Origin of the sequence: Streptomyces sp. bgisy159 (assembly GCF_965341775.1) — a bacterium.
In the GTDB taxonomy this organism is placed as follows: domain Bacteria; phylum Actinomycetota; class Actinomycetes; order Streptomycetales; family Streptomycetaceae; genus Streptomyces.
This window is the reverse complement of sequence record NZ_CBDQZH010000018.1, coordinates 1-115,343: the sequence shown is the minus strand read 5'-3', so window position 1 is coordinate 115,343 and position 115,343 is coordinate 1. Positions and strand designations below refer to the sequence as shown.

Below are 115,343 nucleotides of genomic sequence, written 5' to 3'. Positions count from 1 at the left end.
CGAGGTGTACGAGTCGCTGGGCCTCACCCAGGCCGCGCGCGTGCAGTACGACCTGCTGCGCGAGCAGGTCCGCGAGCGGGCGGCCGGCGGGGTGGACGGACGGCTGGTCCTCGGGCGGTTCGAGGCGGACCACGGCGACCCGGCGCTGGCGGTCCGGCTGCTGCGCGAGGAGTGGCGGCGGCAGCCGGGCACCGCGGTGGCCGACGCGCTGGGCTGGGCCCTGCACCGCGCCGGGAACGACGAGGAGGCGCTCGGGTTCGCCGTGCGGGCCACGGACCGGGAGCACGGCGGCACGGTGCTGAGTGCGCCGTACTCCTACCACCGGGGCATGATCGAGCGGGAGTTGGGGCGGACCGGCCCGGCCCGCCGCCATCTGGCGGAGGCGCTGCGGATCAACCCGTACTTCTCGCCGGTGCACGCCCCGGCGGCCCGGGCCGCGCTGACTGCGCTGGGCGAGCCGCCGGACGTCCGGGCGCCGCGGTGAGCCGGCACTCCCCCGGGCCGGCCGGGGGGCCGCCGCCTACAGGTTGCCGCGCTTGGCCTGTTCCCGCTCGATCGCCTCGAAGAGCGCCTTGAAGTTGCCCTTGCCGAAGCCCATCGAGCCGTGCCGCTCGATGAGTTCGAAGAACACGGTCGGACGGTCCTGGACCGGCTTGGTGAAGATCTGCAGCAGGTAGCCGTCCTCGTCGCGGTCGGCGAGGATCTTCAGCTCGCGCAGCGTCTCGATCGGCACCCGAGTGTCGCCGACCCACTCGCCGAGCGTGTCGTAGTACGAGTCGGGGGTGTCGAGGAACTGGACGCCGGCGGCGCGCATGGTACGGACCGTCTGCACGATGTCGTTGGTGTTGAGCGCGATGTGCTGGACGCCCGCGCCGCCGTAGAACTCCAGGTACTCGTCGATCTGGGACTTCTTCTTGGCGACGGCGGGCTCGTTGATCGGGAACTTGACCTTGAGCGTGCCGTCGGCCACGACCTTGGACATCAGCGCGCTGTACTCGGTCGCGATGTCGTCGCCCACGAACTCCTTCATGTTCGTGAAGCCCATGACCTTGTTGTAGAAGCCGACCCACTCGTTCATCCGGCCGAGTTCGACGTTGCCGACGCAGTGGTCGATCGCCTGGAAGGTGCGCTGCGCGGGCGGTTCGACGATCGGCCGGGCGGCGACGTAGCCGGGCAGGTAGGGGCCGTCGTAGCCGGAACGCTCGACGAGGGTGTGGCGGGTCTTGCCGTAGGTGGCGATGGCGGCCAGCACGACCGTGCCGTGCTCGTCCTTCACCTCGTAGGGCTCGGCGACCGAGGTCGCGCCGTGTTCGAGGGCGTACGTGTACGCGGCGCGCGCGTCCGGGACCTCGATGGCGAGGTCGATGACGCCGTCGCCGTGCTCCGCCACGTGCTCGGCGAGGAAGTGGCCCCAGGTGGTGGCGGGCTTGACGACCGAGGTGAACACGAAGCGGGCCGAGCCGTTCTCCAGGACGTACGACGCCGTCTCGCGGCTGCCGTTCTCCGGTCCGGAGTAGGCGACCAGCTTCATGCCGAAAGCGGTGGAGTAGTAGTGCGCCGCCTGCTTGGCGTTGCCCACGGCGAAGACGACCGCGTCCATTCCCTTGACCGGGAAGGGGTCGGCCTGCCGGGCGGTGTCGGGAGTGTGGTGTGTGGTCTGCGTCATAGGCGCAGCCTCACCCGACTCGGCAGAGTGCGCAATAGTTTCTTCTTTCACTGGGCAATATGCCCAGCAGCGGGCCCGGATCGGCGGGCTCTCTGTACAGGATGACCACCGGGAGGCCGGTATGGCGATCGATCATCTGGACGGGCGGATCATCGTGCTGCTCGCACGGGAGCCGCGGATCGGCGTCCTGGAGATGTCCCGGCGCCTCGGCGTGGCCCGCGGGACGGTGCAGGCGCGGCTGGACCGGCTCCAGTCGAACGGGGTCGTCCGCGGCTTCGGCCCCCAGGTGGACCCGGCGGCGCTCGGCTACCCGGTCACCGCGTTCGCCACGCTGCAGATCCGGCAGGGCCAGGGGGCCGACGTCCGGGCCCACCTGGCGTCCGTGCCGGAGGTGCTGGAGCTGCACACCACGACCGGCAGCGGGGACATGCTGTGCCGGCTGGTGGCCCGGTCCAACGCGGACCTGCAGCGGGTGATCGACCGGGTCGTCGGCATCGACGGGATCGTGCGGGCGTCGACCGCGATCGTGATGGAGAACCCGGTGCCGCTGCGGATCATCCCGCTGGTGGAGCAGGCGGCGGGCACGGAGCCGGCCTGACGGCACGCAACGGGACCCGCCAGGCACGACGGAACCGGCCCAAGGTTACAAAGAACTGCTTGCAAAGCTCTCTTTGCAACGCTACCTTTGCATGCATGCCCGAGAACCCCAAGCTGCATGTGCTCGACGCCCGCACCCTGCGCGGCCTCGCCCACCCCCTGCGGATGCGGCTGCTGTCCGCGCTGCGCCGGGGCGGCCCCGCCACCGCCTCCCGGCTCGCGGCGAAGCTGGGCGAGTCGAGCGGGGCCACCAGCTACCACCTGCGCCAGCTCGCCGCCTACGGCTTCGTCGAGGACGCCCCGGAGCACGGCAAGGGCCGGGAGCGCTGGTGGCGGGCGGTCGACGAGGGCGTCCGGTTCGACGACGAACTGCTGACGGACCCGGACCCGGCGGTGCGGGGCGCCGCCAGCGTGTTCATGCACGAGGTCGCCGGCGTCCACGCCCAGGAGCTGTCGACCTACGTCGGCACGATCCACGAGTGGGGCGAGGAGTGGTTCGCCGCCTCGGACATCAGCGACTTCACGCTGCGCCTCACCCCCGAACTCGCCGGTGAGCTCGGCGAGCGGATGCACGACCTGATCGAGAGCTACCGCGCCCGGGCGCTGCCCGAGGGCTCACCCGGCGCCGAGCAGGTACGCCTGCACACCCACGTCTTCCCCACCCGCACGGACCGAACGGACTGAGAGGCCCGCCCGATGCATCCCGAGACCCATCTCGCCCTGCACCACACCCGCGCCGCCGAGCTCCGCGCCGAGGCCGGCCGGGACGCGGCCGCCGCCGGATCCAGGCCCGCGCGACAGCTCCGGACGAAGGTCGGCTGGACGCTGGTGGAAGTCGGCCTGCGCCTGGTGTCCACGCCGCGCGTCCTTCCGGCGCAGTAGGGGCTGGTGTCCACGCCGCGCGTCGTGCCCGCCCGGTGGGAGGACCGTCCCCGGCTCAGCAGGCGGGGACGGAGCCCTTGCCCGACGCCAGTGCCTTCAGGGCGGCCACCGTGCCCCTGAGGGTGGTCACCGGGACCAGTCTCAGGCCCTCGGGCAGCTCGCCCTTCGCGTCGGAGCACTCCGCCTTCGGGACCAGGAAGACGGTCGCCCCGTCACGGCGCGCCGCCTGCGTCTTCAGGGCGACGCCGCCGACCGCGCCGACCCGGCCGGCGGCGTCGATGGTGCCCGTACCGGCGATGACCCGGCCGCCGGTGAGGTCGCCGCCGACGCCGTCACCGTCGAGCTTGTCGACGATGCCGAGCGAGAACAGCAGACCGGCACTGGGCCCGCCGACGTCGGCGAGCTCCAGGTCGACCTTGACGTCGTCGGAGTCCAGCTTCAGGTACGCCAGCGCCGCCTCGGTCGCGTCGTTCTGCGACTCCTCCATCTGCGCGGTGTTGTGCCGCTGGATCTCCTCGACGCTGTCCCCGCTCGGGTAGACCGAGTCCCGGGGCATGACGGCACGGTCGGTACGGAACCAGCCGTCGAGCACCTCGGGGAGCGTGATCCGGGTGTCCGGATTCGTCGCCTCGATCGTCGTCATCCTCAGCTGGCCGGAGGTCTCGCGGGTCGGCGCACCCGAGATGGTGATCACCGGGGTGCCCTTGTCCGCCCCCAGCACGTTCGCCGTCATACCGGGCTGCGCCACCGAGAACGGCAACGGCGCCAGACCGGCGGTGGCGAGCAGCGCGACGAACGGCACCGCGTACAGGGCGACGGCCCGGGGCCTGCTGAGACGAGACAACCGAGAGAACACGGCCTCAATGTACGTGGTCCGGCGCGGGCGCCCGCCCGCCGCCCGGCCGTAGGGCGTGCGGTCCGCCTGACACAGCGCTTCGGCGGCCTCTCTCGGCCTGCCCGAAGCGCGCGACCCGGCCGACGGAGCGCTTCGGCGACCTCGCCGGGCCGCCAGGGCGTGCGCCGCCCGGCTAGCGCAGCGCTTCGGCGACCTCACGGGCCGCGTCGACGACCCGAGGGCCTACGCGTTCCGGCACCGCGTCGGCCAGCATGACGACACCGACGCTGCCCTCGACGCCCGTCACCCCGAGCAGCGGTGCGGCGGCCCCGCAGGCGCCCGCCTCCAGTTCGCCGTGGGTGAGGGTGTAGCCGGGCTCGGACAGCGTCCGCTGGCGGGCCGCGAGTATCGCCCGCCCCGCCGCGCCCCGGTCCAGCGGATGCCGGAAACCGGCCCGGTAGGCCACGTGGTAGTCGGTCCAGGTGGGCTCGACCACCGCCACGGCCAGCGCGTCGGCGCCGTCGACGAGGGTCAGGTGGGCGGTCGCCCCGATGTCCTCGGCGAGCGACCGAAGCGCCGGCAGCGCCGCCTCCCGCACCAGCGGGTGCACCTGGCGCCCCAGCCTCAGCACCCCGAGCCCCACCCGGGCACGGCCGCCGAGATCACGCCGGACGAGCGCGTGCTGCTCCAGCGTGGCGAGCAACCGGTACACCACGGTCCGGTTCACGCCCAGTTTCTGGGAAAGCTCGGTGACGGTCAGTCCGTGGTCCGTGTCGGCCAGCAGCTTGAGGACACGCAGTCCCCGGTCGAGCGTCTGAGAGGTCTCCGCGGTCACGACGCCCACTCCTCCAACTGGTGAGGTCGGCAGACCCCCGCGCGGCGGATGCGTCATCGAGTCCCGTCGCGTGACGCGCGTCAGAGGCCGCCGATCGATGACGGCCCGGGTCGTTCCGGGCAACAGTCGCTTCACGGCTGCGCTCCGCGGCGGCACTGCCACGGGGCGTGTGCGTAGCGGGACAGTAGCCGCACCGGTTCGCTGAGCGGAAGGCTCCGTCCAGAATCCGGTCAACAGCTCGACAGGACTACCTGCATTTGCCCCGATACGTACGGCGCGCGCCGACGGCGTGCCCGCCCCCGCACCACCCCGCCGGTCACTTCATGCGCGTCGCCCACTCCTGCACCTTGGCGATGCGCTGCCGCAGCTGTCCTGCCGTCGCCTCCGCGCTCGGCGGCCCACCGCACACCCGGCGCAGCTCGGTGTGGATCACCCCGTGCGGCTTGCCACTCTGGTGGACGTACGCGCCGACCATCGTGTTGAGCTGGCGGCGCAGCTCCATCAGCTCCTTGTGGGAGACCACCGGCCGCCGCTCGGCGGGAAGCTCCAGCAGGTCGGCCTCCTCGGCCGGCTTCTTCCGGCTGTGCGCGATCTGCTTGGCCTGCCGCTTCTGCAGCAGCAGCTGCACCTGGTCGGGCTCCAGCAGGCCCGGGATGCCGAGGTAGTCCTGCTCCTCCTCGCTGCCGGGGTGGGCCTGCATGCCGAAGTCGGCGCCGTTGTAGGTGACCCGGTCGAAGACGGCGTCGGACTCCAGCGCCTCGAAGGGCAGCATGTCCTGCTCGCCGGTGTCCTCGTCCTGCTCCCGGTTCGCCTCGTCCATCTCCTTCTCGGACTCGGCGTAGGGGTCCTCGTCCTCGCCGCCCTTCTTGGGCTTGTCGAGGACGTGGTCGCGCTCGCGTTCCATCTCGTTGGCGAAGCCGAGCAGGTCGGGGACGGTCGGCAGGAACACCGACGCGGTCTCGCCGCGCCGCCGCGACCGCACGAAACGGCCGACGGCCTGCGCGAAGAACAGCGGCGTGGAGATCGTCGTCGCGTACACCCCGACCGCGAGGCGCGGCACGTCGACGCCCTCCGACACCATCCGCACCGCGACCATCCACCGGTCGGTGCCGCTGCTGAACTCGTCGATCCGCTTGGACGCGCCCACGTCGTCGGACAGCACCAGCGTCGCCTTGCTGCCCGTGATCTCGCGGATCAGCTTGGCGTAGGCGCGCGCCGAGTCCTGGTCGGAGGCGATGACGAGGGCGCCGGCGTCCGGTATGGCCTTGCGCACCTCGGTCAGCCGCTGGTCGGCGGCGCGCAGCACGCTCGGCATCCACTCGCCGCGCGGGTCGAGGGCCGTACGCCACGCCTGGCTGATCGCGTCCTTGGTCATCGGCTCGCCGAGCCGGGCCGCGATCTCGTCGCCGGCCTTGGTCCGCCAGCGCATGTTGCCGCTGTAGGAGAGGAAGATGACCGGCCGCACGACGTGGTCGGCGAGCGCGGAGCCGTAGCCGTAGGTGTAGTCGGCGGCGGAGCGCCGGATCCCGTCCTGGCCCTCCTCGTACGTCACGAAGGGGATCGGGTTGGTGTCGGAGCGGAACGGCGTACCGGTGAGCGCGAGGCGCCGCGTCGCCGGTTCGAACGCCTCCAGGCACGCCTCGCCCCAGGACTTACTGTCGCCCGCGTGGTGGATCTCGTCGAGGATCACCAGCGTCTTGCGCTGCTCGCTGCGGTTGCGGTGCAGCATCGGCCGCACGCCGACGCCCGCGTACGTCACGGCGACGCCGTGGTACTCCTTGCTCAGCGGCCCGGCGCTGTACTCCGGGTCGAGCCGGATTCCTATCCGGGCCGCGGCCTCCGCCCACTGCTTCTTCAGGTGCTCGGTGGGCGCGACCACGGTCACCTGCTGGACGACGTGGTGGTGCAGCAGCCAGGAGGCCAGGGTGAGCGCGAAGGTCGTCTTGCCGGCGCCGGGCGTGGCGACGGCGAGGAAGTCACGCGGCTGCTCCTGGAGGTACTTCTCCATCGCCCCCTGCTGCCAGGCCCGCAGCTTGCTGGCGGTGCCCCAGGGAGCGCGGCCCGGGAAGGCCGGGGAGAGGTGGTGGGAGTGCGAGGAGGAAGCGGCGGTGGTAGTCACGGTCTCCGGGTTCGGTGCTCTCGGTGGGCCGGTTCTCGGCTACGAACGACAGTGGCTCTCGGCTGCGTACGACAACCGGGCCACCCTACCGGCGCCCCGGCCCCCACACGCCGCACCCGCCCCGCCGCCCCCGCCGGGTGGGACCCACATCACAACGCCCGCAACCGCCCGGCGATCCCGGCGATCTCCGTCTCCTCCCCCGCCGCGACATCGATGACCAGCGCGTACGCCACATCCTGGTCGCAGTCGGTCAGATCGACGCCGTTGACCGCCAGGAAGGTGGCGGCGGCCAGCCACGCGGTCCGCTTGTTCCCGTCCACGAGGGGGTGGTTGGCGGCCAGGGCGTGCAGGAGCGCGGCGGCCTGCTCGTGGAGGTCCTCGTAGGCCGCCGCCCCGAACATCCGCGCCCGCGACCGGTGCACGGCGGACGCCAGCAGCCCCGGCTCCCGCACCTCGGGCTCCCGCCCGCCGAACGCGAGCGCGGCGATGTCCGTGACCTCCGCGACGGTGAGGTGCCGCGTCATTCGCCCAGCCTCCGCAGCAACTCGGCGTGCGCGACGGCAAGCCCCTCGGCGACGCCCCGCACGCCTGCCGCCTCCCGCGCCACCCGCTCCCGTACGGCGTCCAGGACGACGTCCTCCGCACCGCGCCCGGTGGCGTCGGCGAGGTCGTCGAGGGCCTGGCGGAGATCGGGCGGGAGGCGGAGAGTCAGCTCGGACATGACCGCAGCGTAGGCGGCCCGCCCGGCCCGCCGCGAACGCTTTGCGGGCCGGACGGCCTGCGTTCCCCGGGGCCGGCCTCGCCGCGGCCCCAGGGCGTCAGGCAGGTCGGCGGGCGACGGCGAGCAGGTGCGAGCTGGCGGCCATGAGTTCCGGATACGGCTCGGCCATGCGGGCGGCGGTCAACGCCGACGCGAAGAGCGGGGAGTCCCGGAAGTCGCCGCCCGTGTTGCGCTCGGCCGCCGCGAGCATGGACCAGGCCGGGCCCTCGATGCCGAACACCTCCGCACCGTCGAAGCCCGCCGCCGACACCTCGTCGCGCAACTGCCCGCCGCTGTGGAAGTAGGCGGCGGTGAACGCCTTCTTCCCGTCATGGATCTGGGAGGCGAGGATGCCGCCGATGCTCTCCCGCATCGGCTCCTTGTGGAGGTGCCCGAAGGCGGCGTGCTCGAACAGGCTGGAGTATCGGTTGATACCGGCCGCAGCCAGCAGGCCGACCGGGCGCAGGACCCGGTACGCCTCCGCCAGGGCGCGGTCGCGGTCGGCGCGGTCGAGCAGGTGGTAGAGCGGTCCCAGCAGGAGCACCACGTCGTAGGTGGCGTCGTCGGCGGAGAGTTGACGGGCATCACCGAGTTCGACGGTGGCGCCGGTCCGTTCGGCCTGCTCGACGTGGCGGGGGACCGGATCGACGAGGTGGACGGTGTAGCCGTCGGCGACGAGCCATCGGGCGTGGGCGCCGGGCCCGCCGCCGATGTCGAGGATCCGGGCGGGCGGTGGCGGCAGGTACCGGCGCAGCAGTTCTTGGGTGCGCACCATCTCCAGGCACCCGTCGGCCGTCGTGCTCAGCCGGTCGGCCTCGTCGATGGTCTCGGTGTAGAACCTCACGATCTCCGGCGCTGGCTCAACGTTCGTCATGGGGGCATTCTGGGGCTCACCGGTGGACCAGTCCAGTGATCGGAACAGTGCCCATGCCTTTGCTGAAGTACGAGCAGATCGCCGAGGATCTGCGGTCGCGGATCGCGAACGGTGAGTTCGGACCCGGTGAGCTGCTGCCGTCCGGACGTGACCTGGCCGAACAGTGGAGCGTGTCCCGGGCGACGGTCGTCAAGGCGTACGACGTGCTGCGCGGTGACGGCGTGGTCGTAGCGCGGCAGGGTGCGGGGTTCACCGTCGTGGACACGCCGCTCGCGCGCCCCGCGGGTGGCCGCCGCGCCGGGACGGCTCGGGTGTCCGGCGGTGCGCCGTTCCGACGTCTGGGGACGCCCGACCGCGTCGTTCCGCCGGATCACGTGAGCGATGCTCTCGGGCTGGAGGCGGGTGAGACGGCCCTGCGGCGGGCTCGGCTGGTCCTGCTGGACGACGGAGCCCCGGGCACGCTCGTCACCGCCTGGTTTCCCCCGGACATCACGGACGCCGCTCCTCGGTTGTCGATGGCGGGCCCGATCTCCGAGGGAACGACGCATTACGTGCGCCGGGAAACCGGCCGCTCACCCTCCGAAGGCGTCGATGTGAAGACGGTTCGCCTGGCCACCGCCGAGGAGGCGCGTCTGCTGGAGGTCGAACAGCCCGTGGCGGTCGCCGTGGTGCTCCACGCGGCGTACGACCAGGAGCGACGTCCGCTGGTGTGCGAGGAGGGCGTCACGGCCTCGCATGTGTTCGAGGAAACCGAGAGGTACCCGATGGGGTAGCGCAGACCATCAGCCGCTTGACTGGACCGGTCCACCGGTCCAATCTCTGTGGTGCAGGACCCACTCCACGGGAACTGCGCATGTTCAGTGCCCCGAAGGAGGCCCAGGTGACCAGAACTGCGGAGATCACCCCCGAGGCACTCGCCGTCCTACGGCTGCCCGCGCGGGACGCCCTGGACGACGAGCGGCGGCGGGGTGCCGCCTGCGTGTGGTGCGGGCACGGGCTGGACGGCGAGTCGGCCGTCGACCTCGGGGAACAGGCGCCGCCGGAGCGATGGTTCCCGCGGGCGTGCCGCCCCTGTGTCGGCGCCCGCGCGCACTCCGCGTTCCTCCCGCACGCCACGGCCTGCGAGCGGTGCGCCAACCACTCCGAGCTGTGCGGGACCGGCCGTCTGCTGCACCGCCTCACCCTGCGCCACTGGGTGACCTGCGACCGCTGCGGCCGGCGCATCGAACCGGGGCAGCCCTACGACGCGTTCCTCCCCGAGTCCGGCAGCGGCTTCCCGCCCGCGGTCCACCTGCACCGGGAACCGTGCGGGGCGGAGCCGGTCCGCCGGCGGTGACGCGGGGCCGGGCGGGGCCTGTTCCGCCCCCGGGCGGCGCGCCCGGTCCGGTCGCGCCGCCCGGTGCCGTCAGGGCAGCATGCGGGCGGGGTGTTCCTCGGGTACGGGGGTGCCGGTCGTCGGGGTGCGGTCCCGCAGCCGCCGGGTCACCCACGCCCCCAGCAGCGCCACGCCCGCCATCGGCAGGAACACCGCGAGGTACGCGGCGGGGTGGGAGCCGGTGACGGCGGTGTCCCCGGTCGGGTGGGCGGTGGAGCCGCCGCCCAGCGCGGCGAAGGCGGCGCCGCCGGCGGCGAGGAGGAGGACGTTGGAGAGGGCGTCGGAGATCTGGAGGGCGGCGGAGTTGGCACCGGCCTCCTCGGGGGCGGACAGCTGGAGCAGCAGGACGCTGGAGGAGGAGATCACCAGGCCCATGCCGAAGCAGCCCAGGGCCCAGGCGACGGCCACTGTCCACACCGGTACCGAGTCGGCGAGCACGCCCGGCGCGGTGGTGATCGCGGTGGCGGTGAGCAGCATGCCCAGGGTCATCAGCCGCTCCCGGTACGGCATCACCCGCGGCCGCGACTGCACCCAGGAGCCCAGCGCCCAGGTCGCCCCGCCCGCCGCGAGGGAGAACCCGGCGAGTGTCGGGGACAGCCCCCGCTGGGTGACCAGCATCAGCGGCACGAAGGACTCGGCGGCGATGAAGGACCCCGCCGCCAGGCCGCGCAGCAGCACGACCGACGGCAGACCGCGGGCCGCCCGAAGCGTGCCGCGCGGCAGCAGCCCGAGCGCGGCGGGCACGAGCAGGGCGGCGCCCAGGGCTGCCGGGAGGAGGGAGAGGGGGCGCAGCTCCTGGGCGGCGTACTGGAGGAGTCCCGCGCCGAGGGAGACGGCGAAGGCCAGCCGGATGCGGCGCCGGTCGAGGGAGCCGGAGCGGTCGCCGTCGCCGGGGCCGGTCTCCGCCGGGCCGGCCGCCCGCTGCCGTATCCGCGGCAGGGCGAGGGCCAGCGGGAAGGCGACCAGGGGCGGGATGCCGAGGAAGACCCAGCGCCAGCCGAGGTGTTCGGTGACCGCGCCGGATGCCAGCGGCCCGACGACCGACGGGACGACCCAGCTCGCCGCGAAGGCCGCCATGATGGCGGGGCGGAGCCGCTCCGGGTAGGCGCGGCCGACGACCACGTACAGCGCGACGATGACCAGGCCGCCGCCGAGGCCCTGGACCGCCCGGCCGGCGACGAAGACCCACATGGCACCGGCGGTGCCGCACAGCAGCAGACCGCCCGCGAAGGCGACCATGCCCCAGGCCAGCGGGGCGAGCGGGCCGCGCCGGTCGGACCACTGCCCGGACAGCACCATGCCGAGCAGACTCGTCGTGAAGAACCCGGAGAACGCGAACGCGTACAGCGGCACCCCGTGCAGTTCCCGCGCCGCCACCGGCATGGCGGTCCCGACGGCCGTCGCCTCGAAGGCGATCAGCAGGACGACGGAGACGATGCCGATGCTGAGGGACCGGTAGGAGCGTCCGAGCACGGTGTCGGCGCGATCGCCGCCGACAGCGGCGGCAGGGGGCTTGAGGACAGTCACGCCCGCCAGAGTAAGGCGCGAACCCGCGTTTGACCCCTGTCGGAGGTCGGTCAGCGCCTCCGTCGTCGGTCGTAGGGCCGGGGCCTACGACGCTCGGCCACAGACCCGGCGGCTACGCGTACAGTCCGCCGCCCGCCTCGTCCTCGAACATCTGCGGCCAGTAGCGCCGGCCGTCGTCCGTGGGACCGACCGGGGCGGGGTCGCAGGCCGTGCGGTCGACGGCGGCCAGGGTGCGGGACATGGCGTCGGCCAGCTGGTCGTAGGCCTCCGTGAGGTCGTGCACGGCGTCGAGGGAGCGCTCGCGGTGGATCAGCCAGAGGGTGAAGGCGAGGGTGGACACGTCGGCGTTCAGGGGCCGCAGCACCGCTTCGGCCTCGCTCCACGCGAGGACCGCGCCCGTCGCGCCGTCGACGACCAGGCTGGTGTCCTCCAGCAGGTACCCGAGGCGGATCAGGCTGTCGGCCCGCGGCGGGAGCGCGGCGGCCGGGTCGTCCGCCACGTGCTCGGCCATCGTGGGCAGTGGCGCGTCCGTGTCGAGGAAGAACCAGACGCATTCCTCCGGCAGCCCGGCCTCCCGCAGGAAGCGGCGGGTCGGCTCGTGGGTGAGCGCGGCCGGGAAGTCGACGTCCTCGAAACGGACCACGGCACGGGCGCCGAACTCCTCGTCGAGCAGCCGGGGCGGCAGGTCGAGGGCCAGCTCGGAGCGGGTGCCGGGGCCCGCCATCAGCGCCAGCGGGCGGATCACCGCCGTCAGCCGCCAGAACGGCGGCACCTCGCCGCCGTCGGACCCCGCCTCGTACAGCGCGAGCAGCTGGGCCGACGCCCGGTCCACCACCTCGGGTCCGAAGCGGCCCGCGTAGGCCGCGAACTGGCCGCGCAGCGCCGCCAGTTCGTCGGCCGCCGTGGCGAACCGCACCAGCTTCTCCAGCGACGGCGCGAGTCGGCGGCGGTCCATCAGGCCGGGGCGGTCGTGGAGGAAGTACGTGGTGGTGACCTCGCCGGTCGCGCCGTCCAGCAGCACCGACTCGGTCCGCGGCCCCTCCGCGCCGATCAGGCCGCCTATCACCAGCTGGTCGCGCAGCCCGGCGGGCAGCAGGTCGGCGGGGTGGTCGCCGGTGGCGTCCGCGACCGTGCGCAGCCCGTCCGCGCGCAGCGCCTCGAAGGTGACCAGGGCGCCCACGCCCGGCAGTCCGGGGCCGGTCAGCCAGCGGCGGGTCGGCCCGTGCGTGACGTACGGGTCCAGGTCGGTCTCGGTCAGGGTGATCACACTCGTACCGGCCGTGTCCGTCGCGCCCATCGCTCCCCCGTGCATGCCGTTCACCCGTCCCGGGCAGGTTCTCCCACTGCCCGGAACACTACGCGGCACCACTGACATTGATGCTGATACTCAGGTCCCGGTGGTCGTGGCTCGACCACTGACTGACGCCCTGCTGGGCTGTCTTCGTGTTGTTCTGTCCGGCTGCCGGGACCCGTTCTCATGGCTCCGGCCGGGCGGAACATGACCTGATAGGAGCTTGGTCAGAAGCCCCCTCAATGTCCTGTCTGCGCCACCCGGCCGGCGCCTACCTTCGGCTGGAAGGCAGCATCAGCATGACAACACCGGCCGTCCCCTACCGGGGAGACGTCCGGGGCCGCCCGGCGCGCGTTCCCGCCCCGGGCCGCGACCGCGGTTCAGCGGGGCGTGACCACGGCCGCCTGCGGGCGGATCGGCAGGCGGTTGACGGGGCGGCCGGTCGCGGCACGCACGGCCGAGGCGACGGCCGCCGGGGAGGTCACCACGGGAACCGCGCTGACCGCCTTCGCGCCGAACGGGGCCACCACGTCGCGCTCCTCCACCAGTTTCACGATCCGGATGTCCGGCACGTCGAGGGCCGTGGGCAGGGCGTAACCGGTCAGGTCGGGGTGGCGGATCACGCCGCGCGGGGTGCGCAGGTTCTCGGTGAGGGCGATGCCCACGCCCTGGGTGACGCCGGCCTCGATACGGGCCGCGAGCTGCGCCGGGTTGAGGATCCGGCCGACGTCCTGGGCGACCGCCAGCTCCACCACCCGCACCGAGCCCAGCTCGATGTCGACGTCCACCACCGCGCGGATCGCGCAGAACGCCATGCCGACGAACGCGTCGCCCTGCCCCTGCTCGTTCAGCGGCTCGGTCGGGTGCGGACGGCACTGCGCGGTCGCCCACAGCTCCTTGCCGTGCAGCTCCTCCGTCACCGTCGTCGACAGGACACCGTCGTACGAGGTGATCTTGCCGTCGGTGATCTGCAGCAGCTCGGTGGACATCCCGAACTTGTGGGCCAGCGGCTGCAGGAGCTGCGTGCGCACCATCTTGGCGGCCCGCTCGACGGCGCCGCCCGACACCCAGGTGTGCCGGCCGCGGCAGCCGGCGCCGGCCGGCGGCTGGTCGGTGTCGACGGGTGCGACGTGCACCTCGTCGATGCCCAGCGTCTCCTGGACGATCTGGCGGGCCAGCGTGGAGAAGCCCTGGCCGGTCTCGACGGCGGCGCACAGCACCGTCGCCACGCCGTCCTGCACCTTCACCGTCGCCGTGGAGACCTCGTCGGCGCCCTCCGCGCCCAGCATGTGCACCATGCCCAGGCCGTAGCCCACGCCCCGGCGCACCGCGCCCGGTTCGCCCGCGCCCTCGGGCCCGCCCGGCAGCAGCCACTCCTCCTCGGGGGTGTCCTTCGGCAGCGGCGGCAGCGGGAAGTCCCTCACCGCCTGGAGGAGTTCGGCGACCGGGGCGGGACAGGTCACGGTCTGGCCGGTCGGCATGACGTCGCCCGTGGCCAGCGCGTTGCGCAGGCGCAGCTCCGCCGGGTCGAGGGCGAGTTTCTTCGCCAGCTTGTCCATCTGGGCCTCGTAGGCGGCGCAGACCTGCATCGCGCCCTCGCCGCGCACATGGCCGGAGGGCGGGTTGTTGGTGCGCACGGCCCAGCCCTCGATGAAGGCGTTCGGCACCACGTACGGGCCGCAGGCGAAGGAGACGGCGGCGGCGAGCGCCTCCGACGAGGTGTCGGCGTACGCGCCCGCGTCGAGCAGGATCTGCGCCTCGACCTTGACCAGCCGGCCCTCGCCGTCCGCGTGGTGGCGGTAGCGCAGCAGGGTGGGGTGGCGGTGGACGTGGCCGAGGAAGGACTCCTCGCGGGTCGCCGTCAGCTTCACCGGGCAGCCGGTCCTGAGCGCCAGCAGGCCGAGCGGGAGCTGGAAGCCCTGGTCCTCGCGGTCGGCGGTGGCCCCGGGCACCCCGGTGACCACGATCTTCACGTGCTCCGGCGGAAGCCCGAAGACCGCGGCGGCGGTGTCGCGGTCGGCGTGCGGGTCGGTGGAGGCCAGGTACAGCTCCACCCCGCCGTCGGGGCGGGGCACGGCGAGTCCGGCCTCGGCGCCGATCGGCGCCGGGTCCTGGCGGCCGATCCGGTACAGGCCCTCGACGACGACCTCGCCGACCGCCTCCGGGTCGCCGTGGCGCAGCGGGATGTGCCGGATCAGGTTGCCGTCCGGGTGCAGGGGCTCCGCCTCGAACGCCTGCTCGGGGTCGGTGACGGGGTCGAGCACCTCGTACTCGACGATGACGGCCGCCGCCGCCATGCGCGCGGTGTCCGGGTGGTCGGCGGCGACGGCGGCGATGGGCTCGCCGTGGTGGCGCACGACGTCGGAGGCGAACACCGGCCGGTCGGGGGTGCCGCGCCCGTGGCGCGGGGTGCCCGGGACGTCCTCGTGGGTGACGACGGCCCGCACGCCGGGCATCTCGCGCGCGTGGGAGGTGTCGATGGACACGATGCGCGCGTGCGGGTGCGGCGCGCGCAGCACCGCCGCCCACAGCAGGCCCTCGGCCCACAGGTCCGCCGCGTACGGGAAGGTGCCCTCGGTCTTGGCGCGGGCGTCGGCGGGTGGCAGGGGGGAGCCGAGCCCGTGCGGGATCGGCTCGGGGGCGGGGGCGGCCGCCGCGGCGGTCGACGCGGTCGCGGCTTCGTTGCTCACGCCTGGCCTCCGTCCTGGTCATGGCTGTCCATGGCGCCCGGCGCCTCGAAGAGGGACGGGCCGCCCTGGTGGGGGATGCGCGGCGCGTCGCCGTCCGGTTCGCCCTCGCCGGCCGCCGTACGGTGCGCCTCGCGCTCGGCGACGACCTCCTTGACGGCCTCCAGCACGCCCCGGTACCCGGAGCAGCGGCACAAGTTGCCGCAGAGCGCCTGGCGGGTCTCCAGTTCGGTCGGCGCCGGGTTGCCCTCCAGCAGGTCGTGCACGGTCATCGCCATGCCCGGCACGCAGAAGCCGCACTGCACGGCGCCGCACCGGGCGAGCGCCCGCTGCACGTCGGAGGGCTGCCCGTCGGCGGCCAGGCCCTCCACGGTACGGACCTCGCTGCCGGCCGTGGTGACCGCCGGCACCAGGCACGACGCGACGAGCCGGCCGTCGACCTGCACGTTGCACGCGCCGCACTCGCCCTGCGAGCAGCCGTCCTTGGCGCCGGCCAGGCCGAGCCGTTCGCGCAGCACGTAGAGCAGCGACTCGCCGATCCAGGCGTCGTTGACGGGGCGGTCGGAGCCGTTGACCCGCAGGACGTAGGAGGCGAGGGGGTGCTCGTCGGCCGGCGGCGGAGGCGGGGCGTCCGCCTGGGTTTCGGCCGCCGTCGTGCCCGGCCGGGTGTCGTCCCCGGGGGCGTCCGCCACGCGCGCGTGAAGGGCGTCAGCGGGCGCTTCGGGGGTGGGGGGAGCCGCGGTCTGCGGGCCCCCGGGGCCGGCGGGCGGCTCCTGGGCGCCGGGCTCGTCCGCGCCGGGGGCTTGGTCCGGGCCCGTCGCACCGGAGGCCGGGTCTTCCGCCGCGGGGCCGGGTGAGGCCCCCGGGGCCGTGGTTCCGTCGGCCGGCCGGGGCTCCTCGGTGGACTCGCCGGGCCCGTGGGCCCCCTGGTCGGCGCCGACGGCGTCACCGGCCGCCGGAGCCTGCGAGGACGCGCTCCCGGCGGCACCGGTGGGGTCGTACGACGACTCGCCGGGCCGTGGGGAGTCCTGCGGAGGGTACGGGGGGCCGGGGGGCCGGGGGTCGTCACCGGCCGCCGGTCCGGGCACGCCGGGGTGCCGCGGCCCTTCCGCGCCCTGTGAGGCGTCACCGGCCGGGTGCGGCGCACCGGGGTGCGGTACGTCGTCTCCGGCCTGGTGCGGCGCACCGGGGTGCGGTACGTCACCGGCCGGAAGCGGCGCACCGGGGTGCCGCCGCTCGCCCGAGTCGTACGGCTCGCCCACGCCGTACGGCGCGTGCGGCGCGGTCGACCGCCCGTGCTCGGCTCGGTGGGCCGCCTCGCCGGGGTGGGCCCCGCCGGGCCGCGCCGTCTCACCCGCGAGGGGGACGCCCCCCGCCGGAGTCGCATCGCCCGCGTAGGTCACCTCACCCGCGTGGCCCGCGCCGCCCGCTTGAGGCACGTCGTCCGGGTGCGGGGAGCCCGCCTCGCCCGGAGCTCCGTCGCCCGGGTGCAGGGCGCCGTCCGTGTCAGGCAGCGCCCCGGGCTCGTTCCGCGACGCCCCGTCGCCGCCGGGGGGCGCCCCGTACGGGGTCTCGCCGGGGTGGCCGCCGGAGGTGCCGGGGCCGGCCGCGTCGCCGTGGCCCTCGGCCGGCCGCTGCTCGGCCGCCTCCGGGGTCCAGGGTCCGCCGGGCGCCTCGGTGGCCCACGGGGCGGGCGCGCCGCCGGGCAGGGTGGCGGGCGCGGTGCCCCACTGGTCGATCAGGGCCGACGTGGTGAACTCGCCCGACTCGTCCGGGAGGTCGCCCCCGGCGACGGGGATGGACCACTGCCCGGTGACGTCCTGGCCGGGGACGGGGGCGGCGGGCGCCTCGAAGGTCCACTGGCCGGTCTCACCGGGGTTGTACGTGAAGCCGTCGTCACCGGCCGGCCGGCCGCCGTGCTGTCCGCCCGCGCCCGGCTCGGGCCACTCCCCGCCGCCCGCGGGCAGGGGCCAGGACGCGGTGCCGGTGGCGCCGGGGTCGGGCGCGTCCGGGGACGCCGTTATCTGCGGCGGCACATAGCCGTGACCGGGCGCGGCGAGCGGGCTGTCGCCCGCCATCAGCGCGTCGATGCCGCCCTCGGGGAGCTGCACGAAGGCGGTGGCACCGTCGTCGTAGTCGCCCTGGGGCAGGGGGTCCCAGCGGCCACCGCCGGCCGGCGTGCCCTCCCCTGCCCGCTCCCGGTCTCCGTGCTGTCCGTGCCGTCCCTGGTGTTCGTGCCGGTCGTGCTGGTCGTCGGTCACGACAGCGCCCTCCCCAGTGCTCGTCGGGCCAGCGCGGCGACGGTGCGCCGCAGGTGCAGTACGGCGGGCGGCAGCTCGGGCACGAAGCCGTCCTCGCCGGGGACCGGGTCGGGGATGCAGGCCGCGGCCACGTACTCCCCGAAGGCGGTCAGGGCCTCGGGGACGATCGCGCGGTTGTTGTCCCAGTCGATGAGCCGGGCGACCCACTGCTCGGCGTCCAGGGGCCGCAGCGGCATGGGCGCTATGGCGCCGACGGCGCACCGCACCCCGCGCCGGGCGGGGTCGAGCACGAGCGCGACGGAGGCGACGGCGCGGCCCGGGCCGGTGCGGCCGGTCGCCTTGAGGAAGACCTGGGGGGCGTGCAGCAGCGGCACGCGCACGTAGCCGATGAGTTCCCCGGCGCGCAGCATCGCCATGCCGGCCAGCAGGTGCGAGACGGGGATCTCGCGGCGGGCACCGCCCTGGCCCGCGACGATCAGGGTCGCCTCCAGGGCTGCCAGCACGGGCAGTGCGTCGCCGGTGGCAGCCGCCGAGGCGATGTTGCCGCCCAGGGTGCCCGCGTTGCGGATGTGCGGCGGTCCGGCGGCGCGGGCGGCGGCGGCGAGCGCGGGGATGAGCGCGGCGAAGTCGGGGCGGCCCATGCGCGCGTGCGTGAGGCCGGCGCCGAGCAGGGCGTGGCCGTCCTGGTACTGCCAGCCGCGGATCTCGCTGATCCGGCCGAGGCCGACCAGGGCGGTGGGCCGCAGCTGTCCGGAGTTGACGGCGGCCATGAGGTCGGTACCGCCCGCGACGGGTACGGCGGCGGGCATGGCCGTGAGGGCCGCCACGGCCTCGTCCAGTGTCGTGGGCAACGTGACGGCCTGCGCCGCCTGCGGTGCGTGCGTGGTCAAAACCGGCTGCCCCTTCCCGCTGCCCCACCTGGTCCCACCTGTTGCGCCGTACGGTACGTGCTCACAGGGCGGACGTGGCAACTCTGGCACATCTTCGCGGCTCCCGAGGACGGGGGTCCACCAGGAGGCGTTCGCGCACCTCACCGGGCAGGTGGTCCGTTTTCGCACAGCATCGCCGATCCGCGCGAATTGCCTCTCTTCGGTGATTCCGCCGGGGGTTTTCCCCGTACTTGTTCGGAATTCCGTATACGTGTCCTACCGCTGTGCGCGACCTGCCGCTGTGCGCGGCCTACCGCTGCGGCGGCGGCCCTTCCTTCGGCCGGCCGAGCACCCCCGGCCGCCGCTGCCACGGCTTCGGCCCGCCCGGCGGCCGGTAGGCGACGCCCAGGGCGTCCAGCCGCTCGTAGTGCACGGCCATCCGCCGCTCGAACCCGGGGAAGTCCCGCTCGGCGGGCGGCGGCAGGGCGCTCCAGGCCACCTCGGCGAAGGCGGCCAGCCTCGGGAACGCCTGGTAGTCCACGCGCGCCTGGTCCTCCGTCACCTCGGTCCACACGTTGGCCTGCGTGCCCAGGACCCGCCGCGCCTGCTCGGGCGTCAGCTCCGGCGGCACCGGCTCGAACCGGTAGACGTCCTCCAGGGTGCGCACCCAGCCGATCGGCACCGGCTCGTCGTCGCCGGGCGCCTGACGGTGGTCCAGGTACACCTGCTCCTCGGGGCACATGACGACGTCGTGGCCGGCCCGCGCGGCGGTGACGCCGCCCGCGTACCCCCGCCAGGACGACACGGCGGCGCCGGGTGCCAGGCCGCCCTCCAGGATCTCGTCCCAGCCGATCAGCCGCCGGCCGCGGGCCGCGAGCCAGGAGTCGAAGTGCCGCACGAACCAAGACTGCAGCGCGTCCTCGTCCGCGAGTCCCAGCTCCCGCATGCGGGCCTGCGCGGCCGGCGAGGCCCGCCACTGGTCCTTGGGGCACTCGTCGCCGCCGATGTGCACGAACTCCCCCGGAAAGAGGTCCAGGACCTCCTCGAACACCCCCTCGTAGAAGCGCAGCACGGTCTCGGTCGGGGCGAGCACGTTGGGGTTGACGCCCCAGGTGTCCCAGACGGACAGGGCCGCGGTGTCGACGACATCGGTGTTGCCGAGTTGCGGGTAGGCGGCGATGGCCGCCTGCGAATGCCCCGGCACGTCGATCTCGGGCACGACGGTGACGTGCCGCTCGGCGGCGTAGGCGACGATCTCGCGCAGGTCGTCCTGGGTGTAGTAGCCGCCGTGCGGCCGCTCGTCCCACAGCGGGGAGGCCCGGTGCCCGATCTTGGTCCGGGACCGCCAGCCGCCGACCTCGGTCAGCCGCGGGTGGCGCCGGATCTCCACCCGCCAGCCCTGGTCGTCCGTCAGGTGCAGGTGGAGCACGTTGAGTTTGTGCGTGGCCATCAGGTCCAGGTGGCGCAGCACCCCGTCCTTGGGCATGAAGTGCCGGGCCACGTCCAGCAACAGCCCCCGCCAGCGGAAGCGGGGCGCGTCCTCGACGACCTGCCGCGCGAGGACGTGGCGGCGGCCGGGCCGGACGGCGGCGCGGCGGAAGACCTCCGGCCCGAGCAGCTGGCGCAGGGTCTGGGCGCCCCAGAACACGCCGGCCGGGTCACCGCCGCGGATCTCCACACCGCGGCCGGCGGTCACGGCCAGCCGGTACGCCTCCGGGCCCAGCGCGTCGTCCAGCACCAGCCGCACGCCGGGGCTGCCGTCCGGCGGGCCCGGCGGCAGCGGCAGACCGTGGACGGCGAGCGTGGCGCGCAGCCAGCGCTCGGTGCCCTCCGTGCCGGGCGCGGCCCACAGCGTGGTGGAGCCGTCCAGCACCACCTCGCCCGGCCCGGGTCCCTCGATCACCCGCGGTGCCGGAATCAGATCGCTCACGTCGCTCCCGGGCGGACGGCACGAAAGCCTCCGGGATCCACCGCGGGCGACGGTCCCGGAGGCCGTGAAGACGTGGAAGAGGCGGAAGACGGGGAAGAGGCGGGACGGCTACTTGCCGTCGCCCTTGCCCTTGTCGTCCCCGCCGGAGCCCATGGACTCGTAGATCTCCTTGCACATGGGGCACACGGGGTACTTCTTCGGGTCGCGGCCCGGCACCCACACCTTGCCGCACAGCGCCACGACGGGCGTCCCGTCGAGGGCGCTCGCCATGATCTTGTCCTTCTGGACGTAGTGGGCGAAGCGCTCGTGGTCACCGTCACCGTGCGACACCTGCGGCGTCGGCTCTACGAGAGTCCCCGTACCGGTTCCACGCTCGGGCTCAAGAGTGCTCATACCGCCAAGAGTACTGAAGCCCACCCGTATCAGTTGAGGGAAGGGTCGTCCGGGTACGTGGCCACCATCGCCAGCTCGTTGCGCTGGCGGCGCAGTACCTCGCGCCACAGGCGTTCCGGGGACGGGGAGGAGACGTCGCCGGGCTCGGACTCGACGACGTACCAGGCGCCGTCGACGAGCTCGTCCTCCAGCTGGCCCGGCCCCCAGCCCGCGTAACCGGCGAAGATGCGCAGGGAGCCGAGGGCCGAGGCGAGCAGCTCCGGCGGGGCCTCCAGGTCGACCAGGCCGATCGCGCCGTGCACCCGGCGCCAGCCGAGCGGGTCGCGTTCACCGGAGCCGCCCCCGGGGATCACCGCCACACCGAGCGCCGAGTCGAGGGAGACCGGGCCGCCCTGGAAGATGACGCCGGGCTCCCCGGTGAGGTCGGCCCAGCCCTCCAGGATGTCGCCCACGTCCACCGGGGTGGGCCGGTTGAGGACGACACCGAGCGAGCCCTCCTCGTCGTGGTCGAGAAGGAGCACCACCGCGTGGTCGAAGTTCGGGTCCGCCAGGGCGGGCGTGGCCACGAGCAGCCGCCCTGTGAGCGAGGACACCTCGGTCATGCCAGACATGATCCCGCATCTTGCCCCGCGGGGGGAGGCAAAGCGGGGACGGCGGCGAGGGCGGCCGAATCAGAAGGGGCCCACGGGACCACGGACCGGCAGGTGGCGGCGACGGGCGGGTTCCCCGGTGCGCCCCCGGCGCACACCCCCGCCGCGGTGACCCCCCGTGCCCGCGCGGGAGCGGTTCGTGTTGTGACACAGCCATGACGTGGCTGGGTCTCCTCTTCGCCTACTTCAGGGGGGTGGGCGGCCATTACTCTGTCTCCTCTGGCCCCTGCCCCACTCCACGGAACGCGAGTTACATGACCGTCAACGGCGCTGATGACGTACTGCTTGTCCACGGCGGAACCCCGCTGGAGGGCGAGATCCGTGTCCGGGGTGCGAAGAACCTCGTACCCAAGGCCATGGTCGCCGCACTGCTGGGCAGTGAGCCGAGCCGGCTGCGCAACGTTCCGGACATCCGTGACGTGCGGGTCGTCCGCGGTCTGCTGCAGCTGCACGGTGTGACGGTGCGCCCGGGCGAGGAGCCCGGCGAGCTGGTCCTCGACCCGACCTACGTCGAGAGCGCGAACGTCGCCGACATCGATGCCCACGCGGGTTCCAGCCGTATCCCGATCCTGTTCTGCGGGCCGCTGCTGCACCGCCTCGGGCACGCCTTCATCCCGGGCCTGGGCGGCTGCGACATCGGAGGCCGCCCGATCGACTTCCACTTCGAGGTGCTGCGCCAGTTCGGCGCGAAGATCGACAAGCGGGCGGACGGCCAGTACCTGGAGGCTCCGCGGCGGCTGCGCGGCACCAAGATCCGGCTGCCCTACCCGTCGGTCGGCGCCACCGAGCAGGTGCTGCTGACGGCGGTGCTCGCGGAGGGCGTCACCGAGCTGTCCAACGCGGCGGTGGAGCCCGAGATCGAGGACCTCATCTGCGTGCTGCAGAAGATGGGCGCGATCATCGCGATGGACACCGACCGCACCATCCGCATCACCGGTGTGGACAAGCTCGGCGGCTACGACCACCGGGCCCTGCCGGACCGCCTGGAGGCCGCCTCCTGGGCATCCGCGGCGCTGGCCACCGAGGGCGACATCTACGTCCGGGGCGCCCAGCAGCGCTCGATGATGACGTTCCTGAACACCTACCGGAAGGTGGGCGGCGCCTTCCGGATCGACGACGAGGGCATCCGGTTCTGGCACCCCGGCGGGCAGCTGAAGTCGATCGCGCTGGAGACGGACGTGCACCCCGGTTTCCAGACCGACTGGCAGCAGCCGCTGGTGGTCGCCCTGACGCAGGCCACGGGTCTGTCGATCATCCACGAGACGGTGTACGAGTCGCGGCTCGGCTTCACCTCCGCGCTGAACCAGATGGGCGCCCACATCCAGCTGTACCGCGAGTGCCTGGGCGGCTCGGACTGCCGGTTCGGCCAGCGCAACTTCCTGCACTCGGCGGTCGTGTCGGGCCCGACGCGGCTCCAGGGCGCCGACCTGGTCATCCCGGACCTGCGGGGCGGCTTCTCGTACCTGATCGCGGCGCTGGCCGCGCAGGGCACCTCCCGGGTGCACGGCATCGAGCTGATCAACCGCGGCTACGAGAACTTCATGGAGAAGCTCATGGAGCTGGGCGCGAAGGTCGAACTCCCGGGCAAGGCCCTCGGCTGACCTGACCGGAGCGCCGGCCTGCGGCCGCACACAGACGCCGATGGGGCGGTCATCCCGGAGTCCGGGTGACCGCCCCATCGGCGTTGTCAGCGCGCCCTGAGCGGCGGAACGCTTACTTGCCCTTGGCGGCTTCCTTGAGCTTGCTGCCCGCGGACACCTTCACGCTGTAGCCGGCCGGGATCTGGATCGGGTCACCGGTCTGCGGGTTGCGCGCGGTGCGAGCGGCACGGTGGGTGCGCTCGAAGGTCAGGAAGCCGGGGATGGTGACCTTCTCGTCGCCCTTGGAGACGATGTCGCCGACGACCTCGGCGAACGCGGCCAGCACGGCGTCGGCGTCCTTGCGGGTCACCTCGGCGCGGTCGGCCAGCGCGGCCACCAGCTCACTGCGGTTCATGTTGTTACTCCCGTGTTCTTCTTGCCGTTGGGGCGCCCCACGCGGCGGAGCCGCATAGTAGGCACTGCGAGATGCCGATGCGCTCGCGCCCAGGGACGCATCCTGCCCCCACCTGCGGCGGGAAAGCCAATCCGGCGCCCATGGAGCTCGTGGGAACACCCTGGGGAGTCACACGAAAAGCACCTGCTCGGCCGCCCACCATAGAGTGCGCCCGGGCGCGGGGGGTTCCACGACGCGCCGGTTTCCCGGCCCGCCGTGGCGAGCCTCACAGCCATGGGCGGCCCCGTGCGGGTCAGGCGGTGGCCCCGGCGGCCTTCGCCGCGTCGCGCACCGCGCCGGCCACGGCGCCCGCGACCTTGTCGTTGAAGACGCTGGGGATGATGTAGTTCGGGTTCAGCTCGTCCTCGGTGACGACGTCCGCGAGGGCCTTCGCCGCGGCGAGCATCATCTCGGTGTTGACGGTGCGGGACTGGGCGTCCAGCAGGCCGCGGAAGACGCCCGGGAAGACCAGCACGTTGTTGATCTGGTTGGGGAAGTCGGAGCGGCCGGTGGCGACCACGGCGGCGGTCTGCCGGGCCACCGCCGGGTCCACCTCGGGGTCGGGGTTCGCGAGCGCGAACACGATCGCGCCGTCGGCCATGGCGGCCACGTCGCCGGCGTCCAGGACGTTGGGCGCGGAGACGCCGATGAAGACGTCGGCGCCGCGCACGGCCTCCCTGAGGGTGCCGGTCAGGTTCTCCGGGTTGGTGTTGTCGGCGATCCAGCGCAGCGGGGAGTCGGCGGGGGCGCCGACCAGGTCCTCGCGGCCGGCGTGCACGACGCCGTGGATGTCGGCGACGACGGCGTTCTTCACGCCCGCTGCGAGCAGCAGCTTCAGGATGGCGGTACCCGCGGCGCCGGCGCCGGACATGACCACCCGGACGTCCCCCATGCCCTTGTTGACGACGCGCAGGGCGTTGGTGAGGGCGGCGAGCACGACGATGGCGGTGCCGTGCTGGTCGTCGTGGAAGACGGGGATGTCGAGGGCCTCGCGCAGCCGGGCCTCGATCTCGAAGCAGCGCGGCGCGGAGATGTCCTCCAGGTTGATTCCGGCGAAGCCGGGGGCGATGGCCTTGACGATCTCGACGATCGCGTCGGTGTCCTGGGTGTCGAGGCAGAGCGGCCAGGCGTCGATGCCGGCGAACCGCTTGAACAGGGCGGCCTTGCCCTCCATCACGGGCAGCGCGGCCTTGGGGCCGATGTTGCCGAGGCCCAGCACGGCGGAGCCGTCCGTCACGACCGCAACGGAGTTGCGCTTGATGGTGAGGCGGCGGGCGTCCTCGGGGTTCTCGGCGATGGCCATGCAGACGCGGGCGACGCCGGGCGTGTAGACCATGGAGAGGTCGTCACGGTTGCGGATGGGGTGCTTCGACGCCATCTCGATCTTGCCGCCGAGGTGCATCAGGAACGTACGGTCGGAGACCTTGCCGAGGGTGACGCCCTCGATGGTGCGCAGCTGCTCGACGATCTCGTCGGCGTGGGCGGTGGAGGTGGCCGCGATGGTGACGTCGATGCGCAGCCGCTCGTGGCCGGACGCGGTGACGTCGAGGCCGGTGACGGAGCCTCCGTGGGACTCGACGGCGGTGGTGAGCTGGGAGACCGCCGTTCCGCCGGCGGGCACCTCCAGCCGGATCGTCATCGAGTAGGAGACGCTGGGCGCCGTTGCCATGGCCGACTTCCTCTTTCACCGTGTGACGCTTGGTATGCCCACAGATCGTCGCACCTACCAGCGAGTAGGGGTTAGCCGCTCAGGGATTGCGAACGTTTTGTTCGCCACACCGTGCGCACCGCGCGGGCACGAAGGAAGGCCCACGTCACACAGGGTGACGTGGGCCTTCCCGACGTTCATGACACCGGCCCGCCATGCTCGCCTCGCGGCAAGTGGTCGCTCGTAGCGACGAAGGTTGGGCCCGGGGGCTTGGATCGGGCCGGTGCCACGTCCAGGCTAACAAACGGATCCCGTCAGGCCATTCCCTCCGGAGGGTTCCTTCGGAATCAGTCCCGCAGCAGGTCCGGGACGCCCGTCGCGTCCGGTTCGTCGCGGTCGCCGGAGACGACGGTGAGCTGCTGGGTGGCCCGGGTCAGCGCCACGTACAGGACGCGCAGGCCGGCCGGGCTCTCGTCGGCGATCTCGGCGGGCGAGACGACCACCGTCGCGTCGTACTCCAGGCCCTTGGCCTCCAGGCTGCCGAGGGCGACGACGCGGTCGCCGAGCCCGGCCAGCCAGCGCCGGGCCTCCTCGCGCCGGTTCATGGCGACGACCACGCCCACCGTGCCGTCCACCCGGCCGAGCAGCCGGGCGGCCTCGGCGCGCACGCTCTCGCCCAGCGACTCCCCAACGACGGTGAAGCGCGGCACGACGCCCGTGGAGCGCACGGCGGTCGGGGACTCGGCGCCGGGCAGGGCCAGGGCCAGCACCTTCGCCGCGAGGTCGGCGATCTCGGCGGGGTTGCGGTAGTTCACGGTGAGCCGGAAGCGGCGGCGGGGCCGGGTGCCGAGGGCCTCGTCGCGGGCCTCGGCGGCCTCGTCCGGGTCGGACCAGGAGGACTGGGCGGGATCACCGACGACCGTCCAGGTGGCGTGCCGGCCGCGGCGGCCCACCATGCGCCACTGCATCGGCGTGAGGTCCTGCGCCTCGTCCACGATGACGTGCGCGTACTCGACGCGCTCGGCGGCCAGCCGCTCGGCCCGCTCGCGCTGCGACTCCTCGCGCACGGGCATCAGCTCCTCCAGGCCGGTGAGCTGGTCCAGCGGGTCCAGCTCGCGCCGCTTCCTCGGGCGGGCCGGGGTCCCGAGGATCGCGTGCAGCTCGTCGAGCAGGGCGATGTCGTGCACGGTGTAGCCGTCGCGGCGCAGGGAGCGGGCGACCTTGCGGACCTCGCCGGGGTTGAGGATCCGGCGGGCCCAGCGGCCGAGGCGCCGCTCGTCGGCCATGGCGGTGAGGACGTCCTTCGGGGCCAGCTCGGGCCACCAGGCGTCGAGGAACGCGAGGAAGGCGTCCTCGCCGGTGACGTCCTCGTCGAAGGAGGAGCGCAGCTCGGCGGCCAGCTCCGGGTCGGTGTGCCGGGCTGCGGCGCCGGACTGCTCCCACAGGGCGTCCAGCAGCAGCTTGCGGGCGCGGGGGCGCAGCAGGTTCACCGGCGCGGTGCCGCCGAGCGCGATGCGGCGGACCCGGTCCAGCGCGTCGGCCTCCAGCTCCAGCCGGCGGTTGAAGGCGACGACGCGCAGACGCTGGGGAGAATCGTTCAGCTCCAGGGCTCCCCGGGCGGCCTTCCGCAGCACCTTCAGCATGCGGTACGAGCCCTTGGCGCGGGCCACCGCCGGGGAGTCGTACAGCGTGGCCTCGGCGCCGGCCGTGTCACTCGCCAGGGAGCCGATGGCGCGGATGGCGACCTGGCCCTCCTCGCCGAGGGAGGGCAGCACGCCCTCGGTGTACGCCACCAGCAGCGGGGTCGGGGAGACGATCAGGATGCCGCCCGCGTACCGGCGCCGGTCCTGGTAGAGCAGGTAGGCGGCGCGGTGCAGGGCCACGGCGGTCTTGCCGGTGCCCGGTCCGCCCTCGACGTAGGTCACGGAGGCGGCGGGGGCGCGGATGACCAGGTCCTGCTCGGCCTGGATGGAGGCGACGATGTCCCGCATGGTGTGGCCGCGGGCCTGGCCGAGTGCGGCCATCAGGGCGCCGTCGCCGATGACCGCCAGCTCCCGGCCGTCGAGCCGCGCCGTGAGCTCGGGGCGCATCAGGTCGTCCTCGACGCCGAGCACCCGGCGGCCCTTGGAGCGGATGACCCGGCGGCGCACGACCCGGCCGGGGTCGACGGGCGTGGAGCGGTAGAAGGGCGCGGCGGCGGGGGCCCGCCAGTCGATGACCAGCGGGGCGTACTCCTCGTCGAGGACGCCGATGCGGCCGATGTGCAGGGTCTCGGCGATGTCGGCGGTGCCGTCCTCGCGGACCGCGCCCTCGGCCGGCTCGACGGCGGTGTAGGCGCCGTCCGGGCCCTTCTTGCCGTCCTTGCCGAGCAGGAGGTCGATCCGGCCGAAGAGGAAGTCCTCGAACTCGTTGTTGAGCCGATTGAGGTGGACGCCCGCGCGGAAGACCTGCGCGTCGCGCTCGGCGAGCGCGCCCGGCGTGCCGACCTGGCCGCGCCGGGCAGCGTCGTTCATCAGGAACTCGGCCTCGTGGATCTTCTCCTCCAGGCGCCGGTACACCCGGTCCAGGTGTTCCTGTTCGACGCGGATCTCTCGGTCCCGAACCGATTCGACCGCGGTTTCCTGTTGAGCCTGAACGGCCACCGGGCCCCCTTCTGACGTGCTGGGCAGCCGTCAACCGTACGCGAAGGGGACCCGTGCGCGGAAGCTACGCGTCGATCTCCACCAGCTTCTTGCCGTCGAAGGTCATGACCTCGTAGTGGTCGATGTCGTTGGCGTCGAAGGAGGTGCCGCCCTGGATGTACAGGGGGTTCTTGGCCTTCTCGGAGGTGGCGCCGGGGATGCCGTAGCCCCATTCCGGGACGGTCCAGGAGGCGGCCGTGTCGCGTTCGCCGTTCTTGCCGACGGCGATCACGGAGCAGCGCTCGGGGCCCTTGACGTTCTTCAGCTCCAGCACGACCTCGGTGCCCCACGCCTTGGGGGCGGTGGCGACGGTGCCGCTGACCTGGGTGGACGGGTCGGTGCCGGTCACCTTGTCGGGCATCTTGTCGAAGGTCTGCTTGGCGGAACTGGCGAGCACCGTGGGCTGCTCCGAGGTACCGCCGTCGCCGCCGGTCGCCATGACGGCCAGCGGGCCGGCGATGATCAGCGCGGCCGCGGCGGCCACCATGTAGAAGGAGCGGCGGCGCTTGAGGGCGCGGCGTTCGGAGACCTCGTCGACCAGCCGCTCCACCAGCCGGGGGCCGGGCCTGGCGGACAGGGACTCGCCGATGGCGGGTGTGCCGGAGCCCGGCAGGTCCGCGAGGGCGGCGAGCACGGGTTCCATCCCGGCCAGCTCGTCGAGCTGCTGGGCGCACCACTCGCAGCCCGCCAGATGCGCTTCGAAAGCGGTTGCCTCGGCGTCGTCGAGAATCCCGAGGGCGTAGGCGCCGACGGTCTCGTGTTCGCTCGGGGTCGGCGATCCCTGTGCGGCTCCCTGCATGGGGCCAGACATACCCGAACCACCCGTGCCGAATCCCCCGTACATACTCATCACGCCGTCACCCCCCGCTCCTCCAGAGCCAGCTTCATCGACCGCAGGGCATAGAAGACCCGTGAGCGGACGGTGCCGCTGGGGATACCCAGGGTCTCGGCCGCCTCGTTGACCGTACGCCCCTTGAAGTACGTCTCGACGAGCACCTCCCGGTGGGCCGGGGTCAGGTCGTCCAGCGCGTCCGACAACGTCATCAACCACAGCGCCTTGTCGATCTCGTCCTCCGCGGGGATGACCTCCAGCGGCGACGGGTCGACCTCCTGCGGCCGGGCCTGCCGGCTGCGGTGGCCGTCGATGACGATGCGGCGCGCGACCGTCACCAGCCAGGGGCGTACAGATCCGGTCGCTCGATTGAGCTGGCCGGCGTTCTTCCAGGCACGGATGAGCGTTTCCTGCACGACGTCCTCGGCACGCTGCCGGTCTCCGGCGACCAGGCGCAGGACATACGCGAGGAGCGGTCCGGCGTGCTCCCGGTAGAGCGCACGCATCAGGTCCTCGTCAGGTTCCGAGGGTGCGGACATGCGATGTCGGGCCCTCGTTCCACGTTCATTGGCCACGGCCGCATCCTTGCGCACGCCCACCTCCGGTGTCCGGGGGTTCCCCCACTCGGTCGCTCCACCACCCGTACGCAGCGGGCCGGTTGCGTGTTCAAACCGAGACGACAGTTTTCTTCGGGGTGACCTGACGAGACAGGACATGAGCGCACATTCCCCCACCAGCCTCTTTACATTTCCGCCACATCGTCAAGGGCGGCCGGGCTGCCCGCGAAGCGCCGCACGGAAACCGGGTGTTGCCGAAATCACTCCGGCAACACGCCGGAGGTGAGGGCGGAACGGCGCCGATGGCGGGCCACGCGCTCGCGGTTGCCGCACAGTTCGCTGGAGCACCAGCGCCTGCGCCGCCCGCGCGAGGTGTCGACGTACACCACGGGGCAGTTGTCCCCGGCGCACTGGCGCAGGCCGGTCCGGGCGTCGGGGTCGGTGAGCAGCGCGATGGCGTCCCGGGCGACGGCCGCGAGCAGCGCGGCGCACTCCGGCGGCGCGGCCAACTCGCGCACCAGGGTGCCGTCTTCCGCGGGTACGGCACGGGGGGCGGGGGGCGCGGGGCGGGCGAGGTCGTTGACGCGGGCGAGCGCGGGGCCGTACGGGTCGCGGCCGTCGCCGCCGAGCCAGGCGTGCACCAACCGGCCCACCTGGGCGCGCAGTTCCCGGAAGCCGTGCAGCCAGGAGGCGTCGGCCGCCGGCAGCTGCGTCGCGCGGGGGACGAGGCCGCTGCCGGTGATCCAGGCGCGCAGCGCGGCCGGGGAGTCGAGCCGTTCGACGGGGTGCGCGGTCGCCAGCAGGTCCAGACAGACCCGGCCCGTGTCGAACCGCAGCTCGTACCGTCCCGTGGCCGCACCCAGTGTCATGCGCCCGTCACCGCCTAGGTAGGAGCGAGTACCCCTCCCACAGTGCCTGCCCGCTCCGTCTCCCGAAACCCCCCGGCACCCGCGTCCGCCGCCGCGCCCTCTCCGCCTCCGTCTCCGGTGGGACGTCACCGGTCACCGGTCGGCGAACCGGGACGCGGACGTGGACGTGGGCCTGGTCCTGGTCCTGGTCGTGGTCGTGGTCGTGGACCCACGTACCGCGAACCGCGTACCAGGAACCGCGTACCAGGAACCGCGTACCAGGAACCGCGTACCGCGAACTCCCTCAGGCGTCCGCGTACTTCGCGTCCGCCGCCGGGTCCAGGGCCAGGCGGTAGCCGCGTTTGACGACGGTCTGGATGAGTCTGGGGGCGCCGAGGGCGGTGCGCAGCCGGGCCATGGCCGTCTCGACGGCGTGTTCGTCGCGGCCGGTGCCCGGGAGGGCGCGCAGCAGGTCGGCGCGGGGCACGACCCACCCCGGGCGGCGGGAGAGCGCCCGCAGGAGGGACATCCCGGCCGGGGGCACCGGCTTGAGGTCGCCGTCGACCAGGACCGCGTGGCCCCGGATCTCCACCCGGTGCCCGGCGACCGGCAGTGACCGTGCCCGGCCCGGCAGCTCCTGGCACAGCAGCTGCACCAGCGGGCCGAGCCGGAACCGCTCCGGCTGCAGGGTGTCCACCCCGCGGGCCTGCAGCGGCAGGGCCGTCACGGGGCCGACGCAGGCCGGCAGGACGTCGTGGTGCAGGGCGGACAGCAGCTCCGGCAGCAGGCCGCGCTCCTCCGCGCGGGAGAGCAGTGACGCGGCGGCGGGGGCGCTGGTGAAGGTCACCGCGTCCAGGCCACGCGAGACGGTCGCGTCCAGCAGCCGGTCCACCGGCCCGATGTCCTCCGGCGGCATCCAGCGGTACACCGGCACACCCACCACCTCGGCCCCGGCCGCGCGCAGCGCCTCCACGAAGCCGGGCAGCGGCTCGCCGTGCAGCTGGACGGCGACCCGGCGCCCGGCGACGCCCTCGGCGAGCAGCCGGTCCAGCACCTCGGCCATGGACTCGCTGCACGGCGACCAGTCCTCGGTCAGCCCCGCGGCGCGGACGGCGCCCTTGACCTTGGGCCCGCGGGCGAGCAGCTCCACCGCGCGCAGCCGGTCGAGGAGCGCCTCGCCGAGTCCCCAGCCGTCGGCGGCCTCCACCCACCCCCGGAACCCGATCGCGGTGGTCGCCACCACCACGTCCGGCGCCTGGTCGATGAGGCCCTTGGTGGCCGCGAGCAGCTCGCCGTCGTCCGCGAGCGGCACGATGCGCAGGGCCGGCGCGTGCAGCACGGCGGCACCGCGCCGCTGGAGGAGCGCCCCCAGCTCGTCGGCGCGGCGCGCGGCCGTCACGCCCACGGTGAATCCCGCGAGGGGCCCGTGTTCCGGTCGCTGTCGTTCGTCGTACATAACTCTCGTCCCGCGCTTGAGTCGTGTCCTGCAGGAGGCACGGCGTGCCCACATGCCGATCGAGCCTGTCAACGGTCCGTGACAGGCTCGGATCGGCTTCATGTCGCCGGTGTTACGTCACACCTCGGCATAGCTGAGCTGCGGCTTCGTCTCCTTGGCGGAGATCGCCTCGGTGGTGGCCGCGGGCCGGCGAAGGTATACGGCCCAGGTGACCACGAAGCAGACACCGTAGTAGGCGAGGAAGCCGGCGAAGGCACCGGTGCCGGAGCCGACGGAGAGGAAGGACTGGCGCAGCGAGAGGTTGATGCCGAGTCCGCCGAGTCCGCCGACCGCGCCGATGAGCGCCATGGACGCCCCGGACAGCCGCCGCCCGTAGACGTCCGCGGCCTCGCCGGTCAGGCCGATCGCGGCGGCCTTGGCGCGGTAGATGCCCGGGATCATCTTGAACGTCGAGCCGTTGCCGATGCCGGTCAGGATGAACAGCACGATGAAGGAGCCGATGAACAGCGGCAGCGACTCCTGCACGGAGGCGATGACGACACCGGCCGCGGCGACGGCCATCAGCCCGAAGTTCCACAGGGTGACCCTGGCCCCGCCGAGCCGGTCCGCCAGCCGGCCGCCGACGGGCCGGATCAGCGAGCCCAGCAGCGGGCCGATGAAGGTGAGCGAGGCCGCCTGCAGGGGGGTCCGCCCGAACTGGTTCTGCAGGACCAGGCCGAAGGCGAAGCTGTAGCCGATGAAGGAGCCGAAGGTGCCGATGTAGAGGACGGACATGATCCAGGTGTGCGGGCTGCGCACGGCCTCCTTGGCGGCGCCGGTGTCGTTGCGCACGGGCGCGAGGTTGTCCATGGAGCGGGCGCTGAGGACGGTCGCCAGCACGATGAGCGGCAGGTAGACCGACAGCAGCACCCGCGGGTGGCCGGCGCCGGCGACTCCGATGACCAGCAGACCGAGCAGCTGCACCACGGCGACGCCGATGTTGCCGCCGCCCGCGTTCATGCCGAGCGCCCAGCCCTTCAGGCGCAGCGGGTAGAAGTTGTTGATGTTGGTCATGGAGGAGGCGAAGTTGGCCCCGCCGACACCGGTCAGGATCGCGACGATCATGAAGGTGGTGTACGAGGTGCCGGGCTCCATGACGAGCAGCAGGGCCGTGGTCGGCACCAGCAGCAGGCCCGCGCTGAAGATCGTCCAGTTCCGGCCGCCGAACCGGGCCACCGCGAAGCCGTACGGCACCCGCAGCACGGCGCCGACCAGGGAGGCCACGGCGACCAGGAAGAACTTGCCGGCCGGGTCGATGCCGTACTCCGGGCCCATGAACAGGGCCAGGACGGAGTACATGCTCCACACGGAGAAGCCGATGTGCTCGGAGATCACCGAGAAGGTCAGGTTGCGGCGGGCGATGTGCTTGCCCTGCGACTCCCAGAACGTCTCGTCCTCGGGGTCCCACTGCTCGATCCAGCGGGACCCCTTGTGGGGTGCGCCGGCACTGGTCGGGGCTGTCATGTCAGGCCTCCACGGTCTCCGGGACTCGCATCGCGCTACGAGTGGCTGAGTCCCGAAGGTAGGAAGACCGCGTTTCGACGCTGTGGCTGTGGGTGACCGGAAGGGAACGTTGCTCTCACCACGGCCCCGGGCCGGGTGAGAGGTGCGGCGGCTCGGTGTCCCGCGTCAGCCGGTCCACTCCAGGGTGTCGGTGCCGCCCTTGTCCCAGGCGATCTTCACGGAGTCGCCGACGCGCGTGCAGGTCCCCGCCCGCAGCTCGCTCTTGTCGGTGCTGCCGTACGGCGCCACGGCGATGCGGAAGGTCCCGCCGCCGGCGTCCGCGCCCATGCCCATGAGGATGCCCTCCTCGCCGCCGAGGATGTTGAGCGGGTACTTCCCCTTGTACTCGCCGGACGTGTACTGCTGCCCGACGGTGAGCAGCGCGCCGCCGGGCTCCCGCCACTGCCCGACGAAGCCGGTGGCGGGGGCCGGTCCGGGGTCGTCGGCGGGTTCCTCGGTCGGCTCGTCGAGCGGGTCGTCGCTCGGTTCGTCGGTGGGCTCGGCCGTCGGCTCCTCGGTCGGCTCGTCGGTAGGGCTGTCCGACACGGTCGGCGCGGCGGACGTGCTCTCGGCGCCCTTGGCCGTCCCCCCGTCCCCGTCGTCCCCCCTCGTCGCCAGGAACACCCCGCCCACGACCAGGACGACGGCGGTGACGGCCGCGCCGACGATCAGCGCCGTACGCCGCTTCCCGCTCCCGCCGCCGGGCGGCGCGGGCGGGTACCCCGTCGGCCCGTACGGGGCCTGCGGGTAAGGGGTCTGTCCGTACGGCGGCTGCCCCCCGGGAGGCGGGGTCGTACCGTACGGGGGCTGCGCCCCGGGCCCCGGCGGGGTCCCGTACGGCCCCGGTATCGGTGCCGTCGGCTGCCCGCCGACCGGGGTCGTCCCGTACGGGTTCGGCTGATGTCCCGCACCGTCCGGCCTCTGCGGCGGCGGCCCGTACGGCCCTGCTCCGTATCCGTCTCCAGGGCCCTGTCCGTCCTGCGGCGGCTGCGCGGGAGGGTATGTCATCGGTGGTGTCCTCCTGTCGGGTCCCTGCGGACCGGCGGCACTGTGTGGACCACATGCCTCGCCAGTCTCCACGCCCCACCCGCACGGCACGGTTCCTTCCGGCCTCCGCGCGTGGCTCGCCCCACAGCGGTTCTCCGGCGCGCCGACGAGGCACGCAAGGGGCGGGTTTCCTTCGTTTCAGACGAACAGGTCGTACGGGCGCAGACGCAGGAAGAGCATGCCGATCTGGGCCCGGGGGGGCGAACGGGGCGCGCCAGGCTCCGGTGCCCCGGTAGAGGTAGGGTTCGTGGCCCTCGTCGCCCAGCCGGGTCGCATACAGGTCGGGGCGGCCCTCGCGGTCGGCGTCGCCGAGGGCGGCGAGGTGGTCGGAGGTGTTCCAGCCGGCGCCGATGCGGACGCGCGGCGCGAAGGAGCCGTTGCCGTGGCCGAGGCCCTCGGACGGGCTCACCCGAGGTCACGAGCCCGGCCGGACATCGTGTCCATGTCGAGATCGGGAAGCCACGCTCCGCCGGGCACCCCCAGCCACGACTCCGCCTCCGTCAGCTCGGCCGCCGCCCGCCGCAGCGCGGCGAGCGCCGGGTGGATCAGCCCCCTGCGCCACACCAGGGACACGGGGGACAGCGGGACGGGGTCGACGAGCGGCCGGACCACCGTGCCCGGCAGGGCCGGGAAGCCCACCACCACGAGCACGGACGTCCCGTTCTTCTCGATGAGCCGCCGGAACTCCTCGTCCCCCACGGCCAGCGGCGCCGGCGGCGCGACCTCGATGCCCCGGCCGTCGAACAGCCGGTGCGCGAGGTCGGTCCACTCCGGGGTGCGCGGGTTCCCGGCCCCGGCGTACACGCGCTCCCCCGCGAGCGCCGACAGGGGCACCCGCGCGAGCCCGGCCAGCCGGTGGTCCTCGGGCAGCATGACCGCCATCGGCTCCCAGCGCAGCGGCTGGTGCTCCAGCCCGGACCGCAGCGCCGGGTCCAGGCCGGCGAACCGGCCGAACGACGCGTCCAGGCGCCCCGCCAGGATCTCGACCGCCGCGCCGGTCAGCCCGCTCTCGTAGCGGGCCATCAGCTCCAGTTCGGGCACGAGTTGCCGGGCCCGCGCCAGCACCCGGCGTCCGGTGGCCAGGCCGGGGGAGTTCAGGTCGACGAGGAGCGGGCGGGCCTGGCCGAAGGCGGTGAGCAGGTCCTCCTGCGCCGACAGCACACGGCGGGCGTACGGGACGAGCCGCTGTCCGTCGGGGGTCAGTGTCACCTGCCGGGTGGTCCGTACGAACAGCTCGGTGCCCAACTCCCGCTCCAGGCGCCGCACGTCGCGACTGAGGGCCTGCTGGGCGACATACAGCCGGGCGGCGGCACGGGTGAAGTGCAGTTCCTCGGCGACGGCGAGGAAGGCGCTCAGGAGGCGGGGGTCGAGGTGGGCGGGCACCGGGCGAAACTACAACGCGGGTGCGGCGCTCCGCCATTGACAATCCAGGTGCGTGAATCGGGCGCTTTCAGGTGTTGGACGCGGTGATCGCCGCGGCGGGACGGTTGCCCCATGCCGCCCACACCCGCACGTCCCCCGTCCGCCCCCTCCCCTCCGCAGCGCCTCCACACCGTCACCGCCGACGCCCTGGTCACCGTCGACCTGGCCCCCAGGACCCGCCGCCCCGCCCGCGGCCCCGGCCCGTACCGCCGTCTCCTCGCCACCCCCGGCGCCCGCGCCTTCACCGCCGGCAACCTGATCGCCCGGCTCCCCATGGGCATGTTCGGCGTGAGCGCGATCGTGATGATCGCCGGCAGCCGCGGCTCGTACGCCCTCGCGGGCGCCGTCACCGCCACCGGGCTCGCCGCGACCGCGCTGGTCGCCCCGTGGACCGCGCGGCTGGTCGACCGGTACGGCCAGGCCCGGATCGCCCTGCCCGCCGCGCTCCTCGCGGCGCTGGGCTCGCTGGCCCTGCTGCTCTGCGTGCGCCACGGCGCCCCCGACTGGACGCTGTTCGCCGCGTACGCCGCCACCGCGACCACCCCCAACACCGGCGGGATGTCCCGCGCCCGCTGGCGGCACCTGCTGCGGGGCGACGCCGCCGCCCTGCACACCGCGAACTCCTTCGAGCAGGCCGTCGACGAGCTGTGCTTCATGCTGGGCCCGGTCCTGGCGGCGTTCCTGTGCGGGACGTTCTTCCCGGAGGCGGGCACGCTCGTCGGGGTGGTCCTGCTGGTGACCGGGGTGGTGCTGTTCACCGCCCAGCGCTCGACTCAGCCGCCGGTGCGGCCCGCGCCGCGCGGGGAGCGGCGCCGGGACTCGCCGCTGCGCGCCGCGGGCATGCGGCCCCTGCTGGCCGTCTGCCTCACGATGGGCGCGGTGTTCGGCGCCACGGAGGTCGTCACCATCGCCTTCGCCGACGGGCTCGGCCACCGCACGGCGGCGGGTCCGATCCTCGCGCTGCAGGCCGCCGGGTCGTGTGGGGCGGGGCTGGTGTACGGGGCGGTGAAGCCGGCCGGGCCCGCCGAGCGCCGCTACCCGTGGTGTGTGGCGGCGATGGCGGCGCTGCTGACGCTGCCGCTGCTCGCCGCGTCACTGACCGGCTCGCTGCCGGTGCTGGCCGCGGCCGTGCTGGTCGCGGGCATGGCGACCGCCCCCACGATGATCACCAACATGACGCTGGTCCAGCAGCGCACCCCCGAGGGGCGGCTCAACGAGGGCATGACGCTCGCGGTGACCGGCCTCCTCGGCGGCATCGCGGGCGGCAGCGCGCTCGGCGGCTGGGTGGCCGAGCATCTGTCCCCCACGGTCGGATACGGCGTGCCGGTCACGGCGGCGGCCGTGGCGCTCGTCATCTCCGTACCGGCCGCACGGGTCCCGTCCGGCGCGACGAGGAGACGGTGACCTCATTCATCGACGGCATCCGGGAACGCGAGTTCCCCGAGCGGGCGCTCACCGGCCCGGAGGGCATGCTGGCCCGGCTGCACGCGCGCGGCCCGCGGGTGTGCGTGTGATCAACCCGTACATCGCGCAGCACCCCCCGGTTCGCCGAGGGCATGGCGGTGGGACTGCTGGCGGTGGGACTGCTGGTCAAGATCACCGATGTGGCCGCAGCGGGCCGGGGTGCCCCCCGGACGCCCCACCCCCGTCGGCACGTCACTCCGGCCGCGGCCGGGAGCGCAGGTGGGCGAGCTGGGTGCGGCTGAGGGCGTTCGCCTTGCGGAAGTGGCGGATGACGACCTCGAGTTCGTCGTCGGTGTGGTCGTCGGTGAGGAGCTGCCAGGTGCGGCCCAGGTCGTCCCAGAGCGCGGCGACCCGGGCGAGGCGGGCGGGCACGGGGGTGACCAGGACCCGGCGGCGGTCGTGCGGGTCGGGGGTGCGGGAGACGTAGCCGTCGCGTTCGAGGCGGTCGACCAGGCGGGTGGCGGAGCCGGTGGTGAGGCCGGTCAGGTCGGCGATCTGCCGCACGGTGAGGGGTGCGGGCTCGGCGGTCAGCAGGCTCAGGGCCTGGACGTCGGTCGGATGGAGCCCCAGGTGGTCGGCGACGGCCTGGTTGAACAGGACGCACACCGCGAGATAGCGGCGTGACTCCTTGGACAGCTCCTCGTGCAGCCGGGCTCGGCACGGATCGGTCACGGGACGGCTCACCCTCCTAATTCGCTGCGCGGCGCAGCAATCCCGGGCTATTCTGCTGCGCGACGCAGCTAATGCGTTACGCAGTAATTCTAACGTCCCACCGGGGACCGTCCTCCCAGGAGACCTCATGCCCACCGTCGCCGTCACCGGAGCCACCGGCGCCCAGGGCGGAGCCACCGCCCGCGCCCTGCTGGCCGCCGGCCACCGGGTCCGCGCCCTGACCCGCCACCCCGGCTCCCCCGCCGCCGACGCCCTGCGCGGCCTCGGCGCCGACGTCCGGCACGCCGACTTCGACGACCGCGCCTCCCTCGACGCCGCCCTCACCGGCGCGGACGCGTTGTTCGCGGTCACCACCCCCTTCGGCACCGACACCGCCACCGAGACACGCCAGGGCATGACCCTCGTCGACGCCGCGGCGGCCGCCCGCCTCGGCCATGTCGTCCTCACCTCCGCCGCCCACGCCGACCGCGGCACCGGCGTCCCGCACTACGACAGCAAGCACGCCGTCGAGCGGTACCTGTGCGCGTCCGGCGTGCCCTGGACCGTGATCGCCCCCGCCGCCTTCATGGACAACTACGCCTCCGGCTGGGCCCTCGCAGAGCTGCGCGAGGGCACCTTCGCCTGGCCGATGCCCGCCGACCTGCCCCTCACCCTGATCCCGGCCGCCGACATCGGCGCGTTCGCCGCGCTCGCCCTGCGCCGCCGCGCCGAGTTCACCGGCCGCCGCATCGACATCGCCTCCGACACCCGCACACCCCGGCAGATGGCAGAGGTGCTGACCGCCACCACCGGCCGCCCGGTCGTCCACCGGGAGGTGCCCCTGCGGGAGGTCCGCGGCCATTCCGAGGATCTGGCCGCCATGTTCGCGTACTTCACCACCGCCGGCCTCGACGTCGATGTCGCCGGACTGCGCCGCGCCCATCCCGAGGTCCGCTGGCACGGCTTCGACGACTGGGCCAGCCGGCAGGACTGGCCGGCGCTGCTGGGCCCCCGGTGAGCGGGCGCCCGGACAACGCCGAGGGCCCGGCGGTCTGTGCGACCACCGGGCCCTCGGCTACATGGAGATTGTGGAGATGGCGGGAATCGAACCCGCGTCCAACGGTGCGGAACCAGGGCTTCTCCGTGTGCAGTTCGCTGTGCTTTTCTCGGCCCCGGCGATCACGCGAACAAGTCGCCGACGGGCCCAGTCACTGTTTGGTTTCCCTCTTCACCCCGTGACCGGGATCAAGGTTTAGTCCCCTAGCTGATGCCAGGATCCGGGTCGGGAACAGCCCCGGGCTGACACTCCTATGAGAGTTCGCTCAGCTGCTGATTAGGCAGCGAGGGCGAACGAGGAGGAATCGCGCTTGGTGTTGGCGATTATTGGTTTCGGCCTGTGGTTTACGAGATCATGGCCGCTTCCTCGACACGCTTCCCCTGCTTCGACATCCGCTGTCGAAACCGATCATCCCCATGTTGTTTTTTCAAACCGCGCACCCGCTGTGAGGTGCAGGTGCCATCGTACGTGACCAACGCGGGCCGATGCCAGCGTATTCCCCGGCCGGCCCGCCCCCGCTACGCGCCCCGCTGCCTGCGCTTCGCCGCCGCGATCGCGCGGGCCGCCTCGCGCCGGTCCTGCTGCTCGCGCAGCGTCTGCCGCTTGTCGTACTCCTTCTTGCCGCGCGCGAGCCCGATCTCGGCCTTCGCCCGGCCGTCCTTGAAGTACAGGGCGAGCGGCACGATGGTGTGACCCGTCTCCTCCGCCTTGACCGCCAGCTTGTCGATCTCCTCGCGGTGCAGCAGCAGCTTGCGCTTGCGGCGCGCGGAGTGGTTGGTCCAGCTGCCCTGGCTGTACTCGGGGATGTGCGCGTTGAACAGCCACGCCTCACCCCCGTCCACCTGGACGAACCCGTCGGCCAGCGACGCCCGGCCCTGCCGCAGCGACTTCACCTCGGTCCCGGTGAGCACCAGACCGGCCTCGTAGGTGTCGATGATCGCGTAGTCGTGCCGCGCCTTCTTGTTCTGCGCGACGATCTTGCGGCCGCCGCCCTTCTCGCCGTCCTTGGCCTTCGCGGCCGTCCCGCCGCCCTGCTTGGGCTGGGACTCCTTGGGTACGTACATTCCCTTGCTCATAGTGCCGTCCATTTTGGCACCAGGCAGGGGGTCGGCGGGAAGCCGATTAACGGGCTCGGCGGCGGCGACGGCCGCTCGGCAGCCGCTCACCCGTCACCCACCGGCCGCCCACCGGCCGCCCGGCAGTCACTCAACGGCTGCTCAGCGGGTGCTCAACGGCCGCTCAACGGCCGCTCGGCCGGCTCAGCGGGCGGATTCCGCGGCCTTGCCGCCCAGCCCGCTGAGCACCGTCCGCGCCTGCCGCAGCGCCGCCGTGTCCGACCCGTCCGTGTCCAGGTCGGGGGTGATGCCCCTGCCGTCGACCGCCCGGCCGGACGGGGTGCGGTAGTGGCCGACGGTCAGCTCCGCCACGGAGCCGTCGGGCAGCCGGCTCGGCATCTGCACCGAGCCCTTGCCGAAGGTCCGCGACCCCACGACGACCGCGCGGCCCCGGTCCTGCAGCGCGCCGGTGAGCAGCTCGGCCGCGCTCATGGTGCCGCCGTCGACCAGCGTGACCAGGGGCCGGTCGGTGTCGCCGCCGGTGTCGGCGTGCAGGGCGCGCTGGTCGCCGTCGACGTCGTAGGTGGCGACCAGCCCGCCGTCCAGGAAGGCGGACGCCGCGGTGACGGCCTCGGTGACCAGGCCCCCCGAGTTGCCGCGCAGGTCGAGCACGATCCCGGCGCCGGCCGGTGCCTCGCGCACGGCGGTCCGTACGGTCCTGCCGACGCCCTTGGTGAACGCGCCGAGCCGGATCACGGTGACCCCGTCGGCGAGCTGCCGCACCGTGACGGACTCGGTGGACAGGCTGGCCCGGCGCAGCGTCTCGCGCCACGCGCGCGTGCCGCGCTGCACACCGAGGGTGACGGCCGTACCGGCGCCCGCCTCGGTGGCGTCGCCGCGCAGCAGGGAGACGACCTCCGTGACGGGCAGCCCGTCGACCTTGCGGCCGTCGACGCTGACCAGGCGGTCCCCGGCGCGCAGCCCGGCCTGCGCCGCGGGCGACCCGCCGCTCACCCGGATCACCTCGATCCGTCCGTCGCCCTCCTGGCGGGTCCACAGCCCGACGCCGGTGTAGCGCCCGTCCAGCGCCTGCTCGAACTCCTCGTACTCGCCCTCGGAGTACACCGCACCCCACCGGTCCCCGCTGCGGCTGACGGCCCGCTCGGCGGCCTCGGCGGGCGACTTCCCGTCGGCCAGCGCCTCGGCGGCGGCCTCGGCGACCTCGGCGTGCCGCGCGGTCGGCGCGGCCGCCTGCCGCGCCTCGCCCTCCGCCGCGTCCCGGCCCTGCCCGGTGTCCCCCGGCAGCGACCCGGTGGCCGCCCCGGCCGCCAGCACCCCGGCGAACACCAACGTCAGGAGAGCCCCGCGGCCGAGACGGCGGGGCTGGCAGAACAGGTCACGACCTGACATGGCGGTGAGTCTAGGGGAACGAAAAGGGCCGTACGGCGACTTGCCCGTACGGCCCTCTTGGCAAGCGTCACACCTTGAGGTACTTGCGCAGCGCGAAGAACGCTGCCAGGGCGGGCATCAGGAGACTGGTCATCAGGATGAGGGGCAGGTACTTCAGCACCGCGTCCCAGCCGATGAAGTTGATCAGCGTCAGCTTGTCCGACAGCGCGAGTCCGTGATCGATGATGAAGTACCGTGCGATCACCAGGAATCCGCAGGCGACGGTGCCGCCGATGAGGCCGGCGACCGCGGCCTCGGCGATGAACGGTGCCTGGATGTAGAAGCCCGAGGCACCGACCAGGCGCATGATCCCGGTTTCACGCCTGCGGCTGAACGCCGAGACGCGCACCGTGTTGACGATCAGCATGAGCGCCACGACGAGCATCAGGGCCATCACCGCGCGCGCGGCCCAGTTCATGCCGTTGAGCAGCTGGAAGAGGTTGTCCAGGATGCCCTTCTGGTCCTGCACCGACTGCACGCCCTCGCGCCCGTCGAAGGCGGTCGCGATGACCTGGTACTTCTCCGGGTCCTTCAGCTTGACCCGGTACGACTCCTGCATCTGGTCCGGGGTGAGGGAGGCGGCCAGCGGGGAGTCGCCGAACTGCTCCTTGTAGTGCTTGTAGGCCTCGTCCTGCGACTCGTAGGAGACCGTGTCGACGACCGTCATCTTCTTCAGGTCACCGAGGATCTCCTTCTTCTGGTCCTCGGTGACGGCGCCCTTGGCACAGTTCGGGTCGGACGCGGCGTCGCTCTTGTTGCAGAGGAAGATCGAGACGTTGACCTTGTCGTACCAGTAGCCCTTCATGGTGCTGACCTGGTCGCTCATCAGCAGCGACCCACCGAAGAGCGCCAGGGACAGGGCCACGGAGACGATGACGGCGAACGTCATCGTCAGGTTGCGGCGGAGACCGACACCGATCTCGGACAGTACGAACTGGGCGCGCATGGCGACGGATCAAGCCTTTCCGTGGAACAGGTGCACAGGTGCGGGAGGGGGGCGGGCGGTCTCAGTGCTGGTAGCCGTAGACGCCGCGCGCCTGGTCACGCACGAGACGGCCCTTCTCCAGCTCGATGACGCGCTTGCGCATCTGGTCCACGATGTTCTGGTCGTGCGTCGCCATCACCACGGTGGTGCCGGTCCGGTTGATCCGGTCCAGCAGCTTCATGATGCCGACGGAGGTCTGCGGGTCGAGGTTGCCGGTCGGCTCGTCGCAGATCAGCAGCTTCGGCCGGTTGACGAAGGCCCGCGCGATGGCGACACGCTGCTGCTCACCACCGGAGAGCTCGCCCGGCATCCGGTCCTCCTTGCCGCCGAGCCCGACGAGGTCGAGGACCTGGGGCACGGACTTGCGGATCTCACCGCGGGACTTGCCGATGACCTCCTGCGCGAAGGCGACGTTCTCGCCGACCGTCTTGTTCGGCAGCAGCCGGAAGTCCTGGAAGACGGTCCCCAGCTGGCGGCGCATCTGCGGCACCTTCCAGTTGGAGAGGCGGGCGAGGTCCTTGCCCAGGACGTGCACCTGCCCGTGACTGGCCCGCTCCTCGCGGAGGACCAGCCGCAGGAAGGTGGACTTTCCGGAGCCGGAGGACCCGACGAGGAACACGAACTCGCCCTTCTCGACCTCCAGGGAGACATCCCTGAGGGCTGGACGGGTCTGCTTGGGGTAGACCTTGGAGACGTTGTCGAATCGGATCACGGGTGCACCACGGGTCGCCGGGGGTAGATGGCGTGACCATACGCGACCTGGGCACGCGAGCGCAGGCGCCGTACGGGGTTGGGGGCGGGTTGTGCGCATTTGTCGGCGGGGTACCCGTCCGGGGTGAGGAAGGCCCCTCGCCCCCTTGACCGAGGCCCCGCGCACGCTCCGCGGGAACCTGGCACAGTGGTAGGGGAACGTTCGGGTTTCCGTCGGCGTTGTACGGAGCAGAACCGGTGCGAGGAGGGCGAGGCGCATGACGTACGACCGGTTGGTGTGCGCGAACTGCGCGGCGCCCGTGAGCGAGGGCCGGTGCCCGGTGTGCCGTGCGAACCGCGAGCGGCTGCAGCAGGAGAATTTCTTCGCGGGGCTGAACCCGATGGCCCTGATCGCGCTGCTGGCGGTGCTGGTGGCGGCGGTGGCCCTGCTGGCGCACGTGTGACGCCCACGGCCACGCAAGAGCGCTGAAGAGGCCCGGAGCCGGCTGCTCCGGGCCTCTTCTTTCATGTCTTTCACACTGAGGCGCGTCTACGTCCCGTAAGGGACCGCCTACGGTACGTCGACCGTCAGGCGGCGGCACCCCGGCCCGCGGCGAGGCGCGGGAGGACACGGAAGCCGACGCCACCGGCGATCATGGTGGCGGCACCGATGATCAGGAAGGTGGTCTCACCGGCACCGGTCTCGGCGAGCTCCTTGCCACCGCCCTGGGCGTTGGTGTTGGAGGAGCCGCCGCCCGAGCCCGAGGTCTCGGAGGTGTCGGTCAGCGCGGAGGTACCGGCCTCCTGGGCGGAGTTGTCGTTGCCGCCGCCGTTGGTGTCGGTGTTGGAGTTGCCACCGCCGGAGTTGCTGTTCGAGCCGCCGCTGGCGTTGCCGGAACCGCCGCCGTTGGCGTTGTCCGAGCCGCCGTTGCCAGAGCCGCCGTTGCCGTTGCCGCCGTTGCCGTTGCCGTTGCCGTTGCCGCCGTTGCCGGAACCGCCACCCGGGTTGTCGGGGTTCTCACCGCCCGGGTTGTCGGGGTTCTCACCACCGGGGTTGTCCGGGTTCTCACCACCCGGGTTGTCGGGGTTCTCACCGCCCGGGTTGTCGGGGTTCTCACCACCGGGGTTGTCCGGGTTCTCACCACCCGGGTTGTCGGGGTTCTCACCACCCGGGTTGTCCGGGTTCTCGCCGTCGTCCGTGCACTCAGGGTTGGTCGGGAAGAGCTCGCAGACATCGCCGGGCTCTTCGCCGTCCAGGGTGGAGACAAGCCCGCTCTCGCCACCCTCGTTGCCGTCGACGGCCTGGGCCACGCCGGCCACGGTCAGCGAGGCACCCGCGGCGATCACGGCGCCGGCGGCGATGCGCGCGACCCGGATCCGCGTCTTCTTGGTCATATGGTTGCTACCCCCAGTAGCTGTTCGTCGAAGAGGCAGCGCTCGGGGCCGTGATCAACGGAGGTAGCTGAGATGAAGCGAATCCCCCCGGTTCACATGCGCCCCAGAGATACGCATGCCAGCCTTCACCCTTCCGAGTTTTCAAAGGATCGTCAAGGCCGTTGCGTGCGCAATGTCCAGGTCCGGTCACTATGCCGGATCTCCGGCCTGTGAGTGTGATGTAAAACCCAGACACACAACAACCGCCCCCGAGTTGGGGGCGGTTGCCATGTCGACAAAGCTACTTCTCTTGCTGCTTGCGCCAGCGAATGCCGGCCTCCAGGAAGCCGTCGATCTCGCCGTTGAAGACGGCCTCGGGGTTGCCGACCTCGAACTCGGTCCGCAGGTCCTTGACCATCTGGTACGGGTGCAGGACGTACGACCGCATCTGGTTGCCCCAGGAGTTGCCGCCGTCGCCCTTGAGGGCGTCCATCTTGGCCTGCTCCTCCTGGCGGCGCCGCTCCAGCAGCTTGGCCTGGAGGACGTTCATCGCGGTGGCCTTGTTCTGGATCTGCGACCGCTCGTTCTGGCAGGAGACGACGATGCCGGTGGGCAGGTGGGTGATGCGCACGGCGGAGTCGGTCGTGTTGACGCCCTGACCGCCCGGCCCGGAGGACCGGTAGACGTCGATGCGCAGCTCGGACTCGTCGATCTCGACGTGGTCGGACTGCTCCACCACGGGCAGCACCTCGACACCCGCGAATGAGGTCTGCCGCCGCCCCTGGTTGTCGAACGGCGAGATGCGGACGAGCCGGTGCGTCCCCTGCTCCACGGACAGCGTGCCGTAGGCGTACGGCACCTGCACGGAGAAGGTGGTCGACTTGATGCCGGCCTCCTCCGCGTACGACGTCTCGATCAGCTCGGTCTTGTAGCCCTTCTGCTCCGCCCACCGCAGGTACATCCGCTGCAGCTTCTCGGCGAAGTCGGCGGCGTCCACGCCACCGGCCTCGGCGCGGATGTTGACGAGCGCCTCGCGGGAGTCGTACTCACCGCTCAGCAGGGTCCGGACCTCCATCTCGTCCAGCGCCTTCTTCACGGCGGCCAGCTCGGACTCGGCCTCGGCACGGGTGTCCGGGTCGTCCTCCTCCTCGGCCATCTCGAAGAGCACGGCGAGATCGTCGATCCGCGAGCGCAGGGCCTCGGCCTTCCTCACCTCGGCCTGGAGGTGGGACAGCTTGCTGGTGATCTTCTGCGCCTCGTCCGGGTTGTCCCACAGGGACGGCGCGGCCGCCTGCTCCTCGAGCACGGCGATATCTGCCCTCAGCTTGTCGAGGTCCAGAACGGCCTCGATCGACTCCATGGTCGAGGAGAGGGACTTGAGCTCTTCGGATACATCGACGACTGCCACGCCTCCCAGCGTAACGGCTCCGCCAACCGGCGTGCCCCGACGTCGCCCTCGGTCACGCTCCGTAACGCGCCACGAACGCGACCCAGGCCGCGCGGCTGACGGTCAGCACCGGGCCGCCGGGATTCTTACTGTCACGGACGGGGACGACGCCGGGGATAGCGGGGGCGATTTCGACGCAGTTGCCGCCGTTGTCCCCGCTGTAGCTGCTCTTGATCCAGGTCGCCGCGCCGCGCTCGGGCCTGTTCACCGAGCGGCCCGAACGAACGCCAACCATGCCGACCGGCCAACAACGAGCACCGGGCCGTCGGGACACTTGCTGTCACGGACGGGGACGACGCCGGGGATACCGGGGGCGATTTCGATGCAGTCGCCGCCGTTGTCCCCGCTGTAGCTGCTCTTGATCCAGGTCGCCGCGCCGAGTCCGGGCCTGTTCATGATGCTCGCACCTCTCCATTGCGTCACTGATCAGAGCGGCGGAATCGCGGGCTGACAGAGCGTCCGCCCTGAGCACATCATAGGCCCGGAGGTGACGCAGGTAGACGGCCGGATCGTTGTTGAAGTGGCCACGGTCGAGCGACTCCGAGTAGACCCAGCGCTCACCCTTCGGCAGCGTGATCAGCGACATGGAGCCGTTGGGGCGCCGGATGTCCGGGGCATCCGGCGGAACCACTTGGATGCAGATGTTGGGGCATCGCCCGGCCTCCAGCAGGTGTGCGTACTGGTCCCACATGACTGTTGCGCTTCCCACCATGTTGCGCAGGCAGCTCTCGTCCAGCAGCACGACGTACAGCGGACCGTCGCCGGACAAGAAGCGCTGCTGCCGACTCAGCCGAGCACGGACGCGCACCTCGGCCTGGTCATCGCTCAAGACACGCGAGAACAGCGTCCACGCATAGTCAGGCGTCTGCAGCAGGCCCGGGACAACCCGCTCTTGGTACGCACGCAGCTCCACCGCCTCCGCATCCATATCAGCCCGCCGCTGGAACCAGTCCGGATGCTGCACCTCCGGATACCAGTCGATCTTCCCCCAGAGACGCCCCAACACCCCGCCCGTGCCCAGCAACTCATCGCACTGCTTGGCGAACGTGTCCGTCGGTACGCGAGTGCCCGCCTCGATACGGGCCACGTGGGACCGGTCGCACGGGATCTGCGCGGCCAGCGCGCCCTGCGTGAGACCGGCAGCCTCCCGGAAATGTTTCAGCACCTCACCGAAGACGGCTGCCGTGGTGACCCCGGCGCCCCCGTCCGCGTTGCGTCGGCTCATGCCCCGCCCCCCCTGTGTCAGTCGATCAATGACACTCGTCCGCCCTTGCGACCGGACGCCGCACTGAGCAACGCTCGATATACACAGAGTAATTGGCAAGGTGTGGAGCCAGGATGGAAACGACGGCATTCGAGCCCGGTATGCAGGTCTTCGACCCGGTGGCGCGGAAGGTCGGGGAGTACCGCGGGCAGGCGGGCCCGTACGTGATGCTGCGGCCGGTCGGCGGCGGCCGGGAGTGGGAGGCCGATCCGGCGCGGGTCCGCCCGGCCACGCAGGAGGAGCGGATCCGGGCCGGCGTACGGGCGGCGAACCGCCGCACGGGCCAGGAGGACCCGGCCGGCCCTCCCATCCCCTCCCCCGGCTGCGAGACGTGCGCGGGACTCGCCGCCCGGCGCGACGAGGCCCGCGCCCGCCACGATGCCAGCGCAGTGACGGACGCGAACGTCCTGATCCGCCGCCACCAGGAGCAGGCCCACCCGGCCACGCGGACCCGCCGCGTCTTCCGCTACGTCCCGTACTCGATCGTCCAGGACCCCGCGGCGATGCCCGAGTACGAGGCCCGCTGCGTCTCCGGCGACGAGAAGGACTGCGGCGCCGGGTCCGGCGTACACCACGATCCGTCCCAGGTGGAGGAGTGGCAGCGCAGGCACTCCCAACAAACACGGCACCTGCGCTACCGCCGCACCTTCGGTGACTACGCGGTGCTGGAACCTCAGGAAGAGGTACCAGGCTTCCGGTGATCAACGGCGAAGTCAGCGCGAGGATCCGACCAGGGCCGCCTCGACATGCTCGCCTGTCATTTCTATGACAACGGCGTCCTCCCGCATGTCCGAAGGGAGATGAGTCAATTCTTCCTCCCGGCACAAGGCTCTGCCGGCACTCAGGTCGAGAATCACGGCTCCCAGCCTGTTCACCACTTCAGCAACGATGCCGAAGACGCCTGTCACGCTGCCGCTTTCGCCACGAGTTGGGCGGTCGAAGGAAACGCAGTACTCGTCAGTGGTGACGTCGGCGGAGCTTCCGTCGGCAGCACGGACCCAGAATTGCAGGTTTCCATCCTCGTCGACCGTGAGACCCTGCACCCCCGCATCGTACGGTGCAAGGACTTCCCGCACCTTGTCCTTGTCAACCGGGACAGGGTCTGCTGCCCCATCGACGAACTTGTAAATCCACACTTGGTAGCTCACGGATGTTCCCCTATTGCCATGAGGCGGGCCGGTACACGATCTTGATCCCCTTGATCCCGTGGTCGGCGACCGCATGCTGAAGAGCGGTGGCACCTCTCTGTGTAGCCACATACCACACGACGGGAATACCCCCTGCTGCTTCGACCTGCTTCTTCATTTCGTTGATCGGCTTCGTTACGAACGGTTTGAACTTTCCGGTACTGTCGTCGATGATTTTGCCGAAGCCCTGGTATTTGGCATCGATGAGAGTTCCGTTCTGGAAGCCGTCGAACTTGACATATCCGCTCGGGGTTTTTGCGGGGACCTTGTACACGAAACCATACGGGACCTTGCCCGTGACCTCGTACTGGTACAGGAATTCTGGGGCATCAGACTTCATTGCCTCCCTCTCCCACCTCCATCTTCCCGGACCTCCTAGCTGAGCCCAGTTGGGGCAGACGCGCGCACCGGAAGCTGCGACACGTACGCTGAAGGCGGCAGTACGAATACTCCCCTTCGCGCATGCCTCTTCGAGGTCACTGAGAGCCTTGGTTCCGATGCCAGCAAGGGCTTCATCGGACAGGCTGAGGGCGCGCAAGCCCTTCCAGGCGTCTTCGAAGCCGATGCCTGTTCTGGCGGCGGCGTCGAGGGCCTTGACAGCGTCGGCGAGGGCGCCGAGCGGCTTTTCGAGGGGGAGGAACATCGCCGCAGTCCAGGCGCACGCCTTCTTGCTGCCGTGCCAGCATGCGAAGACGTCACCAAGGACGATCTCGAACAGGACGGCGCCGAGCTTGTCGCCGAAGAACGCCTGCCATCCGGCCTTGATGATGTCCTGGCCCGTGAAGTGGTGGTCCCACTCGAAGGGGTCAGTCCGGATCCGCTCGGTGGTCAGGTAAGTCCAGGCGGCCTTCGGGCAGCCCTCAGCCGTGGCTAGAGCAGCCACGTCGCTGCACAGATAGAAGTCGGCGGTGACGTCCAGAATGAATTCGTACCTGGCGTCGCAACCGACAATGACGGCGTTGGACGGGCATGTACCGATCTGCTTGCCGTTGACCATCTCGGCTGTGTCCTCGTCGAGGACATAGAACACGCCTCCGACGCCCGTGGCCCCTCCTGTGGCGACCTGTCGGTTGGCCTCCTTCTTCAATGCCGATTCGTACGCTTCCTGCGCTTGCTCGGCGTACTTGTCAGCGTCCTTCGCAGCCTGCTCGGCCTCGGTAGCCAAGGTGGCCGCACGGTCCGCCGCAGCACGGGCGTCCTTCGCCGCCTGCTCGGCCTGGGATGCCGCTGTGCGGGCGGCCTCAGCATCAAGGGCGGCCTGGTCGGCGGAGGCGCGGGCATCCTTGGCGTAGCCCTCGGCACGGCCGGCTGCCTTGTCCGCCGCTGCGGCGTCCGCTGCTGCCTGACGGTCGTACTCGACGGCGCGGGCAAGACTGGTGGCGGCTTGTGCCGCGTAGCCTGCCGCCTCGGCCGAGTAGGCGAGGGCTTCCTTGGCATACTGGCGGGCAGTCGCCGCGTAACTCGCTGCGGTCGCCGCATGGACGTACGCCTGCTTCGCGTCACCGGCGGCCTGGTCGGCTAGGTGCTGCGCCGCCTCTGCCTCGGCCTTGGCATTCGCTGCATGCGCCTGCGCGACGGCCTGCTGCCGTTCGGCGACCGTCTTCGCCCCCTGCCCTGTGAGGACGACCAGACCCGCGACGGCGTCGGTGTCCACGTACGGAGCGCCGATCTCGATGGCGTCGTTAGCCGGCTTGGCTACCTGGGCGGCTGCCGTGGACGCGTCCGCCGCCGCCTGGGCGGTGCTGTACGCGAAGCCGGCGGCCTTCGCGGCGGCGGCTCGGGCCTTGCCCGCTTCCGCGTTGGCCCCGTCGGCCTGCTTCTGCGCGTCCTTGGCGTGCTGCTCCGCCTCGTCGGCGAGCTTCACCGCCGTCGTGGCCTCCCGGGCGGCGTGCTCCGACGCCGTGATCGCGTCGGCGGCCGCGGACGTGGCGGTCGCGACAGCGGCATCAGCTCTGAGCTTCGCCGCGTTCGCGGCGTCCGCGTCGGCCCGTGCGCGCTTCGCCGCGGCTTCCGCCCTCGTGGCGGCGGCGTCCGCCTCGGCCGCGGCTCTGGTGGCGGCGTCCGCCTCGGAACGCGCTGTGACGGCGGCGTTCTCCGCATCGGTCGCGTGTTTGTCGGCGTCGGTCGCGGCCGTGCGAGCGGCATCTGCCGCTTCCCCCGCGTCGAGTGAATCCGCGTACGCCTGTTTGGCGTCAGCCTTCGCGCGGGCGGCGTTGGCCTTCTGCTCGGCGTCCCACGCGTCGTTGCGCATGGCCTGGGCGTGGTCGCGGGCCTTGACCGCGGAGTCACGCTTCTCGGCGGCCGTCTTCTCGGCGGCCTCTGCCTTGGCTCTCGCGTCGTTCGCCTTGGCCGCCTGGGCCTGGGCGTTCTGCTTGTGCTGGTTCGCTTCCGCCTGTCTGGCGGCGGCGGTTTCCTTCTCGGCCCTGGCCGTCTGCTCCTCCGCTTCGGCGGCGAGCCGCTTGGCGTGAGCATCTGCGGCAGCCGCCTTCGCGTCGGCTTCCGCCTTCAGGGCATCGTTCAGCTTCGCTTTCGCCGTCGCCGCGTCCCTCTGGGCGTTGTCGCGGTGCAGCTTCGCCGCGTCACGGGCGGCCTTGGCCTGTCGCTCCGCCTCCTCGGCGGCCTCCCTGCGGAACTCCGCACGCACTTGAGCGGCCTGCGCGCGAGCGCGCTGTGTGATGGCTTCGCTGTCGGCGGCGGAGGCCCTGGCAGCTGCCTGGGCGGTCTCGCCGGCCTTCACCATCGCTTCCAGTGCGGCGACCGTGCCCTTGGTGACCTGAGCCTTCTGCTGTCCGGCGATCAGCCCCCGGCCGCGGGGCGTGCCGTTACTGTCGGCGATTGCGTAGGCGGCCTGCACAGCAGTGTCGGAAGTGGCAGCAGCCTCCTTCGCCGTCTCCAACTGATTCTTCAGCGCGACGAAGTGCACCGTTGCCTTCGTCCGCGCCTTGATGAGTCTTCTGTTGGCGCCGAAGAGCTGATCGGCCGACGGAGCTGTGCCAGTGTGTCCCTGCGGGACGATCCGAAGGTGTTGTCCCTGCGTCTTGTTGCAGGTGTAGAGCTCGGCGAGCTGGCCGCCGGCCAGCGCCCCGAAATTCAGGCACTTGCCTGTGTCTACGTTGCGCAACGCGGTCACGGCGCGTACGTCGAAGGCCCACTGAGGCGCCTTCGCGCTGTCGCACGACCAGATCTGAACCTTGTTCCCGTTGGCGCTGCCGCCATCCCCGACGTCGAGGCATTTCTGGGAGTTGACGTTGGAGAGGGCGAAGCCACCGCCGTGGTGGTAAAGCCGCCACTTCTGAGCCGCCGACCCGTTGCAGGCGTGGAGCTGCACCGGGGTGCCGTTGTTCCTCCTGCCGCCCTGGACGTCGAGGCACTGCCCGGAGTCGGCGGCGGCCTCGATCACGAGGTCCGCGTCACCGATCCAGCCGAGACCGCCCTCAGTCCAGTAGTCCTTCCAGCGAGTGATGTAATCGGCGACCCATGCCTGGCCCAACAACTGCCCCAAAGCGAACGTACCGTCCTGCAGCGCCTTCGAAGCGGTGGCGCCGGCATCGAGGATCTGCTGCCGCTGGTCGGCCTGCGAGGCCATCTCCTGCTGCCACTCCGCCGACGCCGCAGCGACCTCCTTGCCGAGGACTCGGTTCGGGTCGATCGGGTCATGCCAGTTGCAGGACGCGAAGCGGGCTTTGAGATCCTCCACCGCGATACGGAACTCGGGAGTGCCGGTTGCAGCAGCGGTGCGGGGAAAGCCTCCGGAGGCGAGGAAGATGCGGGCGTCGTCAGCGAACACCCGGGGGACGAAAAGCTTGTTCGGTTCGATCTCCCCGGAGTTCTTCTTCCACAGCTTCCACGCCGCCTGCTCCTGCGAGGTCCCGCCCGACGCGTACAGCGCGTCGCCGACCGCCACGGCGGCGTCCTTGGTCTTCCGGTCGGCTTGGGGCGACGGGTCGTAGAACAGGGACAGCATGTCGGCCGGCTTCAGGAACGACTGGTACAGCCACGGCAGGAGACCGATCCGGTCGAAGGTCTCGTCTCCGCCCTCGGGGGCACCGGGGTAGTCGTCGAGTCCGGTGACGGAGCTGGAGATGTCGTACGAGGTGTCATTGATTTTCTTGAGCCAGGCCGAGTTGGCGTCGTCATCCGCGTCGAAGGCCCTGTGTATCGGGCTGTCGCCGTCGAACGGGTCCCAGCCGAGGGCCTCGTGGAGCTGGTTGGCCGGAAGCGCGACGGCGTTCCGGCCCAGAGCCGACAGGTTGGGTCCGCCCTTGCGGATGGCGTCGACGGCCGTGCACTGGTCCAGACGGAGCTGTTCGGCCGCCTTGACGTCGTAGCCGTCGTAGCTGTCCGCCACCGGAACAGTGGCGTCCTGCGAGTTTCCTTCCCGTGGTCCGGACTGGACCGCCAAGGTACTCAGGACCGCTACGGCCACGGTGGACGAGACAAGAGACGTGAGGACTTGAGGCCTTCGTGAACGTGACCTGCTCGGCCACGGCTTCGGACGCAACAGGACTCCCCTTCCTTCGTTGGCACACGGGTGTTGAACCCGACGAAGCGTTTGGGAACTGCCTGTGGCCTTGAGTGGGAAGAGCAGACGTCAGCAGCGCCTGGCCGGATCCAGGCCGGCTCAGGGCTGATCGGTGTGACGGCATGACAACGCATTCCCCCTTGGCGACGGTGTTCCCCCGGTCGCCGGTGACGCGCTCGTCAGCGGGAGTGGTCAGGCTCCTCCGCCGAGCGCAGCGATCATCGTACGCACACACGTTCGAGTGCGGGCAAGGGTTTTTCACGCCGGTCGGCCCGGTGAGGTGACTGAGCGTCGCCAGGGCCGCTACGGCGCGGCCGGGACCGATGTCGTGGCGGGGGCCGGTGGAGAGTCGTCGGAAGCGTCGTCCATGAAGGGGCCAGCCACGCCCTCGTCCCCAAGGCCGCTGCGAGGGCGACGCCGGGGACGAGGGGGAACAACGCGCCGCACGCTACGGCCGTGCCGGGGCCGAAGTGGTCGTCCCGTTCTCGGGCTGGTCGGTGGAGCCGTCGTCCGAGGTGGCCAGCCAGGCCCCCACCCCCAGGGCCGCCGCCAGGGCGGTGCCCGCCACGGTCAGGGTGATCCGGCGACGGCGGGCCGCGGCGCGGGCGCGGGCCGAGCCGGGGCGGGGGGCGCCGGTGGGGCGGGGGACGCGGGCGGTGCCGTGGGCGCCGCCGGCGAGTTCGTCGGGGGCCGGGACCCGCATCGAGGTGTGGGTGTCGCGGTTGGAGTCCGGCCGGGCGCCGGGGACGAGGGGGACGGCGCCGCGGCGTGCCCGGGGGGCGGAGGGGGGTGTGGGTGCGGCGGTGCGGTCCGGGTCCTCGGAGTCGTCGTCGGCCTCGGGGTCCGGTTCGTCGACGTCCAGCGGGGGGATGCCGGCCAGCAGGGGGAGGAGTTCGCGCAGGCGGGCCGCCAGTTCGGAGGCGCGCAGGCGGGAGGCGGGGGCCTTGGCGAGGCACTGGATCACCAGTTGCCACAGCTCGTCGGGGATGCCGGGGAGGGGCGCGACGGACTCGGTGACGTGGCGGCGCAGCACGGCGCCGGGGTGGCCGCCGCCGAAGGGGGTGAAGCCTGCCAGCAGCTCGTAGAGGACGGTCGCGAGGGCGTAGATGTCGACGGCGGCGCGCGGCGGCAGGCCCTCGACGATCTCCGGGGCGAGGTAGTCCGGCGTGCCGATGATCTTGGTGGTGCGGGTCCGCTTCGGGATGTCGATGAGCTTCGCCACGCCGAAGTCCGTCAGCAGGGCGTGGTGCGAGCCGCCGGGGCCGAGCGGGCCCTGCATGTCCAGCAGGATGTTCTCCGGCTTGACGTCGCGGTGGACGACGCCCGCGGCGTGCGCGGCGGCCAGGGCCTCCGCGACGTCGGCCGCGATCGCGACGGCGGCCTCCGGGGCCAGGCGCCGGTCGCGGTCCAGGCGGGTGCGCAGGTCGGTGCCCCGGACCAGGTCCATGATCAGCGCCAGGTCGTTGCCGTCGACGACGAGGTCGCGCACGGAGACGACGTTCGGGTGGTCCAGGCCGAGCAGCGCGGTGCGCTCCTGCACGAAGCGGCCCACCAGCTCCTCGTCGGACGCGAGGTCCTCCCGCAGCAGCTTGATGGCGACGGGACCCTCGGGGCCCTCGCCCAGCCACACCGTGCCGGCGCTGCCCCGCCCGAGGATCTGGTGGGCGGTGTACCGGCTGCCGATCTTCCGTGCCAAGGCTGCTCCTACCGACGCGTGTTGTCGTTAAAAGTACGCGTCGGACGAGCCAACCTTCACCGCGGGGACGTAAATCACCCGTCAGATGTCGACAAATCCGCAAACTCGCCGGGATCGAACCCCGGGTGAGGGCTGGTCAGCCCGTCCCCGTGCTCGCGCCGCCGCCGTCGGAGACGCTGCTGCCCAGGTCCTCGATCCAGCCGGTCACGGTGGTGAACCAGTCGCCGAGCTGCTCCCAGTAGCCCTTGCCCGTGCCGATCCAGTCCTGCAGCGGGGTGAACTCCCAGATCATCCAGCCGGCCACGACCATGATGACGATCGAGAACAGGCAGCCCTTCAGGCAGCCCAGCCCCGGGATCTTCATGGGGTTGGCGCCGCGCTGCCGGGGCGCGCGCGGCTCCCGGGGCTCGGGGGCGGGGCGCTGCGCCTGGCGGGGCCGGGGCTCCGGAGCGGGCGGCGGCGCGTACCGCTGGGGCTGCTGGTGCGGCTGCTGGTGCTCGGGGGGCGCGTACTGCTGCCGCTGGGGCTGCCGCTGCGGGGCCTGCTGCGGATAGCCGTAGCCGCCCTGGGGCGGCTGCTGCGGCCGGGCGACCTGCCGCTGGGGGCGTCGGCGGCGCAGGGGGTCCTCGTCCGGGTCCAGGTACTGGATCTGGGTCTGCTCGTTGCGGTCCCGGGCGGCACGCAGCTGGGTCTGCCAGGGGTGCGGCTGCTCCGGCTCCCCGCCCTGCTGCCCGTACGGGTCCTGGCCGTACTGGTCCTGCTGTCCGCCGGGCCGGTGCGGCGGCACGGGCGGCATGACGGCCGTCGGATCGGCCCCGCCGGGGCCGCCGGAGGTGTGCGGGAGCACGCTGGTCGCGGCGTTCGGGTCGTACGCCCCCTGCGGTCCGCCCGCTCCCGCCGCCGAGCCGTGCGGCAGCACCTGGGTGGCGTCGGCGCCGCTGCCCGAGCCGGGGACGGCGGTCGGGGCCGGGTCGGGGGCGAGGACGTGGCCCACACCCTCGGCGGCGGCGATCTGCATGGGGTTGGCGTGCACGCCGACGCCCTCGGCGACGATGCGCAGCCCGCGCGCGAGGCTGACCGCGCTGGGCCGCTCGTCGGGGTTCTTGCGCAGGCAGCGCTCGATCACCGTCCACAGCGGGTCGGGCACCGTGGAGGGGCGGCGGGGCTCGGCGCTCAGGTGCTGGTGCAGGACCTCCAGGGCCGAGCCGCCGGAGAACGGCGGACGGCCGGTGACCAGCTCGTACAGCAGGATTCCGGCGCCGTAGACGTCGACCGCCGAGGTCTGCGGGCGGCCCTCGGCGGACTCCGGCGCGACGTACGCGGGCGTGCCGACGAACTCGCTGGTGCGGGTCAGTCCCGGGGAGTCGGCGAGGCGCGCGATGCCGAAGTCGGTCAGCAGGGGGTGGAGCTGGTCGCCCTGCTGCTGGAGCAGCACGTTGGCGGGCTTCAGGTCGCGGTGGACGACGCCGTCGGTGTGGCTTGCGGCGAGCGCGTCGGCGATCTGGGCGGTGAGCAGGGCGGCGGCGACCGGGGTGAAGGGGCCGTTCTCCCGCAGGTAGCGGTGCAGGTCGGGGCCGTCGACGAGGTCCATGACCAGCGCCAGCAGGTCACCCTCGACGACCAGGTCGCGCACTCGGACGATGTTGGGGTGGGTCAGCCGGAGCAGCACGGAGCGCTCCCGCAGGAAGCGCATCACGACGTCGGGGTCGCCGGCCAGCTCCTCCTTGAGGACCTTGATCGCGACGGTCTCGCCGGGCCGGCCCGCGACGGCCGCCTCGTCGCCCGCCGTCTCGCGCTGACGTCCTCGCCACACCGTCCCCGTGGCGCCGCGCCCCAGCGGTTCCTCAAGGAGGTACTTGCTCCCTACCGGCCGCACGTCATGCGCTCCCTGCTGCTTGCCCTACGTTCCGAACCACTGTAGTGCCGGAGACCGTCGTACCGGCCTGTCGTCATTCTGTGCGTCTTACGTACCGTCCCCCGTTCACGTTCGAACCGCCTCCCGGGCATGTTCGGAGGAAAGACGCTCGGGTCGGTCCGCCGGTTGCCCGATACGGACGTGACCGATCTCAACACCGGTCCTGAGCGATCACCCGGGCGGTCCCGGTCAGGCACTTTTACGGGCAGAGCCGACCAATCAAGATCACTTGTCACCGGACGGCGGGCGCATTGTCGGTGACAGGTGCGAGGATGCGGGGGGTAGGGGAGTACTGGCCGACGTGCTCGTGCGGGGTGGGGGGAGTTCCGCGCCGCCCGCGCAGAAGGGACCGCTGACGGCGATGCAGATCCGGCTGACCGTCGTAGACCCGCAGGGCCCGCCCGGGGACCGGGCCCGGGGGCGTGCAGTGCGCCGGGACGTGCTCGTGACGGCGCCCGCGGGCACGGCCCTGGCGGCGGTGGCGACGGCGCTCGCCGCGGCGGCCGGCGGCGAGGGGTCCGGCGGCGGCGCGGTGGTGCTGTACGCGGGGGCGGAACGGCTGGACACCCGGCGCGCCACACTCGGCGAGCCCCCGCTGACCGACGGCGCCGTGCTGTCCCTGGGCACGCCCGCCGACCCCGAGCCGCATCCCGAGGTCGACGACGCCCCGGCCCGCCTCCACGTGGTCGCGGGGCCGGACGCGGGCGGGGTCCACCTGCTGCACGGCGGGCAGGTCCGGGTCGGCCGCTCCGCCGACGCCGACGTCCCGCTCGACGACCCCGACGTCTCCCGGCTGCACTGCGCGGTCACCCTCGCCGCCGACGGCCGGGTCACGGTCGTGGACCTCGGCTCCACCAACGGCACCACCCTGGACGGCACCCCCGTCCGCGACCGCCCGCGTCCCTTCCCGCCGGGCGCGCTCCTGCGGATCGGCGAATCGACCCTGCGGCTGGCCTCCCCCGGCGGCCCGGAGGCCCGCGTGCCGACGGCCCCGGACGGCGAGGGGCACATACGCGTGCCCTGCGGCGCGGCGAGCGACGGCGTTACGGCAGGGGACGGCGTTACGGCGGGGAACGACGGTACGGCTGCGGGGGCGAGCGCCCCTGGTGCCGGCACCGGGGCCTGCCCCGGCGGCCGCGGTACGCGGGCCGAGGCGGACCTCGGGGGTACGGCGGCGGGTACGCGCCCCGGCGGTACGGCGACGGGTTCCGGCAGCGCGGGCGCGCCGGCCGGCGGACGTCCCGGCGGCACGGCGACGGGCACGGACACCGGCGGTACGCCGACAGGCGCGCGTCCCGGCGGCACGACGGGGGCCGGTGACGGCGGCAGGGCGCGGGGCGCCGACGCGGCGGGGGCCGCCCCGGCCGCGTCCGGCGGGCGGGGTGGCCCCTCGGGGCCGACCGGTCATGCCCGCGGCACGGTGCACTGGGACGCCTCGCGGGCGCCGCAGGTCCCCGGGGCGCCCAGGGGCGACCGGCCGCCCCACGCCCCGGAAGCGAGCCGAGTCCCCGGTCAGGGCCTCGCCCCGTCCATCGAGAACGGCGGGCCCGGCGCGCACCACCCCGCCGACGGTGACCGCCACGCCCCGGGCGACCGCACCGACGGTGACCGCTGCGCCCCGGCCGACCGCGCCGCCTACACGGGTCCCACCGCCTACTCCAATCCCACCACCGGCTCCGAGCGCACCGACGGCTCGGGCCGTACCGTCGGCTCCGACGACCGCGGTGGTGGCGCCCGAGGGTGGCCGGGGCGCCCCGACGCCGACCAGCCCAGCGGGGCGCACCACCCCGCCCCGCGCAGCCGCACCACCGCCGAGAGCCACCCCGTCGCGAAGAACGGCGCCCCTGCGGCGCACGCCCCCGTGACGGAGCTCCCGCTCCCCGGGGACCCCCGCCTCCCTCGCGACCCCCGCCTCCCCCGGCAGCTCGGCAACGGCTCGGCAGACCGCCCCGCCCCCACCCCCGCCGCCGCGTCGGCCCCCACGTCCACGGCCGGTCCCCTCCCCCAGGCCGCCGTCGAGTCCCGCCCCGCCCCCGCCGCCCCGGGCGACACCCACGGGGGCCGTTCCGGGCCGGGTCCGTTCGCCGTGTCCTCCGACGGTGCCCGGGGCGCCCATCCGCAGGACGGCGCCGAGGCGGCCCCCGCCCGCAGGCGCGGCGGTCTGTCCGCGTGGGCGCGGCGGCTGGCCGGCGGACGGTCGGGCGGGCGGCCCGGCGCACCGGACCACGCCGAGGGCGCGGCCGCGTACGGCGACGCCGTCGCCCCGGCAGCCACCGAACCCGCCACGACGGCCGCCGCCCTGCCCGAGACCTGGCCCGACCTGGCGGGCCTGCTGCTGACGGCGCTCGGCCCGGGCCCCCGGCTGTGGGAGCGCGCCCCCGGTCACCCGGAGGCGCTGACCGTGCGGCTCGGCGCGGCCGACCGGCCCGCGCCCGACGGTTCGGGACTGCTGCCCGCGGTGCCGGTGACGGCGGGCCTGCGCGAAGTCGGCTCCCTGGGTCTGGCCGGGCCGCGCGAGCGGCTGTCGGGGCTGGCCCGCGCGGTGCTGGCGCAGCTCGCCGCGCTGCACTCCCCGGACACCCTGGAGATCGTGCTGCTCAGCTCGGACCCCGCGCGCCCCGTGGAGGAGCGCACCGCGGAGTGGGGCTGGCTCGGCTGGCTCCCGCATCTGCGGCCCGGCCACGGCCAGGACTGCCGCCTGCTCCTCTCCTACGACCGCGAACAGGCCGCCGCGCGCACCGACGAACTGCTGCGGCGGCTCGCGGACCGGCCGTCCCGGCCGTCCGCGTCCGACGCCCACCGCCCGTCCGAGGGGCACACGGAGGGCGCACCGGCGGGGCCGGCGGCGTCGGCTGCCAGCCCGCACCACCCAACCGCCCACCACGCGCCCGCCGACGACACCCCGGGCCCGTACGCCGTGCTCGTGGTGGACGGCGACCCCGGCACGTCCGCGCTGCGTTCGGCCGTGGCGCGGCTCGCGCTGGACGGTCCCCGGGCCGGGATCCACGTCGTGTGTCTGGCCGAGACCCCGTCCGCGTCCGCCGCCTCCCCGGTGTCGGAGACCTACGAGGCCGCCTGTGCGGCCGTGCCCGTGTTCCGGGAGTGCGGCGCGGTGGCGCTGCTCAGCGGGGACGTGGCGACGGCGCTGCGGCTGCTGCGGGTCGCCCGCGGCGGGTCGCCGGGGCAGCCGGCCGGACCGGTGGGCCACGGCACGCTCGGCTCGGTGGACGCGGTGTCGGCCGCTTGGGCGGAACGGTTCGCGCGGGCGCTGGCCCCGCTGCGACCGGACGGCGCGGGCGGCGAGCGGCGCCCTCGGGTGTCGGCGCCGCTGCCCCCGGCGGCCCGGCTGCTGGACGAGCTGGGCCTGGCCCGGGCCACCCCGGCGTCGCTGATGGCGCGCTGGGCGGACGCCGCCGACGACGCCCGGGCGCTCGGCGGCAGGGCGACGGCCGTGCTCGGCGCCGGTCCGCGCGGCCCGGTCGCGGTGGACCTCGCCGCCGACGGACCGCACCTGCTGATCGAGGGCCCGCCCGGCAGCGGCCGTACGGAACTGCTGCGGGCGCTCGTCGCGTCGCTGGCCGCCGCCGAGCGGCCGGACCGGCTGGCGATGGTCCTGGTGGACGGCCGGGACGGCGTCGGCAAGGGCGGCGCGGGGCACGGCGACGGCCTCGGGGTCTGTACGGACGTACCGCATGTGACGACGCGCCTGACGGCCAACGACCCGGTGCGGATGCGGGAGTTCGCGCAGGCGCTGAGCGCCGAGCTGAAGCGGCGGGCCGAGTTGCTGGGGCGGGCCGACTTCACGGAGTGGCACCGGCACCGCGAGGTGTCCGGGCGGATCGGCGCACAGCGCGCCCCGCACGCCGCGGGACCGACCGGCACCCGGCCCGCCGCCGACGGCACGGGTCCGGCCGGTGCCGCCGACCTCGACTCGCCACCCAGTTCCACCCTGCGGCTGCGGCCCGGCGCGGCGGCCCGGCAGCGGGCCGAGGCGGCGCCCGCGCTGCCCCGGCTGGTGGTCGTGGTCGACGACCTGGACGCGCTGCTGAGTCCGGCGCTGGGCTCGCCCGGCCGCCCGGCCGCGGGCTCGGTGACCCGGGCGCTGGAGGCGGTGGCCCGCGAGGGCGCGCGGCTCGGCGTGCACCTGGTGGCGGCGGCCGGGCCGGGCGGCCGTACGGCGGAGTGGGAGCCGGCCCGCCGGGCGACGCTGCGGGTCGCGCTCGACGCGCCCGCCCCCGGGGGCCCGGACCAGCCCTCGCCCGGCCGAGGGCGGCTGACGGGACCGGACGGCGGCGTCACCGGCTTCCAGGGCGGCCGGGTCACCGGCCGTATCCCCCGCACGGCCACCCTGCGCCCCACGGTGGTCCCGCTGGAGTGGCACCGCATGGGCGACCCGCCGGCCCGCCGCCCGGTGCGCGAGCTGGGCAACGGGCCGACCGACCTGGCCCTGCTGGCGAGCGCGCTGGAGCGGGCCGCGCGGGAGGTGTCGGCGGCCCTGGTGCCTCCCCTGCTCCGCTGACTCCGCCGGTTCCTGTCCCGGAGTCCGGAGGAGAACGGGCTCACGGCCGGTCGGAGAACGGGCTCACGGCCGGTCGGAGAACGGGCTCACGGCCGGTCGGAGAACGGGCTCACGGCCGGTCGGAGAACGGGCTCACAGCCGCTTGGCGCTGCGCAGCGTCTTCGCGTAGTAGCCGTTGCCGTCCAGCCGGGAGACTCCGCCGATGTCGCCGATGGTCGGCCCGTCGACCTCCTCGCGGCTGGACACGAAGATCAGGTGGCCCTCCGTGTCGTGCCCGAGGACCATGCCGACGTGGTCGAGGCGCTCGCCCGTGCGCGTGTCCAGCTTGAAGAAGACGAGGTCGCCCGGCTGCAGCTGGTCGATCGCGGACGGGCGGTCCTTCGCCGAGATGCCGGTCAGCGGCAGTACGTCCACGCCCTCGCCGGAGCGGGCCATGCCGTTGGCGGTACGGGGCAGGCCGTCGCCGGACTCGTCCGAGGACATGAGCGGGTAGCGGGCGCGGTAGCCCCACACCATGCGGATGAACCCGGAGCAGTCGATGGACCGGGCCCGCATGCTCTCCGGCCGTCCCACGACGCCGTCCCGGAAGGGGTACGGGACGCCGAGGTAGTCGTAGAAGTCGGACTGCTCCAGGCGCAGGTCGTTGCCTGCGGAGCCGTTGGGGTTCAGGGGACCGAACTTCGCGTCACCGGCGTAGACGACGCCCTGCTTGTCCTTCTTCTCCGGGGCGCCGGCCACGTAGTCGAACGCGAAGGCGAAGATGTCGTCCTTCTCGCTCGTCGCGTACTCGGCGTACCAGTCCTTGAACCACTTCTCCTTCTCCGCGCCCTTGGACCACGGTTCGGGCATCAGCCGCACCCAGTCGGTGGTGGACACCTTGGAAGCGGTCGAGGCGGGCTCCTGGAAGGTGCGCGCCGGACCGGTCAGCGTCGCGGTCAGCGCACCGTCGGTGAACACGCCCTTGATCCGGCCGTCGGCGCCGCGCAGCACGGAACGCGCCGGGTTCTGCAGCCGGGACCAGGTCTCCTCGCCGGTGTCCGCGGAGGCGCTGGAGCCGCCCTTGAGGATGCCGACGTTGCGCACCTCGGTGATCCCCGGGTCCTCCTGCTTGCGCAGCTCCATGGTGAGGTAGCCGGAGGTCCCCACGAGCGCGAGCAGCACCAGTGCGCCGACGAGGGGACGCGTCTTCTTCTTCCCTGCCATCGTTTGCTCCTGGGTTCTCAGACGGTCGGCATGACGCCGAGCAGCAGGCCGGCCGCGACGACGATGTAGGCCATGAGGGAGACGGTTCCGGTGGCCAGCAAGGTGGCGCCCTTGGGCTGGCGCACCATCTGGTAGGCGATCAGGCCCGGCACGATGAAGCCGAGGGTCTGGTTGCCGTACATCAGCGGGAACTCGAGGGAGAGCACGATCATCACCGTGGCCTGCAGCAGCACGCCCAGCAGCACCACGGCGGCGAACAGCCGCTTGCCGTAGAGGATCACCAACCGCTGCATGATCTTCGTGCCGCCGTAGGTCAGAGCGGTGACACCGACGACCATGGCCGCACGCTGGACGTCCTCGATCAACGTGAGCGCCAGCCAGCCGGGAGTGATCATGCCTCCGGGCGACAGGTTGGTGGTGAGGTAGCACAGCAGTGAGAAGAACAGGCCTATGGCGATGCCCAGGGCGGCCATCTCGGGGGTCAGGGCGGCGGTGGTCAACGGATTCTCCGGGCGGGGATGCGAGTGCGGGGTCGGGGCGGGGGGCAGCCGGCTTCGGCCGGCACGGCCCCGGCAGCCGCGCGGGTGTCAGGCATGCGGCGGGCCGCCTCGGTCGTCGTCGGCGAACCTCTCCGGTGCCTGCCGCCGGCGGCCCGCGGCAGGCTGTTCGGCGGTGAACCACGAGCCGCCGCCCGTGGACGAGGGTTCCCCGGCGGGGCGCAGCCCGTGGCCGTGGGGCCGCTCCGGGACCTCGCCGTACGCGGGCGGCTCCGAGGCCTCGCCTCGGGCGAAACGGTCCGTGCCCTCTGCATACGCGGACCGCTCCGGGACCTCGCCGCTTCCGGCCGGCTCGGCGGGCGAGCCGTGGGCGGACCGTTCCGGGGCCGTGGTGTACGCGGCCCGCTCCGGGCCCGTGCCCTGCGCGACCGACTCGGTGTACATGCCGTGGGCAGACCCGTCCGAGGCCCTGTCGTATCCGGCCCGCTCCGGGAAAGCGCCGGTTCCGGCGTGCCCCGTCGTCCCGTACGCCGCCCGGTCCGGGGAGGCGCCGTCCGGGGCCTGCCCCCGGGTCATGGGGTGCGGGCCGGCCTGCGCCGGGGTGCCGGCGTACGCCTGCGCGCCGTCGCCGTAGGTCCCCGGCACGTCCGGGTGGTAACCGTGCGCCGGCTGGGCCGGGATCCGGATCACCGGGATCTCCTGGGTCTGCGAGGCCTGGTAGCGCTCCTCGTAGGCCGTGGGGTACGAGGCGTAGGGGTCCAGGCGCTGGGGCCGCGCCGGGGCCGCCGCGGCCTCGGCCGGCACGGGCTCCGGGTCGGTGTCGTCGGCCGGGAGCTCGGCGAGGTACTCCAGGAGTTCCTCGCCCTGTCCGTGGATGTTGCCGACGGCGACCAGGGAGGAGCCGTCGGACATCCGGTCGAGCATCGCGGGCATGAACTCGTCCGCCGAGCGCCGCTCGCCCCCGAGGTCGACCGCGCGGTTGCGCCACTCGGCGGGAATGGCGTCGATGGCGCTCTTCGAAGGGTGTCCGATGACGAAGACGTTGTCCGGCCGGAGGTCGGGGATGATCTCGCCCATCTGGCCGTTGCGCTCCACCCGGTCCGGGCGGCAGTTGATCACCACGTTCACGGGACGGCGGATCGCGCCGAGGTCCAGGAGCTGGTTGATGTTCATCAGCGTGGACTCGGGGTCGTTCGCCGCGAACACGTTGGCGAAGGCGAGCCGCCTGCCCGCCGGGGTGACGTAGCGCTCCACGGACAGCACACCGGGGTCCGGCGGAGCGTCGTACATTCCCTGCAGGGCGACCTGCCGCTCCACGCCGAGCAGTTCGGCGACGACCAGCGCGATCGCCACGTTCTCCTTGAAGGTGAACCAGCTGAACCCGCGCAGTTCCTCGTCGGTGACGGTCTCCGGGTCGGCGTAGATCAGCCGGCAGTTACGGGCGTCCGCCTCCTCCTGGAGGATGTGGAAACGTTCCTTCTCCGCCGTCACGCAGATGCCGTCCTCCGGCATCGAGCGGCACAGCGAGCGCGCCACGTCGTCCAGGGTCGGCCCCATCTCGGCGAGGTGGTCCTCGCGGACGTTGCACAGCACGCCGATCGTGGAGCGGATCAGCTTGCTCTGGTTGACCTCCTGGAGGGCCGGCATGACGGCCATGCACTCGATGACCAGCGCGTCGGGGCGGTAGGCGGCGGCCCGGCGGACGATGCCGATCTGCTCCACCACGTTGGCGATGCCGAACTTGCGGTAGACCGGCTCCTCGGTGGCGTCGGGGTGGATGAACCGCGCTGCGGTGCCCGTCGTCTTCGCCACGGTGACCAGGTCGCCGCCGCGCAGGGCGCCCGCGCACAACCGGGTGATGGAGGACTTGCCGCGGATGCCGTTGACCAGCACCCGGGAGGGTATGGCGTGCAGGGCGGCGTAGTGCCTGCGCTGCTCCACGATGCCGGCGACCAGCAGGGACACCCCGCCGATCAGCAGCACGAAGTAGAGGTAGAGCACTACGGGTCACCTTCCTCCGGCGACGGACCGGGGTTCGGCCTGCTGTCGCGCCTGGTTCTGTCTGCGGGCCTGCAACTGCTGGCGGATCAGTTCGAGGCTGCGGACCACGGCCCCCACCTCGTCGTGGTAGCGGGGGTAGAGCACGGTCTTGAGGTCGCCGTCGGCGAGCTGCTCGGCGGAGGCCGCGAGGGCGCGCAGCGGCCGGACGACCACCAGGTGGATCCAGCCCAGGCAGACGACGATGGCCGCGAGCCCGAGCAGCCCGGCGAGCACGCTGCGGTCCTCGCGCTCGTAGGGGGTGATCTCGAAGTGCTCGGCGTTCTGCCAGCTCACCAGCGACCAGCCGATGTCCGCCGCCACGCCGCCGCCGGAGAACGGAGCCGCCGCGGCGACGGTGACCGAGCCCCCCTCGCGGATCAGCAGGCCGTTCTCCACCGGCCCCTGGCCGACCCGCAGGTTGCCCGCGGTGACCAGGTCGGTCAGTGCGTCGCGCGGGAGCCCCTCGAACGCGAGGAAGCCGTCGCTGGCGGCGATGGTCCTCGCCTGGGAGTCGACCACGCGGACCTCTCCCAGGCCGGGCCGCTTCAGCAGCGAGTTGAGGAACTCCACCCGCACCTCGCCGACCAGGGTCGTGCCCTTGTGGCCCGGCACCGCGGCCGATGCCTGGACCACCGGCTTCTTGCCGCCCCGCACGACCCGGATCAGCGCCCGGTTCCCGTCCTCGTCGCCGTCCCGGTTCCACGCGTGCGGGTCGCCGCCGGACCGGGCGACCACCCGGCCGTCCTCGTCGACGACGTACAGGGCGTCGTACCGGGCGTGCCGGCTCAGGGCGTCCTCCAGCACCTTGGTCGCGGCGCCGGGGTCCTCCGCGTCGATCAGGCGGGTGGTGGAGACGAGGTCGGCCTGCGCCTCGTTGAGCGCGCGCCGGACCCGGTCGGCGATCAGGTCGGTGCGGTCCCGCTGGTCGTTGACCATGGTGGCGGGCACGCTGACGGAGGCGTCCGTGCGGTTGAGCAGCAGGCCGACCGGTACGCACCACAGCAGGAGCAGGGCGGCGGTCAGGGCCAGCGGGACCCGCAGACCTATGCGGCTCCTGCGGCCGGGGGCGGCGGTCTCCTCGGAGCCGCTCAGCCGGCCGCGCAGCCGCTCCAGGGCCGCGCCGATCCGGGCCGCCTCGCCCCAGCCGGACGCGGTGACGGACCGCGTCAGGTCGCCCCGGGCCAGTCGGCGGGACTCCAGGAACAGCCGCAGCAGGGGCCGTTGCACGGCCATCCACAGCACGGCCGCGGCCAGCAGTCCGAGCAGCACCAGGAGACCGGCCGCCACGAGTCCGTACAGGCCCCGCTCCTGCCCGTCGGCCTGCTGCTGCACCACCGGCAGCAGGGCGACGACCGTGAGGCCGAGTCCGGCGCCGACGCTTCGCTTCTCCTCCGGGTCGGAGGAGGCGAGGGAGGCGTAGCCGACCGTGGCGACACGGCCGTTGTAGTCGTCGCCGACCAGTGTTCCGCTGACCCCGGGGTAGCCGCGGGAGCCGGGCTCCCTGGCGCTGACGGGGTCCTGCTCGGTCTTCTTCGCCGCCTGCTCGCCGAGCCGGCTCATCTGCTGGTGAAGGAAGGAGAGTTCCTTGCGTTCCTGGTCCGAGTTGAGCGCCTCGGCCCGTTCGAAGCCGGCCGTGGCGAGGATCTCGCCGCCCCTGGCCACGACCGCCATGGAGCGGAACGGGCCCAGGTTGATGGCGGGCACGGACAGGCTGTTGGAGGCGATGAGCAGGTGCTGCGACCGGTCCTTCCCCTCGAGGACCGCCATGGTCATCAGCCGTACGTCGCCGGTGGCCAGGCGGACCATACGGGGGGTCAGGGCGTGGTCACCGGTGAGGACGTCCTCGTCCAGCCAGCCGATGGGGATGGTTTCGCCGCGGGCGGCGAGCACCTTCCCGCTCTCCAGGTCCACGATCGTGGTCCCGGTCCACTTCTGGTACGTGGTGCCCAGGTCGGACAGGATGCGCTCCGGCTCGACGGGCTTGCCCGCGTTCAGCGTGGCCGCGGTGCGCTCGAGGTCGGTGACCCGCTCGTCGATCGAGGCCCGCAGGGCGATGGCGCCGTCCTCCGCGAAGTAGCGCTGCGAGGACAGCACCGCCTCGGGCACCACCTGCTCGCCCGTGGGGCCCAGCACCTTGGCGGTCAGTCCGGCCAGGGCCAGGATCAGCACGCACAGCAGCGCGATCGGGGGCCGTATGCCGCCCAGCAGCGGCATGTCCGCGCGTCTGCGGGCACGCCGCCGTCCTCTGCGCACGGGGCGTGCGCCGCCTTCGGTTGAAGTCACCGGTGAGTCCTTCGCCTCTTCGTACGCTCAGCACGCGTAGAGGCCGTCGTGTGCGCGGCCGTGCCGGCCGTTTCCGTCTTCCATGACTGCCGAGGCGGGCGAGGGTTGTGCTCGTACGCCACGGCTGTGCTGTTCGTCACGCGCCCAGCGAGAGCCGCTCCAGTCCGTCTCCGCCGGGGGCGCCCCGGTTGTAGAGGAAGCCACGGGTCCGGTCCTCGGCGAGCCGGTAGCGGGCGAGCCGGTTGCGGGGCAGGTCGCCGGGGTGGTCGATCCCCTTCTGCACGTCCACCACCCGGATGTCCTCGACCGCGTCCGCGGGCGCCTTCTCGCCGTCCTCCAGCTCCGGCGGGATCTCGACCAGCGTGGTGCGGTAGCGGGCCTGGACGTCCCAGCCGCCGTCGGTGGTCTCCCTGAACTCGAACCAGCCGATCGCGCCCTCCTCGGTGAGCCCGGTCGGCGAGGAGTGCCGGGCCACCTGGTTGCCGACGCTGTAGGCGACCCAGGTGCCGTTCAGCTTCTGGATGGGCTGCACCACGTGGGCGTGGTGGCCGATCACCAGGTCGATGCCGGTCTCCTTGGTGATCCGCTCGGCCAGCTCCAGCTGGGGGACGCTCGGCTCGTTGTAGTGCTCCAGCCCCCAGTGGAGCGAGAGGATCACCACCTCGGCGCCCTGCTTGCGGGCCCGGGCCTCGGCGTCCTTGATGTCCTGGGTGTCGATCCGGTTGAACGCCCAGCGCTCCTTCTCCGGGGTGGGGTTCAGGAAGGACTCCCAGGAGTAGGCGAGGTGGGCGACCTTGACTCCGTTGACGTCACGGATGTTGATCTGTTCTGCTTCCTCCGGTGTCCGCGCGGACCCGGTGTGCCCGAGACCTGCCTTGTCCATCGCGTCCAGAGTGCGCCGCACGGCCTTGAGGCCGTGGTCGTACGTGTGATTGGAGGCCGTCGAGCAGGTGTCGTACCCCACATCCTTCAGGGTCGTCAGGATCTGCGGTGGCACGAGGAATTCGGGGTAGCCCTCGAAGGGGCCCTCGGGCGTACCGACGGGTGTCTCCATGTGACAGATGGCCAGGTCGGCCTTGCTGATGATCGGTTTCACACCGGCCATGAGCGGTCCGAAGTCCAGACCGTCCTTGCCGTTGCCCGTCTTTTCGGCATCCTTGGCCGCCTGGGCGACCAGCTCGGGGTGGATGAGCACATCGCCGGCCGCGGCCACGGTGAAGCTTCGTCCGCCCGGCTTGACCTGCGCCTTCGGTGTACCGGAGGCGCAGGCCGCGGTCAGGCCGGCCATGAGGCCCAGGACCATGAGCACGCGAGCTATGCGGAAAGACCTACTAAATGTCACTGAGACATGCTCACACAGGATGTAAAGCCACCCCCGCCTCGGCCGTCACAAGAACATCACGTTTCACTCTCGCTCTCTGTGTCGCGGGGCTGGTATGGGCGCTGGCCGGATGCCAGTCGGCGGTGGAGGACGAGCCGGAGCCGTCGGCTCCGCGGGCCCACGAACTGGTCGACCTCCGCGACCGCGTCCTCACGTACACGTCCGGGCTCCACCCCGACGGCCCGTACGACCCGCCCAGCGCCTCCGAGCGCGAGCAGATCGCGCGTGGCGTGGGTCACCTGCTCGACGGAGACGCGGCCCGGGCCGAACGCGCGCTGGACCCCGTCGGCCTGCGTGTGACCCGCCTCACCGACACCGGCTCCGGCCGCCGCTACGACGAGGTCGCCGCCGCCCGCGACGGCAGGGCCGCGCACTGGGGCCGCCTCTACCTCACCGCGGACTCGGCCGTGCACTGGAACGTGCAGGTGCCCCACCCGGTCTCCGACCAGAACACCGAGTCGCTCGGCCTGCGGCTGCTCGAGGACACCCCTGGCGGCTCCCTGGTCCTGGCCGGTGCCCACCGGCGGGCCGGGCGGGACGGCTCCGCGGACGTCGCCCACCGCGAGGACAGCGTCTTCCACACCGTCGCCCTGGAACTCCAGAAACGTGACGTGCCCGCCCTCCAGGTCCACGGATTCGCCAGGTCGTCCGACCGCCCCTACGAGGCCATCCTGTCCGGGGGCGCCTCGCTCGGTGGGGTAGGCGAGGCCTCCGCGCTGGCCGACCGCATGGAGGCGGACGGGCTGCGCGTGTGCCGGGGCTGGTCGGCGCGCTGCCCGCTGGAGGGCACCACCAACGTGCAGGGCCGGTCGGCGCAACGCCGGCACGCCACGTTCCTGCACGTGGAGCTGGCGCCCCAGGCCCGGGACGACGGGTCCGAGTCCGACGACACGGCGGACGCCCTGGAGGGCCTGCTGCGGAGCTGGGCGGTCGGCGGCTGACCGAGTCGGCCGGCGGCCCCGCCCCACCGCCCCGTCGGCACGGCCGTCGCGGGGTCACTCATCACCCGGGGGCACCGGTCCGCACCGGGACCCGCCGTCCGGGACTTCGCACCGCCCGTTTTCCGACGCCCCGTCACGAGGCGGTCACGATCCCCGGGTTGACAGGGCACGCGCACTTGCCGACCTTCCGTGCCCGGCGTAGACCAGAGCCCACGGGACAGCGCTCGAACGTTCGACGAGGCACGAAGAACGGGGCAGTGATGCGCAGGACGAGCAACACCATCCACAGGAGCCGGACCGTGCGGACCGCGGCGGTCCTGGCGGCGGGGGCGCTGGCGCTCTCGCTCACCGCGTGCGGCGGCGACAACGACGACGACACCGGCGGCGACGCCCGCGGCACCGCGCCCGCCACGGACTCCGGGGTGAGCCTTCCCCGGCTGAACGGCACGACCCTGGAGGTCGCGGCCGTGTGGACGGGCCCGGAGCAGGCCAACTTCAAGAAGGTCCTGGCGGAGTTCGAGAAACGTACCGGCGCGAAGGTCACCTTCGTGCCCGCGCAGGACCCGATCATCAATTTCCTCGGGTCGAAGATCGCGGGCGGCGCCCCGCCGGACGTGGCGATGCTGCCGCAGCCCGGCGCGATCAAGCAGGCCGTGGACAAGGGCTGGGCCAAGCCGCTCGGCGACAAGGCGCTCGCGGAGCTGACGAAGAACTACTCGCAGGGCTGGCAGGACATAGGCAAGGTCGGCGGCAAGCAGTACGGCGTGTACTACAAGGCCGCCAACAAGTCGCTGGTCTGGTACAACGCCACGGTCCTGGAGAACGCCGGGGCGAGTGAGCCGAAGACGTGGGACGACCTGCTGAAGACCGCGCGGACGGTGTACGACTCCGGCGTCACCCCGTTCTCCGTGGCGGGCGCGGACGGCTGGCCGCTGACCGACTGGTTCGAGAACGTGTACCTCTCGCAGGCCGGCCCGGAGAAGTACGACCAGCTCGCCCGGCACGAGATCAAGTGGACGGACCCCTCGGTGAAGGAGGCCCTGACCACGCTGGCGCAGATCTGGGGCAAGGACGACTGGCTCGCGGGCGGCCGCTCCGGCGCGCTGCAGACGTCGTTCACGGACTCCGTCGGCAACACCTTCACCGGTGGTGAGCAGCCGAAGTCGGCCATGGTGTACGAGGGTGACTTCGTGCAGGTGAACATCGCGCAGACCAAGGCGAAGGTCGGCGAGCAGGCCAAGGTGTTCCCGTTCCCGAGCGTGGGCGGCGCCGCTCCCGTGGTCTCCGGCGGTGACGCGGCCGTCATTCTGAAGGACTCCGAGGGCGCGCAGGCGCTGGCGACCTGGCTGGCCTCGCCGGACGCGGCTCAGATCCAGGCGAAGCTGGGCGGCTACCTCTCGCCGAACAAGAACGTCGACGCGTCGGTGTACCCGAACGACGTGCAGCGCAGGATCGCCGAGGCACTGGTCGCGTCGGGCGACGACTTCCGCTTCGACATGTCGGACCAGACGCCCCAGGCGTTCGGCGGGACGCCCGGCAAGGGCGAGTGGAAGATCCTCCAGGACTTCCTGAAGAACCCGTCGGACGTGGCGGGCACGCAGGCGAAGCTGGAGGCGGCCGCGGTGCAGGCGTACGGGAGCTGACGTCGTGGCGTCGGCGACGGCGGGGGCCGGCAAGGCCCCCGCCCCTCGTACGCGCAAGAGCGTGACCGGCACCCGGGGGATCGTGGCGGCGCTGTTCCTGCTGCCCGCCCTGGTGCTGCTCGGCGCGCTCGTGGTCTACCCGATCGGGTACTCGGTCGTCCGGAGCTTCTACGACCAGTCCGGCGACGGGTTCACCGGCGTCGACAACTACAAGGCGCTGTTCACGGACCACGGCATCCGCACCGCCCTGAAGAACAACGTCGTCTGGATCGTGTTCGCGCCGACGGTCGCCACCGCCCTCGGACTGGTCTTCGCGGTGCTGACCGAACGGGTGCGCTGGGGCACGGCGTTCAAGCTGGTCGTCTTCATGCCGATGGCGATCTCGATGCTCGCGGCGGGCATCATCTTCCGCCTGGTGTACGACCAGGACCCGGACAAGGGCGTCGCCAACGCGGTGTGGGTGGGCGTGCACGACACGTTCGTGGAGGCGTCGGCGTTCCCGAAGGCGCATCCGGGACGGGACTCGCCGCTGGTCGCGCAGGGCGGCGGCTTCGTCACCCGCACGGCCGTCCACGCCGGTCAGCCGGTGCTGCTGCCGCTCGTCGGGGTGGCCCCCGGCAACATGCCCGGCGGCGCGCGACCGGCCGGGGCGGCGCGGGCCGAGCCGGGGAAGGTCACCGGCACCACCTGGCAGGACTTCACGCGCGGCAAGGGCGTCGGCGAGCTCAACGCGCCGGACGCCTCCGAACTCGGCTACGCCGGGATGCGGATCGAGGCGGTGAAGGACGGCGAGGTGGTGGCGTCGGCCAAGGCGTCCGCCGACGGCACGTTCACGCTGCCGGAGGAGGCGGACGGGGCGTTGCTGCGGCTGCCGGCGAGCAACTTCGAGGAGCCGTACAACGGTCTGGACTGGCTCGGTCCGTCCCTGGTCACTCCCGCGATCATCGGCTCCTACATCTGGATGTGGGCCGGCTTCGCGATGGTGCTGATCGCGGCGGGGCTCGCGGGTGTGCCGCGGGAACTGCTGGAGGCGGCCCGGGTGGACGGGGCGAACGAGTGGCAGGTGTTCCGCAAGGTCACGGTGCCGCTGCTGGCGCCCGTCCTCGCGGTCGTCACCGTCACCTTGATGATCAACGTGCTGAAGATCTTCGACCTGGTCTTCATCATCGCCCCGGGTTCCTCCCAGGACGACGCGAACGTCCTCGCCCTGGAGCTGTACCGCAAGGGCTTCTCGGAGGACCGGCCCGGCATCGCCAGCGCCATCGCGGTGTTCCTGCTGCTGCTGGTCATCCCGGTGATGTGGTTCAACATCCGGCGGCTGCGGCGGGAGGTGCGGCGATGACGGCCAAGACGTTCGCCGGGAAGATCGTCGAGAAGGTCAACGGCGGTGCGGTGCGGGCCTTCCTGATCGTCGTCGCTCTGTTCTGGCTGCTGCCGACCGTCAGTCTGCTGGTCTCGTCACTGCGCGCGCCCGAGGAGATCGGGGCCGACGGCTGGTGGAAGGTGTTCAGCGAGCCCTCCCAACTCACCTTCGACAGCTATCAGAAGCTGCTGGACAACGGCGACATCACCGACTCGCTCGTCAACACGGTGATGATCACCGTTCCGGCCACGCTGCTCGTCGTGGTGATCGGCTCCCTGGCGGGCTACGCGTTCGCGTGGATGGAGTTCCCGGGCCGCGACTGGTGGTTCCTGCTGGTGGTGGGGCTGCTGGTGGTGCCGGTGCAGGTGGCGCTGATCCCGATCGCCGAACTGTTCGGCAACCTGGGACTGTTCGGCTCCATCCTGGGTGTGGTGCTGTTCCACACCGGCTTCGGTCTGCCGTTCGCGGTGTTCCTGCTGCGGAACTTCTTCGCGGAGATCCCCCGCGAGCTGCTGGAGGCGGCCCGCCTGGACGGCGCGGGCGAACTGCGGCTGTTCGCCCGGGTGGTGATGCCACTGGCCGGGCCGGCCGTCGCGTCGCTGGCCATTTTCCAGTTCCTGTGGGTGTGGAACGACATGCTGGTCGCCCTGGTGTTCACCAACGCCGACAGCCAGCCGATCACGGTCGCCCTGCAGACCCAGGTACGGCAGTTCGGCAACAACGTCGACATCCTGGCGCCCGGCGCCTTCATCTCCATGGTGGTCCCGCTGGCCGTGTTCTTCGCGTTCCAGCGGCAGTTCGTGTCCGGCGTGATGGCGGGCGCCGTGAAGTGACGAGGACGGCGAGGGGCGCGCGCCCCTCGCCGTGCGCCCGCTTCCCCCGTATGCCGCAGAGTCCGTAACCAGGTCACTCCATTGGCCGTTCCCGGGCCGAACGCCCGCGCCGACCCATGGATGTGCCGTGCCCAGGTTCAGTGTCATCGTCTCCGCGTACCCGGTTCAGGCGTACCTGCGCGGGTGTCCGGATTCGGGGCGCGCCCGGTCGTGGGCGGATCTCGAAGTGACCGCCGCGGGTGACCGGTGGCCGGACGCCTGCGGGAAGGCCGTCGGCGAGCGGGCGGCGCGCGGCGCGCGAGTGCGGCCGCTGCGCCTGCCGGAGAACGTGGGCCGGGGAGGCGCGCGCGAGGCGGGGCCGGAGCGGACGGCCGGCGACTCCGCGGTGTGCCTCGACGGCGACGACACCCTCACCCCGAGCGCGCCGCGCGCCCTCGCGCGGTTCTGCCCGTACGACGACTCGCGGGCCGCCGAGCGGTTCGTACGGCGGGTCGTACGGCGGGTCGGACAGCGGGTGATGCTCGGGGCGGTGCCGCACGGGCCGGGATCGGTGGTGCCGTCGGCCGAGCGCCGGCCGGTGCCGACGGCGGGCACGGCGGCCGCGGCGGGCGCGGGCGCCCCCGGCGCGCCGGACCGGGCGGTGGGCGCACCGGCGTCCGCGCGCTCCCCCCTCGCGACGCTGCCGCATCCGGCCGGCCCGCGCACCGTCACCGAGAGCCTCCGAACACCGTTGTCGTCTCCGGGAGTTCCCATGCCCCCCAGTCCTTCCCGGCCCGCTCCGAGCCGGCCCTCCACCTGGCGTCCGTCGGGCCGCCCCAGCCGTACCCGCAGGGCGTGACCAGCCCCTACCGGACGACGAGAGAAAGATCAGAATGCCCCGCTTCAGCATCATCGTGCCGTCCCATGGCGTCGCGGGCCGGCTGTCCCTGGCGCTGGACTCCGTCCTCGCCCAGTCCTTCGGCGACTTCGAGCTGATCCCCGTCTGCGACGGCCCCGGCGCACCGGCCGCGTCGGTCGCCGCCGGGTACGCCGAGCGGGACTCCCGGGTGGCGCCGGTGCACTCGCCGCCGGCCGCCGGGCTGAGCGGGGCCCGCACCGCCGGGATGCGCACGGCGACCGGCGCCTACCTGCTCTTCCTCGACGGCGACGACACCCTCGCGCCGGGCGCGCTCGCCGCGCTCGACGCCCGGCTGACCGAGACCGGCGCCCCGGACCCCGCGCCCGAACCCACCCCGGCCACCCCGGCCACCGCGGACACGCCGGGCACCGGCGCCCCCGTGGACGTGCTGCTCTTCGAGCACGAGCGCACCCCCTGGTGGGACGGCGAGCCCGCCAACCCGGCCGCCCCGCTGCTGGCCAGGGCGCCCGAAGGGGCGTTCGCGCCCGCCGAGGCGCCCTGGCTGACCGGGGTGCAGCTCCCGGCGTGGAGCGCGGTCTACCGGCGGGCCTTCCTCGCCGAGCACCGGCTGGCCTTCCCCGACGGCCGCTTCACCGACCTGGTGCTGGGCGCCCTGGTGATGCTGCACGCCGAGCGGGCGGCGGTGCTGCGCCGGGTCGTCGTACGGCACCTGCTGCGCCGGCAGGGCAGCCGGCTGAACCAGCCGGGTCCGCACCAGGCGGAGCTGCTGGACGGGGTGGAGCTGGTGCTCACCCGGGTGGCGGAGCTCGGGGTGCCCGCCGAGCGGTCGGGGCCGCTGTTCGAGCAGCTCTTCGGGGCGGTGCTGCGGACGGCCGCCCATCCGACCCGGCTGCCGGCCGGTATGCGCCGGGCCTTCTTCCGCCGCGCGAGCCGGCTCTACCGCCACCACCGGCCCGCCGGATTCCGCCGGCCGGGCGGCAGTCTGGGCGTGCAGCACCGGCTGCTGGCGGCGGGCGCCTACACGGCGTTCCGGGCGCTGCGCGGCGCCAACCGGGCGGTGTCGGCCGCCGCCCGGCGCGTGCCGCGCCCGCGGGGGCTGCGCACCCGCCTGTTCTACCGGCGCCAGCTGCGCCGCCGTATCGACCCGAACCTGGCGGTGTACTGCGCGTACTGGGGACGCGGTTACGCCTGCAGCCCGGCCGCGATCCACGCCAAGGCCGCCGAACTCGCTCCGCACATCCGGTCGGTGTTCCTCGTCGAGCCCGGCCAGGAGCACACCGTGCCCGACGGCGTCGACCGGGCCGTCATCGGCAGCCGGCGGTACTGGCGGCTGCTGGCCCGCGCCAAGTACCTGGTGAACAACGCCAACTTCGCGGAGGGCGTGGTCAAGCGGCCCGGCAGTGTGCACCTGCAGACGCAGCACGGGACGCCGCTGAAGACGATGGGCGTGGACCAGTCGACGTACCCGGTGGTCGCCGCCTCGACCGGCAGCTTCACCAAGCTGCTGGGCCGGGTGGACCGGTGGGACTACAACCTGTCCTCCAACACCCACTCCACCCAGATGTGGGAGCGCGCCTTCCCCGGCTCGTACGAGCACCTGGAGTACGGCTATCCGCGCAACGACGTCTTCTACACGGCGACCGCCGAGGACGTCGCCCGGATCCGCCGCGAGCTGGGCGTCCCGGACGGCAAGACGGCCGTGCTGTACGCGCCCACCCACCGCGACTACCGCAGCGGCTTCGACACCGGCCTGGACCTGGAGGCGTTCTGCGCGGCGGCCGGCGAGGACGTGGTGGTGCTGCTGCGCGCCCACTACTTCTACGACCGGGGCACGCGGGGCGGCAGCGGCCGGGTCATCGACGTCACCGGGCACCGGTCCTCGGAGGAGGTCGCCCTGGCCGCCGACGCGCTGGTCACCGACTACTCGTCGATCATGTTCGACTACGCCAACCTGGACCGGCCCGTCGTCGTCTACGCCGACGACTGGGAGGTCTACCGGGAGACGCGGGGCGTGTACTTCGACCTGATGGCGTCCCCGCCCGGTCCGGTCGCCCGGACCCCCGAGGAGCTGGCGCGGCTCTTCCGTGACGGCGGCTGGGCCGGCGAGGAGTCGGCGCGGCTGCGGGCCGCCTTCCGGGAGCGGTTCTGCGAGTTCGACGACGGCCGGGCCGCCGAGCGGGTCGTGCGCCGGGTGCTGCTCGGCGAGCCGCCGGAGGCGATCGACCCGGTGCTGCCGCTCGCCGAGCGCGTCCCCGCCCCCGCCGCGACGACCCTGGTCAGGAGCTGACATGCCCCGCTTCAGCATCATCGTCCCCTGCTTCAAGGTGCAGGGCTTCCTGCGCGAGTGCCTCGACTCCGTCCTGGAGCAGTCCTACCGGGACATCGAGGTGATCGCCGTCGACGACCTCTCGCCCGACGGCTGCGGCGCGATCCTCGACGAGTACGCGGCCCGCGACCCCCGGGTGACGGCGCTGCACCTGCCGGAGAACGTCGGTCTGGGCCGCGCCCGCAACGCCGGGACGCCCCACGCCACCGGCGACTACCTGTTCTTCCTGGACAGCGACGACACCCTCACTCCGGGCGCGCTGCGCGCCCTCGCCGACCGGCTCGACGCCACCGGCGACCCGGACGTGCTGGTCTTCGACTACGCCCGCACCTACTGGTGGGGCGGCACCCGCCGCAACGCCCTGGCCCAGGTGCTGGCCGAACGCGACGACCCGTTCACCGCCGAGGAGTTCCCCGAGATCCTCGACCTGCTGATGGTGGTGTGGAACAAGGTCTACCGGCGGGACTTCGTCGGGAAGAACGGCTTCGAGTTCCCGCCCGGCTACTACGAGGACACCCCGTGGACGTTCCCGGTGATGCTCAGTGCCGAGCGGATCGCCACGCTGGACCGGATCTGCCTGCACTACCGGCAGCGCCGCCAGGGCAACATCCTGTCCACCACCAGCCGCAAGCACTTCGACGTGCACGACCAGTACGAGCGGGTGTTCGCGTTCGTCGACTCGCGGCCCGCGCTGGCCGGCTGGCGCCCCTACCTGCACCGCAAGTTCGGTGAGCACTGCCTGGACATCCTCGCCAAGCCGGACCGGCTGCCGCCCGCCGACAAGGGCGAGTTCTTCCGGCGCACCGCCGAGCTGTTCCGCGCCCACCGGCCCGAGGGCGCCGAGGTGCCGCGGGAACTGCGGGTGCTGGAGGGCGGCTACACCGCCTACCGGGTCGGGGCGCGGGCACGGCGGGCCGCGCGGGAGCTGGCGCGGCAGGGCGGCCGGGTGCGGACGGCGGCCGGGGTGCGGGCGCGCCGCGCGGCCACGGCGCTGCCGGCCCGCCGCTCGCCCGACCCGCGGCTCGTGCTGTACTCGGCGTTCTCCCACCGGGGTGTGCTCGGCGACCCGGGGGCGGTCTACCACAAGGCCCGGGAGATCGCCCCGCAGTTGCGCGGCGTGTGGGTGGTGCGCGACGCGGAGACGGCCGCCGCGCTGCCCGAGGGCGTGGAGCACGTCCTGCTGGACTCGCCCGAGTACCGCAGGCTGGCCGCCCGCGCGGGGTTCCTCGTCAACAACGTCAACTGGCCCGGCGGGCTGGTGAAGCGGCCCGGCAGCGTCCACGTCCACACCCACCAGGGCACCCCGCTGAAGTACATGGCGGCGGACCTGCTGGACCGGCCGGGCGCCCGGTTCGGCGTCGACGTGCCGCAGATGCTGCGCCGCGCCGACCGCTGGGACTACAGCCTGGTCGCCAACGAGCACTCGGAGCTGGTGTGGGAGCGGGCCTACCCGTGCCACTTCACCTCGGTGCGCACGGGCAGCCCGCGCAACGACGTCCTGGTCCGCCCGCCGGCCGGCCGGGCCGAGGAGGTCCGCGCCCGGCTGGGCGTCCCGGAGGGCCACATCGTGGTGCTGTACGCGCCGACCCGGCGCGAGTACCGGCGCGGCGGGCACGTCGACCGGATCGACCTGGCCCGGTTCGCCGCCGACCTCGGCGAGGGCCACACCCTGGTGGTCCGTCTCCACCCGTCGCTGGCGACCGGCCCGGCGCGCGGCATGGGCCTGTCCGACCTGCACCGGCGGGGCGTTCTGGTGGACGCGACCGACGAACCGCACGTGGAGGACGTCATGCTCGCCTCCGACGTGCTGGTCACCGACTACTCCGCCCTGATGTTCGACTACGCGCACCTGGACCGGCCGATCGTCGTGCACGCCGACGACTGGGCGTCGTACGCGGCGACCCGGGGCACCTACTTCGACATCACCGCCGAACCGCCCGGCCATGTCTCGCGCAGCTACCGCGAGCTGGCCTGGCTGCTGGCGTCCGGCAACTGGCGGGACGAGGAGTCCGGCCGGCTGCGGGCCGCCTTCCGGCAGCGGTTCTGCACGTTCGACGACGGCCGCGCCGCCGAGCGGGTGGTGCGGACCCTGCTGCTGGGCGAGTCGTGGCCGGTGCCGGACGCGACGGTGCCGGGCCCGCGCCCGAGCGTCGACGGCGACGTCCTCGCGGCGACGTGAAACGGCTGCGGATCCGCCCGCGCACCCGCGCCTGGGTGGTGCTCCTGGCCACCGTGTTCGCGCTGCTCCAGCTCGCGAACGTCACCGGCCGGGACACCCCCGACAGCGGCAACTACCTGTCGTACGCGCTGTCCCTGCGCGGCTGGGACAAGCGGGCGGTGGCCGCCGCCACCATCAACTACGGGTGCGCCGGGCGGGCCTCGTGGGCGGCCCGGCGGCAGAGCGTGGACGTGATCCGCTTCCGTCGGCCCGACCCCGCCGCGCGGGTCATGGCCGAGTGCCGGGCCGAGCGGTGGCGCCGCGTCGAGGCGCGGCTGCGGGCGGGGCAGACCGGCGGGCACACCGTGCCGTTCACCCGGGAACGCTTCATGCGGATCTTCGAGGCGCGGCCCGGCTATCCGGTGTTCCTGCTACCGTTCCTCACCCTGTTCGGGGTGACGTGGGGGGTGTGGGCGGCGGGTGTCGCGGTGACCGTGGCGGGCGGGCTGCTGGCGTTCCTGGTGCTGCGGACGCTGCGCGCGCCGGCGCCGGTGTGCCTGGCGGGGCAGGGCCTGTACTACGTGCTGCCGTGCGGGACGACCGCGATGCGCCCGATGGCCGAGGGACTGATGCTGGCGCTGACGCTGGCGGCGGTGTGGGGGTGCGCGCTGGCGCTGACCGGCCGGGCGCGGGCGGGGCTGTGGCTGGTGGGCGGCTCCCTGGCGGCGCTGTTCACGGTCAAGCACTCGCAGGCCCTGTTCCTCGGGCTGTGCCTGGCGGCAGCGGCGGGTCTGCTCCTCGTGCGGCGCCGCGGGCGCGGCGGTGGGGCGGGGGCCGGGGGCTCACGTCCGGCGTGGGCGCTGGCGCTGACGGGCTGCGGCGCGGTCCTCGGCACGCTGCTGCTGGCGCGGCTGCTGCACCTCCCGTCGACCGCGGAGAGCGTGCAGGACCTGCTGACCGGTCACTTCACCCGTCCGGACCGGGCCCGGCCATGGCCGGAGCTGCTGGAGCTGGAGGGCCACTTCTGGGTGGAGTGGCTGCGCCGGCAGCTGTGGCAGCCGCTGTTCCTGGTGGCACTGGCGGGCGGGGCGTGGGGGGCGGCGCGGCGGCCCGCGGCGGGGCTGTTCGTGGCGGCCGCGGCCACGACCGGGTTCCTCACCCAGGCGGGGCACCCCGACATCACCATCTGGGGCGACCGGCTGATCGTCCTGGCGTGGCTGCTGCCGGTGCTGGGACTGCCGCTGCTGCTGGAGCCGGCGGTGCGCGCCCGGGTGGTGGTGCCGGCGCAGGAGCGGGCCGATCGGACTCACTCGTTGAGGTGACGGGCGCAAGGCCGTTGACCGGGACGGGAACATACGGCCAATGCGCCCTACCTCCCTTTCGCGGTCCGTCCGGTGAGCGCCGGTGTCCTGATCCGGCGGCCGGTGCGCGGTGCGACGGCGCTGCGCGGCGGCCCCCGGTGGCGTCCGAGCCCGTACCAGGCCGCCGGAGGCCTGTTCCTGCTGGTGATGACGCTGGCGTACTGGCGGGTGCCGCTGTGCTGCGACGCCGGCCAGCACGCCGCGGTCGTCGAACGGCTCGCGGCCGACCTGTGGCATCCGCGCCACCCCACCGCGGACCTGCCGGGCGCGGGCAGCCCCTACTACTCGCCGTACGCGGTGGCCGAGGGCGTCCTCGCCCGGCTGACCGGGCTGTCCGGCTGGGCGGTGCTGCGGGTGGCGGGCCCGGTGAACCTGCTGGTGCTGCTGACGGGCGTCGGGCGGTTCGTGCGGGTGCTGACGCCCCGGCCGTGGGCGCCGGTACTGGCGCTGGCCGCGATGACCCTGCTGTGGGGCACCGAGCGGGCCTGGTGGAGCGGCTTCCTCGGGCTGATGTCGATGACCGGCAACCTCGGCTATCCGTCCACCTTCGCCATCGGCCTCGCCTTCTGGGCGTGGGCGCTGACCGGAGCGCGGGCGCGGGACGCCCGGCGGGTGCGGTTCGTCGGCCCGAGCGGGCGGCGCGGCCTGATCGGGTACGCGGGGCTGGGCGGCCTGTACGGGCTGATCCTGCTGGTCCACCCGATCACGGCGGTGGCGGCGGTGCTGGGCGCGCTCGCGTGTGTCGCCGGATGGCAGCGCGGGTGGGGCGCGGCGGTGGCCGGCCGCTGGGCGCTCACCGGGGCGGTGGCCGTGGTGCTGGCGGCCGGCTGGCCCTACTTCGACGTGTTCGCGCTGGCCGGCGACACCAGCGTGGACGCGATGCACCGGCGGCTCTACGACGGCCTGGCCGGGCACTTCTGGCTGGCGCTGCTGGGGCTGCCGGCCCTGTGGGCGCGGGCGCGCCGGGCCGCCTCGCCGGGCGGGCCGGCGCTGTCCGCGCTGCGGGATCCGCTGGTGCTGATGTTCGCGCTGGACGTGCTGGTGGTGACGTACGGCTGGGTCAGCGGTCACTACACCTACGGCCGCATCCTCGGTCTGACGCTGGTGGCGCCGCAGTTCGCGCTGGCCGTGGAGCTGGCGGCGCCCCGGCCGTGGCGTCCGGCGCGCCGGGTGCTGGGCGTGGCCGCGGCCGGGGCGGCCGTGCTGGGGTTCGGGACGGTGCAGGCGGGTGCGGTGGTACCGCGCGCCCTGGACCCGGTGGGTTTCGAGCAGCCGCCGCACTGGCCGGCGTACGACTGGGCGGCCCGCTACATCCGGCCCGGCGAGGTGGTGGTCACCGACGGGTACTACGCGATGCACGCCATCGCCGGGTACGGGCCGAACCTCGCCGCGCCGGCCTGGCCGGACGCGGCCGTCGACGAACGGGAGCGGCTGCGGCGGCTGGCGGACATGCGCGCGTACCTGTCGCCGGCCTCGACCCGCGCGGAGCGCGCGGCCATCGCCGAGCGCCGCCACATCCGCTGGCTGCTGCTGACCCGGTGGCAGCGGGTGCCGGCCGAGGCGGTGGTGGTGGCGTGGAGCGAGCGGACGGGGGAGGTGCTGGCCCGCGTGGGCTGAGCCCGTCCGCCGCCCCCGGGTGAGGCCGGTCCGTCGGTGCCGGGGCGGGTTCCCCCGTCGCCCCGGCACGGCCTACTCGATGACGAGGTCGACCTCGATGTTGCCGCGGGTGGCGTTGGAGTAGGGGCAGACCTGGTGGGCCTGCTCGACGAGCTTGCGGCCGGTCGGCTCGTCCACGGTGTCGGGGAGTTCGACGCGCAGCGTCACCTGCAGCCCGAAGCCCTCGCCCTGCTTGCCTATGCCGACCTCGGCGGTGACGGCGGCCTCGCTCACGTCGACCTTGGCCTGGCGGCCGACGAGGCCGAGGGCGCTGCCGAAGCAGGCCGCGTAGCCGGCGGCGAACAGCTGCTCGGGGTTGGTGCCCTGCCCGTTGCCTCCGAGTTCCACCGGCATGGCGAGGGCGAGGTCGATCGTGCCGTCGGAGGAGACGGCCCGGCCCTCGCGGCCGTGGGTGGCGGTGGCGACGGCGGTGTAGAGCGCGTCCATGGATGAACCATCCCTCTTGAGTCGGTGTCCGGACCGGGTGTCCGGATGGATCGAGTGTCCGGACCGGGTTCCGGCGGGCCGGGCGGTCCGTGCGACCACAAGTAGAGCACACAATTAAATTGCACACAACCGAATGGCGCGCAGCGCTACCCTGGAGACATGAGCGCGACCCCGCCACCCCTCGACGAGCAGAACTGGCTGCGCCTTGACCGGCAGATCTGCTTCTCCCTGCACGCCGCCTCGCGCGCCTTCAACGGCGTCTACCGGGTGATCCTCAAGGACCTCGGGCTGACCTACCCGCAGTACCTGGTGATGCTCGTGCTCTGGGAGGAGGGCGAACTGCCGGTCAAGGAGCTGGGGGCCCACCTGCGACTGGACTCCGGCACGCTGTCCCCGCTGCTCAAGCGGCTGGAGGCGGCCGGTCTGGTGGTGCGCGAGCGCAGCGCCCGCGACGAGCGCTCGGTGGTGGTCCGGCCGACCGCCGAGGGCACGGCGCTGCGCCGGCGGGCGGCCGGGGTCCCGCACCGCATCGTCGAGGCGACCGGCTTCGACGTCGACCAGATCCGCGCGCTGCGCGAGCGCCTGGACACGCTGACCGCCGCGCTGGACGCGGCGGTGGACGCCACGGGGGCCCCGACGGCCGCACCGGCCGCCGCGGAGGGGACGGCGGGGTGAGCGGGCGGTCCCGCGCCGCGTCACGCGGGGGCGTGACCCTGCGGGCCGCCGCGCCCCCTGCTTCACTGTGACCCTGAGCAACACCGCAGCCGGGGGGCCACCGAAGCCGACCGACGAGGGGAACGACCGCGGATGACCTGGCTGATCACAGGCGGCGCCGGATACATCGGCTCCCACGTCGCACGGGCCATGACCGAGGCCGGCGAGCGGGCGGTGGTGTACGACGACCTGTCGGCGGGCGCCGCCGACCGGGTTCCGCAGGGCGTGCCGCTGGTGGTGGGCTCGATCCTGGACGGCGGGCGCGTGGCCGACGCCCTCGCCGATCACGGCGTCACCGGGGTCGTCCATCTGGCGGCGCGCAAACGGATCGGCGAGTCGATGGACCGGCCGCTGCACTACTACCGCGAGAACGTGGAGGGCCTGCGCGTCCTGCTGGAGGCGGTGGTCGCCGCCGGCGTCCCGTCGTTCGTCTTCTCCTCCTCGGCCGCTGTGTACGGCATGCCGCACACAGCGGGGAACGACGCGCTGGTGACGGAGGAGACGCCGTGCGTGCCGCTGTCGCCGTACGGCGAGACGAAGCTGGCCGGCGAGTGGATGGTGCGCGCCGTGGGCCGGGCGACCGGGCTGTCCACCGCCTCACTGCGTTACTTCAACGTCGCGGGCGCGGCGAGCCCCGAGCTGGCCGACACCGGTGTCTCCAACATCGTCCCGATGGTCTTCGAGAGGCTCACGGAGAACGCCCCGCCGCGCATCTTCGGCGACGACTACCCCACACCCGACGGCACCTGCGTCCGCGACTACATCCACGTCGTCGACCTGGCGGAGGCGCATGTGGCCACCGCCCGCGCCCTGCAGTTCTCGCCCGGCCGCCACCTCACCCTCAACATCGGGCGGGGTGAGGGCGTGTCGGTGCGCGAGATGATCGACCTGATCAACGCCGTCACGGGCTACGACCGGCCGCCCACCGTCACCCCGCGCCGCCCCGGCGACCCGCCCCGCGTCGTCGCCTCCGCCGACCGCGCCGCCACCGAACTGGGCTGGACCGCCAAGTACGACGTCCAGGACATGGTCGTCTCCGCCTGGGAGGGCTGGATCCGCCGCCATCCGGAGGCGGCACTGGTCTAGAGCCCTTCTGCCGCCGGTGCCGGTGCTGGTGCCGGTGCCGGTGATGGCGCGCCGGTGCTGGTGCTGGCGCCGGTGCTGGTGCCGGTGATGGCGCCGGTGCTGCTGCTGGCGCCGGTGCCGAGTGGGGGGTCAGAGCGCCTTGAGGGCGGCCGTGGTGGTGCGGGCCAGGGTGGCGAGGTAGTCCTTGGGCAGGCGGGGGCTGCGGATGACGACGGAGCGCCAGTAGAGGGGGCCGGAGATCAGGTCCAGGGCCAGTTCCCCGTCCGCGCCCGCACGGACCTCGCCGCGCCCCTGCGCCGCCGCGACGATCTTCACCGCGACGCCCTCCTGTCCGTCCCGCAGCGCCTTCTGCAGGGCCTCGGCGATCTCCGGGCTGCGGGCCGCCTCGGCCTGCAGGTCGGGGATGATCTGCGAGGCCACGGGGTGGCGCAGCGCCCGCGACGTCACCTCGTACAGCATCCGCAGATCGCCCTCCAGGCTGCCGGTCTCCGGGGCGGGCAGGCCCTGCACGGCGATCGCCGACACCACGTCCAGGACGAGGTGCAGCTTCGAACGCCAGCGGCGGTAGACGGCCGTCTTGCCGACGCCGGCGCGGCGGGCGATGCCCTCGATCGACATCCGCGCGTAGCCGGCGGCGGCCAGTTCCTCGAAGACGGCCGCCCGGATGGCCTGCGTCACGTCCTCCCGCAGCACGGCCGCACCCGCGGGGCTCCGGCGGCGCGGACGTGGCTGGGGTCCGTCGGCGTTCGCGGCGTTCGTCGTCATGCCGCCCAGCATAGGGCGTTACGACGATACGGTTGCGTTCCGACGCAGGCGGGCATACGCTCCCGTTGCGACGATACGGACCCGTCCCGACGTAAGAGCGCGGGAAGAAAACGGGAAGAGAAACGCGCGCCCCCTCCCCCACCGAGCGAAAGCAGCGGATGTGACTCAGGTCCTCGACACACCGCCCCCTGCGACGGTCCTTGATCCCCCGCACCACCCCCCGCACGAAGACCTCGCCGCCCTGGCGGCCCGCCACGGCCTCTCCGTCAGCGGCGCCCGGCCGTCCCTGCCGGAGTACGTCCGCCAGTTGTGGGCGCGGCGCCACTTCATCACCGCGTTCGCCACCGCCAAGCTCACCGCCCAGTACAGCCAGGCGAAGCTCGGCCAGATCTGGCAGGTGATGACGCCGCTGCTCAACGCGGCGGTCTACTACTTCATCTTCGGCGTCCTCATGGGCACCCGGGACGGCATCGCGGACTTCGTCCCCTTCCTGGTCACCGGCGTGTTCGTGTGGACCTTCACCCAGAGCTCGATCCTCGCCGGCACCCGGGCGATCTCCGGGAACATCGGCCTGGTGCGCGCCCTGCACTTCCCCCGGGCCGCGCTGCCGATCTCGTTCTGCCTGCAGCAACTGCAGCAGCTGCTGTTCTCGATGTGCGCCCTGCTGGTCATCCTGTTCGCGGTCGGGGTGCCCCCCGCCCCGTCCTGGCTGCTGGTGGTACCGGCGCTGACCCTTCAGTTCGTGTTCAACACCGGTCTGGCGATGGTGATGGCCCGCCTCGGCGCCAGGACCCCGGACATCGCCCAGCTGATGCCCTTCGTCCTGCGCACCTGGATGTACGCGTCGGGCGTCATGTTCAGCATCGACAACATCGTCAGGAACCACGCCGACCTGCCCGGCTGGGCCGTGGAACTGCTGCGGGCCAACCCCGGCGCCCTCTACATCGACCTGATGCGGTTCGCCCTCATCGACAGCTTCCACGCGGACCAGCTGCCGCCCCACGTGTGGCTGACCGCGGCCGGCTGGGCGCTCCTCGCGGGCGTCGGCGGCTTCATCTACTTCTGGAAGGCTGAGGAGACGTACGGCCGTGGCTGACAGCACCGCGCACCCCGACGAGCCCGTCCCCACCGTCGTCGCCGACGGCGTCGACATCGTCTACCGCGTCAACGGCGCGTCCGCCGGCCGGGGTTCGGCGACCGCCGCGCTCAGTCGCATCATGCGCCGCGGACCGGTCGAGAAGGCCTCCGGCACCCGCCTGGTGCACGCCGTGAAGAACGTGTCCTTCGTCGCCTACAAGGGCGAGGCCATCGGCCTGATCGGCACCAACGGATCCGGCAAGTCGACCCTGCTGAAGGCCGTCGCCGGCCTGCTCCCCGTGGAGCGCGGCAGGATCTACACCGACGGCCAGCCCTCCCTCCTCGGCGTCAACGCCGCCCTCATGGGCGACCTGACCGGCGAACGCAACGTCCACCTCGGCGGCCTGGCCATGGGCATGTCCCGCGAGCAGATCAGGGCCCGTTACCAGGAGATCGTCGACTTCTCCGGGATCAACGACAAGGGCGACTTCATCTCCCTGCCCATGCGCACCTACTCCTCCGGCATGGGCTCGCGGCTGCGCTTCTCCATCGCCGCCGCCAAGGACCACGACGTCCTGCTCATCGACGAGGCCCTCGCCACCGGCGACGCCAGGTTCCAGGCCCGCTCGGCCGACCGCATCCGCGAGATGCGCGCGCACGCAGGCACCGTGTTCCTGGTCAGCCACAGCAACGGCACCATCCGCGACACCTGTCAGCGGGTGCTGTGGCTGGAGCGCGGCGAACTGCGCATGGACGGCCCCACGGACGAGGTCATGCGCGAGTACGAGAAGTTCACCAACGTCGGCAGGAAAGCGGCCTGACCCGCCACCCGGCCCACACACGAGCGGGGGCGCCCCGGCCGACACGGCCGGGGCGCCCCCGTCGTCACGACGCCGACGGTCAGGAATGCGTACGCAGCAGGGTGCGCATCGTCCGCATGGCGACCGACAGGTTGGCCAGGTCGAACGTCTCCGAGCTGCGGATCTCCTCCAGGGTCGCCCGCGCCCGGCCCAGGATCGCGGCGTTCTTCTGCTCCCACGCCTTGAACCGCTGCTCCGGCGTGGAAGTGCCGTTGCCGACGGCCAGGACGTCCGCCGTCAGCGCCGCGTGCGCCGCGTACAGGTCCTCACGGATGGAGGCACGGGCCATGGACTGCCAGCGGTCGCTGCGCGGCAGCTCGATGATGCGGTCCATGAGCTGGGTGATGTGCAGCCGGTCCGCGAGGTCGTAGTACACCTCGGCGACGTCCAGCGGGTCCCGGCCCATGCGGTCGCCCACGGAGACGATGTCCAGCGTCGGGAACGCCGAGGAAAACCCGGCCACCCGCGTCGCCAGCTCGTCGGTGACGCCGGAGCCGGTCAGCTCGTCGTAGATCTGCTGGTACCAGTCCAGGTCCGCGCCGCGCAGCAGCTTCGGCAGCTGCGTCCACACCTGCTCGACCCGGTCGGCGAAGAAGTCGACCGTCTCGGCCAGCTCCAGCGGCTGCGGCCGGTTGTTCAGCAGCCAGCGCGTGCCGCGCTCGACGAGACGCCGCGAATGCAGCCGGATCCGGGTCAGCACGTCGGCCTCGACCCGGTTGTCGAGCGCCTCGACCCCGTCCCACACCGGGGCCTGCCGGAAGATCGTCCGGGCCACGGTCTGCGCCCGCACGATCTCCTCCAGCGAGGCCCCGGTCTCCTCCCGCAGCCGGTGCAGGTACGTCGTACCGCCGGTGTTGACGGTGTCGTTGACCAGCACGGTCGTGGTGATCTCGCGGCGCAGCGGGTGGCTCTCGATGTGCTCGGAGAACCGCTCGCGCAGCGCCGTCGGGAAGTACGCGTACAGCAGCCCGCGCAGGTGGGGGTCCTCGGGCAGCGAGGTCGCCAGCAGCTCCTCGGAGACCGTGATCTTCGTGTACGCGAGCAGGACGGCGGTCTCCGGACCGGTCAGGCCCTGCCCGGCGGCGAGCCGCTCACGGATCTGCCGGTCGGTGGGCAGGAACTCCAGCGCCCGGTCGAGGTGGCCCTCGCGCACCAGGTGCTTCATGAAGCGCTGCTGCGCGTGCAGCATGTCCTTGGACTGGGCGAGCGCGTTGGCGATCGCCGTGTTCTGCGCGTAGTTGTTGCGCAGGACGAGCCCGCCCACCTCGTCGGTCATCTCGGCGAGCAGCTTGTTGCGCTGCTTGACGGTCATGTCGCCGTCGGTGACCACCCCGTTGAGCAGGATCTTGATGTTCACCTCGTGGTCGGAGGTGTCCACGCCCGCGCTGTTGTCGATGGCGTCGGTGTTGACCTTGCCGCCGGTCTGCGCGAACTCGATGCGGCCCAGCTGGGTCAGCCCCAGGTTGCCGCCCTCGCCGACGACCTTCACCCGCAGGTCGGCGCCGTCGACGCGGATGGCGTCGTTGGCCTTGTCGCCGACGTCCGCGTGGGACTCCGAGGCCGCCTTGACGTACGTGCCGATGCCGCCGTTCCACAGCAGGTCCACCGGGGCCGTGAGGATCGCCCGCATCAGGTCGGCCGGCGTCATCTTGGCGATCTTGTCCTCGATGCCGAGGGCCTCACGGATGTGGCTGTTCAGCGCGATGGCCTTCGCACTGCGCGGGAACACCCCGCCGCCCGCCGACAGCAGCTCCGTGTCGTAGTCCGCCCAGCTGGAACGCGGCAGCTCGAACAGGCGGCGGCGCTCGGCGTACGAGGTCGCCGCGTCCGGGTCCGGGTCGATGAAGATGTGCCGGTGGTCGAACGCGGCGACCAGCCGGATGTGCTCCGACAGCAGCATGCCGTTGCCGAACACGTCACCGGACATGTCGCCGACGCCGACGACCGTGAAGTCCTCGCTCTGCGTGTCCACGCCCAGCTCGCGGAAGTGCCGCTTGACGGACTCCCAGGCGCCGCGCGCGGTGATGCCCATGCCCTTGTGGTCGTAGCCCGCCGAGCCGCCGGAGGCGAACGCGTCGCCCAGCCAGAAGTCGTACGACTGCGCGACCTCGTTGGCGATGTCGGAGAACGTCGCCGTGCCCTTGTCGGCGGCGACCACCAGGTAGGTGTCGTCACCGTCGTGCCGGACCACTCCGGTGGGCGGGACGACCTCGCCCGCCACCATGTTGTCGGTGATGTCGAGCAGCGCCGAGATGAACGTCCGGTAGCTGGCGACGCCCTCGGCGAGCCACGCGTCGCGGTCCGCCGCCGGGTCCGGCAGCTGCTTGGCGACGAACCCGCCCTTGGCGCCGACCGGCACGATGACGGTGTTCTTCACCATCTGCGCCTTGACCAGGCCGAGGATCTCGGTGCGGAAGTCCTCCCGCCGGTCCGACCAGCGCAGACCGCCGCGCGCAACCTTCCCGAACCGCAGGTGCACGCCCTCGACGCGCGGCGAGTACACCCAGATCTCGTACGCCGGGCGCGGCGCCGGCAGGTCCGGGATGGCCTGCGGGTCGAACTTCATGGAGACGTAGTCGTGCGGCGTGCCGTCCTCGGTCTCCTGGAAGAAGTTGGTGCGCAGCGTCGCCTTGATGACGGTGAGGAACGACCGCAGGATGCGGTCCTCGTCCAGCGAGGCCACCTGGTCGAGCGCCGCCTCCACCTCCTCCAGCAGCGCGTCCACGATCTCGTGGCCGGCCCGCTGCCGGTCCGGCGACATCCGCGCCTCGAACAGGGAGACCAGCAGCCGGGTGGTGTGGACGTTCGTACGGAGGGTGTCCTCCATGTAGTCCTGGCTGAACGTGGAACCGGCCTGGCGCAGGTACTTGGCGTACGCGCGCAGCACCATCGCCTGCCGCCAGGTCAGCCCGGCGCCCAGCACGAGCGCGTTGAAGCCGTCGTTCTCCGCCTTGCCGGTCCAGGTCGCGGCGAACGCCTCCTGGAAGCGCTCACGGGCGTCGTCGGCGAGGTAGTCGCCGCTTCCGTTGGCCGCCTTGGCGAGCATCGACCTGGGGATGCGCATGCCGAAGTCGTAGATCCACGCGTGGCTGCGGTCGGCGCAGCGCAGCTCGTACGGCCGTTCGTCGATGACCTCGACGCCGAGCCGGTTCAGGACCGGCAGGACCGCCGACAGGGAGACGGAGTCGCCCTTGCGGTAGATCTTGAAGCGGCGCTCGTCGGGTGCGGCGCCCACCGGCTCGTACAGGCTGAGCGCGAAGTCGCACTGCTCGTCGAGCTGTTCGAGGTGGACCAGGTCGGCGACCGCCGCACGAGGGGTGTGGTCGGCCTTGTAGCCCTCGGGGAAGGCGTTGTTGTAGCGGCGCAGCAGCTCGGCGGCGCGCTCCTCGCCGAACTCGGCGCCCAGCGCCTCGGTGAATCCGTCGGCCCAGGAGCGGGCGGCCTCCACCAGCCGCGCCTCGATGCGCTCCTTGTCGCGGTCGCTGAGCTCGGGCAGCTCGGTGCCCTGCGGGACCCGCACCACGAAGTGCAGCCGGGACAGGATCGACTCGGTGTTCCAGGCGGTGAAGTCGACGCTGGTGCCGCCGAGCTCCTCCTTGAGGATGTCGATGATCCGCAGTCGCACACCGGTGGTGTAGCGGTCCCGGGGCAGGTAGACCAGCGCCGAGTAGTAGCGGCCGTACTCGTCCTGGCGCAGGTACAGCCGCAGCCGGCGGCGCTCCTGCAGGTACAGCACCGACGTCACGATGGAGCGCAGCTCGTCGACCGGCGTCTGGAACAGCTCGTCGCGCGGGTACGTCTCCATGATCTGGAGCAGGTCGCGCCCGTCGTGGCTGTTGGGCGAGAAGCCGGCGCCCTTGAGGACGGCGTCGACCTTGCGCCGGATGACCGGCACGCGCAGCACCGACTCGGTGTAGGCGGCCGAGGAGAACAGTCCGAGGAAGCGCCGCTCACCGACGACGTTGCCCTCGGCGTCGAACTTCTTGACGCCGACGTAGTCCAGGTAGGAGGGGCGGTGCACGGTGGCCCGGCTGTTGGCCTTGGTCAGCACGAGCAGCTTGTGCTCGCGGGCCTTGGCGCGGGCGTCGGCGGGCAGCCGCTCGAAGGAGGGGCTGACAGGGTGGCTCTCGTCGTCGGCGTGGTGCGGGTCGGAGCGCAGTATGCCGAGGCCGGTGCCGGGCACCGCGGCCAGCGAGTCGTCCTCGCGCAGCTGGTACTCGCGGTAGCCGAGGAAGGTGAAGTGGTCGGCGGCGAGCCAGCGCAGCAGCTCGCGGGCCTCCTCGATGTCGGGGCCGGGCAGGTCGCCCGGGACGGACTCCTCCTCCAGGTCCTCGGCGATGCGCAGCGCGGCGTCGCGCATCTTCTCCCAGTCCTCGACGGCCTCCCGGACGTCGGACAGGACGCGCAGCAGATCGGCGGTGATCTGCTTGAGGTCGGCGCGGTCGGTCTCCCGGTCGGTCTCGACGTGGATCCAGGACTCGACGTGGGCGTCGTGGGGCAGCGTGGCGGCCGGCGGCGGGGTGCCGAGCACCTCGACGAGCTTGCCGGTCACATCCCGCCGCACGACGACCTGCGGGTGGATGACGAGGTGGATGCCGCGGCCCTGCCGGGTCAGCTCGTTGGTGACGGAGTCGACGAGGAAGGGCATGTCGTCGGTGACGACCTCGACGACGGAGTGGCTGCACGTCCAGCCGTTCTCCTCGACGGTGGGGGTGTGCACGCGGACGTTGGCGGTGCCCTGCGGCCGGTTCTCGGCCAGCCGGTAGTGCGAGAGCGCCGCTCCGAAGACATCGACCGGGTCGCGGTCGGTCAGGTCCTCCGCGGCGGTGTGCAGGTAGTAGCGCTGGAGGAACGAGAGCACGGATTCGGTGTCCGGGGTGTCCGGGGCGCCCTCGCCCGTCGTCCCGGTCGGTAGGTGCCCCCCGACCGGGCTGTTCTCAGCGACCCGGGCGGCCCTTTCGAGCAGCTCGGCCTTGGCTTCGTCCAGCTTGGTCTGCATTGTCCTCTGGCTCCTGTCGCGCGCCGTTGCGTGACGTAGAAAGAAGTACGGTCTCTGCCCCTGCGGCACGACGTCGCGGCGCGGGGTGTCCGTTCCGCTCGGGCGCCGGGCCGTGGGGGGAGATGAGCGGGCGGGCATCGGCCCTGTCCTGACCTCGCGGCGGCCGGTGCGCCACGGTCGGCGCCGGTCCCGTCCGAGGTGGGTACGGCGCCCGGGGTCCCCTGAGGGTCCCGACCCGCCCGTGAGGACCAGCGACCGCCGCCCGGTGACGGAGACGGTCCGTACACGCCGGGCGCAGAGCAGGGGCACCGTCGCCCCCGCGAGCTATCGCGCTGATCACGCCCCTAAGGCTATCGCTCCCTACGGGTGCCCCGTCATGAGCCGTATGTGTACAAAACAGGGGGCGGAACTTTGACGTTCTGCACAGGGGATCCGCGGCTGAACATGTGCGGTGGCGGCGAGACGGCGGGGCAGGGGTCGACGGGCCCACCTCGGTCGGCGCACTCTGAAAGCGACCGCGCCCCTCGGCAGGAGGGCCGGCAACCGGCGCGTTGCCCCTGGCAGTGCGCGGAGCCCGGCCCGCGGCGGCGTCCGCGGCACGGCTCCGGGCACGGCTGCCGGCACCGCGCACGACACCGCCCACGGGACGGTCCACGGCACCGCCCACGGCCCGCGACCCACGGAGGAGTCCCGCACCATGACCGCGAAAATCCTCATCGTCACCGGCGACGCAGCAGAGTCCCTGGAGGTCCTGTACCCCTACCAGCGCCTTCTCGAGGAGGGCTACGAGGTGCACATCGCCGCCCCCACCCGCAAGACGCTGCGGTTCGTCGTCCACGACTTCGAGCCCGGCTTCGACACCTACACCGAGAAGCCGGGATACACCTGGCCCGCCGACCTCGCCTTCTCCGAGGTCGACCCCGGCCAGTACGCCGCCGTCGTCGTCCCCGGCGGCCGTGCTCCGGAGTACCTGCGCAACGACCCTGAACTCCGCAAGATCCTCAAGTCCTTCTTCGACTCCGACAAACCCGTGGCGCAGATCTGCCACGGCCCCCTCCTCACCGCGGCCGTGGACGCGCTCAGCGGCCGCCGGGTGACCGCGTACCCGGCGCTGGAGATCGACATGCAGACCGCGGGCGCGACCTTCCAGGATGCCGAGGCCGTCGTCGACGGCACCCTCGTCTCCTCCCGCGCCTGGCCGGACCACCCGGTCTGGATGCGCGAGTTCCTCACGGTGCTGCGCGCGAAGGCACCGGTCAGCTGAGTCGGGGGCGCGAGGGGGGTCTGCTCTGTTCCCGCCGGGCGCCCCCGCCGCGGAGGAACGGTCAGGCCGCCAGCTCCGCCGCCGTCTCGACCGCCTCCGCCAGCGTGTCCACGACCGGTACGCCCACCCCTTCCAGGCTCGTCCGGCTGTGCGAACCGCCGGTGTAGAGCACCGCCCGCGCCCCGGCGTGCCGCGCCGCCAACGCGTCGTCCGCCGCGTCGCCGATCACCACCGTGCGCGCCGGGTCCACCCCGGCGAGCGCCCCGAGATGGCGCACCATGTGCTCCGCCTTGCTGCCGCCGGACGGTCCCGTCCGCCCGTCGACGCGTACGAAGTGCGGCTCGATCCCGAACCCGCGCACCAGCGGCACCAGGTCCTCGTGCCCGTACATGCTGAGCAGCGACTGGCTGTGCCCCGCCGACCGCCACCCGGCGAGCAGTACCTCCACGCCCTCGGCGAGACCGCACCGCGCCCGCTCCTCGGCGTAGTAGCGGTGGAAGGCCTCGTCCATGACCTCCCACTCGGCGTCCGTCGGCAGCCGTCCCATCAGCCGCTCGTAGAACTTCGGCACCGGCACGCAGTACAGCGACCGGTACCGCTCCAGCGTGATCGGTTCCAGGCCCAGTTCCGCGAAAGCCGCGTTCGTCGCTCCGATGATGGCCTCGTTGTCGTGGAACAGGGTCCCGTTCCAGTCCCAGACGATGTGGGCCGCTGCCGACTTCCCCATGCGACAAACCTACCCGCCGCCACTGACATCGATGCTGGTACTCGGATTCCGGTGATCCGTCGAGAGCGGGCCGGTCAGACCAGAGCGGGCCGGTCAGACCAGAGCGGGCCGGGCCCGTCGGCCCGTCACTCCCCGGCAGCCACCAGGCCCGCGATCTCCTGTGTGGCGTACCACAGCAGTTCGTGGTCCTCGGCCCCGTCGACCACGAACTGCGCGTCGTCGTCACCGCCGTCCGCCGCCGGCAGCGCCCCCGCCGCGGCCGCGACGTCCGCCTCGGCGTCGGCGGCGTCGACGTGCACCGACGCGGCCTCGGCCAGCCGCACTGCCTGCGCGACCCGCACCTCGCCGAGCGCGGCCGGATCCAACCCGCGGTCGGGGTCGGCGGCCGCCGCGCCGTCCGGCACGTCCACCGCGACCACGACCCGCCGGCGCGGGGCCGCCGGGTCCGCCGCGAGCAGCCGCAGCGAGGCCAGCGCGGCCCGGCTCAGCGCCGCGTACTCCAGTTCCTCGATGTCGTCGGAGAGGTACCACTCGCGCAGCGCGGGCGTGACGGCGTGGGCGAGCAGCGGCCCGGGCCCCAGCTCCCCCGTCCTGTGCGCCTCGGCGAGACCGGGGAGGGTCAGGGGGACGTAGACGCGCATGGCTGGCCGCTTTCGTGGTCGTCGTGGGCGGAGACCCCGCTGGGCGCTCCGGGTGACTCAGGATACGTGCGGGATCCCCTTTCGAGTTCCGGCCCGCCCCCGCCCCCACGTCAACCGGACGTCCGGAATTCACCCGCCGAGGCCGCACGGTTGCGCGGCTCGCGCCGCCTCGCTCACTCGGATAAGCGAATTCCCCGCTGCGCCGACGCCGACGCGCCGTGTCCTTGCCGCAGGACCCTGCGAACCCGTACAAGATCACCATCGCGAAGTTACCCCCCGGTACCAACCGGGTGCGCAGCGTGCTCAGCAGAACGGGGATCACCATGCACAAGGTCATGACGAGGACCCACCGGCGTCACCGCCCGCCCAACCGGCCCACCGACAACCGGCCCACCGACAACCGCCCCGCCGGGGTGCCGTCCCGCACTCCGGGCGCCGACCCGGCCGGCCCCGCCGCCCCGGCCGACACCTCACGGGCCGCCCCGGGGGCCGCCCCGGCCGGACCCGGAGGCGGCACCGCCCCACCCCCTCCGCCCCACACCCACGCCCGCGCGGCACGCCCCACCCCCGACGCCCCGGACGCCCCCTGGCCGCGCCCCGCGTACGGCGCCTCCACCCGCGCCCCCGGCGGCACCCCCGTCGGCGGCCGGGGCGCGCGTGGGGATACGGGACCACGCAACTCCGCCGACAGCCCTGGCGCCCCGCTCACGGCCACCTCCGGGAGCCGCCCCCAAGATGCCCCGCGTCCCCCCTCCGCGCACTCCCCGACAAGCCCTCCGGGCGGCGGCACGGACAGCCCGCCCCCGGCCGCCCTCGGCCAGGGCGCGCGCGGCCCGGCCGCCGGCGCCGCCGCGCGCGCCCTGGGCGGAACGCCCCCGCGTGCCCCCGGAGGCCGGGCGCCCGCCGCGGCGGGCGGTGGCAGGCCGGCGCGCCCGGCGGCCGGCCCCGCGCGCGCGACGACGCGGCCCGCCGACAACCGGCCCGCCGCCGCGCCCGGCCGGGCCCCCGCCGGGACCAGGGTCCCGGCGCCCCGCCGCCCCGCCGTACCCCAGCAGCGCCCCACCGACGTCTTCGCCGAGCGACTCCTCGCCGTCCTCAGCGGCCGGAGCCCCGTCCACGCGATGCTCCGGCACACCATGGGCGCCGCCTACGACGACCTCGCCCACCTCGCCGCCCACGGCCCCCTGCGCGCCGCCCATGGCCCGCGCCCCGTCATCCGCGACATCGGCTACTACGAACCGCGCCCCGGCGCCCTGGAGGCCTTCGCTCGCATCGGCACCGGCGACCGTCTGCGCGCCATGGCCTTCCGCCTGGAACGCGGCCCCGACCAGCGCTGGCGCTGCACCGCCGTGGAACTCGGCGGCCCCCGCCGCCACCCCGCCCCGCACGACGACTAGCCACCGCACATCGCCGGCCATCGCGCACCATCAGCGGGACCGGCAGCCCCGCCCAGCGGAACCGGCCACCGAGCCCGGCGGGACCGAACGGCCGGACGTCCGAACCGTCACCCCCGGCCGCACGCCGAGGGGCCGGCCACCCCCAACGGGATGACCGGCCCCTCAGCACGTCCACGACGCCGCAGCGGCGCCCCGCTACCCGAGAGCGCCGCCACACGCCCTACTTCTTGCGGCGCCGACCGCCCCGGGCCTGCTTGCGGCGCTCGGCACGGGTGAGCCCGTCCGCCTCGGAACGCACCGGCTCCTCGTCACCGGCGAAGTCACCCTCGATGGTGCCGCCCTCGCCGTCCACGGTCGGCGCGGAGAAGTGCAGGTTCCGGCGCTGCGGCGCGTCCAGCCCCTTCGCCCGGATCTCCGGACGCCCGCCCGCCTGCGCCGGCACGGCGTCCCGCTTCTCCAGGTCGGCCACCGGCTTGGCGTCCTCGACCGGAACCTCCTCGACCTGCTGCTCGACCTGGACCTCCAGGTTGAACAGGTAGCCGACCGACTCCTCCTTGATGCCGTCCATCATCGCGGAGAACATGTCGAAGCCCTCACGCTGGTACTCCACCAGCGGGTCCTTCTGCGCCATCGCGCGCAGGCCGATGCCCTCCTGGAGGTAGTCCATCTCGTAGAGGTGCTCACGCCACTTGCGGTCCAGCACCGACAGCACGACCCGGCGCTCCAGCTCACGCATGATCTCCGAGCCGAGCTGCTCCTCCCGCGCCCGGTACTGCTCGTGGATGTCGTCCTTGATGGACTCACCGATGAACTCGGCGGTCAGACCGGCCCGGTCGCCCGCCGCCTCCTCCAGCTCCTCGACGGTCACCTTCACCGGGTACAGCTGCTTGAACGCGCTCCACAGCCGGTCCAGGTCCCAGTCCTCCGGGAAGCCCTCGGCGGTCTCCGCCTGCACATAGGCGTCGATCGTGTCGTCCATGAAGTGCTGCACCTGCTCGTGCAGGTCCTCGCCCTCCAGGACGCGGCGCCGCTCACCGTAGATGACCTCGCGCTGCCGGTTGAGCACCTCGTCGTACTTCAGGACGTTCTTACGCGTCTCGAAGTTCTGCGTCTCCACCTGCGACTGCGCCGACGCGATGGCCCGCGTGACCATCTTGTTCTCGATCGGCACGTCGTCCGGCACGTTCGCCATCGACATCACGCGCTCGACCATCTGCGCCTTGAACAGCCGCATCAGGTCATCGCCCAGCGACAGGTAGAACCGGGACTCGCCCGGGTCGCCCTGACGGCCGGAACGACCGCGCAGCTGGTTGTCGATACGCCGCGACTCGTGCCGCTCGGTGCCCAGCACGTACAGGCCGCCGAGCGCCTCTACCTCTTCCTTCTCGGCCTTGACCGCGGCCTCGGCCCGCTCCAGCGCGGCCGGCAGCGCCGCCGCCCACTCCTCGATGTGCTCCTCCGGGTCGAGGCCGCGCTGACGCAGCTCCGCCTCCGCGAGGTCCTCGGGGTTGCCGCCGAGCTTGATGTCCGTACCACGGCCGGCCATGTTGGTGGCCACCGTCACCGAGCCCTTGCGGCCCGCCTGGGCGACGATCTGCGCCTCACGCTCGTGGTGCTTGGCGTTCAGCACCTCGTGCTGGACGCCGCGCTTGCTGAGCTGCTGCGAGAGGTACTCCGACTTCTCCACGGAGGTGGTGCCGACCAGGATCGGCTGGCCCTTCTCGTGCTTCTCCGCGATGTCGTCGACGACGGCCTCGAACTTCGCGACCTCGGTGCGGTAGATCAGGTCCGACTGGTCAGCGCGGACCATCGGCCGGTTGGTCGGGATCGGCACCACACCGAGCTTGTAGATCTGGTGGAACTCCGCGGCCTCGGTCATGGCCGTACCGGTCATGCCGGACAGGCCCGGGACCTCCTTGCCGGCGTGGTCCTGCCGCTTGTAGAGGCGGAAGAAGTTCTGGAGGGTGATCGTGGCGAGCGTCTGGTTCTCGTCCTTGATCGGCACCTCCTCCTTCGCCTCGATCGCCTGGTGCATGCCCTCGTTGTAGCGGCGGCCCGCGAGGATACGGCCGGTGTGCTCGTCGACGATCATGACTTCGCCGTCCATGACGACGTAGTCCTTGTCCTTCTTGAAGAGCTCCTTGGCCTTGATGGCGTTGTTCAGGTAGCCGACGAGCGGCGTGTTCACCGACTCGTACAGGTTGTCGATGCCCAGCCAGTCCTCGACCTTGGCGACACCCGACTCGTGGATGGCGACCGTGCGCTTCTTCTCGTCGACGTCGTAGTCGCCGGTCTCCTCGATGCCCTTCAGCGGGTTGCCCGCCTCGCCGCGCTTCAGGCGCTTGACCAGCTTGGCGAAATCGCCGTACCACTTGGTCGCCTGGTCCGCCGGACCCGAAATGATCAACGGCGTGCGGGCCTCGTCGATCAGGATGGAGTCGACCTCGTCGACGATCGCGTAGTTGTGACCGCGCTGCACCAGCTCGTCCTTCGACCACGCCATGTTGTCGCGCAGGTAGTCGAAACCGAACTCGTTGTTCGTGCCGTACGTGATGTCGCACGCGTACTGCTCACGGCGCTGGGCCGGCGTCATGTTCGCCAGAATGCAGCCCACGCTCAGGCCCAGGAACCGGTGGACCCGGCCCATCATCTCCGAGTCGCGCTCGGCCAGGTAGTCGTTCACCGTGATCAGGTGCACGCCCTTGCCGGACAGCGCGTTCAGATAGGCCGGCAGGGTGCCGACGAGGGTCTTGCCCTCACCGGTCTTCATCTCGGCCACGTAACCGAGGTGCAGGGCGGCCCCACCCATGATCTGCACGTCGTAGTGACGCTGGCCGAGGACACGCTTCGCGGCCTCACGCACCGTCGCGAACGCCTCGGGGAGCAGATCGTCGAGGCTCTCCCCGTCCTCGTACCGCTGCTTGTACTCATCGGTGAGGGCCCGCAGCTCGGCGTCGGAGAGGGCCACGAAGTCCTCTTCGATGGAGTTGACCTGGTCCGCGATGCGGTGCAGCTTGCGCAGGATCTTGCCTTCGCCTGCACGCATGATCTTCGAGAGGACGGACACGGGGGTTGGTCTCCTTGCCGGTCGGGCCTGGGACGGTCGGTTCGATTCGACTTGTTGAGCAACGGCCATCGTATGCGAGGACCCCACCGCGCCGGGAGGCCTGCCGCCACGAGGACCGCACACGGCCGCGCAACCGCTCCATCACCGCTTCGCCGACCGCTTCTGACAGGACAACGGACGGGCCGCCCGAATGGTGCCGCATCCACCGGCCGAATTGCGCGAATTGTGATCACGCCCTCACGCACCGCAAAACGATGGCGCCACCGCACACCCCCGCGCACAATCGCCCGATGGACCCCGTCACCCTGACCTCGGACCGCCTCGTCCTGCGCCCGCTCACCCCGCACGACACCGACGCGGTGTACACGGCCGCCCAGGACCCCGACATCCGGCGCTGGACGACGATCCCCTCCCCCTACCACCTCGAACACGCCCGCACCTTCATCGAACAACAGGCACCCGACGGCTGGGCCACGAGCACCCTGTACACCTTCGGCGTCTTCCTCCCCGACGACACCCTGACCGGGCTGCTCAGCCTCACCGTGCGCTCCCCCGGCACCGTCGAGATCGGCTACTGGACCGCCAAGGAACACCGCGGAAACGGCTACACCACCGAAGCCACCCGCACCGCCGCTCACTGGGCCTTCACCCGGCTCGCCGTGGACCGCGTCGAATGGCGGGCCGAAGCCGGCAACACCGCCTCCCGCGCGGTCGCCGAGAACGCCGGATTCCGCCTCGAAGGCACCCTCCGCAGCGCCCTCACCAACAAAGGAACCCGCACCGACGCCTGGATCGCCTCCCTCCTCCCTCGCGACCTCGGCCTGCCCTCCCCCACCCCTTACCGCCCTCACCAGGAAAACCCCAGCTCGTCGCCCACTGTCAGTCCCAGCGCCTATCGTGCGAACTCATGACGACCCCGCGCCCCACGACCACGCTCTCGGCGGACGAGGCCCGCCGTATCGCCCTCCGCGCCCAGGGCTTCCTCGGCGCCCCCGACCGCAGAGCCGGCGCCCGCGGCGTCCTGCGCCACCTCGGCGCCGTCCAGCTCGACACCATCTCCGTCCTCGCCCGCTCCCACGAACTCATCCCCTACGCCCGCCTGGGCGCCATAGGCCGCGCCACCGTCGAGGACGCCTACTGGAAGGACACCCACGCCTTCGAGTACTGGTCCCACGCCGCCTGCATCCTCCCCATCGAGGAATGGCCCCACTTCGCCTTCCGCCGCCGCGCCTACCGCGACCGCCCGCACTGGAACCACACTCTCCCCGACGGGGTCTACGACCAGGTCGTCAAACAACTCCGCGCCGAAGGCCCCCTCACCGCCACCGAACTGGGCGGCGCCAAGAAGACCAGCGACTGGTGGGACTGGTCGGGCACCAAGGTCGCCGTGGAACGCGCCCTCATGTACGGCGAGGTCGTCTGCGTCGAACGCCGTGGCTGGAAACGCGTCTACGACCTGGCCGAACGCGCCGTCCCCGAGCACCTCCTCCACGACGACCTCGACGACCGCGAATGCCTACGCCGCCTGGTCCGCCTCGCCGGACAGTCCCTCGGCGTCGGCACCCGCGCGGACATCGCCGACTACCACCGCCTCAAAGGCGAGCAGGTCGACGCCGTGATCGCCGACTCCGGCCTGGTCCCGGTCACCGTCGAAGGCTGGACCAGACCCGCCTGGGCCGACCCCGCCGCCCTCGCCACACCCCCGCGCGGCCGCCACCGCACCACACTGCTGTCCCCGTTCGACTCCCTCATCTGGGACCGCGCCCGCACCGAACGCCTCTTCGGCTTCACCCACCGCCTGGAGGCCTACGTCCCCAAACCCAAGCGGGTCCACGGCTACTTCGCCATGCCCGTCCTGGCCGGCGGCCACCTCGTCGGCCGCGTCGACCCCGCCCGCGAAGGCAGGACCCTCGTCGCCAGACAGATCACCCTCCGCCACGCCAAGGACGTCCCCGCCCTCGCCCGGGCCCTCGTCGAAGCCGCCGGCTGGGTCGACTGCACCGACGTACGCGTCGAACGCGTCGACGAAGCCCTGCGCGCACCCCTCACCCGGGAACTCACGCACCTGCTCACCTGACCGGCCGCCCGCCGGCCCGCCTCACCGGATCTCGAGGATCTTCTCCCGCATCGCGTACACCACCGCCTCCATCCGGGAGTGCAGCTGCAACTTCTCCAGGATGTTGCGGACATGGTTCTTCACGGTGTTCTCGGAGATGAACAACTCCTTGGCGATGTCCCGGTTGTTCATCCCCGTCGCCACCAGCTTGAGCACTTCCAGCTCACGGTCCGTGAGCCGCGGCGCCGGCACCAGCCGCCGCTCGTCGGTGCGCTGGATCATCGACTTGAACTCGGTGAGCAGCTTCGACGCCATCGACGGACTGATCTGCGACTGGCCGTCCGCCACCGCGCGAATCGCGGTGGCCACCTCGTCCGTCGAGATCTCCTTCAGGAGGTACCCCGTCGCCCCCGCCTTGATGGCGTCATAGAGATCGGCCTCCTCGTCGCTGATCGTCAACATGATGATCTTCGCGCTGGGGGCCACCTCCTTGATGGACGTGCACGCCTCGATCCCGCCCCGCTTGGGCATGCGGACATCCATCAGGACGATGTCCGGCAGCAGATCCGCCGCCTTGTCCACCGCCTCCGCACCGTCCCCGGCCTCACCGACCACCTGGATGTCCTCCTCGGCAGCCAGGACGATCTCCAGACCACGGCGGAACAGGGCGTGGTCGTCCACGACCAGGACCCGGATCGGCTCCTCGCGCGAAGAACCCGCACCGGTGTCCGTGCCCGCGCCCGGGCCCATGCCGGGGACACCACCGTCGGCGTCACCGTCCCGCATCGGTCCGAAGCTGTCCACCATCGTTCCTCCCCCTGAAGGCTGTGGCCGTGGGTCCAGTGCCAGCGCCAACGCAAGGCCACGGCCCACCGGTTGGGCCGCTGCGGCCATGATTCCATGCCCGGACGACACCACGGTGACAGAGCGGGGCGCGAAGGGGGCGCACACGGGTGCCCCTGGGGGCGCACACGCGCTCCAGGGGCACCGCTCAAACCGTCACCGGGGCGATTCAGCCGCCCAGCACGCCCCCGGACTCGGGTGCGTGCGCCTGCGTGACCATCGTGTCCGTGCGGAGGTGGATCACGCCGTAGTCGTATGCGTGCCGCCGGTAGACGACACTGGGCTCCTTGGTCTCGGAGTCGACGAACAGATAGAAGTCGTGTCCGACCAGCTCCATCTCGTAGAGGGCCTGGTCGAGCGTCATCGGGGCAGCCACATGCGTCTTCTCGCGGACCACCAGGGGACCTTCGCCCTGGATCTCCAGCGAACCGATCTTCTTGGTGGGGACACCCTCCGGCTCCTCACCCACCAGGGCGTGACCGTTGCCGTTGAGCGTCGCCACACCCGGGACGTGGTCGGCGACCTCCGCTGCCGTGAGCCGACGCGCGCCGCGCCGCGTGTACCGCTTGTCGTGCTGCTTGCGCAGCTGGGCGTCCAGCTTCTCCGCCGCCAGATCGAGTGCCGCGTACGGGTCACTGGCCGCCGCTTCCGCCCGGATCACCGGACCGCGGGAGCGGAGCGTGATCTCCACTCGGTCACTCCGGTCCGCCTGCCGGGGGTTGGGCTCCTTGGACACCTCGACGTCGAGGCTGATCACCTTGCCATCGAGCTTCTGGATCTTCTCCAGCTTCAGCTTCTCGGCCACGTGCTTGCGGAACCGCTCGGGCACCTCGGTCTTGCGGCCCTTGACGACGATGTCCACGCAGAACTCCGTTCCCGGATCACTCCGCAACCCTGGCGGAGCATCTCCCTTTCGCACCAGACTCCGGTGAGCACCGGAGCCTCGGACTCGGTGACTTCCACCTCCTCCTCCCCCACGGGCGCGATCTCCACCCCCGATGCTGCGGGTGATTACCCACCACCACAGCACGGCATTCGGATTTGAGAGGTGTGGCCTGCGGCTTTCCCTCACAACCGAACATATCTCGCCCGGACGGATGTCGTCACCCTCTACCGCGGCGTACCTCCGTTCAGGTGAATTCCCCTTCTCATTACCTGCAACGACGCGACTTCACACTCAGTTCCGGTTTATTCAGGAAAGAATCCGGTGACACGGCCACCACCGCGGCACACACCACGCCGATCCCGCCGCGACCAGCCCGTTCGCCGCCACCGGGACCGCCGGAGCCGGCGGTTCGCCACCGGCCCCGCGGCCCCTGCCCGGCGCCCGGACCGAGCACCGCGGACCTCGCCTTTACGCCTCCCCCCGCAGCCCCGTCGTACACATCCGTCAGGGCCTCCCGCACCGCCCGCGCGGCCTCCGCGAGCGACGCACCCGTCGTCACCAGGTCGTCGACCAGCACCACCCGCCCACCGGCCAGTACCCGCTTGCCCGCCGCCGTCACCCCCAGCGCCCCCACCACATTGCCCAACCGCTGCCGGGAGTCGAGCCCCGACTGGTCCACGACCGGCCGCCGGTGCCGCAGCACCGCCGCCACCCGCGCCGCCGTCCCCGACCGCCGCAACGCACCGGCGGCGGCGAGCGCGATCCGGCGAGTGGGGTCGTGGCCGCGGGAACGGGTGGCGCGGGGGGCGGAGGGGACGGGGACCAGGAGGAGAGCGCTCGGGGGTCCTGCCGGGGGCCCCTCCCCCTCCCCGCCCTCCCCGACCCCCACCCCCACAGCCCCCGCCAACGCCTCCCCCAACGCCCGCCCCAGCCCCAGGGCGCCCCGTTCCTTGTGTGCGAGCAGGATCGCGCGCACCGCGTCGGTGTAGGGCGCCGCCGCGTACACGGCGGGCAGTCCCGGTGGCTCGGGCACCGGCCGCACCCGGCGTGGCAGGGATCCGCCGAGCGCGGCCCGGCATGCGGGGCAGAGCACGGTGCGGGGGCGTCCGCAGCCTCCGCACTCGCCCGGCAGCATGAGGTCGGTGAGGTCCTGCCACCATTGCCGTACGCCGTTCACGGGGTCCAATGTGCCGTGCGGCGGCGGGGGCCACCACCCCTGTGGAAAACTCCCGAGCCCCCTGTGGAAAGGCTTCAGGGGGCTCGGTGGTGGCTGATGGCCTCGCAGGTCAGCCGGGGTAGAAGACGGCTGACGCCGGCTGCTTCAGGGTCCTCCAGCCGCTGCCGCCGGGCAGCCAGAGCAGGCCGTCCTCGGAGGTGGCGAACAGCGGGGTCTCACTGTCGGCGGACGCGGCGATGCTCTGCACGTCGGTGAGCCCGGGCAGGGTGCTGCCCTCGGGGATCGAGCCGTCGCACTGCACGTACTGGACCTGTTCCACGCCGCCGGACTCCTGTCCGGCCACCACGAGCCGGCTGTCGCCCGCCCAGGACATGGCGGTGACCTTCTCCAGCTCCGGTGTCGCGGAGCGCAGTTCCTGGACCGCAACGGCCGCCTCCTCGCCGCTCTTGGTGTCGCGTTCGATCCGGCCGATGAACAGGGACTGCTTGCCGTTCTTGGCGACGACGAGCGCCACCCGCACCCCGTCGGCGGCGACCCTCACGGCGTCGATCCGCCCGTCGAGACCGGGGGTGCGCACGGTGACGGGGGCGCGGGTGCCCTTGGGCAGGACGTACAGCCGGGGTGCGGCGGTGTCGCGGTCGGCGACCCACAGGTCGCCCTGTGCGTCCCAGCTGGGGGTGGTGAGGCGGTCGTTCTCGGTGACGCCGTGGCTGCGCAGGGCGGGTTCGCCGAGGGTGCTGCCGGTGACCAGGGAGCCGACGTAGAGGGCGCTGCCGTCGAGGGTGACTCCGGCCGCCACGTGCTCGTCGCGGGTGACGGCGACCGAGCGCAGTGCGCGGATTCCCTGGCCGAGGGCGCCGGGCACGGGTTCGGCCGCCTTGTGGCTGCTGTCGGTGTTGGCCATGCGGACAAGCCGGTGCTCGCCGTTGATGAAGTACAGGTAGTCCGCGCGGGCGTCGGAGCCGCGGTCGGCGACGAGCCGTGCCCGGTCCGCGCTGAGCGAGCAGAGCCTCTTGTCGCCGGCGCGCAGTTCGACCTCTTCGACGGCGGGGCTGAGGCTCTTGAGGGTGAACAGCAGTTGGGCGGCCATCTCGTCGCACCGGCCGTGCCCGACTCCGGCGGCCTTGTCGTTGAGGGGCACGGTGAGCTTGTTCTGGTCGTCGGGTGTGAGGGTGTCGGTGCCCTTCTGCAGGGCCGTCCCGGTGGGGAAGCTGGAGCGGACGACCGGTCGCAGCCAGATGGCGGGGCCGCCGAGCAGGGAGCGCACGACCTGGGTCATGGGCTCGACGCGCTGGCGCACGTAGATGGGGTCGGCGACGGCGTCGGGCTGGCGGGCGGTGCCGTCCGTGGTGTTGGAGGCGAAGTAGTACTTGTCGACGGACGTGTAGTTGCGCTGGAAGTCCGACTTGCCCATGACGACGCCCTGGGGCAGTGCGTCGATGCGCCACTGCCCGGATCGCTTGTCGCGGGTGAGGTGCACGGCCTGGCTGTAGTCGCCGGGGGTGGCGGTGTACGACTGCTGGGCGTCGACGGTGGCCAGGCGGGTGCCGGTGAGGGTGAAGGCGTAGTCGGTGCCGTCGACCTGGTCTCCGGTGCGGTCGGCGACGGCCTCGGGGCCGTCGAGGAGCACGGTGGTGGACAGTTCGGGCCGCCAGGTGCGTGCCGCGTCGCCGGTCAGGTACTGCTTGGCGGTGGAGAAGTGCGGGTCGTCGCTGGTCAGGGCCTCCAGAAAGCCCTGGACGATCGCGGAGGGCGGTGCGTCCTCGGAGGGCGGCAGGGCGAACACGCGGACCTGGCTGTCCTGTTTGGGGGTGGACTCCACGCCGCGCAGGTCGCCGCTGTCGGGCATGGAGGCGCATCCGGCCAGCAGTGCGGCTCCGAGCGCGGCGCATGCGGCGGCGCGTGCGGCGTGCCTGGCGCCGGCCGCGGCGCGCCGGTCTCGCGTCGGGCGGTCAGCGCCCACGGAAGTCCTCCCCTTGGTCGTCGGAGGCCTCCGCCGCGCTGTGCTCGCGGTCGCCGCGGTCGGGGGGCTCCTGGTGTGCCGCGTCGGCGGCGGGTGTGCCGTGCTGTCGTTGTGCTGTCGCGGTGGGCCGGGGCACCACGCGTGCGCCGTTGCCGGGCAGCGCCGTGGGGTCGGCGGTGGGGGCGGCACCCGCGGTGCGGGGGCCGAGCGGTGTCCGGGCGGGTGAGAGGTGTTCGCCGGCCGTCTTCAGGGGCAGGGTGGCGGTCTTCTCTCCGCCGTGGGGCAGGCCGGCGTCACTGAGTCCGCGGTTGCGGCGCGAGTCCCTGGGTTCGAGGGGTATGGGGGAGCCGCGCAGGGGTTCGTCCGCGGTCCGGGGCAGGGTGAGCCGGAACTGGGAGCCGCCGCCGGGTTCGCCCCACGCCTGCAGCCAGCCGCCGTGCAGGCGGGCGTCCTCCAGGGCGATGGACAGTCCGAGGCCGGTGCCGCCGGTGGTGCGCGCGCGTGCCGGGTCGGCGCGCCAGAAGCGGCTGAAGACGCGGGTGGCCTCGCCGGGCTTGAGCCCTACGCCGTAGTCGCGGACGGCGACGGCGACCGCTCCGCCGGCCGCGGCGAGTTTGACGACGACGTCCTTGCCCTCGCCGTGTTCGACGGCGTTGACGACGAGGTTGCGCAGTACGCGTTCCAGGCGCCGGGCGTCGGCCTCGGCGACGACGGGCTGCTGGTCGCCGGTGATGCGGATGGTGGTGCCCTTGCGGTCGGCGAGCGGTGCGGCACCGCCGACGACGCGCCGTACGACTTCTCTGAGGTCGATGGGTTCGGCTTCGAGCTGGGCGGCTCCGGCGTCGAAGCGGCTGATCTCCAGGAGGTCGGCGAGGAGCGACTCGAAGCGGTCGAGCTGGTCGGCGAGGAGTTCCGCCGACCGCTTGGTGACGGGGTCGAAGTCCTCGCGGGCCTCGTGGATGACATCGGCGGCCATGCGGACGGTGGTCAGGGGGGTGCGCAGTTCGTGCGAGACGTCGGAGACGAACCGGCGCTGCATCCGGGACAGGTTCTCCAGCTGCTGGATCTTCAGCTGCAGGTTCTGCGCCATCTTGTTGAAGGCTTCGCCGAGGCGTGCGATGTCGTCCTCGCCGGTGACCTTCATGCGTTCCTGCAGGCGTCCGGCCGAGAGCCGTTCGGCGATTCCGGCGGCCATGCGGACGGGGGTGACGACCTGGCGTACGACGAGCCAGGCGATGGCGCCGAAGAGGACGACGACGAAGAGACCGGCGGTGGCGAGGGTGCCCTTGACGAGGCTGAGGGACTTCTCCTCCTGGGTGAGCGGGAAGAGGTAGTACAGCTCGTAGGGGTCGCCGTTGGGGTCGTTGACCTGTTTGCCGATGACGAGGGCGGGCTGGGACGGCTTGTGGGGGTCGAGGTAGATGATGCGGGTGTAGCTCTGGGCGGCGCCGTTTCCGCTGTTGATGCGTTCGCGCAGGTTGGCGGGCACGCTCTTGTTGGGGGCGACGCCGTTGGAGGTGCGGGGGCCGCGGCCGCCGCCGCTGTCGTCGCCGGGGGGCAGGGTGACGACCTCGAAGGCGCCCTGTCCGCCGCTGGACAGCGATGACACGAGGGCGCTCATCCACTCGATGACGTTCTGCGAGGAGCGTTCGTCCGAGGGGGCGCCGTCGGCGGCTGCGGCGGTCGCCGCCTCGTCGGCTTTCTGCTTGGCCGCGGCGAAGCCGCCGGTGGCCTGGCTCTGGGAGGCCTTGACCTTGGCGTCCAGGAGCCCGTTGCGTACCTGGCCGATGACGACGAAGCCCAGCAGCAGCACGACGCCCAGGGACATCAGCAGGGTGGTGGCGACGACCTTGAGCTGGAGGTTGCGCCGCCACAGCCGCATGAGCGGCAGCAGGGGGCGGCGCACCCAGCGCAGCAGCAGCCTCAGGACGGGGCTGCCCTGCACTCCGCCCTGCAGCAGTCCGCCCGCTGCGAGGCGCTGCCGGCGGGTGCCGGTCTTCTTCCGGCCGACAGGCCGCCCCGGACGTTCCCCGGACCGGCCGGGGGCCGAAACGGCACTGTCCCCGGCCATGTCAGCTCGGTCCGGCCTTGTAACCGACGCCACGCACGGTCACCACGATCTCGGGGCGCTCCGGGTCCTTCTCGACCTTGGAGCGCAGCCGCTGGACATGGACGTTCACCAGCCGGGTGTCGGCGGCGTGCCGGTAGCCCCAGACCTGTTCGAGGAGTACCTCGCGGGTGAACACCTGCCACGGCTTGCGCGCGAGTGCGACCAGCAGGTCGAACTCCAGGGGCGTCAGCGCGATCGACTGTCCGTCCCGCTTCACGGAGTGCCCGGCCACGTCGATGACCAGGTCGCCGATGGCGAGCTGTTCCGGCGCCGGTTCCTCGGACCTGCGCAGCCGTGCGCGGATGCGGGCGACGAGTTCCTTCGGCTTGAACGGCTTGACGATGTAGTCGTCGGCGCCGGATTCCAGGCCCACGACGACGTCGACGGTGTCGCTCTTGGCCGTGAGCATCACGATCGGCACGCCGGACTCCGCCCGGATGAGACGGCAGACCTCGATGCCGTCCCGCCCAGGCAGCATCAGGTCGAGCAGCACCAGATCGGGCTTGGTCTCACGGAAGGCAGCCAGCGCCTTGTCGCCGTCGGCTACGAAAGACGGCTCGAAACCTTCACCACGCAACACGATGCCGAGCATCTCGGCCAGTGCGGTGTCGTCGTCGACGACAAGGACTCTTCCCTTCATAAACGACATCATCCCATTAGCTCATCGTTAAACCTGGCGTGACCTGGCACACAGCTCGGCGAGAGCTTCGGCGGTCACGGGTGACACTGCGCCTTCCTCCGTGACGATCGCCGTCACCAGCTCGGGTGGCGTCACGTCGAACGCCGGGTTGTACGCCTGGGTCCCCAGGGGTGCCACCGGTGTACCGCCTCCGGGCCCCGTCACGGCGACCTGGGGTGCGGTGACCTCGGTCACCTCGAAGCCGGGGCGCTGCTCGACCTCGATCGACGCCCCGTCGGGCGTCTGCGGGTCCACCGTCGTCACGGGGGCGACCACGATGAACGGCACGTGGTGGTAGCGCGCGAGCACGGCGAGCGGATAGCTGCCCACCTTGTTCGCCACCGAACCGTCGGCCGCGATGCGGTCCGCGCCGATCAGCACCGCGTCCACCTCTCCGGCCGCGAACAGGGAGCCCGCGGCGTTGTCCGTCAGCAAGGTGTACGCCATGCCGCTGCGCGCCGCCTCGTACGCCGTCAGGCGAGCACCTTGCAGCAAAGGACGCGTTTCGTCCACCCAGAGGCGTCGCAGCCGTCCCGTCCGGTGTGCGTTGAGGGCCACCGCGAACGCCGTTCCCTCTCCGCCCGAGACGAGCGATCCGGTGTTGCAGTGGGTGAGGATCCGGTGCCCGCCGCCGGGCAGCAGCTCGTTCAGCAGGGCCAGCCCGTGCGCCGCCATGCGGGCGCTCGCCTCGGCGTCCTCCCGGTGCAGCTGCCGGGCCGCGGCCAGTGCGGCCTCGGCGGCCTGCCGGGGGTCGCCGTCGCGGGTGTACGCCGTCCGGTACGCGGTCTGGGCGCGTCGCACGCCGACGGCGAGGTTGACGGCGGTGGGCCGGGCCTCGGTCAGTGCGGTCGCGGCCTCCTCGACCTCGAAGCCGCGCGCGGCGGCGAGCGCGACCCCGTACGCGCCGGCGATGCCCAGCAGTGGCGCCCCGCGAACGGCGAGCGAGCGGATCGCCTCCACGAGCGCGGACGGGTCGGTGCAGACCAGCTCGACCTCCTCGGCCGGCAGTCTCGTCTGGTCCAGGAGGACCACCACGGGGCCTTCGGGTGGCTCCTCCCAGCGGATGACCGGGATCTCGGTGGGCCGCTCGCCCTCGCCGGTTTGCGCGTACTGATCAGCCATGCGGCCAGTCTGCCCCCTGTCCGGTGAACTATTGAAGGTCTGCAGGCCGGACAGCGGCAGGTTGCCTGATGACCGGCCCATGGCACGATGGCTGCGGAACTGCCGCCGCGACCGCGGACGGGCACCGTGAAGGAGCGACGATGAACGACACTCCGGGCTGGGCCTCGCCCGGATCCGCCCCGTCCGACGGGCAGCGGCCGCAGCCGTCCGGCCCTGCCGAGCCCGTGGAGCGCCCCGACGCCGCGCAGCTTCCGGAGCAGCCCGGCGAGCAGTCCGCCGGGCGGTCCGGGGCCGCGTCGCCGGATCCGGGCTCGAAGTGGTCGAAGGAGCAGCCTCCGGCGGGGCAGTGGAGTGCGCCCGCGGGCCCGGAGGGGCCCGGCCAGGCTCCGACGCCCCCGGCTGCCGCGGGCCCCGGGTGGGGTGGCCCGCCCCCGGCAGGCCCGGCGGGCGGCCACGGCTGGGGCGCCCCGGCGGGCCCTGGCGGTTACGGCCCGTCCGGCGGCCCTCCGGGCTACGGCGCCTCCGGCTGGGGCGCGGGCTGGGGCGGTCCGCCGCCCGCGGCCAAGCCCGGCGTCATCCCGCTGCGCCCGCTCGGCGTGGGCGAGATCCTCGACGGCGCGGTCTCCACGATGCGCACGCACTGGCGCACGGTTCTCGGTATCTCGTTGACCGTGGCCGTCGTCATCGAGGGCGTCGTCGTCCTGCTGCAGGGTCTGGTCCTCAACGACGTCGCGGGCTCGGCAGCCCTCAACGACGCCGGCGCCACCCTGGACGAGCGGCTCGCCGCCGCACGGGACGCGCTGTTCGGCTCGGGTGCCGTCATGCTGATCACCGTGATCGGCAATGTCATCGCCACCGCTCTGCTCACCGCCGTCACCAGCCGGGCCGTCCTCGGCAGGCCGGTCACGGTCGCCGAGGCCTGGCGCGACGCCCGCCCCCGGCTGCCCAGGCTGTTCGGGCTGATCGCCCTGCTGGTGCTGATCCTTTCCGGTGTCCTCCTGGTCGGCGCGCTCCCGGGCATCCTCCTGGCTCTCGCGGGCGCCGGTCAGGCGGGGGCGGGTATCACCGCCCTCGGCCTGATCGGCGCGTTCGTCGTCGCGGTCTGGCTGATGGTCCGCCTGTCCCTCGCCTCGCCGGCGCTGATGCTCGAGAAGCAGAGCATCCGCAAGGCGATGATCCGCTCCGCGAAGCTGGTGCGCGGCTCCTGGTGGCGCGTCCTGGGCATCCAGTTGCTCGCCGCGGTCATCGCCAACCTCGTCGCCATGATCGTCATCGTGCCCTTCTCCCTCGCCGGCGCCGCCGCGGGCGACGGAGGCGTCGGTGCCTTCTTCGACACCGACGCCCACCTGGGCTGGACCTACCTCGTCATCAGCGGGATCGGCTCGGTGATCGGGTCGACGATCACCTTCCCGATCACGGCCGGCGTCACGGTGCTGCTCTACATCGACCAGCGCATCCGCCGCGAGGCCCTCGACCTGGACCTGGCCCGCTCCGCCGGCGTCCAGAACCCCGGCGCCGCCGCTGCCGGCCCGAGTCCACGGAGCTGATGCGGTGAGCGTGACGGGGGGAGTGCTCACCGCCGCACCGGCGGCGCAGGGCCCGGCCGCCACAGCAGTCCGGGCCCTGCTGCACACCGCCCGCGACGCGCGCCCAGGGCCGCTGCCCGGCGTGTCCGACACGGCCACGGCACTGCTCTCCCACGCCACCGACCTCGCCCTGAGCGCCTTCCTGCCCGCCGGCCACACCGCGCACGCGCTGTCCGTCGTGCGCCCTCTCTCCGTCGTGCGCCCGCTGTCCGGGACCGCCGACGACGACGGACCGCCCCTGACCGTCCCACGCGACCCCGCGCGGGAGGCCGCCCGCCGCGAACTGGCCGAGCGGCGATACCACGAGGACGCCCCGAGCCTGTTCGAGCGGGCCCTCGACACGCTGTGGGACTGGGTCGGCGACCTGCTCGACTCCGCCTCGTCCGCGACACCCGGCGGCGCGGTCGGCCTCGTCGTGGTCGTCCTGGCCGTCGCCGCCGTACTGGCCGCCCTCTGGTGGCGGCTGGGCACACCCCGCCGCCGGCCCGTCTCCGCCACCGCCTTGTTCGGCCACCGCCCGAGCAGCGCCGCCCAGCACCGCGCGGCCGCCGGGGAGCACGCCGCCCGGGGCAACTGGAACCAAGCCCTCCAGGAGACCGTGCGCGCGATCGTCCGCGCCCTGGAGGAACGTGCACTCCTCGACGCCCGCCCCGGCCGCACCGCCGACGAGGCCGCCGCCGAGGCGAGCCGCGCCCTGCCCGACCACGCCGACCGATTGCGCGCCGCCGCCCACGACTTCGACGAGGTCACATACGGCGGCCGCGCCGCCGACGAACCGCGGTACCGGCGCATCGCCGAACTCGACCACGACCTCGAACGCGCCAGACCCCACCTCACCACCGGCACCGCCACCACCCACCGGGCCCACGGGGACGCCGCCCCGTGACCACCACCGGCCCCCCGCTCTCCCCCCGCCCGGCGGCGTCCCCGACCTCGGCATCCCCCACCGCCCGCCAGAGGTGGACGCGCGCGCGAGGCGTCGTCCTCGCCGTCGCCGTGCTGCTGGCCGCCGCCGTCGCCCTCGCCGTCGTACGCTCCGGCGAGCGTGAAGGTGCCCTCGATCCGCGGTCCGCCACCCCCTACGGCAGCTTGGCCGTCGCCGAACTCCTCGCCGACCGGGGCGTGACCACCCGCGTGGTCACCACCCTGGACGAGGCCCGCGCCGCGGCCGCCCCCGACACCACCCTCCTCGTCGCCCAGCCCGACCAGCTGACGGAGGACCAGCAGGCGCGTCTGCACACCGCGTACGCCACGTCCGGCAGCCGGACCGTCCTCGTCGCGCCCGGCAGCCCGTCCGTCGGCAGCCTCGCCCCCGGCGTCACCGCCGACCCCGTCACCAGCCGCACCTCCACCCTCTCCCCCGACTGCGACCTGCCCGCCGCCCGCCGCGCCGGCGCCGCGGACACCGGAGGCATCCGCTACACCACCACCCGCCTCGACGCCGACCTCTGCTACCCCAGCGTCCGGCTCGCCACGGTGCTGCGCCTGCCCGCCACCACCGGAGACGGGGACACCGTCGTCCTCGGCGCGCCCGACATCCTGCACAACGAGCGACTCGCCGACGAGGGCAACGCGTCCCTCGCCCTGCAACTCCTCGGCTCCCGCCCGCACCTGGTCTGGTACCTCCCCTCACTGTCCGACCCCTCAGCCACCGCCGACGACGAGAAGACCTTCTTCGACCTGATCCCGTCCGGCTGGCTCTGGGGCACACTGCAACTCTTCGTCGCGGCAGCCCTCGCCGCTTCGTGGCGGGCACGCCGACTCGGCCCACTCGTCCCCGAGAAGCTCCCCGTCGTGATCCGCGCCGGCGAAACCGTCGAAGGCCGCGCCCGCCTCTACCACCAGGCCGACGCCCGCGACCGCGCCGCTGACGCTCTTCGCTCCCGCACCCGCACCCGCCTCGCCCCTCTCGTCGGCGTCCCCGCCGCCCGCGCCCACACGCCCGAAGCCCTCGTCACCGCCCTGTCCGCCCACCTCGGCACCGGCGGACAGCCCCTGAACTCCCTCCTCTTCGGCCCGCCGCCCAGCGACGACGCGGCCCTCGTCTCCCTCGCCGACCGACTCGACGCCCTCGAAAGAGAGGTACGCCGTCCATGATGGCCCCGACCACTGACAACGCCGGGAACACCGGGGACCCGGACGGGGCCCGCGCCTCTCTGGAGGCCCTGCGAGCCGAGATCGCGAAGGCCGTGGTCGGCCAGGACCCCGCCGTGACCGGCCTCGTCGTCGCCCTCTTGTGCCGCGGCCACGTACTCCTCGAAGGCGTCCCCGGCGTGGCGAAGACCCTGCTCGTACGCGCCCTGGCGGCCACACTGGAACTCGACACCAAACGCGTCCAGTTCACCCCCGACCTGATGCCCAGCGACGTCACCGGCTCCCTCGTCTACGACACCCGGACCGCCGAGTTCTCCTTCCAGCCCGGCCCGGTCTTCACCAACCTCCTCCTCGCCGACGAGATCAACCGCACCCCGCCCAAGACCCAGTCCTCCCTCCTCGAAGCCATGGAGGAACGCCAGGTCACCGTCGACGGCACCCCCCGCCCGCTCCCCGAGCCGTTCCTCGTCGCCGCCACCCAGAACCCCGTCGAGTACGAGGGCACCTACCCCCTGCCCGAAGCCCAACTGGACCGCTTCCTCCTCAAACTCACCCTCCCCCTCCCCTCACGCCGGGAGGAGATCGACGTGCTCACCCGTCACGCCGAGGGCTTCGACCCGCGCGACCTGCGCGCCGCCGGCGTGCGCCCCGTCGCGAGCGCCGCCGACCTGGAGGCCGCCCGCACCGCCGTCGCGAAGACGGCCATCTCCCCCGCCATCACCGCCTACGTCGTCGACCTGTGCCGCGCCACCCGCGAGTCACCCTCCCTCGCCCTCGGCGTCTCACCGCGGGGCGCCACCGCCCTCCTGGGCACCGCCCGCGCCTGGGCCTGGCTCACCGGCCGCGACTACGTCATCCCCGACGACGTCAAGGCCCTCGCCCTGCCCACCCTGCGCCACCGTGTCCAACTCCGTCCGGAGGCCGAGATGGAAGGCGTCACCGCCGACTCCGTGATCAACGCGATCCTCACCCACGTCCCGGCCCCCCGCTGATGGCCCTCACCGGACGCACCGCCCTCCTCGCGGCCCTCGGTTCCCTGCCCGTCGGCCTCTGGGCACCCAGCTGGACAGGCATCCTCGCCGTCAATGCGCCCCTGGCCCTGGCCTGCGCCTGCGACTACGCCCTCGCGGCCCCCGTACGACGCCTGCTCCTGACCCGCTCCGGCGACACCTCGGCACGCCTCGGCGACCCCGCCGACATCACCCTCACCGTCACCAACCCCTCCTCACGCCCCCTGCGCGCCGTCCTCCGCGACGCCTGGCCCCCCAGCAGCTGGCACCCGGGCACCGAGACCGCAGCCTCCCGCCACCGCCTCACGGTGCCCGCCGGCGAGCGCCGCCGCGTCATCACCCGCCTGCACCCCACCCGCCGCGGCGACCACCACGCCGACCGCGTCACGATCCGCTCCTACGGCCCTCTCGGTCTCCTCTCCCGCCAAGGCGCCCACAAGGTCCCCTGGACGGTCCGTGTCCTGCCGCCGTTCACCAGCCGCAAGCACCTGCCTTCGAAACTCGCCCGCCTGCGGGAGCTCGACGGCCGCACCAGCACCCTGCAACGCGGTGAAGGCACCGAGTTCGACAGTCTCCGCGAGTACGTGCCCGGTGACGACACCCGCTCCATCGACTGGCGTGCGACAGCCCGCCAGACCGCGGTCGCCGTCCGCACGTGGCGCCCCGAACGCGACCGCCACATCCTTCTCGTCCTCGACACCGGCCGTACCTCCGCGGCCCGCGTCGACGACGCGCCCCGCCTGGACGCCGCCATGGATGCGGCTCTCCTGCTGGCCGCCCTGGCGTCCCGCGCCGGCGACCGCGTCGACCTCCTCGCCTATGACCGCCGCGTCCGCGCTCTCGTCCAGGGCCGCACGGCCCGAGACGTCCTGCCCTCCCTGGTCGACGCAATGGCCGCCCTGGAACCGGAACTCCTCGAAACGGACGCCCGCGGCCTCACCGCAGCGGTCCTGCGTACGGCACCACGCCGCTCTCTGGTCGTCCTGCTGACGACGCTCGACGCGGCTCCCGTCGAGGAGGGCCTCCTGCCCGTTCTGTCACAGCTCACCCAGCGCCATACCGTACTGGTGGCGTCCGTGGCCGACCCCCACATCGCCCGCATGGCAGCATCCCGCGGCAGCGCCGAGGCGATCTACGAGGCCGCGGCCGCCGCACGGGCCCAGACGGAACGCCATCGCACCGCCGAACAACTCCGCCGGCACGGAGTCACCGTCGTCGACGCGACCCCCGGCGAACTGGCCCCCGCCCTGGCGGACGCGTACCTCACCCTGAAGTCGGCAGGACGCCTCTGAACGAAAAAGGGCTCTCTGACGAGAGCCCTCAGGTGCGCACCCGG

General features: G+C 72.7%; 91 protein-coding genes and 1 other RNA gene (1 of these 92 running past the window's edge). 34 read left to right on the top strand and 58 right to left on the bottom strand.

Annotation, left to right across the window (positions count from 1 at the left end; all coding sequences use genetic code 11):
• Positions 1 to 484: the 3' portion of a tetratricopeptide repeat protein gene (locus ACSLTV_RS19280; protein ID WP_435612540.1), read on the top strand. The gene continues 1,262 nt to the left of window position 1, outside the view; the window shows 484 of its 1,746 coding nt (coding positions 1,263-1,746); its start codon lies beyond the left edge, outside the window; the stop codon is at positions 482 to 484.
• 36 nt (positions 485 to 520) lie between these two features.
• Here ACSLTV_RS19280 and hppD read toward each other — a convergent pair whose 3' ends face one another.
• Positions 521 to 1,666 (bottom strand): 4-hydroxyphenylpyruvate dioxygenase, encoded by a 1,146-nt coding sequence (gene hppD, locus ACSLTV_RS19275; protein WP_432133276.1) that lies wholly within the window; start codon positions 1,664 to 1,666, stop codon positions 521 to 523.
• Positions 1,667 to 1,787: 121 nt separating this feature from the next.
• Here hppD and ACSLTV_RS19270 point away from each other — a divergent pair, with 121 nt between their 5' ends.
• From ACSLTV_RS19270 to ACSLTV_RS19260, 3 genes are all read left to right on the top strand, one after another.
• Positions 1,788 to 2,264 (top strand): Lrp/AsnC family transcriptional regulator, encoded by a 477-nt coding sequence (locus tag ACSLTV_RS19270; RefSeq protein WP_432133277.1) that lies wholly within the window; start codon positions 1,788 to 1,790, stop codon positions 2,262 to 2,264.
• Between the two features lie 95 nt (positions 2,265 to 2,359).
• On the top strand, positions 2,360 to 2,947 hold the full coding sequence (locus ACSLTV_RS19265) for an ArsR/SmtB family transcription factor (protein ID WP_432133278.1): 588 nt from the start codon (positions 2,360 to 2,362) through the stop codon (positions 2,945 to 2,947).
• A 12-nt stretch (positions 2,948 to 2,959) separates the two neighbouring features.
• Positions 2,960 to 3,145, top strand: coding sequence for a hypothetical protein (locus ACSLTV_RS19260; RefSeq protein ID WP_432133279.1), 186 nt, complete (start codon positions 2,960 to 2,962; stop codon positions 3,143 to 3,145).
• Positions 3,146 to 3,200: 55 nt separating this feature from the next.
• Here the strand turns inward: ACSLTV_RS19260 and ACSLTV_RS19255 are convergent, their stop codons facing one another.
• The 6 genes from ACSLTV_RS19255 to ACSLTV_RS19230 all read right to left on the bottom strand — a co-directional run bounded on the left by ACSLTV_RS19255 (position 3,201) and on the right by ACSLTV_RS19230 (position 8,568).
• On the bottom strand, positions 3,201 to 4,001 hold the full coding sequence (locus ACSLTV_RS19255; RefSeq protein WP_432133280.1) for a S16 family serine protease: 801 nt from the start codon (positions 3,999 to 4,001) through the stop codon (positions 3,201 to 3,203).
• 172 nt (positions 4,002 to 4,173) lie between these two features.
• The gene (locus ACSLTV_RS19250) at positions 4,174 to 4,815 is read right to left on the bottom strand and encodes an IclR family transcriptional regulator (RefSeq protein ID WP_432133281.1); all 642 of its coding nucleotides are present in this window, start codon (positions 4,813 to 4,815) and stop codon (positions 4,174 to 4,176) included.
• A gap of 316 nt (positions 4,816 to 5,131) precedes the next feature.
• Positions 5,132 to 6,934 carry a DEAD/DEAH box helicase gene (locus ACSLTV_RS19245; protein WP_432133282.1) on the bottom strand — a complete coding sequence of 601 codons (1,803 nt, stop codon included), beginning with the start codon at positions 6,932 to 6,934 and terminating at the stop codon, positions 5,132 to 5,134.
• Positions 6,935 to 7,083: 149 nt separating this feature from the next.
• The gene (locus ACSLTV_RS19240) at positions 7,084 to 7,458 is read right to left on the bottom strand and encodes a type II toxin-antitoxin system death-on-curing family toxin (RefSeq protein ID WP_435612539.1); all 375 of its coding nucleotides are present in this window, start codon (positions 7,456 to 7,458) and stop codon (positions 7,084 to 7,086) included.
• Positions 7,455 to 7,655, bottom strand: a complete 201-nt coding sequence (locus ACSLTV_RS19235) for a hypothetical protein (RefSeq protein ID WP_432157321.1) — start codon at positions 7,653 to 7,655, stop codon at positions 7,455 to 7,457. Before ACSLTV_RS19235 ends, ACSLTV_RS19240 begins: the two co-directional genes overlap by 4 nt.
• A gap of 97 nt (positions 7,656 to 7,752) precedes the next feature.
• Positions 7,753 to 8,568 (bottom strand): class I SAM-dependent methyltransferase, encoded by an 816-nt coding sequence (locus ACSLTV_RS19230; protein WP_432157322.1) that lies wholly within the window; start codon positions 8,566 to 8,568, stop codon positions 7,753 to 7,755.
• A 53-nt stretch (positions 8,569 to 8,621) separates the two neighbouring features.
• On the opposite strand from ACSLTV_RS19230, the gene ACSLTV_RS19225 reads away from it, so the two are divergent.
• Positions 8,622 to 9,341 (top strand): GntR family transcriptional regulator, encoded by a 720-nt coding sequence (locus ACSLTV_RS19225; RefSeq protein WP_432157323.1) that lies wholly within the window; start codon positions 8,622 to 8,624, stop codon positions 9,339 to 9,341.
• A gap of 107 nt (positions 9,342 to 9,448) precedes the next feature.
• Positions 9,449 to 9,904 (top strand): hypothetical protein, encoded by a 456-nt coding sequence (locus ACSLTV_RS19220; protein WP_432157324.1) that lies wholly within the window; start codon positions 9,449 to 9,451, stop codon positions 9,902 to 9,904.
• 69 nt (positions 9,905 to 9,973) lie between these two features.
• Here the strand turns inward: ACSLTV_RS19220 and ACSLTV_RS19215 are convergent, their stop codons facing one another.
• The 8 genes from ACSLTV_RS19215 to ACSLTV_RS19180 form a co-directional block, all read right to left on the bottom strand.
• Positions 9,974 to 11,470, bottom strand: coding sequence for an MFS transporter (locus ACSLTV_RS19215; protein WP_432157325.1), 1,497 nt, complete (start codon positions 11,468 to 11,470; stop codon positions 9,974 to 9,976).
• 112 nt (positions 11,471 to 11,582) lie between these two features.
• Entirely contained in the window at positions 11,583 to 12,767 is a 1,185-nt protein-coding gene (locus tag ACSLTV_RS19210; protein WP_432157326.1) for an SUKH-4 family immunity protein, read from the bottom strand.
• A gap of 374 nt (positions 12,768 to 13,141) precedes the next feature.
• The gene (locus ACSLTV_RS19205) at positions 13,142 to 15,451 is read right to left on the bottom strand and encodes a xanthine dehydrogenase family protein molybdopterin-binding subunit (protein WP_432133293.1); all 2,310 of its coding nucleotides are present in this window, start codon (positions 15,449 to 15,451) and stop codon (positions 13,142 to 13,144) included.
• Positions 15,448 to 17,709, bottom strand: coding sequence for a 2Fe-2S iron-sulfur cluster-binding protein (locus tag ACSLTV_RS19200; RefSeq protein ID WP_435612538.1), 2,262 nt, complete (start codon positions 17,707 to 17,709; stop codon positions 15,448 to 15,450). The genes ACSLTV_RS19205 and ACSLTV_RS19200 overlap by 4 nt, the downstream gene beginning before the upstream one ends.
• Entirely contained in the window at positions 17,706 to 18,599 is an 894-nt protein-coding gene (locus ACSLTV_RS19195; RefSeq protein ID WP_432133295.1) for an FAD binding domain-containing protein, read from the bottom strand. Before ACSLTV_RS19195 ends, ACSLTV_RS19200 begins: the two co-directional genes overlap by 4 nt.
• Before the next feature lie 289 nt (positions 18,600 to 18,888).
• Positions 18,889 to 20,508 (bottom strand): beta-N-acetylhexosaminidase, encoded by a 1,620-nt coding sequence (locus ACSLTV_RS19190; protein WP_432133296.1) that lies wholly within the window; start codon positions 20,506 to 20,508, stop codon positions 18,889 to 18,891.
• A gap of 108 nt (positions 20,509 to 20,616) precedes the next feature.
• The gene (locus ACSLTV_RS19185; protein WP_432133297.1) at positions 20,617 to 20,901 is read right to left on the bottom strand and encodes a DUF3039 domain-containing protein; all 285 of its coding nucleotides are present in this window, start codon (positions 20,899 to 20,901) and stop codon (positions 20,617 to 20,619) included.
• A gap of 29 nt (positions 20,902 to 20,930) precedes the next feature.
• On the bottom strand, positions 20,931 to 21,503 hold the full coding sequence (locus tag ACSLTV_RS19180; RefSeq protein WP_432133373.1) for a YqgE/AlgH family protein: 573 nt from the start codon (positions 21,501 to 21,503) through the stop codon (positions 20,931 to 20,933).
• A gap of 302 nt (positions 21,504 to 21,805) precedes the next feature.
• Here ACSLTV_RS19180 and murA point away from each other — a divergent pair, with 302 nt between their 5' ends.
• Entirely contained in the window at positions 21,806 to 23,152 is a 1,347-nt protein-coding gene (murA, locus tag ACSLTV_RS19175) for a UDP-N-acetylglucosamine 1-carboxyvinyltransferase (protein WP_432133298.1), read from the top strand.
• Positions 23,153 to 23,264: 112 nt separating this feature from the next.
• On the opposite strand, the gene ACSLTV_RS19170 is transcribed toward murA, so the two are convergent.
• The 10 genes from ACSLTV_RS19170 to ACSLTV_RS19125 form a co-directional block, all read right to left on the bottom strand.
• The gene (locus tag ACSLTV_RS19170) at positions 23,265 to 23,546 is read right to left on the bottom strand and encodes an HU family DNA-binding protein (RefSeq protein WP_004000874.1); all 282 of its coding nucleotides are present in this window, start codon (positions 23,544 to 23,546) and stop codon (positions 23,265 to 23,267) included.
• A 292-nt stretch (positions 23,547 to 23,838) separates the two neighbouring features.
• The gene (locus ACSLTV_RS19165; RefSeq protein WP_432133299.1) at positions 23,839 to 25,254 is read right to left on the bottom strand and encodes an NAD-dependent malic enzyme; all 1,416 of its coding nucleotides are present in this window, start codon (positions 25,252 to 25,254) and stop codon (positions 23,839 to 23,841) included.
• Between the two features lie 326 nt (positions 25,255 to 25,580).
• Positions 25,581 to 27,875, bottom strand: coding sequence for a HelD family protein (locus tag ACSLTV_RS19160; protein WP_432133300.1), 2,295 nt, complete (start codon positions 27,873 to 27,875; stop codon positions 25,581 to 25,583).
• 64 nt (positions 27,876 to 27,939) lie between these two features.
• Positions 27,940 to 28,713 carry an anti-sigma factor family protein gene (locus ACSLTV_RS19155; protein ID WP_432133301.1) on the bottom strand — a complete coding sequence of 258 codons (774 nt, stop codon included), beginning with the start codon at positions 28,711 to 28,713 and terminating at the stop codon, positions 27,940 to 27,942.
• 50 nt (positions 28,714 to 28,763) lie between these two features.
• Positions 28,764 to 29,345, bottom strand: coding sequence for a sigma-70 family RNA polymerase sigma factor (locus ACSLTV_RS19150; RefSeq protein WP_432133302.1), 582 nt, complete (start codon positions 29,343 to 29,345; stop codon positions 28,764 to 28,766).
• Positions 29,346 to 29,563: 218 nt separating this feature from the next.
• Positions 29,564 to 30,172, bottom strand: a complete 609-nt coding sequence (locus ACSLTV_RS19145) for a CGNR zinc finger domain-containing protein (RefSeq protein WP_432133303.1) — start codon at positions 30,170 to 30,172, stop codon at positions 29,564 to 29,566.
• A 283-nt stretch (positions 30,173 to 30,455) separates the two neighbouring features.
• Positions 30,456 to 31,607 carry a uroporphyrinogen-III synthase gene (locus ACSLTV_RS19140; RefSeq protein ID WP_432133304.1) on the bottom strand — a complete coding sequence of 384 codons (1,152 nt, stop codon included), beginning with the start codon at positions 31,605 to 31,607 and terminating at the stop codon, positions 30,456 to 30,458.
• A 117-nt stretch (positions 31,608 to 31,724) separates the two neighbouring features.
• Entirely contained in the window at positions 31,725 to 33,110 is a 1,386-nt protein-coding gene (locus ACSLTV_RS19135) for an MFS transporter (RefSeq protein ID WP_432133305.1), read from the bottom strand.
• 165 nt (positions 33,111 to 33,275) lie between these two features.
• A complete protein-coding gene (locus ACSLTV_RS19130) occupies positions 33,276 to 34,157 on the bottom strand; it encodes a hypothetical protein (protein WP_435612536.1) in 882 nt (293 codons plus the stop codon).
• A gap of 444 nt (positions 34,158 to 34,601) precedes the next feature.
• Positions 34,602 to 35,579, bottom strand: a complete 978-nt coding sequence (locus ACSLTV_RS19125) for a LysR family transcriptional regulator (protein WP_432133308.1) — start codon at positions 35,577 to 35,579, stop codon at positions 34,602 to 34,604.
• Between the two features lie 111 nt (positions 35,580 to 35,690).
• On the opposite strand from ACSLTV_RS19125, the gene ACSLTV_RS19120 reads away from it, so the two are divergent.
• Complete coding sequence (locus tag ACSLTV_RS19120; protein WP_435612535.1) at positions 35,691 to 37,022, top strand: MFS transporter; 1,332 nt, start codon at positions 35,691 to 35,693, stop codon at positions 37,020 to 37,022.
• 252 nt (positions 37,023 to 37,274) lie between these two features.
• Here ACSLTV_RS19120 and ACSLTV_RS19115 read toward each other — a convergent pair whose 3' ends face one another.
• On the bottom strand, positions 37,275 to 37,754 hold the full coding sequence (locus ACSLTV_RS19115; protein ID WP_432133310.1) for a MarR family winged helix-turn-helix transcriptional regulator: 480 nt from the start codon (positions 37,752 to 37,754) through the stop codon (positions 37,275 to 37,277).
• Between the two features lie 127 nt (positions 37,755 to 37,881).
• On the opposite strand from ACSLTV_RS19115, the gene ACSLTV_RS19110 reads away from it, so the two are divergent.
• Positions 37,882 to 38,751, top strand: a complete 870-nt coding sequence (locus tag ACSLTV_RS19110; protein WP_432133311.1) for an NmrA/HSCARG family protein — start codon at positions 37,882 to 37,884, stop codon at positions 38,749 to 38,751.
• Positions 38,752 to 38,819: 68 nt separating this feature from the next.
• Here the strand turns inward: ACSLTV_RS19110 and ssrA are convergent.
• The 5 genes from ssrA to ftsE form a co-directional block, all read right to left on the bottom strand.
• Positions 38,820 to 39,206: a transfer-messenger RNA gene (gene ssrA / locus ACSLTV_RS19105) on the bottom strand.
• A gap of 102 nt (positions 39,207 to 39,308) precedes the next feature.
• Positions 39,309 to 39,854: an SsrA-binding protein SmpB gene (gene smpB / locus ACSLTV_RS19100; protein ID WP_435612550.1), complete on the bottom strand. Its 546-nt coding sequence runs from the start codon at positions 39,852 to 39,854 to the stop codon at positions 39,309 to 39,311.
• A gap of 195 nt (positions 39,855 to 40,049) precedes the next feature.
• Complete coding sequence (locus tag ACSLTV_RS19095) at positions 40,050 to 41,255, bottom strand: S41 family peptidase (RefSeq protein WP_432133312.1); 1,206 nt, start codon at positions 41,253 to 41,255, stop codon at positions 40,050 to 40,052.
• Between the two features lie 67 nt (positions 41,256 to 41,322).
• Positions 41,323 to 42,240, bottom strand: a complete 918-nt coding sequence (gene ftsX, locus ACSLTV_RS19090; RefSeq protein ID WP_435612534.1) for a permease-like cell division protein FtsX — start codon at positions 42,238 to 42,240, stop codon at positions 41,323 to 41,325.
• A 61-nt stretch (positions 42,241 to 42,301) separates the two neighbouring features.
• Positions 42,302 to 42,991 (bottom strand): cell division ATP-binding protein FtsE, encoded by a 690-nt coding sequence (gene ftsE / locus ACSLTV_RS19085; RefSeq protein ID WP_399134684.1) that lies wholly within the window; start codon positions 42,989 to 42,991, stop codon positions 42,302 to 42,304.
• Between the two features lie 256 nt (positions 42,992 to 43,247).
• On the opposite strand from ftsE, the gene ACSLTV_RS19080 reads away from it, so the two are divergent.
• Positions 43,248 to 43,433 (top strand): hypothetical protein, encoded by a 186-nt coding sequence (locus tag ACSLTV_RS19080; RefSeq protein WP_432133314.1) that lies wholly within the window; start codon positions 43,248 to 43,250, stop codon positions 43,431 to 43,433.
• Positions 43,434 to 43,557: 124 nt separating this feature from the next.
• Here the strand turns inward: ACSLTV_RS19080 and ACSLTV_RS19075 are convergent, their stop codons facing one another.
• The 5 genes from ACSLTV_RS19075 to ACSLTV_RS19055 all read right to left on the bottom strand — a co-directional run bounded on the left by ACSLTV_RS19075 (position 43,558) and on the right by ACSLTV_RS19055 (position 47,015).
• On the bottom strand, positions 43,558 to 44,364 hold the full coding sequence (locus ACSLTV_RS19075) for a hypothetical protein (RefSeq protein WP_435612533.1): 807 nt from the start codon (positions 44,362 to 44,364) through the stop codon (positions 43,558 to 43,560).
• A 280-nt stretch (positions 44,365 to 44,644) separates the two neighbouring features.
• The gene (prfB, locus tag ACSLTV_RS19070) at positions 44,645 to 45,751 is read right to left on the bottom strand and encodes a peptide chain release factor 2 (RefSeq protein ID WP_432133316.1); all 1,107 of its coding nucleotides are present in this window, start codon (positions 45,749 to 45,751) and stop codon (positions 44,645 to 44,647) included.
• 52 nt (positions 45,752 to 45,803) lie between these two features.
• Positions 45,804 to 45,998 carry a DUF397 domain-containing protein gene (locus tag ACSLTV_RS19065; RefSeq protein WP_435612532.1) on the bottom strand — a complete coding sequence of 65 codons (195 nt, stop codon included), beginning with the start codon at positions 45,996 to 45,998 and terminating at the stop codon, positions 45,804 to 45,806.
• On the bottom strand, positions 45,995 to 46,108 hold the full coding sequence (locus tag ACSLTV_RS19060; RefSeq protein ID WP_435612549.1) for a DUF397 domain-containing protein: 114 nt from the start codon (positions 46,106 to 46,108) through the stop codon (positions 45,995 to 45,997). The genes ACSLTV_RS19065 and ACSLTV_RS19060 overlap by 4 nt, the downstream gene beginning before the upstream one ends.
• Complete coding sequence (locus ACSLTV_RS19055; RefSeq protein WP_432157338.1) at positions 46,071 to 47,015, bottom strand: helix-turn-helix domain-containing protein; 945 nt, start codon at positions 47,013 to 47,015, stop codon at positions 46,071 to 46,073. Before ACSLTV_RS19055 ends, ACSLTV_RS19060 begins: the two co-directional genes overlap by 38 nt.
• 113 nt (positions 47,016 to 47,128) lie before the next feature.
• Here ACSLTV_RS19055 and ACSLTV_RS19050 point away from each other — a divergent pair, with 113 nt between their 5' ends.
• Positions 47,129 to 47,755, top strand: coding sequence for a hypothetical protein (locus ACSLTV_RS19050; RefSeq protein WP_435612531.1), 627 nt, complete (start codon positions 47,129 to 47,131; stop codon positions 47,753 to 47,755).
• 12 nt (positions 47,756 to 47,767) lie between these two features.
• On the opposite strand, the gene ACSLTV_RS19045 is transcribed toward ACSLTV_RS19050, so the two are convergent.
• From ACSLTV_RS19045 to ACSLTV_RS19030, 4 genes are all read right to left on the bottom strand, one after another.
• Positions 47,768 to 48,202, bottom strand: a complete 435-nt coding sequence (locus ACSLTV_RS19045; protein ID WP_432157340.1) for a hypothetical protein — start codon at positions 48,200 to 48,202, stop codon at positions 47,768 to 47,770.
• Between the two features lie 10 nt (positions 48,203 to 48,212).
• On the bottom strand, positions 48,213 to 52,589 hold the full coding sequence (locus tag ACSLTV_RS19040; RefSeq protein ID WP_435612530.1) for an RICIN domain-containing protein: 4,377 nt from the start codon (positions 52,587 to 52,589) through the stop codon (positions 48,213 to 48,215).
• 622 nt (positions 52,590 to 53,211) lie between these two features.
• Positions 53,212 to 54,459 (bottom strand): serine/threonine-protein kinase, encoded by a 1,248-nt coding sequence (locus ACSLTV_RS19035; RefSeq protein ID WP_435612529.1) that lies wholly within the window; start codon positions 54,457 to 54,459, stop codon positions 53,212 to 53,214.
• A gap of 136 nt (positions 54,460 to 54,595) precedes the next feature.
• Positions 54,596 to 56,335, bottom strand: a complete 1,740-nt coding sequence (locus ACSLTV_RS19030) for a serine/threonine-protein kinase (protein WP_435612528.1) — start codon at positions 56,333 to 56,335, stop codon at positions 54,596 to 54,598.
• A 400-nt stretch (positions 56,336 to 56,735) separates the two neighbouring features.
• Here ACSLTV_RS19030 and ACSLTV_RS19025 point away from each other — a divergent pair, with 400 nt between their 5' ends.
• Positions 56,736 to 60,893 (top strand): FHA domain-containing protein, encoded by a 4,158-nt coding sequence (locus ACSLTV_RS19025; RefSeq protein ID WP_435612527.1) that lies wholly within the window; start codon positions 56,736 to 56,738, stop codon positions 60,891 to 60,893.
• A 132-nt stretch (positions 60,894 to 61,025) separates the two neighbouring features.
• On the opposite strand, the gene ACSLTV_RS19020 is transcribed toward ACSLTV_RS19025, so the two are convergent.
• The 5 genes from ACSLTV_RS19020 to ACSLTV_RS19000 all read right to left on the bottom strand — a co-directional run bounded on the left by ACSLTV_RS19020 (position 61,026) and on the right by ACSLTV_RS19000 (position 68,219).
• A complete protein-coding gene (locus ACSLTV_RS19020) occupies positions 61,026 to 62,096 on the bottom strand; it encodes a C40 family peptidase (RefSeq protein ID WP_432133323.1) in 1,071 nt (356 codons plus the stop codon).
• Positions 62,097 to 62,113: 17 nt separating this feature from the next.
• Entirely contained in the window at positions 62,114 to 62,596 is a 483-nt protein-coding gene (locus ACSLTV_RS19015) for a poly-gamma-glutamate biosynthesis protein PgsC/CapC (protein WP_432133324.1), read from the bottom strand.
• Between the two features lie 87 nt (positions 62,597 to 62,683).
• Entirely contained in the window at positions 62,684 to 64,594 is a 1,911-nt protein-coding gene (gene pgsB / locus ACSLTV_RS19010) for a poly-gamma-glutamate synthase PgsB (protein WP_435612526.1), read from the bottom strand.
• A 6-nt stretch (positions 64,595 to 64,600) separates the two neighbouring features.
• A complete protein-coding gene (locus tag ACSLTV_RS19005) occupies positions 64,601 to 66,847 on the bottom strand; it encodes a HAMP domain-containing protein (RefSeq protein WP_435612548.1) in 2,247 nt (748 codons plus the stop codon).
• A gap of 205 nt (positions 66,848 to 67,052) precedes the next feature.
• The gene (locus tag ACSLTV_RS19000; RefSeq protein WP_435612547.1) at positions 67,053 to 68,219 is read right to left on the bottom strand and encodes a CapA family protein; all 1,167 of its coding nucleotides are present in this window, start codon (positions 68,217 to 68,219) and stop codon (positions 67,053 to 67,055) included.
• Between the two features lie 161 nt (positions 68,220 to 68,380).
• Between ACSLTV_RS19000 and ACSLTV_RS18995 the strand changes: the two genes are divergently transcribed.
• From ACSLTV_RS18995 to ACSLTV_RS18955, 9 genes are all read left to right on the top strand, one after another.
• Positions 68,381 to 69,238: a hypothetical protein gene (locus tag ACSLTV_RS18995; RefSeq protein WP_432157346.1), complete on the top strand. Its 858-nt coding sequence runs from the start codon at positions 68,381 to 68,383 to the stop codon at positions 69,236 to 69,238.
• Positions 69,239 to 69,498: 260 nt separating this feature from the next.
• The gene (locus ACSLTV_RS18990; RefSeq protein WP_435612525.1) at positions 69,499 to 70,881 is read left to right on the top strand and encodes an ABC transporter substrate-binding protein; all 1,383 of its coding nucleotides are present in this window, start codon (positions 69,499 to 69,501) and stop codon (positions 70,879 to 70,881) included.
• Positions 70,882 to 70,942: 61 nt separating this feature from the next.
• Positions 70,943 to 72,223 carry a carbohydrate ABC transporter permease gene (locus tag ACSLTV_RS18985; protein WP_435612546.1) on the top strand — a complete coding sequence of 427 codons (1,281 nt, stop codon included), beginning with the start codon at positions 70,943 to 70,945 and terminating at the stop codon, positions 72,221 to 72,223.
• Positions 72,220 to 73,077: a carbohydrate ABC transporter permease gene (locus tag ACSLTV_RS18980; protein ID WP_435612524.1), complete on the top strand. Its 858-nt coding sequence runs from the start codon at positions 72,220 to 72,222 to the stop codon at positions 73,075 to 73,077. The genes ACSLTV_RS18985 and ACSLTV_RS18980 overlap by 4 nt, the downstream gene beginning before the upstream one ends.
• 127 nt (positions 73,078 to 73,204) lie before the next feature.
• Positions 73,205 to 73,915 carry a glycosyltransferase family 2 protein gene (locus tag ACSLTV_RS18975; protein WP_435612523.1) on the top strand — a complete coding sequence of 237 codons (711 nt, stop codon included), beginning with the start codon at positions 73,205 to 73,207 and terminating at the stop codon, positions 73,913 to 73,915.
• A gap of 34 nt (positions 73,916 to 73,949) precedes the next feature.
• Positions 73,950 to 76,223: a bifunctional glycosyltransferase/CDP-glycerol:glycerophosphate glycerophosphotransferase gene (locus ACSLTV_RS18970; RefSeq protein ID WP_435612522.1), complete on the top strand. Its 2,274-nt coding sequence runs from the start codon at positions 73,950 to 73,952 to the stop codon at positions 76,221 to 76,223.
• Between the two features lies 1 nt (position 76,224).
• Entirely contained in the window at positions 76,225 to 78,441 is a 2,217-nt protein-coding gene (locus tag ACSLTV_RS18965; protein WP_435612521.1) for a bifunctional glycosyltransferase/CDP-glycerol:glycerophosphate glycerophosphotransferase, read from the top strand.
• An 11-nt stretch (positions 78,442 to 78,452) separates the two neighbouring features.
• Positions 78,453 to 79,742: a hypothetical protein gene (locus ACSLTV_RS18960; RefSeq protein WP_435612545.1), complete on the top strand. Its 1,290-nt coding sequence runs from the start codon at positions 78,453 to 78,455 to the stop codon at positions 79,740 to 79,742.
• A 72-nt stretch (positions 79,743 to 79,814) separates the two neighbouring features.
• Positions 79,815 to 81,398 carry a hypothetical protein gene (locus ACSLTV_RS18955; protein ID WP_432133334.1) on the top strand — a complete coding sequence of 528 codons (1,584 nt, stop codon included), beginning with the start codon at positions 79,815 to 79,817 and terminating at the stop codon, positions 81,396 to 81,398.
• Positions 81,399 to 81,470: 72 nt separating this feature from the next.
• Here ACSLTV_RS18955 and ACSLTV_RS18950 read toward each other — a convergent pair whose 3' ends face one another.
• The gene (locus ACSLTV_RS18950) at positions 81,471 to 81,884 is read right to left on the bottom strand and encodes an organic hydroperoxide resistance protein (RefSeq protein ID WP_432133335.1); all 414 of its coding nucleotides are present in this window, start codon (positions 81,882 to 81,884) and stop codon (positions 81,471 to 81,473) included.
• 159 nt (positions 81,885 to 82,043) lie between these two features.
• On the opposite strand from ACSLTV_RS18950, the gene ACSLTV_RS18945 reads away from it, so the two are divergent.
• Positions 82,044 to 82,559, top strand: a complete 516-nt coding sequence (locus ACSLTV_RS18945) for a MarR family winged helix-turn-helix transcriptional regulator (protein WP_432157351.1) — start codon at positions 82,044 to 82,046, stop codon at positions 82,557 to 82,559.
• 132 nt (positions 82,560 to 82,691) lie between these two features.
• Entirely contained in the window at positions 82,692 to 83,684 is a 993-nt protein-coding gene (gene galE / locus ACSLTV_RS18940) for a UDP-glucose 4-epimerase GalE (RefSeq protein WP_432133337.1), read from the top strand.
• Positions 83,685 to 83,813: 129 nt separating this feature from the next.
• Here the strand turns inward: galE and ACSLTV_RS18935 are convergent, their stop codons facing one another.
• Complete coding sequence (locus ACSLTV_RS18935) at positions 83,814 to 84,449, bottom strand: TetR/AcrR family transcriptional regulator (protein WP_432133338.1); 636 nt, start codon at positions 84,447 to 84,449, stop codon at positions 83,814 to 83,816.
• Positions 84,450 to 84,609: 160 nt separating this feature from the next.
• Here ACSLTV_RS18935 and ACSLTV_RS18930 point away from each other — a divergent pair, with 160 nt between their 5' ends.
• Positions 84,610 to 85,545, top strand: a complete 936-nt coding sequence (locus tag ACSLTV_RS18930) for an ABC transporter permease (RefSeq protein WP_432133339.1) — start codon at positions 84,610 to 84,612, stop codon at positions 85,543 to 85,545.
• Entirely contained in the window at positions 85,538 to 86,347 is an 810-nt protein-coding gene (locus tag ACSLTV_RS18925; RefSeq protein ID WP_435612520.1) for an ABC transporter ATP-binding protein, read from the top strand. The genes ACSLTV_RS18930 and ACSLTV_RS18925 overlap by 8 nt, the downstream gene beginning before the upstream one ends.
• Positions 86,348 to 86,426: 79 nt before the next feature.
• Here ACSLTV_RS18925 and ACSLTV_RS18920 read toward each other — a convergent pair whose 3' ends face one another.
• Complete coding sequence (locus ACSLTV_RS18920) at positions 86,427 to 91,385, bottom strand: NAD-glutamate dehydrogenase (RefSeq protein WP_435612519.1); 4,959 nt, start codon at positions 91,383 to 91,385, stop codon at positions 86,427 to 86,429.
• 697 nt (positions 91,386 to 92,082) lie between these two features.
• Between ACSLTV_RS18920 and ACSLTV_RS18915 the strand changes: the two genes are divergently transcribed.
• Positions 92,083 to 92,649 (top strand): DJ-1/PfpI family protein, encoded by a 567-nt coding sequence (locus tag ACSLTV_RS18915; RefSeq protein WP_432133342.1) that lies wholly within the window; start codon positions 92,083 to 92,085, stop codon positions 92,647 to 92,649.
• 61 nt (positions 92,650 to 92,710) lie between these two features.
• On the opposite strand, the gene ACSLTV_RS18910 is transcribed toward ACSLTV_RS18915, so the two are convergent.
• Both ACSLTV_RS18910 and ACSLTV_RS18905 read right to left on the bottom strand, forming a co-directional pair.
• Complete coding sequence (locus tag ACSLTV_RS18910; protein ID WP_432133343.1) at positions 92,711 to 93,376, bottom strand: HAD family hydrolase; 666 nt, start codon at positions 93,374 to 93,376, stop codon at positions 92,711 to 92,713.
• A gap of 125 nt (positions 93,377 to 93,501) precedes the next feature.
• Positions 93,502 to 94,017, bottom strand: coding sequence for a DUF6912 family protein (locus ACSLTV_RS18905; RefSeq protein ID WP_432133344.1), 516 nt, complete (start codon positions 94,015 to 94,017; stop codon positions 93,502 to 93,504).
• A gap of 335 nt (positions 94,018 to 94,352) precedes the next feature.
• Between ACSLTV_RS18905 and ACSLTV_RS18900 the strand changes: the two genes are divergently transcribed.
• Positions 94,353 to 95,414, top strand: a complete 1,062-nt coding sequence (locus ACSLTV_RS18900; protein ID WP_435612518.1) for an Rv3235 family protein — start codon at positions 94,353 to 94,355, stop codon at positions 95,412 to 95,414.
• A gap of 220 nt (positions 95,415 to 95,634) precedes the next feature.
• Here the strand turns inward: ACSLTV_RS18900 and secA are convergent, their stop codons facing one another.
• The gene (gene secA, locus ACSLTV_RS18895; RefSeq protein WP_432158796.1) at positions 95,635 to 98,481 is read right to left on the bottom strand and encodes a preprotein translocase subunit SecA; all 2,847 of its coding nucleotides are present in this window, start codon (positions 98,479 to 98,481) and stop codon (positions 95,635 to 95,637) included.
• Positions 98,482 to 98,771: 290 nt separating this feature from the next.
• Here secA and ACSLTV_RS18890 point away from each other — a divergent pair, with 290 nt between their 5' ends.
• Together ACSLTV_RS18890 and ACSLTV_RS18885 are read left to right on the top strand one after the other, a co-directional pair.
• Entirely contained in the window at positions 98,772 to 99,392 is a 621-nt protein-coding gene (locus ACSLTV_RS18890; protein WP_435612517.1) for a GNAT family N-acetyltransferase, read from the top strand.
• On the top strand, positions 99,389 to 100,558 hold the full coding sequence (locus ACSLTV_RS18885; RefSeq protein ID WP_432133348.1) for a winged helix-turn-helix domain-containing protein: 1,170 nt from the start codon (positions 99,389 to 99,391) through the stop codon (positions 100,556 to 100,558). Before ACSLTV_RS18890 ends, ACSLTV_RS18885 begins: the two co-directional genes overlap by 4 nt.
• 21 nt (positions 100,559 to 100,579) lie before the next feature.
• Here the strand turns inward: ACSLTV_RS18885 and ACSLTV_RS18880 are convergent, their stop codons facing one another.
• From ACSLTV_RS18880 to mtnA, 7 genes are all read right to left on the bottom strand, one after another.
• Positions 100,580 to 101,344, bottom strand: a complete 765-nt coding sequence (locus ACSLTV_RS18880) for a response regulator (protein ID WP_432133349.1) — start codon at positions 101,342 to 101,344, stop codon at positions 100,580 to 100,582.
• Positions 101,345 to 101,549: 205 nt separating this feature from the next.
• Positions 101,550 to 102,242 carry a ribosome hibernation-promoting factor, HPF/YfiA family gene (gene hpf, locus ACSLTV_RS18875; protein WP_432158795.1) on the bottom strand — a complete coding sequence of 231 codons (693 nt, stop codon included), beginning with the start codon at positions 102,240 to 102,242 and terminating at the stop codon, positions 101,550 to 101,552.
• Positions 102,243 to 102,531: 289 nt separating this feature from the next.
• On the bottom strand, positions 102,532 to 103,443 hold the full coding sequence (locus ACSLTV_RS18870; RefSeq protein WP_435612516.1) for a ComF family protein: 912 nt from the start codon (positions 103,441 to 103,443) through the stop codon (positions 102,532 to 102,534).
• Positions 103,444 to 103,552: 109 nt separating this feature from the next.
• Positions 103,553 to 105,406 (bottom strand): LpqB family beta-propeller domain-containing protein, encoded by a 1,854-nt coding sequence (locus tag ACSLTV_RS18865; RefSeq protein ID WP_432133351.1) that lies wholly within the window; start codon positions 105,404 to 105,406, stop codon positions 103,553 to 103,555.
• Entirely contained in the window at positions 105,396 to 107,477 is a 2,082-nt protein-coding gene (gene mtrB, locus ACSLTV_RS18860; RefSeq protein WP_432133352.1) for an MtrAB system histidine kinase MtrB, read from the bottom strand. Before mtrB ends, ACSLTV_RS18865 begins: the two co-directional genes overlap by 11 nt.
• A gap of 1 nt (position 107,478) precedes the next feature.
• Complete coding sequence (mtrA, locus tag ACSLTV_RS18855) at positions 107,479 to 108,168, bottom strand: two-component system response regulator MtrA (protein WP_015659998.1); 690 nt, start codon at positions 108,166 to 108,168, stop codon at positions 107,479 to 107,481.
• A gap of 15 nt (positions 108,169 to 108,183) precedes the next feature.
• Positions 108,184 to 109,317: an S-methyl-5-thioribose-1-phosphate isomerase gene (gene mtnA, locus ACSLTV_RS18850; protein WP_432158793.1), complete on the bottom strand. Its 1,134-nt coding sequence runs from the start codon at positions 109,315 to 109,317 to the stop codon at positions 108,184 to 108,186.
• A 140-nt stretch (positions 109,318 to 109,457) separates the two neighbouring features.
• On the opposite strand from mtnA, the gene ACSLTV_RS18845 reads away from it, so the two are divergent.
• From ACSLTV_RS18845 to ACSLTV_RS18825, 5 genes are all read left to right on the top strand, one after another.
• On the top strand, positions 109,458 to 110,864 hold the full coding sequence (locus tag ACSLTV_RS18845; RefSeq protein WP_435612515.1) for a glycerophosphoryl diester phosphodiesterase membrane domain-containing protein: 1,407 nt from the start codon (positions 109,458 to 109,460) through the stop codon (positions 110,862 to 110,864).
• A gap of 181 nt (positions 110,865 to 111,045) precedes the next feature.
• On the top strand, positions 111,046 to 111,789 hold the full coding sequence (locus tag ACSLTV_RS18840; protein WP_432158799.1) for a DUF4129 domain-containing protein: 744 nt from the start codon (positions 111,046 to 111,048) through the stop codon (positions 111,787 to 111,789).
• Entirely contained in the window at positions 111,786 to 113,000 is a 1,215-nt protein-coding gene (locus tag ACSLTV_RS18835) for a DUF4350 domain-containing protein (protein WP_435612514.1), read from the top strand. The genes ACSLTV_RS18840 and ACSLTV_RS18835 overlap by 4 nt, the downstream gene beginning before the upstream one ends.
• A complete protein-coding gene (locus ACSLTV_RS18830; RefSeq protein ID WP_435612513.1) occupies positions 112,997 to 113,989 on the top strand; it encodes an AAA family ATPase in 993 nt (330 codons plus the stop codon). The genes ACSLTV_RS18835 and ACSLTV_RS18830 overlap by 4 nt, the downstream gene beginning before the upstream one ends.
• A complete protein-coding gene (locus tag ACSLTV_RS18825) occupies positions 113,989 to 115,299 on the top strand; it encodes a DUF58 domain-containing protein (RefSeq protein WP_432133357.1) in 1,311 nt (436 codons plus the stop codon). The genes ACSLTV_RS18830 and ACSLTV_RS18825 overlap by 1 nt, the downstream gene beginning before the upstream one ends.
• Positions 115,300 to 115,343 lie beyond the last annotated feature (44 nt).

Bases quoted from the DNA above. Each gene is read 5' to 3' on its own strand.
- ACSLTV_RS19180 (WP_432133373.1), bottom strand. From the start codon at position 21,503: ATGACCGAGGTGTCCTCGCTCACAGGGCGGCTGCTCGTGGCCACGCCC.
- ACSLTV_RS19170 (WP_004000874.1), bottom strand. From the start codon at position 23,546: ATGAACCGCAGTGAGCTGGTGGCCGCGCTGGCCGACCGCGCCGAGGTG.
- ACSLTV_RS18825 (WP_432133357.1), top strand. From the start codon at position 113,989: ATGGCCCTCACCGGACGCACCGCCCTCCTCGCGGCCCTCGGTTCCCTG.
- ACSLTV_RS18880 (WP_432133349.1), bottom strand. From the start codon at position 101,344: ATGGTGGACAGCTTCGGACCGATGCGGGACGGTGACGCCGACGGTGGT.
- ACSLTV_RS18990 (WP_435612525.1), top strand. From the start codon at position 69,499: ATGCGCAGGACGAGCAACACCATCCACAGGAGCCGGACCGTGCGGACC.
- ACSLTV_RS19130 (WP_435612536.1), bottom strand. From the start codon at position 34,157: ATGACATACCCTCCCGCGCAGCCGCCGCAGGACGGACAGGGCCCTGGA.
- ACSLTV_RS18980 (WP_435612524.1), top strand. From the start codon at position 72,220: ATGACGGCCAAGACGTTCGCCGGGAAGATCGTCGAGAAGGTCAACGGC.
- galE (WP_432133337.1), top strand. From the start codon at position 82,692: ATGACCTGGCTGATCACAGGCGGCGCCGGATACATCGGCTCCCACGTC.
- ACSLTV_RS19260 (WP_432133279.1), top strand. From the start codon at position 2,960: ATGCATCCCGAGACCCATCTCGCCCTGCACCACACCCGCGCCGCCGAG.
- ACSLTV_RS19235 (WP_432157321.1), bottom strand. From the start codon at position 7,655: ATGTCCGAGCTGACTCTCCGCCTCCCGCCCGATCTCCGCCAGGCCCTC.
- ACSLTV_RS19055 (WP_432157338.1), bottom strand. From the start codon at position 47,015: ATGAGCCGACGCAACGCGGACGGGGGCGCCGGGGTCACCACGGCAGCC.
- ACSLTV_RS18920 (WP_435612519.1), bottom strand. From the start codon at position 91,385: ATGCAGACCAAGCTGGACGAAGCCAAGGCCGAGCTGCTCGAAAGGGCC.
- mtnA (WP_432158793.1), bottom strand. From the start codon at position 109,317: ATGGCTGATCAGTACGCGCAAACCGGCGAGGGCGAGCGGCCCACCGAG.
- mtrA (WP_015659998.1), bottom strand. From the start codon at position 108,168: ATGATGTCGTTTATGAAGGGAAGAGTCCTTGTCGTCGACGACGACACC.
- ACSLTV_RS19270 (WP_432133277.1), top strand. From the start codon at position 1,788: ATGGCGATCGATCATCTGGACGGGCGGATCATCGTGCTGCTCGCACGG.
- ACSLTV_RS19080 (WP_432133314.1), top strand. From the start codon at position 43,248: ATGACGTACGACCGGTTGGTGTGCGCGAACTGCGCGGCGCCCGTGAGC.
- hppD (WP_432133276.1), bottom strand. From the start codon at position 1,666: ATGACGCAGACCACACACCACACTCCCGACACCGCCCGGCAGGCCGAC.
- ACSLTV_RS19155 (WP_432133301.1), bottom strand. From the start codon at position 28,713: ATGCAGGGAGCCGCACAGGGATCGCCGACCCCGAGCGAACACGAGACC.
- ACSLTV_RS19230 (WP_432157322.1), bottom strand. From the start codon at position 8,568: ATGACGAACGTTGAGCCAGCGCCGGAGATCGTGAGGTTCTACACCGAG.
- ACSLTV_RS18830 (WP_435612513.1), top strand. From the start codon at position 112,997: ATGATGGCCCCGACCACTGACAACGCCGGGAACACCGGGGACCCGGAC.
- ACSLTV_RS18890 (WP_435612517.1), top strand. From the start codon at position 98,772: ATGGACCCCGTCACCCTGACCTCGGACCGCCTCGTCCTGCGCCCGCTC.
- ACSLTV_RS18845 (WP_435612515.1), top strand. From the start codon at position 109,458: ATGAACGACACTCCGGGCTGGGCCTCGCCCGGATCCGCCCCGTCCGAC.
- ACSLTV_RS19265 (WP_432133278.1), top strand. From the start codon at position 2,360: ATGCCCGAGAACCCCAAGCTGCATGTGCTCGACGCCCGCACCCTGCGC.
- ACSLTV_RS19050 (WP_435612531.1), top strand. From the start codon at position 47,129: ATGGAAACGACGGCATTCGAGCCCGGTATGCAGGTCTTCGACCCGGTG.
- ACSLTV_RS19135 (WP_432133305.1), bottom strand. From the start codon at position 33,110: ATGACAGCCCCGACCAGTGCCGGCGCACCCCACAAGGGGTCCCGCTGG.
- smpB (WP_435612550.1), bottom strand. From the start codon at position 39,854: ATGTACGTACCCAAGGAGTCCCAGCCCAAGCAGGGCGGCGGGACGGCC.
- ACSLTV_RS19025 (WP_435612527.1), top strand. From the start codon at position 56,736: ATGCAGATCCGGCTGACCGTCGTAGACCCGCAGGGCCCGCCCGGGGAC.
- mtrB (WP_432133352.1), bottom strand. From the start codon at position 107,477: ATGGCCGGGGACAGTGCCGTTTCGGCCCCCGGCCGGTCCGGGGAACGT.
- ACSLTV_RS19185 (WP_432133297.1), bottom strand. From the start codon at position 20,901: ATGAGCACTCTTGAGCCCGAGCGTGGAACCGGTACGGGGACTCTCGTA.
- ACSLTV_RS19140 (WP_432133304.1), bottom strand. From the start codon at position 31,607: ATGTACGACGAACGACAGCGACCGGAACACGGGCCCCTCGCGGGATTC.
- ACSLTV_RS18965 (WP_435612521.1), top strand. From the start codon at position 76,225: ATGCCCCGCTTCAGCATCATCGTCCCCTGCTTCAAGGTGCAGGGCTTC.
- ftsX (WP_435612534.1), bottom strand. From the start codon at position 42,240: ATGCGCGCCCAGTTCGTACTGTCCGAGATCGGTGTCGGTCTCCGCCGC.
- murA (WP_432133298.1), top strand. From the start codon at position 21,806: ATGACCGTCAACGGCGCTGATGACGTACTGCTTGTCCACGGCGGAACC.
- ACSLTV_RS19005 (WP_435612548.1), bottom strand. From the start codon at position 66,847: ATGCCGCTGCTGGGCGGCATACGGCCCCCGATCGCGCTGCTGTGCGTG.
- ACSLTV_RS19020 (WP_432133323.1), bottom strand. From the start codon at position 62,096: ATGGCAGGGAAGAAGAAGACGCGTCCCCTCGTCGGCGCACTGGTGCTG.
- ACSLTV_RS19210 (WP_432157326.1), bottom strand. From the start codon at position 12,767: ATGGGCGCGACGGACACGGCCGGTACGAGTGTGATCACCCTGACCGAG.
- ACSLTV_RS19110 (WP_432133311.1), top strand. From the start codon at position 37,882: ATGCCCACCGTCGCCGTCACCGGAGCCACCGGCGCCCAGGGCGGAGCC.
- ACSLTV_RS18915 (WP_432133342.1), top strand. From the start codon at position 92,083: ATGACCGCGAAAATCCTCATCGTCACCGGCGACGCAGCAGAGTCCCTG.
- ACSLTV_RS19075 (WP_435612533.1), bottom strand. From the start codon at position 44,364: ATGACCAAGAAGACGCGGATCCGGGTCGCGCGCATCGCCGCCGGCGCC.
- ACSLTV_RS19120 (WP_435612535.1), top strand. From the start codon at position 35,691: ATGCCGCCCACACCCGCACGTCCCCCGTCCGCCCCCTCCCCTCCGCAG.
- ACSLTV_RS19000 (WP_435612547.1), bottom strand. From the start codon at position 68,219: ATGGTCCTGGGCCTCATGGCCGGCCTGACCGCGGCCTGCGCCTCCGGT.
- ACSLTV_RS18945 (WP_432157351.1), top strand. From the start codon at position 82,044: ATGAGCGCGACCCCGCCACCCCTCGACGAGCAGAACTGGCTGCGCCTT.
- ACSLTV_RS19095 (WP_432133312.1), bottom strand. From the start codon at position 41,255: ATGTCAGGTCGTGACCTGTTCTGCCAGCCCCGCCGTCTCGGCCGCGGG.
- ACSLTV_RS19225 (WP_432157323.1), top strand. From the start codon at position 8,622: ATGCCTTTGCTGAAGTACGAGCAGATCGCCGAGGATCTGCGGTCGCGG.
- ACSLTV_RS18905 (WP_432133344.1), bottom strand. From the start codon at position 94,017: ATGCGCGTCTACGTCCCCCTGACCCTCCCCGGTCTCGCCGAGGCGCAC.
- ACSLTV_RS18970 (WP_435612522.1), top strand. From the start codon at position 73,950: ATGCCCCGCTTCAGCATCATCGTGCCGTCCCATGGCGTCGCGGGCCGG.
- ACSLTV_RS18950 (WP_432133335.1), bottom strand. From the start codon at position 81,884: ATGGACGCGCTCTACACCGCCGTCGCCACCGCCACCCACGGCCGCGAG.
- ACSLTV_RS18910 (WP_432133343.1), bottom strand. From the start codon at position 93,376: ATGGGGAAGTCGGCAGCGGCCCACATCGTCTGGGACTGGAACGGGACC.
- ACSLTV_RS19165 (WP_432133299.1), bottom strand. From the start codon at position 25,254: ATGGCAACGGCGCCCAGCGTCTCCTACTCGATGACGATCCGGCTGGAG.
- ACSLTV_RS19240 (WP_435612539.1), bottom strand. From the start codon at position 7,458: ATGACGCGGCACCTCACCGTCGCGGAGGTCACGGACATCGCCGCGCTC.
- ACSLTV_RS18900 (WP_435612518.1), top strand. From the start codon at position 94,353: ATGACGAGGACCCACCGGCGTCACCGCCCGCCCAACCGGCCCACCGAC.
- ACSLTV_RS18935 (WP_432133338.1), bottom strand. From the start codon at position 84,449: ATGACGACGAACGCCGCGAACGCCGACGGACCCCAGCCACGTCCGCGC.
- ACSLTV_RS19145 (WP_432133303.1), bottom strand. From the start codon at position 30,172: ATGACACTGGGTGCGGCCACGGGACGGTACGAGCTGCGGTTCGACACG.
- ACSLTV_RS18885 (WP_432133348.1), top strand. From the start codon at position 99,389: ATGACGACCCCGCGCCCCACGACCACGCTCTCGGCGGACGAGGCCCGC.